Below are 115,343 nucleotides of genomic sequence, written 5' to 3'. Positions count from 1 at the left end.
ACAAACGGTTGAAAGCAAGGTCTTACCCGTACCCGCCTTGCCATAACAAGTGATAAGGGAAATCGTGTCGTCCAACAACGCATCCATAAAGAAACGCTGCTCTAGATTGCGAGGTCGAATCGGAACACCTCCCGGAGCTTTAACATACTCTGGAAGTATTAATTTCCTCAATACACCGTCTCCGTAGTGGCGGGCCGGCATTGTCTTTCCTTCTTCGGAAACGAGCAATACATACTCATTTACAAAAAGGCTTTTGCCTACTTCTTCAGAAAGCTCAAACTCTCCTTCCGATGCAAATCGCTGTAGTTCGTATTTCGATACGTCAATTTTTCGGTAAGACTTGAAGCGAGGCTCCTCGGGAGCTTTGTCGTTAAGGTAATCTTCCGATTCCAAGCCAACCGCTCGAGCCTTCAACTGAACATTGACGTCTTTCGAGACGAGAATGGTAGGCGGCGGCAGATTCTCCTGCACAAACAGCGCAGCCGCGATGATCCGATTATCCTTCTTCTCAAAGTCTAGTAAACTCTGGAAACGTTTGTAGTGGGCGGGTACTTCAGTCGAGTCACTTTGGAGGTATTTGTTTATGACAACTGAAAGTGTACCACCGGTATCTAATTTGACGCCTTCGGCCATAGATCGAGAATCCGGCAAGAGCTCCCTTAATAATCGATGGACTCGTCGAGCGTTTCGTCCTCGCTCGGAGCTCTGCTCCATCTTGATAGAATCCAGTTCCTCCAATACCTCTATGGGGATAACTAGATTGTTGTCGTCGAATTTGAAGATGCAATGCGGATCGTGAATCAAGACGTTTGTATCCAAAACATACGTCTTAGTACGACTCGCGTTCGTTTTGCGCGTCTTCAGTTTGGAAGAACCGGAAGGTGATCCCATGTAGCAGTTAAATTAATACAGATCGTGGGGTTGTCCACTAATTATTGCGTTACGATTGAAATTCGAAACGCCCTAAAAGTGGAAGTATGCCTCGAATCTTTTGGGCTACCGGAGCTTTCAAAGTTTCGTTGAACATACCGGGATCAGTCCAAGCATGGACCATGCCGACTCCGGTAAAAAACATGGCAACCCGAGTTTCTGACTATTAGAAAGCCTCACTGAACGCCGTTCGTAAAATACGATGCGTAATCGCTGCCATCCGCCGCTCCAAAATTAGCCCGACGGATTTCGACCTTGAGGTAAAACTCGCTTACTTCCCCGTTCTCTTTTCGAAAGACCGGTATTTCGGCAAGGCCCGGCACAAGCGGTATTCCCGAAACGACGGCATCCTCGTCATCGTAGGAGATGACACATGCTGAAGACCTCTCCTTCAACTTGTTGCGATTCACTCCTACGAATCCATCAACCGTTTCCCTTAGGTCGATGCGAAATCGCTCTCCGACGCGGGTTTGCAAAACTGGCTCAACGGACAGCTGTCCAAGCTCACCCGAGCCCCTTTTATCCAAGCCATCCGCAAGTGCCGTGGCCGCGCTAAAACTAAGCACGAAACGGAACAGATGGCGTGATAAACTTTTGAGCACTTTGCAGGTCATAACTTGAAGGCAAAACGCTGAAAACCACCGCTCTCCCTGCTCCATTAAATCGGACAGACCAGCTAGAGGTTGAGCCGGGGCTTTCAATGATACGGGACAATAGCCAAGACCTCCACCTTCCTGATCAGCTTCACCTACGAAGCCACGGGCATGAAACTGAATGCCCCGCAGAGTCGTCTACCTATTGTCTACGACGCACCCCTCTTGGCCCTCGAATCCGTATTGCTCCAACATTTCGGCAGTCAATCCGACCAAGCTTTCATTTCCCTCGTTACTGCCACCAAAATCTGAGCAACATTGAATGTAACCCAACATGCTTGAGGGACTTGCGGTTCTCGAACTCTGCTGAACGTGATCCTGTAATAGCTCGAAGGCACGCACCCAAGAATCGTAGTCAAAACTGGATTGGTCGACTAGCTCGCGAAGTGAGCGCTCAAAAGCGTTCACATTCGAGCCATGAGAAACGAGCAAACCAGACAGCGCCTCTAAATGACGCGGGCTACCAAAAGCGGTAATTAAACGGTTCGCCGTGGCGGGCTCTGCTCCGGCCGTATCAAGCTTGCGAGCAACTCCTTGCCAAATCAGGTTCAGAGACACAATGGTTCCGCACTTTCGCGCAATGGCAGAAGCCACTAAGTCTTCGGATCGAGATTCGCTCATGGAAATAGGGAACATGGCCCTTCAGCCCCATCGAGAGCGACCTAATTCTCCTAATTTCCGACAACTCGGCTGAGCTACATACTCCGAGTTAAACGGAAAGAAAGGTCCCGCGTGTCCCCCTCCAATCGGAAGCCATCAGCTCGCAGCTTCATTTGGGAGACACTCTGTGGCTCAAAAAACTTCGCATCAGAAGCGACACTTGCCGGCTCGTCGATCGAGACAGTCCGCAAGCTCAAGTAACCTTGCTCTTTACCACTCAAGGTTTCTTCGAAATCCAGACTCCCCACAAAATACTTGGCTCGCTCGCTCTCATCTTCGTCCATGCGGAGGACCCCTTTCACAAACTCGCCCTGATCTCGCACCTCAGTGATGACGAGTCGAACATCGCGAGATTCCTGAGCATCCACGCCTAGAATCGCCACTCCTTTGAAAAATGCCCCCTCCGAGAAGGCCATGCGAACTCGCTCTCTCTGACGGTCATTCTCCCGCTTCAATGCCAATCGTCCATCCTCCGCTTCCCTTTCGAGCCTCTCGATGCGGGCGATGTAGTTCTGCGAACTCTCGCGATATTCCTCCAAGGCCTGGGCGAATTCACGTGACTCGATGTCGTAGGCTTTCTCTCCGTAAGCATACCTTGGCTTTCCTTCCGGCCAAACGAGATCGCCTCCATAGCCGCTGACCTTAACCTTGGAGAGCTTCCAATCCTCGTGCTCCGTCTCACGACTGAGCCCATAGGTCACTTTCAAAGGGAGCACCTCGTCTTTGTTAGCGGAAACTTCCAGCAAAGTGTACCAAGGTTTGTCTGGATAATAACCTATCTCATCCGGGAAATTATCATTCGCCACACCGAGGGCTCTCATCAACGGATTTTCATCGAACCCGTATCGAGCCGCCATCTCCGATTCGAGTACTGGTTTATATAGATTTTCGCGCAGTCGAGCGCCGACGACAGCGTGAAGCCGAATCTCATGCTCCGACACCTGACGCACTTCGCTCTCCACCCATTGCATTCGGTAGAGTCCGTTTTCGTCAAATTCGCTCAAGGCGTGTTTGGCTATGGTTTCAATCTCATGCACCAACGCAGAGCCGTCCAAATCCCTTCCTTCGTAATATTCTATAATCTGTTGCTTCCAGACCGCTAGTACTCCGGCTAGGCCAACAAGTACGAGTCCGGCAGCTACCATCATCGAATGGGTAACTCGCCAGAGCAGGCTCGGCTTCGGCATCTCAACCACTTCCGCGGCAGGCTTTTCCTCCGTCGATTCCGCTGCTTCTTCTTGCTCTCCATCTTCGGCGACCGGCTTCTCTTCTGCTTCGGTATCCCCTTCCTCCTCTTCATCTTCGGGACGTTCGAGCCCTTCTAGATTATCAAGGTCGTCCTGGAAATCATCCAGAGATATTTCAGAATCGAAAGGATCCTGCAAACCGTCCTCCCCTTCACTTGAAGACTCTGCGACAACCTCCGTTGCCTCAGATTCCTCAGCGTCATCCTCCGCAGGCTCGTCATCAATAATCTCGACAGGAGCTGGAGGCGGTGCGGGAAGATCCCCAGCCCGATCAGCCACGTTGCCAGCAGTCGTTTCACCCGAAGTTTCCTCGTCCTCCGATTCCTCTTCCGTCGCTTCGGCCATCATCGCTGCTGGATCCGGCAAAGAAACAACTTCTTCATCATCATCCTCGATGACGGCGCTCGCACTGTCTGCGTCTTCCATCAAAGCAGAAGGATCAGGCATAGCGACCACTTCTTCCTCATCATCCTCAATGACAGCGGTCGATTCCGTTGCATCGTCCATCAATGAGGACGGTTCCGGCATCGAAACAATCTCTTCCTCGTCATCCTCTACTTCTGAAATCATAGACTCCGGAGAAGGGAGATCGACAACTTCTTCATCGTCCTCCAGCTCCTCCAGCAACGCGTTGGCGCCATCGATCGGCTTTTCGGAATCTCCATCCAACAAGCCGCCTGCCTTCTTCAGCAGCTCTTCGGCAGACAGAACGGCCTCTTCAACTCCCTTCTCGGCGGCTTCATTTTCAGCCTCCACTTCCTCCTGCGGCTGGGGAATTTCTGGAGCTGGCAAATCTACGATCTCCTCGTCTTCATCCTCATCTAGAATTTCCAGATTCGGAGCTTCTTCGGGCTGCTCTTCATCTACAACCTCAGGGGCATCGCTCGCGTCCGAGGCAGAGTCCTCGTCGAGTGAAGCTGCCAATTCCTCGGGGCTGGGCAGGCTAACTACCTCCTCCTCTTCCGATTCATCTTCCTCCTCTTCTGACTCTTCCGCCACCGCAGCGATCAAATCGGAAATATCTTCCTCATCCTCCCGCGAAGCAGAATCCAATTCGGTTTCCAGTTCTTCCTCGTCTGAATTTTCATCGTCCAAGATTTCCAAACCAGCAGGGACATCTTCAATTATCTCAGATCCCTCAGCCTCGGTAGGGATCGAAGGCACCTCCTCCTCGGATTCCTCCTCGATCATAGCCGCTTCGACCAATTCCGAGATGTCTACTTCTTCCTCATCCTCTGAAAGTTCTTCTGGCTCAGCATCAGACTGGGATTCGACTTCTAATTCCTCTGAAATTTCGACCTCTTCATCCGCTGTATCCGACAAATCTGCATCGGGAAGAATATCGTCCAAAGCACTCTCCGGAGATTCCTCATCTTCAACCTCCTCAGAAATCGAGTCGATCAGATCAGAAATGTCCTCTTCATCCTCCATGAAGTCGATTTCGCGAGAATCTGCGTCAGACTCTATGGTTTTCTCTTCTGTCACAGAGGACTGGATCTCTTCTTCATTCTCCGATTGGGAATCGCCTTGCTCGGTGTCTTCCTCCTCCGAATCCGCTTCGATCAATTCCGAGATAGATTCCACCGGCATCTCTTCGGAAGCAGACGGTGATTCATCGAGTGATTCTGAAATTTCACTAGGCGGAAGTTCATCTGTAACCTCCTCGACTATTTCAGGTTCCGGTTCCTCTTCATCCTGATTGACCACCTCATCTGGAATCGAATCCGCGGGATCTTCATTGGCATCGATTAAGACCTTTTCAAATCCCTCTGATGGAATCGGATCATCCAAAGATTCGGCCAAGGGTGTCTCCTCGACACTCTTCGGCTCATCAGTTTCCCCCATTTCTTGCGACTGGGTTGCTTGCTCTTGAGGCAGTACGGGCTCTGGATCGGCAGGAATCTCGACATCCGAAATTGGCTTTTCAATTTCCGGAGTCGGATCTTGGGAAATAGGGTTTGCCGCTTCTTCAGTCTCAGGGGGACCACTCTTTTGCGGACCTCGAGAACTCTCCTCAGGCTCTTGCGGACGGGACTCTGGAACGGCGTCGCTGATGGGCTTAGGTGTCGGTGGCTCCTCTGCACTCGCTCGTACGGGCTCCGTAGAAATGTCTACTTCGCTCTGCAAATCTGGCGAAGTCTCAGCAACAGGCTCATCTGGCTCTGGGTCCGCAGGAATTTCAAAATCAACGGGAGGACTTGGGAACGATGGCTGCCCTGCGGACGGTTCACTATCCTCAGCACTCGGGTCTACGGATTGACCGAGGGAATCATCCGGATCTTCCATCCTCAGCATTTCCCCAGCGGAAGCTGATTCGGATGCGGCATCTTCATCGAGCTCTACATATCCGCCCGCTTCGAAATCTTCGACCTCATCCATCAAGTCATCGATCACGTCCTCGAAACTCAGGGCACCGGAGTCATCATCGATCTCGGCGAAGACGTCTGCTCCCAGATCATCTGCACCTAAAGCTCGACTGCTCGGCTTTTCCGATTCTATCCGCGAAACAGGACCGTCTTCCGAACCCGAATCTGCCTCAGGAGGCGATCCTTCAGCACCGGGAACCTCACTTTCTTTGGCAGATTGTGGAGCTGTTTCACTTACCTCCCCGGCAGGCATTTCATCAATAGCAAAACCTGCAAACTCCTCGTTATCAGCAACATCTTGATCGTCTACCTTCTTAGACACAGGCACATTTTCTCCCCTCTTGGAACTGGAGGCTTCGCTGCCCTCCACTTCCAAGTCCGATATGTCGAACTCGAAGTCTGGAGAATCCGATTGAGTCATTTGCTAATTTCCCGGAAAAGCGGACAGAGCACTTTGCCAAGGCCGCTAAACCTTTAATCGACCGATTTTCAGCCCATATTAAGGCTAATCTTGCGCACCCGCCCTGAGCCTCCAATCTCTAGCCCTTCACCATGAGCGAGTTATCAATCCAGGAACTTCAAATCAAACAGACCTTTCTCGAACGACACATCGAGGAGCAAGACAAGGTAATCTATGAAATGCAGTCCGATATCGAAAGACTGAGGAGCCAGATCAAAAAGCTAATCGAACGAACCGAATCTCTCAGCGCATCGTCGGGCGACATGCCGGCCAACGAGAGACCTCCTCACTATTGATCACCCTATCGCCCCCAAAGGACGCCTCTTTCCAAAAACTCTTGAGCGAGATCGCATAAAACAAAAGCGATCTGCCCCATATGGACGTCTCATTTATAATACCGGTCTACAACCAGCTCGAACACACAAAAGAATGCCTGCGGAGCCTGCAGGATACAGTCGGCGATCTGGAATACGAAATAATCCTAGTCGACGACTTTAGCTCTGAGGAGACAGAAACCGGACTCAAGGAACTGGCTAACGAGCGTGTAAAGATAATCCGCAACGCCTGCAACATGGGCTACGCCTACTCCAATAACATCGGAGCGCTAAACGCCAAAGGTGCATTGCTCTTCCTGCTCAACAACGATCTCGTCCTGTTGGAGGGTTGGTTCGAGCCCATGAGAAAGGCGTTCTCAAAATTGAAACGGGTCGGACTAGTCGGAAATGTGCAACTGAGCTTCGCCACCGGTGAAATAGATCATGCTGGAGTATTCGTAGCCACCGACACCACCATCGAGCACAAGCGTGCTGCCAATAAAGGCCTTTTCCGATCCCCTGCCTACACACGCGTTCACATGATCACCGCAGCGTGCTGTGCGATTCCACGCTCCTTGTTCATGGAAGTCGGAGGATTCGACGAGGCCTTTTTAAATGGAGGAGAAGACATCGACCTTTGCTTCCGAGTCAGAGCACTTGGCTACCATATTTCAGTAGCAAACAAGAGCGTGGTTAAACACCACGTCAGCGCCACCCGCTCAGGCAAAAACCTGAATACAGAAATCAACTCACGATTGCTCCAGAGAAAATGGAGCACGCTCTTGGCCCGCCACGCGGCCTCAGGTTGGCCTGACGAGTATCTGGCCAATTGCTTAAAATCGCAAAGTTGGGCCACCGTGAATTCCAAACTTCTCAAAGACGCCCTCGCCCGATTTTTGATGTTGAAAAAGGGTCCCGCGCCAACGGCCTTAACTATCGCCGAATGCGAGATGGAACGCAAAGAGCGCCATTGGCGATCCATATTGGACGGTTGGTCCGACGAACGAATTAAATCTGAAGAACGCAAAATGCACGCCTCTCCCCTCAACGATAGCTACCAATTCAATGGCTTATACCCTTCCGAAGACCGAGCCGGAGTCTGGATCAGAGAGAAGGCACAACTCGAACTGCCTCGAGGCATGCTCATCTCGTCAATCAGCGTAAGCGGTAACATCTATACCGCAGACCCAATTTTGAAGGAGGAACAGGGCACCCTCGGCTTGGCAATCACGGTAAATGGTAGTGCCACCAAAACCTTCTTCCCAATCGAAACCGGCCTCTTTTCCATCGAATTCCCCACCCCTCCTGTGAAAGCGAGTGAAATCGCGACCATAGAACTAACCTTGCTCGGAACCAGTCGCGCCAACACCTATGCCTATCTCGGACGAAAGCTGGCCAAGAACGCCCTCGTCCCAAAACCCATCCGAGAGCGCTTGGGAAGCTACCGCCCCCAAAAGCTAAATAGACGACTCTGTATAGAAGGCTTGCAGGTTAATGGCGAGGACGTCTTCAACTTCGCCCTAGACCCGACCAACCCCCTCAATACTGACTATGCAATCCGTCACGCCAACCTCGGCATAAACCTAGTCGGCTGGTACAAAGCTCAATTAGGGATTGGCGAATCCGTCCGACTTGCCGCCAAGGCTGTCAAAGCGATCAACATCCCACATGCTATCGTGCCTTTGCGGGTCAACTGCCTAGCGGCACAGGGCGACTCCAGTCTCGACGACCAATTTACGGATGAGAATCCCTACCCAGTTAACGTATTCCACATCGACGCTCCACAGAGTGCCGACATCGACCATCATCACGGCCCGGCCTTCCGTAAAGGAAAACGCAATATCGCCTATTGGGCTTGGGAGCTTCCCGAGTTTCCCGATCGCTGGATAAAGTACTTCCGCTACTTCGACGAAATCTGGACCCCTTCAAACTTCGTGAGGGATGCGATCGCCATGAAATCCCCCGTTCCAGTCGTCACCATGCCTCACTGCATCGACTTCGATCTTCCGGGTAAAGACTGGCGAGCCGAACTCGGATTACCCGAAAAGCAATTCCTTTTCTGTTTCGCCTACGACCTGAACAGCTATCAGGAACGCAAAAATCCGAGAGCGATTATCGAGGCATACCGCCAAGCATTCGCAGGCAAAGACACAGGAGAAAAGGTCGGACTGGTCATCAAAATCCATTCCACCGAGAACAACAAAAAACAATACGAACAGCTTCTGGAGCTGCTGGACGGATTGCCCAACTGTCATTTGATCGACCGCACTTTGTCCCGCGAAGCCACCTACGGGCTAATGAAAGCTTGCGACTGCTACGTGTCGCTCCATCGGGCAGAAGGCTTCGGCTTGACCGTCGCGGAGAGCATGTATCTCGGCAAACCGGTAATCTCGACCAATTGGTCCGCCACCTCCGAATTCGTGAACTCCCAAAATGGTTGCCCGGTCAATTTCAAGTTGATCAAGCTAACCCAAGATTTCGGCCCATACGAGAAAGGGCAGCTCTGGGCAGACCCAGATCCGTCTCATGCGGCGGAGTACATGAAGCGGTTGGTTTCCGAACCTGGTTACGCGCAGCAACTCGGAGAGAACGCGCAACGCACCATAAAAGAACTCTACTCGCCTGAGCGCATAGCGGGACTGTACCGAAATCGCCTGAGAGCCCTAGCCCTATGGTAGGAAGATGCTGCGGAGTCCGTATTTCGTGATAACATAGAGGGCTCGTAGGCCATCCATGGCTCCGATCTTTTTCCCTTCCTCGTAGGTTCTCCGATTGTAAGTGATCGGCACATCTAGAAAGGAGACACCTAAGTCAGCGATCTTGGCAGTCATCTCTGGCTCGATGCCAAAGCGAAGCTCCTCCAGTTCGATGCTCTGTATCAGCGGAGTTGGGAACATCTTATAGCAAGTTTCCATGTCCGTGATTCTAAGTCCCGTGAAAAAATTCGAATAATGGGTCAGGGCTCTGTTCACGGCACGATGCCAAGTCGGGGTTACATCAAAGGCTTCACCCTTGGGAAATCTCGTACCATAAATGACGTCCGCCTCTCCGGCGAGAATGGCAGCCAGAAGCTTGGGCAACTCTTTCGGATCATACTCCAGATCCGCGTCCTGGATAACTACATAGTCTCCTTTAGCAGCCTCAAATCCCGTTCTTATCGCTCCGCCCTTTCCTTTGTTGGAGTCGTGAAAAACAACTACATCGATTCGGCTCGCCAATTTGTCCTTGATCAAATCCCTCGTACCATCGGTTGAGCAGTCATCCACCACGATGAGCTGATAATCCTGCAATCCACAATTCTCAACGGAGTCGAGAACCTGCTCTAGAGTACCAAACTCGTTGAAGACTGGGATGATAATGGACAACGTGGGCATTTGAAGCGAATGCACGAATAGAAGGCTCTCTTGTCAACGCCTTCCCATCCGGAATTCTAGTCCCAAAGCCTCTCCTTTTTAGTTGGACAAACTTTTAACCAATAAGGAGAACCACCCTCTTGGTGGCCGCCGCCAACTAGACTCGTGAATATCCTATTCGTAAACTACGGAGACTACTCCACAAACAGCCTCAATCACGTAGCGCCTTTCGCCAACCATCTTACGCTGCGAGGGCACCATTGCATCGTAGCGGTACCGAACAACCGAAGCAGCTTTCAGAAACTGGAGAAAGCCATTTTTCAATTGGGAACTTTTCGTGAGATCCTAAACTTGAACAGCCACTTCCCCAATGGGAAACCAGCGGACATAATCCACGCTTGGACTCCTAGAATCAACGTAGCGTCATTCGTTTCCCAATACCAGTCGAGGTATGGCACTAGTCAGAAACTCGTAGTTCACATGGAAGACCACGAGGCTGCTATCCTCGAAAGCTTTTACGGTAGGCCCTTTGATCAACTCGCAGACCAAGAAGAATCACCTATTCCTCAAGGGTGGGAACCTATGCTATCGCACCCTAGGCAATTCGTTGAATTCCTCACCTATGCCGATGCGCATACGGCGGTTATCAATACTCTATTCGAACTAATGCCGGTCGAGAAACCCCGTTTAGAGCTTTTGCCGGGCATCGATTTCAAATCACTAGACAACCATAAAGGTAACTTTTTGGATCCAAAATCTCGCTACAATTTAAAAGAAAACGAGGACTACATCCTCTACTCCGGAGGGATTAGCAGCAGTAACCTTGGTGATGTTGCAGCGCTCTACGACGCCGTTCACATAATTCGTGCCCAAGGACATCCTCTTAGGGTACTCAAAACAGGGCCCAACTCACCTGCATTACATGACGCCTGCCAATATCCGTTTGACGAATACGTCACAGATTTAGGCTTTCTCCCCAAACGAGAACTCCAAGCCCTACTTGAGCTATCCACGGTCTTGATACAGCCGGGAGAATCCAGTTTATTCAATGATTATAGGCTTCCTAGCAAACTCCCTGAGTTTCTAGCATCAGGAAAACCAGTCATAACAGGAAAAACGAACCTAGGACTTCGCCTCGTTCATAAAAAGGAAGCATACCTAATCGAAAGATCGACTCCAGAGGACATTGCGAGGGCTTACCTAGAGTTACTGAACAATAAGGAATCCCAAAAAACGATCGGAGCCAACGGCCAACAATTCGCCAAGCAAAACTTCGATCTGGCAACAAATGGGGACAGGCTTCTTTCATTCTATGAATCGCTGTATTCGGAAATCGATACATCGGAACCTCGAGAAAAATTTTCTCACGGGCCGATTAATGCGATCGAAATAGCAGAAAGCTCAAAAGCCAATAGACGCCAGGGCTCTCTCCTGCGTAAAATCGTTAATCGCCTGCTTACAAAACGACGGCCGCTTTTTTTATCCAACTCAAACGCTTACCAAATAGATATCAAGGAACCGGTTCGAAGCACTCCGCAAACCAAGCCACAGGAAATTAACTACGAACACTATCTGGCATGGGAAAAGGAGCAACAAGAGAGCTTTCGACAAAACCTCCCAGTTTTATCGAAGTCATTTAGCAGTGGGCCAATCCTCTCACTCATCTTGCCAGTATATAATCCTGACATTGCTTTGCTGAGGAAGGCGATCGATTCGGTCAAAGAACAGAGCTACCCTAACTGGGAACTCTGTATAGCGGATGACTTCTCGAGCGACCCCGAGGTCAGGTCATTGCTCAAATCTCTCGCCAACGAAGATAGCCGAATAAAAATCGTATTCAGGAAGAGCAACGGCCATATCTCAGCTGCCTCGAACTCAGCCTTGGAACTTGCAGATGGAGATTTAATCGGCTTCATCGACCAAGACGATATGCTCGCCGATCATGCGTTGGCTAAAGTAGCTCTTGCGCTACAATCATCTGAAGGCACAGAAATCGTCTACTCTAACGAGGACAAAATCGATTTAGATGGAAAGCGAAGCTCCCCCTATTTCAAGCCGGACTGGGACTCAGAGTTCTTTGCCTGCCAGAATTTCATCGGTCATCTTTGCTTTATTCGATCCAGCCTACTCAAGGAGGTAGGCAGATTCGACGAGAGCCTTTCGGGGTCTCAAGATTGGGACCTATTACTGAGGGCGACTCGGCTTTGCGACCCTCGGGCAATTCTACACCTCCCCGAAGTACTTTACCACTGGAGGATGACTCCCGCGTCTACCGCCACCAGCGCGGACAACAAGAGCTACGCCTTTCAAGCAGCAAAACAAGCCCTCCAAGGACATATCGACCGATTGGGATACCCCTGCGAGATAAAAGAGCATGAGGGAATCTACTTGTACCCTTTTTTCAATACATCGCCTTCACGAGAGGTCACGGTTCTATTCGAGACGCAGCAAGCTTCTTTCCACCCCCAAAACATAACAATTTGCGACCAGATAACGGCAAGACTTCAGTCCCACACCACAAGCGACTCGGCACACCCGGGCAAAGCTAGAAACGAAAATATCCAAATAGCGGAGACAGAGCTTGTGTGTATTTTTAGGGAAGGATTTTCTCCCCTAGACCCGAATTGGCTGAAAGACCTAACGAGTCAAATCAACCGAATGGATGTCGCAGCGGTAGCCCCCAAGATTCTCGACAACGAATCACACGTGCTCAGCTGCGGCTTCAGCAAAATCGGCGAAGATTCGCGTAGAGCTGAATTTATAGGGATACCAAAGGACGCAGACGGTTACTATCACCAGGCGTTGCTCCCCAGAACTGTAGACGGTCTATCCAGCGAGTGCCTCGTGTTTCGGAAATCTGCCTACTTGGAAGTTGGCGGATTCTCCGAGGAGTTAGAATCCTTGGATTCAATCGATTTAGACTTCTGCCAAAAACTAGCCAACGTAGGTTACCGTACAGTAATTTGTCCGCAAATCCATATTGAAGCTAACGGAAAGGCAATCTCTCGTATTGAATTTGCAGGATTCGAAAAGCACTAAACCTAGCACCTGCCTACATTCAAAACTCGCTCCAAAACCTTAAGTTACTTTTACTCCCTTAATATCAAATGGAATTAAGCGACCGCTCAAACTACAAAAAAACGTGGGAAGACCTCTCACAAGACTTCGAAACTGCTCAGCACTACGTCGCCGGCCACAACGACGAGACAGAATTCGAACGTTCCGCTCAGGTGACTCTTGGAGTCCTCAGAGAGACGGTTGGCGTAAAAGACAGCGACGACTTTCTGGAGATCGGATGCGGCGTGGGCAGAGTTGGCAAAGTACTATCTCCTATCGTCAAAAGCTGGACCGGTTCAGATATATCTTCGGGTATGGTAAAACAAGCAGGCTCTTACCTTGAGGCCTGCGACAATGTTTCCCTAGTCCACCTCGAACGCTCAAGCCTAAGCCAATTCCAAGATGAATCCTTCGACGTCGTTTACTGTACTGTCGTCTTCATGCATCTACTAGAATGGGACCGCTACCGCTACGTATCCGAAGCTTTGAGAATCTTGAAACCTGGGGGTAGAATCTACTTCGACAATGTCGACATTCGCTCCGACCACGGCTGGAAAGTATTTACCGATGGATACAATATTCCAGTGGAAAAACGACCGGCTCAAATCAGCATGGTTTCTTCCGCAGATGAACTGCTCACCTACGGGGAGAAGGCTGGATTCGAAAACTGCCGCATACACAGGTGGGGCGGTGCTTGGGTGGCTTTGGTGGCAAACAAACCTGAATAAGCCTCTAGATGATTTTCTTGAGAATCCGGTGAAACAGGATCTGGAGAGGCTTCTCTACATACATGTAGGAGCTAAGTCCAATGGCTAAACAGATAGCTAGGCCGGCAGAAAATTGCAGATCAAGATTCACATTTTCAAGTATGTGGCCCGGCCGGTTTAACCAGGCGAATACAATGATAGCGATGGTATGGGTCAAATAGATGGAGTAAGAAGCATCACCCAAGACTTTTGTAATTTTTGGCAATTTAACTGCAGCTCCACCTTTCCAAAACAACGTCACACCGAATAATATAGCTAGAGGCATAGCATAGCTGATAATTCGATCTCCCCACCCTTCATAAGGCTGAGTTTGGAAGTAAACCCACCAGGCGAGAGCTACGGCCGAAAGAATTAAACAAACTAGCGTACCAAGTTTAGGACTACGCTTCAGATACAGCCATCCAAGCCCCATTCCGATTATAAACTCCAAAAGGATGCTGTCCGACAACATCCAGTTTACCGCTCGAGGCAGTACATCCGTCCAAACAGCAAATAGATGAAAAGCTACCAAGACTAAGCTGGTTCCTATCACCTTAACCCCTGTGGACCGGCCAATAAAAACGGCAAAGATGGCGTAAAAGAGAAGCTCATACATCAACGTCCAGCCTTGGTCCAAAAATCGGGGAAAAATCGAATTCGATACTTCGTTATAGGTGGGATAAAGCCCCATAGTCCTGACAAAGCCCATTAATTCAAAATCGAGTCTGTGATCCCTAGGAAGCAGAATCGTCAAAGTAAGCATCATCACACCGCTATAGATCCAGTACGGCGGATAGATCCGTAGCCCACGTTTCAACAAGAAAAGTCGTCTCCCCGTGTTTCTGCCAGCTTCGCTTATGTAAATCATAATAAAGCCACTGATGACAAAAAAGACATCCACCCCCATTTCGAAAAAGGAAAGGTCGGGTAAGGAGCCGAGTAAAAACGGGCGATCTTTCGAGTGGGAAATGTAATTGTATCTAAGATACAAGTGAACGACCACTACACAAGTCGCAGCGAACGCTCGCCAAACTTGGATACCATCAAGTCGAGCGCTAGGATTGGATTGCTCAGTAACCATTTAAAGACTCTGGAATCCGTCAGTTTCCAGCCGCATTTGGGCGAAAACGGCTCGTTAGGCGTGTCCAGAAACTTGGCTTACCTTTCTTCCAAATCGAAAAGTACTCAAACTTAGTATCGTCACCAAACAGTTCGACAATCGGCTCTGCAACTACGCCAAATGATTTGAGGGATCTTTTCAGAAATTCTACAAATGCATCGGTATCCCAAACATGGACATGTTCTCGCCTACGGTAAACTAGGTCCAACAAGTCCTCCAGCTCTTGCCCAGTCTTCTTGTCTCCATCCGGCAATACCTTTACGATAAAGTCCATGTAATGACTGTTATCTGGCCGTATCTCGCGGCGCTGATAATCAAGAAGCAGATGATCGTAGCTGGTAACGTCACGCTTGCTGTCGTACGTGAATCGTTTGTCTGGAGCAGATAGCACCACCAATCCGCCAGGCTTAGTTACGTAAAACAGATCTTCCACAAACGCCATTGGGTTTGCCAAGTGCTCAATCACATGATTCGCGATTACGAAATCCATGCTTTCATGGCCTAACTTCCGAATGTCACGGCTGTCAGCATCCCCTACGACATCCACGGGTACGATCAGCTCCGGATCCAATTCGTCGAATAGCTTGATGGATTCTTCTCTCGTTCGTACGTCGAAAAACAAACGCTCGCATTCATCAGGCACCGGGGCTGGTTCATGCAGAGCTCCGATCTCGATCCCACGTCCTTTCAGTATGGAGTAGTGCGGATTTCGATGCTTCACGACAACATGTGAAGCGACATCGAATAGGTTTGGTCAAGTCGCAATTTCCGAGAGCGAAAGAACTGGTATGGCTATCGTGAAAGCTAACGAAAACAACTCTGAGAGTAAGAACGCATATACTCGTAGGCTTCTACTTCGTCTCGTAATAACCTTTCGAGTTCGATCCGTTCACCATCTCTAACTCTGGGTTTTTGACGGTTCTCGTTCGTGACTACTACATCAATCTGATTCCAACCAAACCGTCTCGATAGAAAGTCAAGGCCCACATCAAATTCCTCAACCACCCCGACAAAATCAAAAGATTCAATCGCTAAGTCCCCAAAGAACGCCTCCCGCTCCCCTATCATATAGTCCTCCCTGCAGAACTCCCTGAGACTGGGACGGTCGCTTAAAAAGCGGTCGTGACAAGGATTTCCGTGAGGAGCGAGTGTTTGCCAAAAGTAATAATAGGAGATTATCCGGTCTACTGGATTTCGAATCCAAGTAATGAGCTTAGCGTTGGGACACTGAGACTTCATGCTTTGACTAGCTGGAAAATGTCCATGTATCGCTCTAACTCCTCTCCGGTTGATTTTTAAGCCGTCTCCGTTCCAAATCGCCGTCGTAGTTGGGCCACCATACAAACACTCTAGTCCGCTCCCGTATTGCTGTTCTAAAATCAATCGAAAGCTTGTTCCCGCGGTTTTGGGTATGTGGACCGAGAGCAGATCAATCTCTGGGTAAGATTCAGGCATGAGCTAGGAAAATGGTTTTAATTGTATCTTCCCATAAAAATGGGCCCGCTTCACAAGAGAAGCGAGCCCAGGAAATGTAGAATCGATTAGTTCGACTATTCAGCCGGAACTTCGAAGATAGCGATCTGAGCAACGCCCGTTTCGCCATCCACACCATCCATAATGGCTTGGTAGATTCCCGGCTCGACGGTCAACAGCATTGCAGAGTCTGCAGATCCTTCCGTCAGGCGAGGCAGACCTACCGCATCCGATGCAGCATGAATCTCTGCAACCGTTGCTGAATTGTCCGTACCCCAGTCATCGTTGGTCGCAACAACTTCCCAAGCTCCACTAACCAATTTGTAAAAAGTTACTGTTGGGTTGTCCAAAACCACTTCAGAATTGAAGGCATCCGTTTCAGACAAGTCACGCAACCAAGGCCCTTGGCCTCTGATCAAAAGAGTCATCGGGACTTGGCCTACGATGTTAACCGAGCTTCTGAAGTTCTCGAATCCCGTGCCCACAAAACTACGTGAAGCCACACCTGTTAAGCGTGTTTCAGGAACCGTTTCTTCAAGATAATTGACATCGTAAATACCAACTACAGCAACCCCTTCACTTCCGAGTGGGTCGTAAACTGGAGCAGTATAACCGCCAGCAATTTCCTTGACCATCGCCAAGAACGCTGAGTCCCCGGATTCTGGATAGTTGTACATCGGATACGCACCATAATCCACCATCACGCTTTCGATCAGCTCAGGATCCTCGTAGAGGTCCCAATCGTCGTTTCCGTCGATGAGTCGATCATCCGCATCTGCTGGCTGAATACCATAGTACAAATCAAGGGCAGTATCCGTAGGGATCGTCTTATCTGTGCTTACGTAACCTGAGTCATGGAGACTTGGCCCGATCGCCTGCAGCAAAACAGCGAGGTCTTCAGAACCAGTAACCGATAGATCGATAGTCCGCTTGTAAACACCTGTCATCATCTTAGCACGGCTATCGAATGCGATGATTCTTGAACGTACGGCTTCTACCGCCTGAGCAACACCAGTTGCAGTAGAGTATCCACTTACCGCAAGCAAACGATAATCATAAGTCGTACCGGGGATGATATTATAGTCATCCGTGTAGCTGGATGCTCCGGACTCCGTTACTCCAACCGTGACCCATTCATCTGAAGTCGAGCTCTTACGCTGAACCAAAAAGCCACCGGTTGACGCTGAGCCGTCCGTCCAACTGACTTGAATAGTGGAGCCCGTGGCATTTAAGGTTATGGCGGTCGGAGCGGTAACAGTCGGAATCGCTTGGCCTACTGCGTAAGCTGCCTTACCGATGCTGTCAGGAACCTCGCCCGCAAATACGAGCTTACTCGCTGAAGCTGTGAAGAGCTTCAAACTGTGGAGGAGAACACCTTCCTTCGGCATCACCCAGCTATGTCCGCTAACGAGGGATTCTTCAGCCGTGAAAAAACCATAGGGTTCGTCCGCCGCAGGGGTCTGATTCGAATCGGAAAGACCTGGAAACCAGATCAAAGCGAGAGGATCGCCTTCATCCCAATCGGCCGCATAATCAATACCGCCTCCGACTAGTGTGATGTCAGTGGTTCCGGGTCCGACTTGGCTAAGATCCCAAGAGGTTACGATTTGGTCGTCGCCTGAAACGATCGTACCCGCCGCCGGAGATTGAAAACCATCATTGTTGCTGTCGACGACCAGTACCAAAAGTCCGGTGCTGGATAGTTCGCTGCCAGCCGAATCAGATAGGGCTTCGATATCGAGAGAAAACGATACTTTAGCGCCAAACGCAGTGCCAACCAATGAACCTGCGAGGAGAGTTGTTAATGCTATCTTTCTCATTGTGCTAGGCTCCATTCGTTAACCCAATATCCTCCGTCAGCACCAGCGGCCTTACGGACCGCGATACCTTGCCCTGCTCCGATAATAGTGGATCCCACATCTGAGCCGTCTCCACCTTCAAGTTGCCACTTGCTGTCGGCATACAAATAAACTGAGGGCTCCTTGTCTAAACCGAGCAGTCCAGAACTAGACATCGGATAAACCAAAAGTCTGTCATCCGTTCCCAAAAGGCTTTCCAGCTGAAGATCGCTGATCGCCATCCCCAACGGGCGCTCCATCGCTACAAAATTGTCCACGACGTCAGAAGACGAAACGAGCGGGATCGCGATCGGCCCATATTCGACTTCCCCGAAAAAGAAATAATCCAAGTCGGAGTAGCTGTTATTTCTCACCACGAAGGCCACACCAGGTTCGATGACCACCGAATCAACGGCTTCGGCGAGTGGTGTTCCCACTTCGCGCCAAGCGGCGTTGTAAAAGTAAAAAATGCGGTTCGCCGCTAGGCCACCACCCAAAGAGGCAAGCTCAGGCAGTACCACTTCAATCTCACGAAGGCCGGGTTCGTCCTCCTCGTTGTAACCTACACCCTCGGGAAACAAAGTGCCCAGGGTCCAATGCTCGCGGATTGTTACGGATGCTCCGTTCAGGTCGGAAATATCAGACTCGTCTACGGTAACTGAAGAAGCCGTGTTCGAAACGATGTTCAGGCGATGTCCCTTTAAGGTGCCGTCTTCTACATAAAGATAATGGGTTGCGCCTGAGCTCGGAGCATCAAACTCGCCAGCAGTGAGGCTGCTAGACGAGAGAGTAGCAACTGAACCGCTCACGGATGAAACGGTTCCTCCCGCTGCTTTTTCTCGCTTAAAAGGAAGGGCAACCATGACGTCCGATTGGCTAGGGACCTCGATCGATACTGCTCCGATGGTGGCGGAGTAAACCTCCTGAGCATGTAAGGAGCAGAACGGGGTCGCAAGCAATGCCAAGGCGGTCGTCTGGAATAAATATTTAGACACCTTGTTTTTCATATATTTTGAGTCTGGGTAAGAGGGATACGAAACAGTACGACGCTAGTAAGGACTCCGGATGCATCAAGAGCCAATTTATCTGAAATTTGTGAATCGTATCGAGAAAGCATATAGCGTTTTCGTCCAAAAGACTAAACGACTCCAGTAAACGTGTCTTTAGGGCAAATTGGAGAACTACCTACCGCAACACTGCTTAAACTTCTTACCGCTGCCGCAGGGGCATGGATCGTTCCGACCTGCCTTGGGTAGACTGCGCTTCACAGCCACCTTAGGCAGTTTGACCTCACTCCCTTGGGACTTCTTGGAACCAGACAAAGTCGGACCGGAAGTTTCGGATCCTCCGCCTTGGGCGACCGCTTTTCTGGCCAACATATTCTTCACGTTTTCAATAGCGACCAGATTGGTTGCGGTGCGGAAAAGTCGGGTGCAAACTTGGGCTCGCACGTTGTTCATCAATTCTTCGAAATAGACGTAAGCCTCGTTCTTGTATTCGTTGAGCGGGTCCTTCTGACCGTAGCTTCTCAAGCCTACGTTGCGACGCAAGTCCTCCATCTCAGTGAGATGCTCCTGCCAACGGGAGTCGATCGAACTCAACAGGATGTAACGCTCCAGATGTTCGAGTGCGGCTTCGTTCTCTGCTGTCTTTTTGATCCGGTAGGCTTCCTTGAGAGCATTCAGGATGTACTCGGACTGCTCTTCCAACGATTTGCCTGCGATATCTTCTTCCGTCAAGCCGATCGGGAAATGGGTATTGGCCCAGCTGACAAAGCCAGCCCAGTCCCCATCTGCATCCTGTAGACGGATTTGAACCTCTTCCTCCACTAGTTCGAGCACCGTTTCAAGAGGTGTGTCGCTTTGCAGCGCGTCGTTACGCAGACTGTAGATGATTTCACGTTGCTTGTTGAGTACGTCATCGTACTGCAGCAAACGCTTGCGGACTGAATAATTGCTGCCCTCGACCTTCTTTTGCGCCGTCTCGATCGAACGGTTGAGCAAACTGTGCTCGAGCGGCTCGCCCTCCTCCATCGAACCATGCAAGATCTTGGCCATGAATCCGGAATTGGCGAAAAGACGCATGAGGTCGTCTTCGAGAGAAATGTAGAATTTCGAGCGGCCTGGGTCACCCTGACGGGAACAGCGTCCACGGAGCTGACGGTCGATACGGCGAGATTCGTGACGCTCCGTTCCGATAACCAGGAGGCCTCCGATCTCTTTCACGCCTTCGCCCAACTTGATATCGGTACCACGGCCCGCCATGTTGGTTGCGATGGTAACAGCTCCTTTAATGCCTGCTCGAGCGACGATATCCGCTTCCTGCTGGTGGAATTTCGCGTTCAAGACGTTGTGCGGCACATTTTTGCGACGTAGCATTCTGCCCACAAGCTCCGAGGCTTCGACGGAGACAGTACCCACGAGGACCGGCTGTCCCTTCTTGTGGGCCGCGACGACTTCATCAACCACCGCGTTGTACTTTTCGCGGCGCGACTTGTAGATCACGTCGTTGTCATCCACTCGGATGCAGGGGCGATTGGTCGGAATAACCGCAACTCCGAGCTTATAGATATCGTGAAACTCTGTAGCTTCGGTTTCCGCGGTACCGGTCATTCCCGCCAACTTGTCGTACATGCGGAAGTAGTTCTGAATCGTAACCGTAGCGAAAGTCCGGGTCTCACGCTCGATTGTTACGTTCTCCTTGGCTTCTACCGCTTGATGAAGCCCATCGCCCCAACGACGGCCTGCCATAACGCGGCCCGTGTTCTCGTCCACGATCACGACTTTGCCCTCTTGCACCACGTACTCGACGTCCTTCTCGTAAAGGGCAAAAGCACGAAGCAGCTGACTGATTGCGTGGATGTCCTCGCCCACTATCTCCAACGCTTCCTGCTCCTTGAGCTTGATGGCGTCCTTTTCCTCATCGCTCAGCGAAGTATCCTTGTCGAGATCGCTGAAACGCGTGGCCAAGTCCGGCAAGACGAACGCATCGGGATTGTCCGGGCGCAAAGTCTTACGTCCCTTTTCCGTCAAATCCGCCTGCCGCTGCTTTTCGTCGATGACGTAGAAGAGCTCTTCCTTAAGGGCGAAGAGCTTTTCCTTGTTCATATCGCTGTGCATCTCGAGGTCGGTCTTGTCGAGAAGCTTGCGGAATTCTCCGCTCTCGATAATGCGAAGCAGTTGCTTGTTCTTCGGCATGCCCAGTTTTACCTGCAACATCTTGAGGCCGACTTCCCAATTATCCCGGTCTTCCTTTTCGAGGTCAGCCTTAACTTCCGCGATCAGGTTGTTGCAGAACTTGTTTTGGGCACTGACTAAACTTTCGATCGCTCCCTTGAGCCTGGTATATGGCTGTTCGCGCTGAATCGGAGCTGGACCGGAAATGATAAGCGGGGTACGCGCCTCGTCGACGAGGATAGAGTCAACTTCGTCGATGATGACAAAATAGTGATCACGCTGCACCTGCTCTTCCACACTGTGAGCCATGCCATTGTCGCGGAGGTAATCGAAACCGAACTCAGACGCGGTTCCGTAAGTCACATCGCAATTGTACATCTCCCGCTTCATGTGCGGGGGCATCTGGTTTTTGATGCAACCGACCTTGAGGCCGAGGTATTTGAGCAAATGCCCCATCCACTCAGAGTCACGCTGGGCTAGGTATTCATTGACCGTGACCAGCTGTACGTTGCGGCCAGCCAACGCGTTAAGGTAGATTGGCAAGGTGGAAACGAGTGTCTTACCTTCACCCGTCGCCATTTCCGCGATACGTCCCTGGTGCAGGGCCATTCCGCCAATAAGCTGCACGTCGTAATGCACCATGTCCCAATGCTGCTCCCGTCCGCACACCATTTCAGAAGTCCCAACGAGACGGCGAGCGGCGTTTTTAACCGTCGCAAAGGCTTCCGGAAGAAGGTCGTCTAAGGTCTCCCCTGCTTCGAGACGTTCCTTAAATTTGCCAGTGTTCGCCTTGAGTTCCTCATCCGAGAGAGACTGGTACGAGGTTTCAAACTCGTTGATTTTGGCGACAACTGGTTCGCAGGACTTGAGCCACTTCTTGTTGGAGCGACCGGCGAATTTCTTGAAAAATGAAGATAGCATTAGAGCTTGGGTAAAATAAAAGGCCTGTCCGCTAGAGAAAAGCGGGCAGGCTTGCAATGAAAACGTTCGGAACAGCGCTCCGAGTGCGGGTCAGTTAAAGCCCCAGATCCTTTCGGAAATACTCGATAGTGGCGGCGAGCCCCTCCTTCAAGTCGACCTTAGGAGCCCAATCGAGTTCCTTTTTAGCAACTGATATATCGGGCTGGCGCTGCTTGGGATCGTCCGATGGTAGCTCAAGGTGCACTAACTTGGACTTGGACCCAACCAGTTCCAGAACCGCTTCCGCCAGCTCAAGCATGGTGAACTCACCGGGATTTCCAATATTCACCGGACCGGTGATCTTATCCTGATTCATAAGCCGGACAAAGCCTTCGATCAAATCGCTGTAATAGCAAAAGGACCGGGTCTGGGAGCCATCTCCATAAACGGTTAGATCCTCCCCCTTCAGCGCTTGCACGATGAAATTCGAAACGACCCGGCCGTCATTGGCTAGCATGCGTGGCCCGTAAGTGTTGAAGATTCGCACGATGCGGATATCAACTCCGTTTTGACGGTGATAGTCGAAAAAGAGAGTCTCGGCGCAACGTTTGCCTTCGTCGTAGCAAGACCGGATTCCGATCGGATTCACATTCCCCCAATACGCTTCGGTCTGAGGATGCTGGTCCGGGTCACCATAAACTTCAGAAGTCGAAGCCTGGAAAACGCGAGCGTTCAGTCGCTTGGCCAGTCCGAGGCAATTGATCGCCCCCATGACGGAGGTCTTGATCGTCTTGATGGCGTTATACTGGTAATGAGGCGGCGACGCCGGGCAGGCCAAATTGTAGATCTGGTCCACTTCAAACTTGAAAGGATCGATCACATCGTGGCGAACGAACTCAAAATATGGATTATCCAAAAGATGGACGATGTTCTTCTTACGTCCCGTAAAAAGGTTATCGAGGCAAACGACCTCATGGCCTTCGGAAAGAAGCCTTTCGCACAGATGGCTTCCCAAAAATCCGGCTCCGCCGGTTACAAGTACTCTCATAGGATTCAAGGTTTACTAAAAGTCAGACGGCAAAACAGCAGGCTACTCAAACGTGACTGTCAAAATCTTCCCTCGTTTTCTGGTTTCAGCCGCTTTTTGCCCACCTTCTTTAGAGGACGGAAGAAACTGTAGCTGGCCGCAAACGGAACTCCCATAAGGGCCCCCAGCTGCCTGAGAGGGCGCATCGCGCCGATCGCCTGAGATAGGTTGACCGACTTCGGCTCAGCGATTCCGAGAATAAGCAGACCGGCCAATAGAGCTACAGTGTGGTGGGCTATCGCCACGAGATGCAGCGCCGACACGAGATTGTCGGAAGTCGACTCCAGCCAAGAGAACAAGAACCCGCCGACTATCGGAGCAATCGCCGCGGATAACGAGCTGGCCGCCAGATTGAAACTGATCGCCGCGGTCTTCGCTTCAGCCGGGATCAACTTTAGGATCATATTAAAGGAGGCGAAAAGGAACCCCGAACCCGCGATACCACCCACGCCCCAATTGATGAACAAAACCCAAATGCGATCGGGAGTGGCAAAACAATGCAAGTAGCCAATCCCCATCCAAAGGCCGAGCGTAGCCAGCAAGCCTACCCGGCAACCATACTTGTCGAAAAACTTCCCCCAAAACGGCATCATGATAGCTCCCGTCGTCGTAGCGAGCATAGCGAGACGAGCCACCTCTTCTACGCTCATATGGAGAGCCTTATAATAGAAGACCGGAAAAAACGGGCCCATAATGTTCGCGAAAAAACCAAACACCGCCCCAAAGAGGATGAAACGCATCAGCGGCTTGTTCTTCAGAATCTTCCGGTACTGCTCCATGAGCTTCGCACCACGCTCGTCAACAACGAGCTTGGTAGGAAGTATCCGCAGCTGCAATACGATCGAAATACTTCGCATCGCCACGCAGCCAAAAATCACAACCTGAAACCCGTAAAGCACAGTGTCTTTGTAGTATCCGAGAAACGAAGACGACCCGATCAAGAAGGCCACCGTGCTGATCTGCAAAAGTCGATTTCGGCGGCCAAGATACTTACCTCTTCCCTTGGTCGGGAGCCATTCCTGCACCCATGAGGTCCAACTCACATTGACCAAAGCAAAAGCCAAGGCCCCGACACCAAGAAGACCAACCACGAAAACTGGAGAGTGCCAAGGTCCACCTTCCGCGATCTTCGGCAAGGAGTAGCCGATCACCATCCAACAAGCGAGATGCACCCACGAAAAGAGAAGGCAAATCGTCTTCTGAGAAAGCCTACGAATCAACCACGGCAAAGCGAAAAGCTGCACTACGTTAGCCCAAGCTGGCAGCGAAGCGATCACTCCGTAAACCGACTCCCCTACTCCGATTGCTTCAGTAGCCAAATTCGCCATCAGGAAATTTCCGGGCATGGCAAAAAAGACCAGTGGCATCGCGAAGAGTCCCTCCACCACGGAGAGCCGCATATTGGTACGAAGCTTGGAAGAGATTTTATCCATTAAGAAATGGCATCGATCAGAAGCTATTCTCCATCCGCTTCATATCGAGCGATCCATTCGGAGCTCCATGATGAAAAGTCACCAGTTTCGAGATGCGTTCGAACTTGCTGCATGAGATCTAGATAGAAATGAAGGTTGTGAAGAGTCAGCAGCGTACAGCTTAGCATTTCCTTTGCCATGGTCAGGTGGCGTAAATAAGCGCGTGTAAAGTTGCGGCAGGTGTAGTTGTCCATTCCCTCTACAAGCGGATTCAGGTCTGTAGTGAATCTGGAATTACGGATATTCTTCATGCCATCCGGAGTGAAGAAAGCTCCGTTGCGGGCGACGCGACTTGGCAGCACACAGTCAAACATATCCACACCCGCCGCGATCATCTTCAGCATCTGCGGAGGCGTTCCCAAGCCCATTGTGTAACGAGGTTTGTCTTCTGGCAAAAACGGTGCCGTAGCACGCACCTGCTTGAGCATCTCCGGCTCAGGCTCACCTACGCTCACTCCACCAATTGCGTAACCTGGAAAATCGAGTTCCGACAATTCCTCCGCAGAACGACGTCGCATGTCCTCGTATTCGGAGCCTTGAGCAATTCCAAAAACGTGGTGACCCGATTCCAGAAATCCATTATCCGTTGCAATCTGCTTGCAGGCTTTGGCCCAACGTGTCGTACGCTCGATTGCCTTTTCACAGGCGTCCTTGCTGCATGGATACGGAGGGCATTCGTCAATCACCATAGCGATGTCGGAACCGAGATTGGCTTGGATCCCCATCACTTCCTTTGGACCTAAGAAAACCTTGGATCCATCCAAGTGGGATTGAAACGCCACGCCGTCCTCCGTCAGCTTGCTTAGCTTGGCCAAACTGAAGGCCTGAAAGCCGCCGCTATCAGTTAAGATTGGCCCATCCCATCCCATGAACTTATGCAGTCCTCCCGCATCCCGAATCAGCTCCGAACCGGGACGCAGATTCAGGTGGTAGGTATTGCCCAAAATGATCTGGGCACCAACGTCCTCCTTGATTTGAGCCGGAGTCAGGCCCTTCACCGTCGCCTGCGTTCCGACTGGCATGAATATCGGCGTCTCGATCACGCCGTGCAAAGTCTTCAAACGGCCTCGACGAGCGGAGCTCTGCGGGTCCTTAAGCAGCAATTCGAAATGTTCACTCATAGTTCGGCCAAAACCTAGCTCCGACCTTCCCTCTAACAACTCCAATCTGCCTCATACCCTCATTTCCAAGCGAAGCCAGCAGCGCCATGGGTTATAAAGCCCTGCCAAAGCACTTATTCACAGAGGCCGCGCCAAGCTTGACCCCCTTGCAAACCAACTGTTTAAAGCAGGACGAAAACCCTCTCTCATGCTGCTTGTCATAGACAACTACGATTCCTTCACCTACAACCTCGTCCAGTATTTCGGGACTCTCGGGGTGGAGCAGCGCGTCTTCCGCAACGACCAGATAACAACGGAAGAAGCCTTAGCCTTGAACCCGGAGCGAGTCCTCATCTCTCCTGGGCCTTGCTCGCCAAGCGAAGCCGGCATCTCGATCGAGATGATCAAAACCTTCGCCGGGAAGGTACCCGTATTCGGAGTCTGTCTGGGCCATCAGTCCATCGGGCAGCATTTTGGAGGAAAAGTCATCCGGGCAGATCGCCTTATGCACGGCAAGACCTCTCCCATCACTCACCATGCCGAGGACCTTTTCAAAGGCTTGCCCCAAGGACTGCAAGCCACGCGCTACCACTCTCTGCTCGTCGAGCGGGAGAGCTTCCCAGACTGTCTAGAAATCACTGCAGAGACTGCCGAAGGCGAGATTATGGGACTAAGGCATCGGGAATTGCCAATCTGGGGGGTACAATTTCACCCCGAATCCATCGCCACAGAAAACGGTATGGAAATCCTCAAAAACTTTCTTACGCTCTGATTCACCATGAGATGCCCAAAGTGCGGATCCGAGTTGGACAAGGTAATCGATTCAAGAGCCTCGAAAGACGCTTCCACTATTCGGCGTCGCCGGGAGTGTCTCGATTGTTCGCATCGCTTTTCAACGACAGAGCAAATCCTTCGTGAGCACCTCTACGTGACTAAGCGCGACGGTCGGCGCGAAGATTTCGACAAGGCCAAGATAATTTACTCCCTCCGCCGCGCCTGCCAAAAACGCCCCGTCCACGCCGAGCAGATAAATATGCTGGTCGAGGACATGATCGATTCGCTGGAATCCGAGCACGGCATGGAATTCCCGTCCTCCGCGATCGGGGAAAAGGTCTTGGACAACCTCAAATCCATCGACGCCATCGCCTACATCCGATTTGCCTCAGTCTACAAGGACTTCAAAAACCTGGACGAATTTCTAGACGAAATTGGCGACTTAAACGCACCGAAGCTCCTGTGAAACGCGGCGACTCACATCAGGATTTCTCCAAGCTTCAGATTATCTGCGCCTTGTTCGCGGATAACATTAGCTCGGACCTGTATTTCGCCCGCCAAATCAAGGAATCCATCGAGGCGGCTCTGCCGGAAACCCAAAAGGACTCGCCCGCTGCCTTTCTCGAAGCCGCCAAAATGCTCGCGGAACGATCCGCACGAAACCCTGAGCAATCTGTCATCGACCTGGTAATCGTCCCCGATGATCAAGGCTACTCGGAACTCGCCTTACGCGCTCGCCTTCTGGAGGCCCTCAAAAGGACCTGCCGCTTCGAACGCCCCATGCTCATTCTAACCGGGCTGAAAGAAGCGATTTGCCCCAAGGGAAAACGATGGACCGCCCGCCGAAAGTTGGAGTACCAAAACGCCGTCGCCTACTGCAGAGCCTTTTGCAAAACGCGCGTACGCCCCTCCAGCAGCCTGAATCTTATCATTTTCTAATCATCGCCAGCACCTGACATGTCCGACGAAAAGACCATTTTCCAAAAGATCATCGATCGCGAAATTCCAGCCACCATCGAATACGAAGACGAGCTTTGCATCGTGATCCACGATATCCAGCCGCAAGCCCCGACCCATCTTCTGCTCATCCCGAAAAAGCCCATTCCTCGCATCGGGGAAGCCACTCCAGAGGACAAGGAATTGCTCGGTCACTTGATGACCATCATCCCGCAACTCGCGGCCAAACTGGGTTGGACAGAAGGCTTCCGCACCGTACTCAACAGCGGACCGCACTCCGGCGAAATCGTCCCCCATCTGCATATTCACTTGCTAGCGGGAAAGCCGCTCGGCCCGATCTGCGGTTAGCTTGGCCTCTTGGCGATTCACAACGAAAACTCGGCCCTACGCCGAGTTTTTCCGTATCTAGCTCTTACCCCAACTCACTCATGCCAAGCGTCGCAATAATCGGACCGGGAGCCATAGGAGGCACCCTCGCTTCCTTCCTATTGAAGAATCCAAAAAATACGGTTTCCATTTGCGCTCGAACCCTATTCGAAAAACTCGAGATCTCCTCAGGAGGCGAAACCACGTATCATCCAGTCACGGTTCACACCGACCCCAGCGAAACAGAGCCCGCAGACTGGATCGTTTTGGCCACCAAGACTTACCAAATTCCTCAAGCCTCCAGCTGGTTCGACAACCTATCGAATCAGGAAACAAAAGTCGCGGTCGTTCAAAACGGAGTCGAACACCTGGCTAACCTAGAGGGGATCTTTCCCGCTGACCGTATCGTTCCCGTGATCATCGACTGTCCCGCCGAACGAAAAAGCCACGGACAAATCATACGACACGGCGATGTACGTATCGACATCCCCAACAGTGCGAACTCGCTCGCGTTCTCCCAGCTATTCACCAATCCAGCGGTGAAGGTAAATCTCACCGATGACTGGACTTCAGCCGCCTGGAATAAGCTCTGCATAAACGCCGCCGGCGCCATCTCCGCCCTCGTGAATCGACCGGCCAATATCGCAGCAGACCGACGTGCCGCGGAGATCATGAAATCACTCATTCAAGAATGCATCGCCGTCGGGCGGGCTGAGGGAGCGAAGTTGGACGAAAGGATTATCCCAAAAATCATCGCCTCCGCAGCGGCAGCTCCAGACGGATCCATGAACTCCCTTCACGCCGACCTCGTCGCCCACCGCCCCATGGAATGGGACGCTCGCAACGGAGTCATTTACCGGCTCGGCCAAAAGCACGGCATCCCCACTCCCTACAACCAACTCGCCGCCCAACTCCTCTCCCTCCTCGAATCAAAATAGAGGCCCCCACGAAGCCGGCCCATGTCGGCAATCGGGCGCCATCAGGAAATCCACCCCGCGAACCGATCCTTGACAGAGCGACCTTATAAAAACAGACAAGCGCCTCTTTAATTTGCGAGCACGCAAGAAAGCGCGTATAGCAACGCTCAAAAAGGGTTCTTCATATGTCAGTCGCCACACAGTCAGAACACGTTGAAATCCTCGCTCCGGCCGGATGCTACCCATCCCTGCAAGCCGCTATCGATTCGGGCGCCGACTCCGTCTACTTCGGACTGGCCCAGCTGAATATGCGTGCCCGCTCGCGTCGCTCCTTCCACCTGAAGGATCTGCAGGAAATCATGACTCGCTGCCACGACGCAGGCATTCGCGGGTACCTGACGCTCAACACCCTTCTCTACGATCACGACCTGAAGCTCTGCTTCGCGCTCCTGGAGGAAGCAGCCAAGCAAAAGGTCGACGCCGTGATTGCCTCGGATATGGCCTGCATCCTCAAAGCCCGGGAGCTTGGCCTGGAAGTTCACCTGTCGACTCAACTTTCCGTTTCAAACTACCAGTCCTTCAAATTCTACGCTCAATTCTGCGACCGCATCGTTCTGGCTCGAGAGCTCAATCTCTCCATGATCCGCAAGATCCGCCAGCAAGTCATCGCCGATGATTTGAGAGGTCCTTCCGGACGTCCGGTAGAAATCGAAGCCTTCGCCCACGGAGCGCTCTGTATCGCGGTATCCGGCCGTTGCGGCATGTCGCTCTACACAGACAACGCCTCCGCAAACCGAGGGGCCTGCACGCAAAATTGCCGCAAAGAGTACAAGGTCGTCGACCAAGAATCCGGTAAGGAGCTATTAATCGACAACAACTTTGTCATGTCGCCAAACGACATCAGCACCATCGATTTCCTCGACCAAGTACTGGAGGCAGGAGTTCACACCTTGAAACTGGAAGGACGCGGACGCTCCCCAGAATACGTATCCACCGTGACCGCCGCCTATCGCAAAGGGGTGGAGGCCGTCCAAATGGGCAGCTTCACTCCGGAGCTTGTTAGCGAGCTAAACGAAGACCTGAAAAAGGTCTACCATCGCGGCCACTCCTCCGGCTATTACCTGGGTCGCGAACAGGGTTGGTCCAACGCCCACGGCACCAAGGCGACCCGCCAAAAGGTCCAAGCCGGTCGCGTCACACACTATTACAACAAACTGGGAGTCGCTGAGATAACCGCCAGCGGACCGATCGCTTCCGGGCAGGAATTTCTGATCATCGGCGAAACCAGCGGCGTTGTAAAAGGGACTTTGGAAGGTCTGCGCCTAGACGACTCGACCACCGTGGACAAAGTGACCAATGGTCAAGTATTCAGCATCAAGGTCGAAGGAAAGGTCCGTCAAAATGATAAGTTCTTCCTGCACTTGCCCGCTTAATTTATAGCCACCGTATCGAGCTCCTCTCCACCGTGATCACCATCAAACATAAGCGACTCGAATGTATCGGCTGCGCCTTCTGCGCCGAAGTCGCCCCCAATTATTGGAAGATGGACGACGAAGGGCTGGCCCAACTTCATCAAGTCATCGAAACCGATGACCCATTCGAGATTGGACAAGGCTTCGAGGAAGACCGGGAAGCGCTCAAGGAAGCAGCCTTCCATTGCCCTGTTTCCATCATAAAGATCGAAGGCTAGCAGTTCTCGCCAATCTCCTGCAGAGCTGCTTGTTGATGACAGAGCACAACCGCGAGTGTCACTTGAAACTCGTTGCGTTCTAAAGGATCAGCAACAGACGGGATCAAGCCCTGAGTGAACAAGGTCACTGCCCGTGTATGAGCAAAAGCGATCATAAAATCTGATCCGTTTGACCTCATGGCTCTCCGATCCATTCGATTGCAGTGCTGCGCGTCACTCGCCGATACCTGCGAAATGCACGAGCTAAGGGAATACCTCCCACCTGATTAGTCGCTTTCCCGTAAAGCAAAGGACCCGCAACCTTACGGCCACGGGTCCCAACGTTGCTTGGAGAAATTTTCTTCTTCTGGTGAGCATCAAAGCCCCTAATAAGGGACATCTCTGGCACGATAATAGCAGAGGCACCGGATAGTTGTAAATCGGGTGTAAACGCGTCCGAGGCATCCGTTTCTCCCTTAGCGAAGCGATACTAAAGAAAAGGCCATCCGATAGGCAAAATTCCCCCCGCGGGACTTAACCAGATCGGATTCCATCCGAATGACGAAGAAAGCATCACCGCAGTCCGTGCTAAAAACCAACCAAACAGTTCAGATCAGCCCGCTCACACGTGCCTTCCATCGCACCTTCAATTTGGGTGCCCTGAAGCCACACGTGAAAACGATTCTGCCCCATCTAGACTCTCCAGGAGGGACCTTTGTTGAGGTCGGCGCTCGCGATGGATTGAAAGATAGCATCACACCTTACCTAGAGAAAGGTCTCGGTTGGAAGGGCTTGCTGATCGAACCTTGGCCCCATCTATTTCTCCAATGTAGGAAGAATCGCAAATCAAGCATCACTCTCAATGTCGCCGCTTCGGAGAGTCTCCTTCGCGATTCTTACATCGAAATCTATGGTCGCCCGCCTTCCGCGTCGGTGAGGCTCAAGCTCATACAAGAAGCGAAAGAGAGGCTGGAGGGAAAAGCTCCGGTCACCAAGCCCCCCGTATCGAGAGATCTCAAAGCGATCAACTACGTCAGTACCAACTCGATCACCGGTATACTCGACCGGGCGAATTTCGAAACTCAGTTCGATCTAATGGCCTTCAACCTAATTGGCTATGAAAACCAAGCTTTGGATGGATTGGACTTCGATCGATATCAGCCAACGTTCCTCCTCTTCCGGACTATTACCAAAAACATAAGCCTGCCCAATCTGCCTCCTTATTACCAGAGGATCGTGAGCAGCAGTCATAACGACCGTACAAACTTGCACCTCTTCCGCTACTCGGAATTCGGTGCAAACTAGTTAATCGTCTTAACCAAAGCGCAGCCAAGTTGGCTCTAGAGTTCCAGACGGCTTAGGGCGATTTTGACTACCACCTTCTTCACCACTGCTCCCACTTCCGTGACGTAAAGTTGCGGCATATGGGCATCCTGAGGCAGGAGAAAGGCAAAAGTCCCTGGATACATCGAAAGCTGTAGCTTAGCTGGCTCCTGATACTTGAAGAACTCAACATCGCGCTCCGCGTCGTAGGGAGATTTTGTTTCTAGCGAAGCAGTGGGATAAACCGCAATTCTTTCACTATCGACTAGAGCCATCTGGATATCGGCATACTTGCGATGCGCTTCCAAAACAGCATCGGGAGATATCTCTTCCCTCGTCGCGTAGCTCATGACGCGAGCAAAGATCTCGTCACCATCGATTGGATACTCCTTTTCTTCAGCATCCACGCTAAGGTTTTCCAAAAAGGAAAACGCCTTTTCCCAAGCCTCTCCCAAAGAGTAGCTCTTCCAGTTCGCAATTTGGTCCACGATCATGACCTAAACTAGAGCCAGAGAAGCTCATCCCTCGCGAGTTTATTCTAACGCCGCGACAGACCTAACCGTCTTTCCTCTGCGATTTGAGTTTTTCCCATCGAGCCATGCGTTTGGCGATCTCCGTCTCTTCACCGACATTCTTCAGCTCCAAGAATTGCAGGGGGTGCTCCATGTATTCTTGGCCTGAAATATTTTCCCCGTAGTCATGGCTGTAGCGGTAGTCTTTGGAATTTCCAAGCGACTTGGAAGCAGCTCCACCCTTATCTCTCAACCAAAGCGGAACCTCCTGCACGGGCCCTTCCTTGATGGCTGACATCGCTCTGGCCAAAGCCGAATAGGAGGAATTGCTCTTGGGAGCTGCCGCCATGTAGCAAACGCAGTGGGCTAGATTGATGCGGCACTCGGGCATGCCGACAAAATCGCACGCTTGCTGAGTGGCGATGGCGAGCGGCAACGCGCTCGAATCAGCCAGCCCCACATCTTCGGAAGCGAAGACTACCAAACGGCGAGCAATAAACCGGGGATCTTCCCCTCCCGAAAGCATTTTAGCTAGCCAGTAGAGAGCCGCGTCAGGAGAACCGCCCCGCATGCTCTTTATGAAGGCCGAGATTGTATCATAGTGGTCGTCTTCATTCGCATCGTAGCGAATCTGGCGCTCCGTCGCAAAAACGCTCACCGCCTCTTCTGAAATAGGCTCCCCCTCTTCCAGACCCATCGCCAATACCTCCAGCGCATTTAGAGCGCGCCGTAGGTCTCCGTCGCAAAGCTTTGCGAGGCCAGCCAGCACCTCTGGTTCCGCAGTATGCTTTCGAGGGCCCAATCCTCTTTCCTCGTCAGCTAGAACATTTGCCAGCGTCTTGGCCACTGTATCCACAGAATGAGGATTAAGTCGAAATAGGTGGCTGCGACTCAGCAATGGAGCATTAACGTAAAAGCCGGGGTTGTGCGTGGTCGCCCCGATCAAACGGATGTTTCCCGCCTCCACATCCGGAAGCAGCAAATCCTGCTGGGACTTATTGAAACGGTGGATTTCGTCAATGAAGAGCACTGTATCAGTCCCTTCCATACGCCGTGCGATGCTGAGGATTTCTCGCAGCTCCCCCACGTTGGACATCACCGCATTAATTCGCACGAAACGGCTTTTCGTTTCCCCGGCTATCGCCTCAGCCATGCTCGTTTTGCCACAGCCAGGAGGGCCGTAGAAAAGCAGGCTACCAAACGTATTGGCAGCCACCAAGCGTGGCAGCAGACTACCTTCCTTCAGAATGTGTTCTTGGCCAACGACCTCCGCTAAACATCGAGGACGCATACGAGCTGCCAGAGGCTTATGGCCACCCGATTCACGATTCTCTCCGGCAGAAGCCTGCGAAATATCCTCAGCTCCAAACAAACTAGCCTGTTCGTCCATCATTCCAAGTAACGCGCGAGGGACTTTCTAGGTCAAAGCCAAGCTTTCCCATTTTTGCGCCTGGCTTGTTCCACCAAACGAGCAATTTGACACTGCCGCCTCACCCTCTATTCTCATCTAATCCCTCTTACACTTCCCCTGTTGCCCAATACTTAACCATGCCCCTCCTCCAGTTGTTGGTCGTTCCGTCTTTTGCAGTTTCGGAATATGTCAGAAATAGTGGCGATCCAGCCGATCTCCTGAACTTGACTAGGAAATATCTGGCCGAGACCTACCGGACTTCGGTCCTGAAAAGATGAGCGCCGCAGAGAGCCCACGCCGCGTACCGCTCCTTTGGATACTCATCCCTCTTTCCCTTGGAATCGGCCTAGCACGCTTCTTTCCAAGCACTGATCTCCTAGGACTAGGCTTGTTAGCAGCGACGCTCTTGGGATTTGCCTATTGGTCGCTAGCACGCGCAGAAGGTCTATGGGTGCCCTGTTTCGCGCTCAGCATATGCCTGCTTGGCTATATAAGATTCATGTCCTCGATAGAGGACGATACCGGGAACTCTCTCACAATTCCGAGGGAAGCTGCCATGCAAATAAAGATCGAGCAGTTGTTCAACGCGACCGACCCAGGCACGGCGCTAGGCCTGGCAACGATTGAAGTACCGAGCCGACACCTTGCCCAATTGAAGAGCGATCGAATCTTCTTCTTTTTGGAAACTAAAGATCTGAACGAGTACCCTCAAGAAGGACAGACCTTCTCTTGCGTAGGAGTCATACGTCCTTTGCGCCAGTACCGCGAAGGTGATAGATTCGACGCGTACCTTCGAAATCAGGGGATCACGCTCGCCTACAAACAAGGCTACCTGCTTGAGCAGAGCCAGCGTGCTCACGGATTTAAGAGAGCCATAAATAAAACAAGATTCCGACTCTCGGAAATCCTGATCCAAAACAAAGCTCCTGAGAGCGATCTCACAAGAGCGTACCAAGGCTTAATGCTGGGACAAAAAAGCGCCCTTACTCCGGAGCAAAAGCAATTGTTTCTACAAAATGGGGCCATGCATCTCTTTGCTATCAGTGGACTGCATATCGGCGTTATCGCCCTTTGCTTCCACCAATTACTTTCCCTACTCCAAATCAAAGACGCTCCCCGAGCGATCGCCTCTCTGGCGGGAGTTTGCGCTTTCGTAGTCGTGACAGGCGGATCCGCATCTTCTTGGAGAGCCTTGCTCATGGTTGCCTGCTTTTACCTTTCTAACTTTGGCCGTAAACAGCCATCACCACTTAACGCGCTTGCCGCATCCGCTCTGATCTATCTCCTTTTGCTGCCGGGCCAACTTTTTCAGGCAGGGTTTCAAATGTCCTATATCACGGTTTCCTCTATCCTGCTGCTGGGCCTGCCCCTAGCGAAAACATTGAATAGCCTCACACCCATGTATCAGAGCATACCACCTGCATTGCTAAACAAGCGACAAAAGGCGACTGTCGTCGTTAAGCGTTGGATACTCGATGCACTTGGAGTAAGTATAGCCGCCTTTCTGGTCTCAGCCATTCTTGGCATCTACTATTTTCAAATCCTACCGTCCTACGGGATATTGATTAACCTGATAGCCTTACCTCTCGCCTCCTTAGCAATCGTAGCGGGTTTCCTATCAATCCTGACCTACCCAATGGAGATCATCTTTCCAGTTTTCCAGCTCTTCAATGACGCCGCATTAGTCCTGATAAAACTGATACACCTCGTCTTAACAGGAACATCCAAACTACCGAATTCGAGTATCATAACTCCCGCCGAACCCGCTTGGCTCATCTCGGTGGCTCTATTGAGTTCTTTATTTCTAATCGGTTACTCTTACAGTCGACTCGGAAAACCGGGAGTTCGGTTGTGGCAGATCGCGAGCGTGATTTACCCAAGTATCTGGATCATTAAGCTCGGATCCTAGGCAGAAATTCAGTTGACCCGCGTGACGCTCCTTCTACTTCCTCATAGCATGAAGTCTGCATACGAACTGGCCATGGAACGGCTTGCCGCCAGCGAAGGCGAACGCGAGCCCATCACTGAAGAAACCAAAGCAAAACTCGCCGAGATCGACGAAAAGTACCGAGCGAAAATCGCAGAACGCGAGGTCTTCCTAACACCTAAACTTGTCGCGGCTCGCTCCCAAGGGAACTTCTCAGAGGCTGAGGCAATTCAAAAACAGCTGGTCAACGAAAAGGCCCGGCTCGAAGAGGAGCGGGAAGAGCAAAAGGAAAAAGTCCGTAACGCTTAGTCTACAGATTTTTCCGGTTCAGAAGGCGCGTCAATGACTTCGGTCTCTAGCTTCTTGCTTGTCTCGATTTTCCCTGTGGCAACTTTTTGAGGCTCTAAGATCTGTCCTTTGGCCGACTTTGACACCTCAATCTTCTTCGGCTGGGCAAATGTCTTGCCTCTATAGATTAGCGAATCAGCCGGAGATTCTTTTTTCTTAAACCAAAGGAATCGCCGCTTTTTCTTAGGTTTTGTATCCAGAATCTTGGCTCGCGAATACTTCGTTTCGCTCGCCTTAATAATCTTAACTTGCGACTTATCGGACGAGTCCTTTTTCGCATAGATAGCCGGCGAGCAAATAGAAGCCCCTAGGCTAACAATCAAAAGAAGGACCAGACGACGCATGCTTACTCCGGCTCCGCGGTTCCTTCCACGACCCATTCCTTGGCATCGGGAACCTGTTTATAAAACTCTCCCAAGGCATCGCTTAGGTGCTTCGCGTATCGGTAATGAGCGCCCAAGCCAGTCCGAAGCTCGGCTTCGTATATGAACTTGTCGGCATGTGTGGAATGCTCAAATGGAGTCTGACTACCGAGCAGGAGCGCATAAACATAACAGGGCTCTCCCCTCTCTATCAGTTTTTGCATGAACGCCTTTTGGCGTTCCAGAAAGGGACGGAACTCTTCGCGATCCGTTTCGTCGGCAAGATAGAAACCAGACTGCACACACGGCGTATAACGATGTCCGGTCCGGTGACGATTTAGGTCACGTAGCTCGGCAATAGCCATATTGTTCCATGCGAAGGAAACTCGCATGCGTCGGACGGCGGTACCACAGTATCCGTATCGGTTTGACCGATACTTAAGAGCACTGCCGACGGATTGAGTTTCCTGGAGGAAAGGTGGCATGCTATTATCCACGTTCACCCAAACTTCGTCTGGGAGGGCTTCAATCGAGAGACGCGATTTCAGGAGTTCAATGCTACGATTGTGCTCTTCCAAGCACTGCTTCTGAAAGGACTTTTCCGCATGGGAGTGCTTTACCAAGCGAGGAGCAAACTTTGCCACTTCTTTGCGAATCGCCTCTGCTACCACCTGTGCCTCCTTTTGAGGCATGGAAGCAACATGCTTGATAGTCTGGGCCCACATGCGAGCCGACATGACAATCGCAAGATTTGTCTTGGTCGTGAAAGGGATAAAGTAACGGGCCCGATCGAGGGCGTAGTTTTTCCGCATCCGTCCGAGAACCTTTTCCGGCGTGCCTTCGGGAGCGCGAACTAAAGTAGGATCGCTTTCCGCAAGTTCGTCCAAACGCGCGAACTCCTTGTTGTAGCACTCAAAGGCTTCGCTAATTAGGCCCAACCATTCCTCGGCCAAATCAACCGGCATTCCGATCTCGTCCGGAGTGGGAATGTTTTGCGGATCCATGGCGATGTAGCGCGTGCTAGATTCCTGCCCATCACTCATCTGCGAAACTTCGAAAAGCTTGAAGGCCAGCCACATGGAAACGTCATCTATCGTGATCGCGATTCCACCGGTCAATCCACCAATGGAAGCATGACCGTAGTCTACGAATTTGAGAATGCGGTCGATAGACTTGTCCGCATTCTTGAGATCCACCTTGGACATGATCGTATCAATCCCTTCATTACTCCGAGAATAACGCGCCAAAACGGACGCGAGAAGCTCAGGAGTGACCTTAGCTTCTCCTTCGGCAGCTTCAGGAGGAACAATAGCGAGACCAGTAACTTTCATGCAGAATCAGGTTGGGGGCGGTTATACGGAATTAGGAAAGGGAAAAAAGATCTACGAACCTGTGCGACTTCGCAATAAAGCTCGCCATTTTTAATAGGCGAGCTCTCACGTTTGCCGCAAGGGCGATTCAGCTCCACTCGACTATTGGCCAGAAAGCCAAGAGCCTAAGGGGCCTTGAAAAAAGCCAAGAGCAATAGAGCCGGCAATCGCTACCACGATCGTGAATTTTCCAAGCGCAGTAAGCATCTGTCCGGGGACTGCAGGAGCGGCTTCTTCTTCCTCGTCAGAAAACTTCCAAACATCGAAGAAGGCGGCTTTGATTACACCGAAATAGTAGTAGATCGAAATAACGACACCCACGATTCCCACTCCTAGAAGCGTGTAGAGCCCAGCTTTGAAAGCAGCCACAAAGAGTAGGAACTTTCCGATGAAACCTGCCAACGGCGGGATGCCAGCGAGCGAACCAATTCCGATCGCCAACGCGATACCCAAGAAACCGTTTCGCTTGGCCAGGTCACCCAGGTCATCGAGATCCAACTCGGAATCCCATTCCTTGGGTAGATGGGCAAAAACGGAGAAAACCGCCATGGAACCTAACAAGTAGGCGAACAAGTAGAAGATGACCCAATTTGTCGCTTCTGGAACGGTTTGGGAAGCGATCACACCGATTAAAAGGAAACCAGCGTGCGAAACACCGGAAAGTCCGATCAAGCGCTTGAGGTTTCGCTGCGTTAGGGCGGCAAAGTTACCGAAAAGAATGGTCAAGGCCGCAACCGCAGAGAGCACTGGAATCAGTATATCTGAAAGAGGAGCGAACACTTTGGTCAAGGTAAGCAAAACCGCAAAGCCGGCCGCCTTAGACGAAACAGCTAGAAACGCCGTCGTAGGAACGGGAGCGCCTTGGTAGACGTCTGGAATCCAGATCTGGAATGGGAAGGCGCCGATTTTGAAAGCGACTCCTGAGATCACCAACAACATGCCGATGATTGAAAGGGTATCGGTTGGATTTGCTTCCAAGAAAGCCCGCAGGTTCTGGAAATTCATGGAGTCTGGATTGCTGCCACCCAATGCTGGATTGCTAGCGGCTCCGTAGAGTAATACGATACCAAAGAGCAAGATCGCCGAGCTAAGGGCTCCCATGATCAGGTACTTTAAGCCTGCTTCCAGAGAAAGTGAGTTGAGGCGGAAGTAGCTTACCAACACGTAGAAACCAACGGTCGCCGTTTCGAGGGCGACAAACAACATCACAAAATGGTTCGCCATCGCCATCAAGGAGAGAGCTCCAGTGACGACCAAGGTGATTGAGAAGTACTCGATTCGAGCCAGCGTCTTGTTCTCGAAGCTTACCATGGCAAGGTAGCTGACGAAGATAGAAGATAGCAGGAAGAAAATCCGCAGGGCTTGGCCAGTGCCGGAAAGCTCGATCATCCCTCCGAAAGCAACTCCGTTGCAACAGCCGCTTGGATCGAATATTACGATGTAGCCGAGCAGCAGGATTTGTCCGAGTATCGAAATTCTGGGAATCGCTCCGTGGGCGAACTTCGGAAGAATCACTTCCAGCCCCATCAGAGCGAGGGCCATGAGGCCAAGAATCATTTCAGGGTAAATCGCGCCCCAGGTATTGGTAGCGGCGATTTCGCCTAGGGAGTTTAGAGTATCAGTTGGCATGGGTATCCAAAAAGTTAATTGCCAGCTTCGGCCGTCGCGTAGACGGGTTCGCTCTCAAGAGCGTCGTTGAGTGAGGAGGAGATGGTCTTCGGGAAGAAGCCGATGAAGAAAAGCAGAACGATCAGAATCAAAGCGGGAATACGCTCGCTCCAAGTAATATCTGTCACGGTGTGATCCTTTTGGACTTCTAGAAAATCTTCCGACTCGTCGCCAAAGAAGATCCGAGCAATCGCCCGCAGAGCGTAGATCGCAGAAATGATAATTCCGGTGGCCGCTACAAAAAGGACCCATGAGAAATCCGTCTGCCAGATGCTGACGAAAATTCCGAATTCACCCCAGAAGTTTGCGAGACCTGGTCCGGGCAACGCGATACTGGCCATCATACCACAAACGAAGAAAGCGCTGAGCACGGGAGCCTTTTTCGATAGGCCACCCATTTCCTCCATCTCGAAGGTTTGGGTGCGGTGATGGATCATGGTGGAGAGCATGAACAGAAGCGCTACAGTGAGACCGTGGGCCACCATCATGATCACTGCTCCACCCGCTCCGAGGACTGACATAGCCGCGATTCCGAGGAAAGCGTAGCCCATGTGCATCACCGAACTGTAACCAAGCATTTGTTTCAGATCGCGTTGGGCCATTGTAACCAGTCCCACGATCACCACATTGCCCAGAGCGAGCCAGATGATCCAAGACTCCCACTGCCCTACTCCACCAGGAATGAGCGGTACCGCGATTTGAATGAGTCCGTAGAGTCCAAACTTTTTCAAAACACCGGCGTGCAACATAGCAGCAGAACTTGGGGCTGCCCCATAGCCGAGCGGAGCCCAAGTGTGCAAAGGCCAAAGTGAAACGAGAATTCCGAATCCGAAAAGCAACAGTCCAAAGGCGTAGTGCGAAACGGTTTCGCTCAATGGGGCTGCTGCGAGGTGCTGCTTCAGCGTAATCAGATCAAAGGACTCGGCACCGCTCTTTACGTAGAGGGTAATCAATCCGGCCAAGGAAAGCATCGCTCCCAAAGTGAGGTAGATAGTCATCTTCATCGCAGCGTAACCGCGATCACGACCACCCCAGACTCCCACCATCACGAAAGTCGGGATCAGAGCGAGTTCGTGGAAGAAGTAGAAGAAGAAGACATCGATAGAGGCGAAGACTCCCATCAGACCGCCTTGCATGATCAGAAGGCAGAAAAGGTAACGGGAGAGATTTTCAGCCTTGGACTGAGCCGCGTAGAGCCCTGCTGCCAAACCAACGACGGCCGCCATCACGAATAAAGGAAGGGAAACACCGTTAAGGCCGAGGTGAAGGCTGATGCCGACTGCTTCCAGACCGGTGTTGTGACGTGTGACAAAATCGTAGCCTCCCGCGACTTCGGGACTGTAGGTGATCCAAGCGAAAATCGCCAGAATGGTGGGGATCGCAAAACCTGCCACCGATACGATCTGCGCGGCGGGTCGACCGATCTTGCCCGCCCAGAGCGTGGCGAATGCAGCGACAATCGGTACCGCTATGGTGAAATGAAGAAGTGAAACGGAGTCGTTCATTTTAGAAATTCGTTTTGGAAGTTACCGATGGAGCTTAACCGGCAAAGAACCAGAAGAGAGCAAGACCGGCGATGAACCAGTAAACATATTGATGCAGGCTTCCGACGTGCAGACTTTTCAACCCGATACCGACCAAACCTGCCACTCCCGCCGCGCCGCGGATAATCAAACCGGACAAGGCGATCTGCTCTAGGAAATGGAGCGTTAGAGCCACGCGTTGTTGGATCTTGGCAATGTAGAAATTGTAGAGCTCGTCGAAGAAAAACTTCTTCTCGAGTACTGCGTAAACAGGCCCCAGCATCTTCTTGAACGGATCTTCGCTCGCCCCTGCGCGGAAGAAGAAAAATGCTGCTGCGAGACCTACGAGCCATGCGACTCCGCCGTACATTGCAATCAAGGTATGGTGTTCGCCATGAGCGATATGCTCGCCCGCTTCGATGATGGGCTTAAGCGCCTCCGGATAAATAAATCCGAATCCACCCACAACCGCGAGGATAGCCAAAAGGATGAGCGGCACAGTCATAACTGGCCCGTTCTCATGGGCATGCTCCGCGTTTTCGGAATTCGGGCTACCGAAGAAAGCGATTTTCCAAAGGCGGATCATGTAGAAAGTGGTGAGGAACGCGCCGAATACCAACAGGTAGAAGGCGGCACTGTTCTGCTCGAAAGCCAAAGCCAAGATCGCATCCTTGGAATAGAAGCCCGCCGAGATGAACGGGGTTCCAATCAAGGCCATCAAACCGAGCGTGAAGCAAATGAAGGTAATCTTCATCTTCTTGGCGAGACCACCCATCTTAAAGATGTCCTGCTCGTGGTGACAGGCGTGAATGATCGAACCGGATCCGAGGAAGAGCAAAGCCTTGAAGAAGGCGTGAGTGGTAAGGTGGAACATCGCTGCCGCGACCCCACCTGAAATGACCGCTTCGTGCATGTTGGCGTGATCGGCATCGAGTGAAGCCAAAGTGCCAAGACCAAATGCTGCCACCATATAGCCGAGCTGCGAAACCGTGGAGTAAGCCAAGATCTTCTTGATGTCGCGTTGAGCGACGGCGGTAAGTCCTGCGTAAATCGCAGTTGCCACACCCACCCAGAGGATCACCTGCAGGGCATCGGCTGTCATGAGAAAACCGGTACGGCACAAAAGGAAAACACCGGCAGCAACCATGGTCGCCGCGTGAATCAAAGCGGACACCGGTGTCGGGCCTTCCATCGCGTCTGGAAGCCAAACGTGCAATGGGATCTGGCCGGATTTACCGACTGTCCCGCAAAAGAGTAACAAACCAAGAGCTGCGGTCGTTACTGCAACTTCGCCGGAAACGACCATCTCGTTCATCTCAGTCAAGTTCACGGTGCCGAACATTCCGATCGCCATGGCGATACCGATCAGGAATCCGAAGTCACCCACGCGATTGGTGATGAATGCCTTCTTCGAAGCAGCAGCGGCACTGGGCTTATCGAGGTAGAAACCGATTAGCATGTAGGAACTGAAACCAACCAATTCCCAAAAGATGAAAAGCGTCACCAAGCTGCTAGCCATCACAAGGCCGAGCATGGAGAACATGAAGATCGAAAGACCACCGAAGAAGCGGGCCTTGTTCGGATCTTCCTTCATGTATCCAAGGCTGAATACGTGAACGAGGAAACCGACGAAAGCCACGACGAAGAGCATTAGCTTGGCGAGATCGTCGACTAGGAAACCGAAGTCCAAAGAAAGCGGCCCAAACTCAATCCAGTTCACGTTGAACTCGAAGTTATCTAGGCGGAAAATGATGTGACCCGCAGTAGCAAGGATCAGAGCGGCGGCTCCGACGGAGATGCCAGAAGCCAAAGCCCCATTGCGACGCATGCCGAGAGCGATCGCAGTCGCAGAAAGGAGAGGAAACGCCAGCAGCGCGTAAGCGAAAATTTCAGGATTCATCGGAAATCTAGTTTTTCAGGGCGTTGAGGTCCGGAACCTGTACGGTCTGGCGTTTGCGGAATAGAGCCACGATGATCGCCAAGCCTACAGCCACTTCTGCAGCAGCTACCGTGATCGTGAAGAAGACGAAAACCGATCCGCTCATGCCACCGTGGTATCGGGAAAAGGCGACAAGCGCCAGGTTCGAGGCGTTCAGCATGAGCTCTAGGCACATGTAGATGACGAGGGTATTTTTGCGTCGCAGCACACCAAAGAATCCGATGGCGAAAAGCGCGGCGCTTACCGCTATGTATTGTTCAAGTCCGACGGTCATCGTTTGAGAAAGGGAAAAGTTTGTCTAGAGAAGGGTCTAATTCGGGAGCGCTAGTCGGTTTTCACTTTCTTGCTCAGAACGATGACTCCAATCATCGCGATCAGTAGAAGGAAACCAGTGACCTGCATGGGCAATTGGTATGTGGTGAAGAGCTCGTATCCGAAATTCTTGAGGGAAGCGCCCGCCGCGTCAGGCAAGGTCGATGCAGTTGCCTTGATGTTATCGCTGGAGGAGATACTCACGATGCCCACAATCAATAGGGCGAATCCGATAACGCTGGCCACCCAAGTGAGCGGTTTCACGCGGTGCTGCGTTTCGTCCTTCACATCGAGAAGCATGATGATGAAGAGGAAGAGCACCACGACTGCTCCGGCGTAAACAAGCACTTGGATTACAGCCAAAAAGTAGGCTTCCAAAGTCACAAAAAGAGAAGCCATCCCGAGGAAGGTCAGGATGAGATACATCGCGGCGTTAACCGGATTACGGCTAAACACGACACCAAAGGCGGCCCCAAGGGAGAGAGTCGCGAATATGTAGAAAAACAGGTCAGTCATTTGAGGGAAAGGAAGAGAGGTTTTGGGTCGTCGAGCTTCTGAAGGAAGATACCGAACCGGATTTAGTGCCGTGATTGTCCTGCATTTTAGTCTTCATCGCCCTTCGATTTTGTTAGCCTTCTATCTTGATGCCTTGGTCAAAGATTAGTGGTGGCCTCCACCATGTTCAGCCGCTTCCTTTTTCTTCTTCCATTTGAAGTGCTCATCCGGAAGCGTTCCGCCGAGTTCGTAAAGTTTGGCTTTGTTGTTCACCATTTCGGCTCGGCTGTAACCGGACATCGAATACTGATTCTGTAGCCAGATCGCCTCTTCAGGACAAACTTCCTGGCACATGCCGCAGTAGATGCAGCGGAGCATATCGATATCGAACTCCTTGGGGCCCTTCTCCACGTGGCGATAGTCGCTGCCTTCAGGGATCTCACCTGGAGTGATACGGATCGCCTTGGGAGGACATACGAACTCGCAAAGCTGGCAGGATACGCACTTTTCGCGACCTTCCGGATCTTTAACCAAAGTGGGCACACCGCGGTAGCCAACTGGGATTGGAGGACGTTGCTCCGGATACTCCATGGTCACCGTTTCGCCGAAAAACATGCGGCGGAAGGTTACCATAAGACCGCGAGCGATCTCTGGAATGTAGAGCTTTTCGAGTAAATTAAGTGGTTTTCTCTTAACGACGATGGCCATGGCTCGTGTGGGTTAAGGTCTCTCCAAAAAGTAGATGATAAAGGTGTAGACGATCAGGTTCGCGATGGAGGCGGGCAAAAGCATTTGCCAGCCGATACGCATTACTTGGTCGTAGCGGAAACGTGGAAGCGTCCAACGAATCCACATGAAGAAAAACATAAAGCCGCAAAGCTTGGCGATCAGTGTGCCGACGGAAAGAACCCCGACGAGCCAACCACTGACTCCGAAATCCGCCCAAGTGGCGAACGGCAATGGATGCCAACCACCGAGGAAGAGAATAGCTACCACAGCGGAGCCGACCAGCATGTGCGCGTACTCGCCCACGAAGAAGAGGCCGAACTTGAAAGAGCTGTATTCAGTGTGGAAACCGCTAACGAGCTCCGTTTCGGATTCCGCCATATCGAAAGGCAAACGGTTGGTTTCGGCGAAGATACAAACCACGAAAATCAGGAAAGATGCAGGCATCCACATGGCGTACCATAGTCCGCCACCTTGTGAATTCACCACATCAACCAAGCTCAACGAACCTTCGCTGCCGGGAGCGTTAACCCACATAAACACCGGCAAGATGGAGATACCCATGGCCAGTTCGTAGGAGATCATTTGAGCGGAAGCGCGAATGCCACCAAGAAACGGATACTTGGAGTTGGATGACCAACCGCCCAAGACCACTCCGTAAACACCGAGCGAAGAAACCGCCAAGAGGAACAGCATAGCTACGTTTAGATCGGTCAAAACCAAGGTCACTACCTCGCCCGCCGCATTGGTGTAGTAACCAAAAGGCACCACCACTACAGTCGTCAAAGCGGGGATCAACGCCATGATCGGAGCCATGGTGAAGTAGAACTTGTTAACGTGGCCTGGAGTAACGTCTTCCTTGAAAAGGAACTTCAATCCGTCTGCCACCGGCTGGAAAACGCCGAGACGAGTAAGGAATTTTCCCACTACCGGAATAGATCCGACAAATGGAAGTGTAGTCCGGTTTGGTCCTACGCGGCCTTGAATCCAGCTCGAGATCTTTCGCTCAGCGAGTACCGCGTAAGAGCAAAAGCCCATCAGCACGCTCACTACGATGATCGCGTAGATCGCCTTGATTGCTATTTCAGAGATTTCCATGACGCTTATTCCGCTGCGGCTTCTTCAAGCTTAGGTTCAAAGTGGAGTGACTTCCCTTCCACGAAGGCCAGTCCCGAAAACGCCGAACCGTCTAAGAGCACACCGGTGTCGGCGATTCCCTTGAAACTGAGGCCTTCAAAAATGCTTCCTTCCGCCGCGATTTTCTCCCAAACGGTGCCCACCACAGAGGGACAGGTTTCACCGGTCAAAGAGGCGAGGATCGCTGACAATGCAGCCAAGTCGTCAATCGACCCCACTGGACCGGGAACGACTTTGTGGAATTTTTGGATACGGAACTGTTGGTTGATCAACGTACCCGACTTTTCGAATTGAGTTAGACCGGCTATCGCCACATCCGCACTCTTGGTCGTGGCCGTGGCATGCGTATCGATCGCGACCAGCTTGACCTTCTTGAGTTGTTCTTCACTCAAGCCCGCCGCAACCAAATCTTCCTTGGTGGCCAAGACGACTTTCACTTCGCCACTATCGATTTGAGCGCCGAGGGCGGAAAGCTTTTCGCTTGGAAGTTCGGAGATAAGTCCAGTCGCCAGAGCTCCACGCACGTTCGGGTTGCGGTCTTTGGAGATGAGAATTCCGTCATCGTCTCCGTATCGAGCAACCAAGTACACGCCCTTTGCATTAACTTGATCCGCGATCTGCTTGAGCACGAATTGCTCTTCTACAGTGTTTCGGCCTGAAGCGACAATCGCGACGCCCTCCCCTTTCAGGATTTCGCCGGCTGCCTTCAAAGCTTCAACAGCGGAAGTCTCAGAGCCGTTCACAGACGAATAGGAAAATCGATCTTCCGACTCGATCTGCTTGTAGAGTTCGCGGCCGGAGTCTGGCATCCAAGTGTCGTTAACCTCGTCGTTGCGACGCGGCGTCACGCGGTACACCTTGCCTTCGCGAGAGGAAACAACCGTGTTGCAACCAACGCTGCTTTCGAAATCGATGCTCTTGCTTTCCTTGAGGAACCAGACACGCATCTTGAAACGGAAATCGGTGCTGGTAAGAGCCCCGACCGGACAAATATCGACCGTGTTGAGCGAGTAGTTGTTGGCCAACTCCTTGCCTGGGAAGCAGGTCAAAGTGGAGTAGCTGCCGCGGTCGGTGAAACCAAGCACGTCGTCCTTGGCGATCTCTTGCGAAAAGCGGATACAACGGGAGCAGAGGATACAACGCTCGTCATCCAAAGTAACCCGTGGCCCGAGACGCGTACGCTTAGGCTTTACGTTCTTTTCTTCGACGAAGCGGCTGTATCCACGACCGTGAGACGCGGAAAACTCTTGGAGCTTACACTCGCCGGCTTGGTCGCAAATCGGGCAATCCAAGGGGTGGTTTACGAGAAGAAACTCGGTTACCGCCTCGCGAGACTCGATAGCCTTGGGCGAGCTTGTCTTGATGTGCATCCCAGGAGCCGCGTTGGTTCCGCAAGCGATGGCTGGGCCTGGCATCCACATGATCTTCGGGGTGCCGTCCTCGTTGAGCATCGGCTCGCCAGTCGCGCGATCGCGGCCGGGCATTCCCATCTCAACCAAACACATACGGCAGTTGCCCGCGATGGAGAGCTTGGGATGGTAGCAGTAGTGCGGGACCTCCTTGCCGAGCATTTTGACGGCTTCCACCATGTTAGTACCCGGAGGCACCTGCAGGTCTTGCCCGTCAATATTGACCGTTATCAAGTTATCTTTCTTTTCCTCAGCCATTACACGCGAGTTCCTTTATGGCTTGGCGGTCAGCATTTGGATCGCTGAGGTGCGCCGCATATTTTCTAAATTCGTCTTCAAATTTGGCAATGTAGCTCTGAACCGGCCACGCCACCGCAAAACCGAAGGCGCAGATGGTCCGGCCCGCAATCTGTCCTGCGACGTCGAGCATAAGATCCACGTCTTCCGGACGAGCCTCCCCGTGAACCATGCGAGAGGTAATCTTCTTGAGCCAGAGCGATCCTTCGCGACAGGGCGTACACTGTCCGCAAGACTCGTGGGAATAGAAGGCCATCAGATTAGCCAAAGCAGCTGGGATCGATACCGTGTCATCGAGTACCATCATCCCGCCTGAACCAGACATGGAACCTGCCGCCGCAATACCATCGTAGTCGAGTGGGATGTCTTCCAGCCCCCAATTGTAGTCCGTTCCGTCTGGGTTCTTACCCTTGTAGCGTTCGCCGTTCTTGAGAATCTTCATGGAAGATCCACCCGGAATGATCGCTTTGATAGATCTGCCAGGAAGCGGGCCGCCGCAAATGTCGTAAACGAGTTCGCCCAGAGTTAGGCCAGCCACTTCGTAGTAGCCCGGACGCTGTACTCCTCCAGAGACACACCAGATGCGAGTGCCGGCATTATTCGGACGACCGATCTTAGTGAATTCCTCGGCACCCATGTCGAGGATGTGTACCGCGTTACAAAGCGTTTCCACGTTGTTGACGATGGTTGGGCAGTTGTAGAGCCCAAGAACCGCTGGGAAGTACGGCGGCTTGATTCTTGGATTAGCACGCTTGCCTTCCAGAGATTCGATCAATCCGGTTTCTTCACCGCAAATGTAGGCCGCAGCCCCACGGTGTACGACGATGTCGCAACTGTATCCGGATCCTAATACGTTATCGCCAACGAAGTTCTTTTCCTTCGCTTCGAGAATTGCCTGATCGAGGATCTTCGCGCCATACGGCATCTCCTCGCGGATGTAGATAAAGGCTTTCGCTACGTTGTTAGCGAAACAAGAAATCATGATCCCCTCGATCAGTTGATGAGGGTCCTTGTGTACGATTTGACGGTCCTTGAAAGTACCGGGCTCCGACTCGTCACAATTGCAAACAAGATAGATTGGCTTGCCGGACTTGCGATCAACAAAGCTCCACTTCAGGCCGCAAGGGAATCCCGCTCCACCACGTCCACGCAAAGTCGACTTTTTGACTTCGTCCATGATCGCCTGAGGCTCCATGGTAACCGCCTTCTTAAGCATGTCGTAGCCTCCATGTTCCATGTAGCTATCGATGTGCGGCGTGTAGCCGGGCTCATCGGCATACTTGAGAATCAGGCGCTGCTCTTTCGGATGTACTGCCATCTTAACTACGCTTTGGCCTCCGCTTTGATCTTGTCGCAAATTTCCTTAGCCTTCTCGACGGTCAGGTTCTCGTGAAGATCCTCATCAACCAACATTACCGGAGCACTTCCGCAACTGGCCAAGCACTCGGCGAACTCGATCGTTACTTCGCCGTCGGCGGATACTGCGTTTAGCTCGGTCTCGAACTCTTGCAGCATTTTGTCGCAAACCTTGGCCCCTCCGGCCATCGCGCAGGAAAGGGTGCGGCACACGCGAATGTGACGCTTGCCAATCTTGTGCTGACGGAAGAACGGGTAGAAAGTGACCACCGATAGTACATTGATCGGGGCGATTCCAAGTTTCTCAGCCACCCATTCAGCGGCCTCGTTGGAGATGGCACCCTGATCCTTTTGGATGGCGTGCAACAATGGCATAACCGCGCTCTGCGCTTCCGGATATTTCGGAATCGCGGCTTCGATCTCAGCTAGCGTCTCTGGCTTTAAGTCCATTTATTTTAAAATCAATTTGCTACCCGCGAATCTCACAAATCCTCACGAAAATTTCTCGTATTTGCGGGAAAGAAAAAACCTAACGATCGCATTCCCCCATAACGAAGTCGAAACTGCCTAGGATCGACGGGATGTCGGAAACCATACTGCCTACGCAAAGCTTCGGCAGAATGCTCAAGTTACAGAAGGACGGGCCGCGAATCTTCATGCGGTACGGGACCCCTCCCCCTTTGGAGTGGATGAAGAATCCAAGTGCACCCTTCGGAGCTTCCCCTTCGAAGTAAACTTCTCCCGCAGGAATTTGAGGACCTTCCGTGGTGATCATGAAGTTTTGGATCAACTCCTCCATGGAAGTCAGGGTCTTGTCCTTATGAGGAAGGATAACCTTCTTGGCGTCTTCGGCACGGTAAGGACCGCTCGGCATCTTTTCGATAACCTGACGGATGATGCGAACACTCTGCCGCATCTCTACCATGCGAACGAGGTAACGGTCGTAGCAGTCTCCATTTTCCCCCAAAGCCACTTCAAAGTCGTACTTCTCGTAGCCTGAGTAAGGAGCGTCACGACGGAGGTCTACGTCCACCCCGGAGGCTCGTGCGTTTGGACCAGTCAACCCGTAGGCGATGGCATCTTCCTTGGAAATAGTGCCAATGTCCGCGGTGCGGTCGTAGAATACGCGATTACGCGACAGCAGGCTTTCGACGTCATCGAGCAAGGGCAGGAAGTTATCGCAGAAAGCCAAAACCTTATCCGTCCAGCCCCCTGGCATGTCACGAGTAACACCCCCGATACGGCTGTAGCTAGTAGTAAAACGGGCTCCGGTAAGCTCCTCGAAGAGCGTGTACAAGTGCTCGCGCTCAGTGAACGTGATCATGAACACGGTAAGAGCTCCCACGTCCATGGTGTAAGCTCCCAGGCCCAACAAGTGGGAAGAGATACGAGCCATTTCACTAGTCAGGACACGGATGGCCTGACAACGCTCGGGAACCTCGATACCGGCCAGCTTTTCAACGGCGATCGCATAAATGGCGTTGTTGGCCAAAGGAGCGAGGTAGTCCAGTCGGTCCGTGTAAGGCACGAACTGGTTGTAAGTCATGTTCTCGGCGATCTTCTCGTCGCCACGGTGCAAGTATCCCAGTACCGGATCGCACTTTTGAATAATCTCGCCGTCGAGCTCTAGATTGAGACGTAACACACCGTGCGTGGACGGGTGAGAAGGTCCCATGCTGAGTTCGAGCTTTTCGGTCTCAAACTCCTCCGAGGCCTGGGCCGCGCGAGCGCCCGCATCGGGCATTGTGTATTCTTTAGATTCGGTCGCCATTGGCTAAATTCGTTGAGGTCTGCTCGTTTGCTTTGCCCGGAAATCAGCCCTCAGGCTTTTCCTTTTTCTCATTCCAGCTTTCGTCCTTAGCGCGTGGCTCTCTTTCCGCCTCGAAACTGGAGGAGCTCGAAACGAATGGGCCACCAGCCATCGGGGCAGGAATAACCTTGGTTCCGGTTTCTTCGCTAATCTCGCCGTCCCACAGGTCTTCTTCGTGACCAGCAAGCGGGAAATCCTTGCGTAGAGGATGGTAGGGGTAGCTGTCCCACATCAAAATGCGACGCAGGTCAGGGTGCCCCTCGTACTTGATCCCCATCAGGTCGAAGCACTCGCGCTCATGCCAATCCGCACCGGGCCAGATGCCACTCACGGTGGGGGCCACCGGGTTTTCGCTGTCAGCGCAATCCGCCGCGACTCGAACGTACACGTGGTTGCTCGTAGAGAGCAAGTGGTAGACGACGGTAAATCGGGGGGATGACTCCACACCATTATCGATACCCGTTGCGTCAACCAGCATGTCATACCCGTGGTTGTCTCTCAATGCCGTCAGAACGCTGACGAGAGAGTCGATGGGACAGTTGAAAGAGGGCCAATCGGCAGAATCGCGCTCCGCAACTTCGGAGTTAACTCCTTGCAGGGCGACGAGAAGATCTTGAGCAATCATAGCGCGGGCAGATCAGGATTTGACTTTGAAAAGATCCGAGGTCGACGTTTCCGTAGAGACCTTATCTTGCAGCTTAATTAAAGCGTCTAACAATGCTTCGGGGCGTGGAGGACAACCACTCACGTAAACGTCTACAGGAACGATTCTATCCACCCCCTGCAAGGTCGCATAAGAACGGTACATCCCGCCAGAAGAAGCGCAGGCACCCATGGCGATCACCCACTTCGGTTCCGCCATCTGGTCGTAGATTCTGCGAACGACAGGCGCCATCTTGTAGGTGACTGTACCAGCGACGATCATCACGTCCGACTGGCGTGGAGAGAAGCGCATCACCTCCGCGCCGAAGCGCGAGATATCGAACTTCGAAGCGCCGGAAGCCATGAGCTCGATCGCACAGCACGCCAAACCCATTGGCATCGGCCAAAGCGAGTGGGTGCGAATCCAGTTAATAACAGCGTCAGCCTTGGAGACAATTACTCCGCCCTCGACCTTACTGTTGTAACCTATGTCTGCGTTAGAAGAGACCATTTTTTTCGGAACACTTAAAAAGCTGACCGTAAGTAGGCCCCTCTAACATGCAAGCGGGTTTTTAGTTTTAACAGTCGCGCAAACAGTTGAGTTCAACTTTTTTAGAAAAGACATTGACCGCCGATGTTCGAGTCGACTTATTTGGCCGTTCTTTTCCAGGGACTGTCACAGAATCCCTAGAAAAAGTCATGGAGAGATGGCTGAGTGGTTTAAGGCGCACGCCTGGAAAGTGTGTGTACGGGTAACTGTACCGAGGGTTCGAATCCCTCTCTCTCCGCCACTTGAAAAAGAGCGACACGGGAAACCGCTTGAGATCGTTACATGGGTTTCACCCCGAGCAGAGAATTCGACGGATCAAGCAGGCCGCGAACTTGCCAACAAACAACGCGAGTGAGACTACTTGAACACTAAATGGCTTGGATCTCTTCCCTCTATTTTTTCCAGCAGTTCTCTCAATTGCTTCCTCGAAGTGTACTTACCACTCCACTTGGCGTTTAGTTCCTTCGATTTCGCCTCGAGCTTACGTCTTATGGACTCCAAGCTGTTCTCTTGGTAAATGAGTTCAGATGTTTTCCTCAACATTTTCAGGCATAGGATCTGTGATCCTTTCCTCAGTTCTGAATAAGTCATGTTTTCTGGCAGTCCCTTTTTCAGAACATCGAAAATCATGCCGCCATCTATCTTCCTGATTATGTGATGTAGCGTAACGCCGAAGTAGTCATGATTTTCGACAATCGGCAGGACGTCGTAACCCACACCAGGAAGTGAGGGAAGAGCAGGATGTATATTGAGTGGCAGACGCATGTGCGAAATGTCTTCGTCGTCGAAAATGAAATCGCTATAAAAGGAGATGCAGACATCCCACTGCTGAGAGCGAATGATATTCCTGATCTTCGTTTTGTTTAGCAAACTATCCTTAGCTTTGATGTCCCAAACAACGATGGTAACATTCTCAAAGTAATTCTCTACTATTTCCAGCCCCTGATAACCTAGGTTTTTATCTGCGACAAATAGCACATTAAGTTTTTTATTCTTAGGCTCTATATACATTCTAACAAATAAATTGAGTAATAAGGCTAGGGCAGAGGCACTACGGAAGGCACTTGATTGGAGTTTGCAGAGCTAGTTGAGCTGGTCCGAGGATTTGACGGAACCAAGCACTTCTTTGCTCTTCGCCGTGAGACGCTTTTTGCGACTAAGACTTCGAACTGGGCGCTTTCCAGACTTAGGTGCCTTACCCTTGGGAAGATCGAGGAGTCCGCCGAAGTACAGCTCCCAGCCAGAGGGTTCAAAAAGCCCGAGACCGCCTTCCGGGTAGAATGTGAGCTCTCCGAAAAGGATCTTGCCAAAATTCTCATAGAGATCGACGCGACAAAACGGGAAAGGCTGAGCAAGCACTGCCGCGGCGGCCAGCATCTGTGAAAGTAGCTTCGGAGCTGGAATCTCGGATGGATGAGTTGGGACACCTTTTCTGGATACGGGTAAACGATTCCATCGCGGATCGTAGAGCGTGCGAGTTCGCATGTCCGCCCCTTCCTTGATAGCCATCACAAACTCGGGCCGTCCATTGAAGCAGAAAAACTTGTACTCGCGGAGACCATCGTCCGAATCACTCTCGATCATCTCCTCGACGATAATCCCAGGTCGGATGTTGCGATAGACCGGTTCGCGATGACGATACCAATGGTTTTGCGAAAGGCGAAGGGCCAGCTTCTCGCGAGTTTGGGCCCAAGGGAAATTTGCCCGGTCGGTACAAACCGATACGCAACCATAGTCGTGATTCGTTTTAACCACAAAACGCTCGGCGGTGATCTTGGCAGGATTGATGTCACCGGGCTGATAGGTTGCCATCAATCGCGGTACGAGGAACTCGGGGCCAAGTTTCGCAGCCACGTATTCAGGAGCGGTGATTTTATCGGCGCAATGGGTTTGAAGCTCGGTCGCTCCTTGCAGTTTGAGCCAATTCAGTTTTTCGCTGAGCCCCTGTGGATTTTCCAAATTCGGTTCGACTCCATGCGTCTCAACAAATTGGCGCCGTATGAGGTCTTCCGTCGACTCCCGCTCGCACTCCATCTCCCGCTTTCTGGCCTTCATAATGTGCCAGGACAAGAGGAGATTCGGAGCCGCGTGAGCGAGCAAACATCTGGAGACCTTTCTCAACATCACTTGTTAACAGCGGGCGGTGACACAGGGATATCTTTACCCTTTGCATCCTTCATGGATTTCACGCTAGAGCCCGATAAGGATATCGTGTCGGGCTCACTTGGTTCGCAGGTAAACGGAACTAAAACGGTACACACTCGACCGGTAAATGCCTGGCCACTCGGGTAGAGGCTTCCTCCGGATACGGTGAAGATTCCGACATTCGGGATGTAGTCACTCGGCATGCTGCGAGTGAAGCAGGATATCGAGATTCGGTAGCGGCCGACCGGCAACGGGAAGGGATTCAAAGTAAAACGAATCGAGCCACTCGAGCTTATGTCCCCGTAATTCACATGCTTTGAACTGAGCTTGATCGCGCAATTCCCGTCGCTGGTGTAAAACATCACGCGGATCTCGTCGATCGCTTCCTTGGGCACTTCATAATCAATGTCGAAGTAGGCAGCCTCGCCCGCGACCAAATCCTTCGTTGGGTAACCAGCTTTATCCAAAATCCGAATACCAGTGAATCGTGCGCTTCCTTTGATCTGGCGGTCTGGGTTGTCTTTTGAAAATGGCTTTGAGTTCTCACGCTCCAAACGTGACAAGTACTGGCTAACTGCAGCTCCCGATTCGTCGTCGGCGGTGATTCGGCCATTCTCCAGAACGAGGCAGCGATCACACAATTGGCGGATCATCCCCATGTTGTGACTCACGAAAACGATGGTGCGACCTTGTCCGGCAACATCCTCCATTTTCCCAATACACTTTTCGCGGAAGGCCGCATCGCCGACGGCGAGGACCTCGTCGATGATGAGAATTTCCGGTTCTAGGTGAGCGGCGACGGAGAAGCCAACACGCACCCGCATACCGGAAGAGTAACGCTTAACCGGCGTGTCGATGAAGGTTTCGCAGTTCGCAAAATCCACGATCTCGTCAAACTTAGCGGCGACCTCTTTACGAGTCATACCGAGTATCGCTCCGTTAAGAAAGATGTTCTCTCGGCCGGTGAGTTCCGGGTGAAATCCGGTTCCGACTTCGAGCAGGCTGCCAACTCGGCCACGTAACTCGATACGGCCTTGGGTCGGTTCGGTGATGCGGCTGAGAAGTTTCAGAAGAGTCGATTTGCCGGCTCCATTTCCACCGATCAAGCCGATGACTTCGCCTCTATTGATTTCGAACGATACATCGCGGAGGGCCCAAAAATCGTCCTTCGATTCGAATTCAGATTTTCCATACCGGATCTTCTGCCAGAAACGGGAAACGTCTTCGCGCAAGGTGCCGGCGCCTAGTTGTCCCAGTCGATAGACCTTGGACAGGTTGTTAACTTTTATTATCGGCTGCTCCATCGTTCGATTACACTTTGTCGACGAAAGTTCTCTCTGTGCGTTGGAAGAGCATCAGCCCTCCGATAAATACTCCGACGCTGACGATCGCGGAATATACAAATGCTAAGGTGTTTACTTGCCCCGTGTTTAGAAGGGCGTAGCGGAAGTATTCGATAAGCGGGGCGAGCGGGTTGACAAAAACCAACCAAGCCCAGTCTTCAGGGACTCGCGCACGCACTGTATCGATCGAGTAGATGACCGGAGAAAGGTAGAGGATCATCTGCACGCCAAACGATAGAAGGAAATTCATGTCTCGATACTTTGCAGTCAGACAGGAAGTCAGAAACGAGACTCCGAGCCCGAGCAGCGCAATTTGCGTGACGACTAGCGGCAGGAATAGACAGGCGAAACCATTGATCCTCGTCTCTTCTCCGAGTCCTCCGGCGAAATGATATACAAGGTAAATCAGGGCAAAGAATGTCGCTTGGACTCCGAATGTCAGCAGGTGGCTGATTGATTGAGCCAATGGAATGGCGAGACGCTGGAAATAGACTTTTTTGAAAAGCTCCGCGTTCGTCAGAAATATCGATCCGCCCATTAGCAAAATGTTGGCGAAGTACTGCCAGGCCAGCAGCGAGCAGAGGTTGAAAAGCGGCATCGGAACACTCTCGCTCTGTAGATTCCCCAGGAATTGGATAATCATGAAAACCCCGGAAGTTAGCAGCGGCTGGATAACAAACCACGCTGGGCCCAGGATTGTTTGCTTATATTTGCTAACGAAATCCCGGTGTATAAAGAGGAATATCAAATCACGGGCCTTCCACAGAGACTTCCAGTCGATTTTGATCCAGTTCCGATTGGGCTCGATAATCGTTAGATGCTCCTCGGAATCGATTGGCTCGGTTGCGATGCTAGACATGTGGCGATAAGGGGGAACTTGAGTACTTAAATCTGAGCCTGTTAAGGGCTGGTGGCTGATCTTACGGAATTTTCGTACCTGAAATCGGTTTGAACGAACCTGACTGAAGTTGCGATACCCAATTAGTTATTTGTACCAGCGGATAGTCTCTAGCGGATAGGCTATCTGAGAGAAAGCCCCTGCAAGCGTTCGTGCTTTTGACGGGAGATGACTCCAGTATGTAAAAAGAAGTCGCGGCTCCTCTGGTCGAGCAGCACGGGCCGGTGAAACTGAAGGAGGTTTGGATTGGGCAAAGTCGCATTTCCCTCGATCAAGATCGGGCCTTCTGGAGAGAGAGCCACGTCCCATCCGATGTAATGCAGACCCTCAACCGCAGACATCGATTGAATCGAGCAACGCTTGATCTGCTCCCATTCGGGAACCACCTTTCCGGCTATCTTTTCACCGGTTTCGGGATGGCAATCGAAGAGTTTCCGCTCGGGGGCCCCGGTATTTACGATCGCGGCGGAGAGTTCGGCGGTCTCGCTGTCTACTAGTGACACGATGCCGCCCGATTTGAAATTGTCGACGGGACCCGAAGCTTGCGTTGCGAAACGGTGGGCTGCTCCAAGCACAAACACTTCATCAGTCACTGGGTCTCGAACAGTGAGCACACGAATTGTATTAATCGTGTTCGGATAAATGCGACGAGCGTAGTCCGCAGCTTGCACGATTTCCTCGAGCAAGTAATCCGTGTCGGAATCGAGTTCTTTGGGGGAGCTCGCTCTCATCACCCCGCGGCCGCCACTTCCGCGAACCGGTTTGGCGATGAATTCTGACGGGAGCGTTTCTTGGCCGTTTGCGAGTTGAATTTTTCCGGCTGAAAACTCGCCCAGAAACGTGGTCGTCGCGAATGCGAAAGCTCCGCCCCGAGCTCGTTCGTGAAAGCGGAGCTTGTCTGCAAAAAGCTGGCGAGCGGCCAGAGAGTTTAGCTTCGGCAAACGAAATTCGATCTCCCAATCGCTCAGAAAGGACTCCCAAGCAAATTGATCCAGCGGATACAACCAAGCGCGATTCGAAAAGAAGCCTTTGCGGAGCAGAGAGAGGCTGGTTCTTCCCGCCGAAGACCGGCGCTCCATCAGGTACCATTTCCGGTAACCTTCGATCCGACGACAGATGCTACTCCGCCAGCTCATAAGCGGGTCGGCTCAAGATTTGGGATGTACTGAGAAAACAGGCCGCGGATCTGGTCGTCGGCGATGTAGCGATCGTAGTACTGCATAGCCCAGATGGTGGGGTGGGAATTGCCCTCGATCACGGTCGGACCCTCGGGAGTCATCGCCAGATCCCAACCGACGAAGGTGAGAAACGGAAAGGCATTACCCAAATCCTCAACCATTTTCAGGGCCAGATCCCAGTCTGGAATTTGGACTCCGCTAATTTGCGATCCGGTGTCCGGATGCTGATCGAGGAGATCCATTCTCCCCTGCTCGTTGCGGACAGCGGCTTTTCCCAAAGCTCCGCTCTCAATATCCACGCTGGCGGAGATCCCCTTCGCGCTCAGGTTATCTATAGAGCCGGATTTGAGCGTGCCGAAACGGTGAAACGCCCGCAGCGGCACCGGGCGATTATCTCGATCTCGCAGCATCAGAACCCGGATCGTATTCAAAGAAGGTTCGTAAATCGCTTTGGCGTAGTCGGCCTGGAAAACAAAAGAGGTTACCACCGCATCAAAGCCGTCGTGCTTTTTAAGATCAGCTAGATCGCGGCAAATTTTGACCCCTTTGCCCTGCTTGCCGTTGGTTGGCTTTATTATGAAGCGACCGGTCTTCTCGAGAGTCTGGCGAAGGCGCTCCTGCCCATTTTCGTTCCACAAAATTCGGCCCGCACGGAAAACGCAAAAATTCTCCGGCGTCTCTATTCCGGCGGTGGAAACGAGTTTTCCAAACGCCTCTTTGTTATCGAGCATGACGGCAAAACGACCGTTCATACCGGTTAGGTATCGCTCATATTGCAGGCTGGTAATCAATCCGTCCAGATCCCCATGGATCGATCTCAACTCATGGGCAGTGATCGGGAAAAATCCGTTGGCGATGTCTTTGATCGGCTGGGAAAAGCCTACGCCGTGGGCGCCGACCACCCTCGCCTCCTTCAGATGCTTACGCCAATACTGAAGACAAAACCGGGATCTGCGGGCAATTTCTCGGAGGGACATGGGCTAAAGGGCAGGACAATAGAATGGATACTCTGCCGACTAAAATCGGTACAGTCTACATTTCCTTTAAGACGGTTTCCCTAGGTACAATCGTGATCATACTTCAATTTTAGCGGTCTCGGTACAAGTCTTTGGCTTTTCCTCCGCACCAAGAGTGTTCGATTAAGCGAACCCGATGCCCCTCTTTCACAGAACCACCCCGGACCAGTCACACTCACATGCATGAGGGCTATACATCACGATAGCTGCCGTCAGCAGGGTACGGAGCATTCAAAAAAGTTGTGATAGGTGGATTAGAATAATCGACTTCGGGATAAGTCCTTGAGTGTGGTTTTAACTGGTCGATACACGACTTTAGTATCAACCATCCAAGGCCCTGTCATTAGGCTATTTAATACCAAATGGAAACCGCAATATCCCCACCCTCTCACTCCGCGTCCACACTATCTAAGCGAGACGAAGAGCTCATTGGATTTCTAAAATCCATTCAGAACGGGGACTACCTTTCAGTCCCTCAGGGAAGCGACCCGCTATCAGCATCCGTCCGCGAACTGGCTGAAAGCCTTCATCAAAACGCGAAGGAGGAGCTCGGACGAGTCGTCGACCTATCGATACAAGCGAGTGAAACAGCAATACACTCCGCGAAAATGCTATCGGACCTCAAACAAGTCGATAACGAGGCCCAAACTATAGCAGCTGCCGGAGAAGAGATGGTTACGACCGCGAACTCGATCGGGGCCTTCGGGACCAACATTTCCGAGCAAGCCCACACTGCTGACCGTGCAGCATCCGCGGGTTCAGCAGCCTCTGAACGGGCAGTTCAAAAGATGAGCGAAATCACCACTGCGGTGAACGACACGGTATCTAAAGTCGACGCACTCGCAGAATTTTCCAACCGCATCGGCGGAATCTCTTCTGATATCAAAAAGATCGCAAATCAGACCAATCTCCTCGCCCTCAACGCCACGATCGAAGCAGCTCGGGCGGGCGAAGCAGGTAAGGGATTTGCTGTAGTTGCTGGCGAAGTAAAAACGCTGGCTACTCGAACCAAAGATTCCACCAGCGAGATCACTGAAATCATTTCCCAGCTTCAGAATGAAGTGCAGAATGTTCTACGCTCTATGAAAGAGAGCTCGGAGGCTGTCGCGCAAGGCCAAGACGCTATCATCGAAGTCGGAAAGCACGTGGAGGAAATCCATTACAAGATCGAAGAGGTAAACCGGAACACTGAGAGCATCTCAGCGACTTTGGCAGAGCAAGAGGATGCATCCCAAGAAATTGTTCGAGGCATAACTCAAATCGCAAGCAGGAGTGGCAAGAGCGTAGAAGGCATCGATCAAATGGTAAACTCCATGAACAAGGTCGAAACACTGATCAGTGCCCAGATCAGCAAATTGGCAGCACTGGAAGTTTCCGACAAGGTAATCAAACTCGCTCAATCCGACCACGTCCTGTGGAAGAAGCGGTTGGCAAATATGATAGCTGGCAAAGAAGGCCTCAACCACAGCGAGCTCGCCGACCACCACACTTGCCGGCTGGGAAAATGGTACGATCAAGTTACCGAGCAAAAATACCGCAAGAATCCCGTTTTCCAAAAACTAAAGGGTCCACATCAACTGGTACACGACCACGGTATTCAAGCTGTACGACTCTACAACGATGGGGATTTGGATGGAGCAATAAACGAAATTAAGAAAGTCGAAGAAGCCTCCCAAGACGTCCTCAGCATGTTGGCCGAACTGGAAAAGGCTTCCGACTAGCCAAAGCTGAACAACTACTTGGTAGATTTGAGTTCTCGAGCCTGAGACCTCACCTTTTCAAGTTCCTTAGCATCAAGCCGATCCAGGTTGCGCAGCTGCATGGTCATACGTGAGTTGCTTTGCAGGATTTTTTTGTGTCTGTCTAGAAAATCCCAATACAGCACAGTAAAAGGACAAGCATCCTTACCGCTTCTCAGACTCGGATCATATCGGCAGCTGGAACAATAGTTGCTCATCTTATCGATGTATTTTCCAGAGGCCACATAAGGCTTGGAAGCCATCACTCCACCGTCCGCATACTGCGACATGCCGAGCGTATTCGGGAGTTCGACCCACTCAACCGCATCGATGTAGACCGCAAGGTACCAACCATGGACTTCCTTCGGATCCACTCCCCGTAGGAGGGCATACAAACCGGTAACCATGAGTCGTTGGATATGATGGGCGTAACCGTGTTTGATCGTCTGCGTAATGACATCTCTCATACAAGACATATCAGTAGATCCGTCCCAATAGAATTTCGGCAGTGTGTTAGTCGCCCCTAATTCGTTTCGATCCAGATAATCCGGCATGTATCGCCAGTAGATTCCTCGAACGTACTCCCTCCAACCAAGAATTTGACGAACGAATCCCTCGACCGACTCAATAGGAGCCCTGCCCTTCTCATAGGCTTCCAAAGCAGCATCGACTGCTTCCCTCGCATCGATTAGCTTCAAGTTCAAAGAGGACGAGATTAGCGAATGGTTCAGGAACGGCTCCCCATTCCACATCGCGTCCTGATGAGCTCCGAACTGGGCTAGATTGTTATCTATGAAATCGGATAAGGCCTCCAAAGCCTCCTCCCGAGTCGTCGGCCAGTCGAAGTCCTCAGAAAAACCCGGATGATCGGCAAAAACCGTATCCATCGATCGGGTTACGTCTTCAAGCACCTTGCCAGGCTTAAATCGCTTTCTCGGGAACAACGCCTCAGGACCACCTTTCCCAAAGGACTTTCGATTGCTAGAATCGAAGTTCCATTTTCCACCCGCCGGTTCGCCATCCTCCATCAGAATGGAATGCTCTCTCCTCATCTCTCGATAGAAATACTCCATACGGAGTTGCTTCTTACCTTTCGCGTATTCATCAAATCGAGACGCATTGCAGTAGAAAGAGTCGTCCTCAAGGATCACCAGCTCTACACCAGCCTCTTCGCAGGCACTCTCAATTTCAGCGATGAGACGATACTCGCCAGGCTGCGTCACAAGAACCTTTTGCCAGTTTCCCTCCTCGAGCTCAGTAACGAGAGCACTCCCGATGCTATCGAAACGTTTGGAATCGTCTAGCTTACGATAGAGCACATCGATTCCCTTCCCTCGCAAGTTCTCCGCAAAACGACGCATAGCGACCAAGAACAAAGTGGTTCGCATTTTGGAGGACCAAACATAGCGAGATTCCCCAGTAACTTCCGCCATGAAGACTTTATCCTGCTTACGATCAAATTCGGCAAACGTCTGCAAACGATCAGACAGTTGATCGCCGAGGACTAAAACCAGGTTCCGGGTTCGAGAGGCATTCGGCATGGTTGGATGGAAAACATAATCTGGAGCAATATCGATCCAATACTACCACCTGCCCCTGCGTGCACAGGATATGAACCACTTTAACCAGTTAACGTAACTCGGCGATGAAGCCGTATTTACATTAGTAAGACAAAAAATTCCAGCCAACTGAATGCAGAATGCAAAAACCAGTATTCGATATGCACGCTTGTCGGGCTTGGAGTAGCGAAAAAATCAAAACTTCACAGAAACTTCCCCTCTAGGCTATGTCTCTTCATCCACGTTGGCACAGCAACTGCGATTGACTGGGTAAACATCCAAAAAAGGAATACACTATGATATCAACAGACAACCGACAGAAACTCGCGAACGAACTCGAAACTATCGTAGCCTACACCAATGACTCCGTGAAAGGATTCGAAAAGGCTACCGACAAGATCGACAACTCCAACGAAACCCTAAAACAATTCTTCCTGTCCACCGTGATATAGAGAGAGACCTTGGCAAACGAACTCAACGAGCGACTGAAGTGCATCGGCGAAGATGAGGAAACAGGAGGATCTATAAAGGGAGCCGCCCACAGAGGCATCATCTCCGTGAAGGATACATTCACGTCCGGCAACAACGCTACCGAAATTATCGAAGAAGCTTTGCGAGGCGAATCTCAACTTCTAGAAGAAATCGATTCAACATTTCAAGATCTGGAAGCAATCGACGGAGAAACTCGTAATGCCATCGTGAACCTAAAGGAGAATGTGGTACGCACCATGTCCGAACTTCGCAATCAGAAGTAGACGATTACTACACACTCTCAACTAATATTAAAAGAGGCCGCCTTCATAAAGGCGGCCTTTTTCATGGGGAAAATATGTAATTATTGGATAGATACAGATCCTACAACTCAGCAAAAGTCGCAACTAAATCTAACAGCTCGCTACTTCGATTCAGGCCATCGACAAAGCGCTCAGGTATGCCCGACAAGCCGACCTGTGCTCCGACCAACGCTCCGGCTAAAATGGCTCGAGATTGATTTTGTCCACCTCCATTGATGGCGTGCAAAACTGCGGACTCGAAATCGTCCGAAAAACGGGCAGCCAAATAATAAGCGGCAGGGAGTATATGATACGCTGCACACGGCATTCCGTAAACGATCGAGACTTTCCATGCAGGCTCTATCTTCAACGACGGATCGTTTGCCGCTTGCGCCATGTAAGACGGAGAAAGCAGAGCATCGGGGGAGGCGAAGTTTCCGATTCGCTCCTTTTCTTTTTGACCAGACTTTGGCGGTTCAAGGTTTCCAGAGGTTACCGCATGAAAAGGCAAGCGGCCGTCTTTGACTTGAGCCATGAGTTTGGAGGAAATTTCTTCATCCATTTTCTCTCCTTCCACCAAAAAGGCTAGCAAAGCGGAATATGCTAAAGTCAGCGAGAGAATCGTGTCATCGGAATGAGTCACAGCCGCATTTCGCAATACTGACTCCGCGAGTTGTTTCGGATCATCAGAGTAAAGTACTGAAATGGCCAATACACGTTCGATCGCCTCGGTTGTGTCAGCGTTGCCGGCAGTATTGTCCCAGCCTAAACCCAGCCCGATCCTTCTCTTCCAAGCCTCTCGAATGGATTGGCTGGTGTAGCCGCCGGGGCCACTATACGGGGATCCATCTATCTGGGCAAACAAGCCATTCTCCAAGGATTCACAAAAGTCGGTATGGTCATACGATCCCTTACGAACACACGACTTCATAACCATCTCCAAAATGTAGCCGGCTTGAGAGCTATCACCCGCGGAGCAGGCCTCATGATAGCGACCGGCCTTCGGATTTGTGTATCCATCGATCCACTCTCCATAGTCATTGCGCTGTTCGTCTAGGTCGTAGTACCAGTGCGGTCCTAGCCCCAGAGCATCACCGATGAAGGCTCCCATAAGAGCCCCCGCTTTTCGATCTTGCTTATTTATCGCCGGCATTGATCACGATTTTTTTGCTAGCTCTCAGACCATCAATTGCGAAGCGGCCCGCACCCAGAAGCGCAATAGCCACGAAAGCTCCGAGATAGATCAAAGCGCTTTCTTTGTCTTTGAAAGGGTCCGACCAATGTACGGAAAACACGGCAACAGCCATTGTTGCTATGAGCGGTATCATTGCAACTCGGGTATAAAATCCGAGTACCACGAGCGCCGAGCATACAACTTCCGCCAAAACCGCCAAAGAGAGCGAAACTGCCGGACCGAGACCAATGGGATCGAGGAACTCGATGGGACCTCCACTGATCAAGCTCATGAGCTTTCCCCAACCATGATTTACGAGCATCAGACCTCCGAAGGTGATCCGTAGCACGAGAAGAGCGATATCCTTACTTGTATTCATTTTATAAATCATCGAGGAGGCGGCACATGGCAGCAGCAAGGGGGCGAACTACTCCCCAGACGCGTCGACGTCCATAAGTACGCTCCGCTTCCTTCAGGGTAGCCAACGAGCGAAACGGATTTCCGATTTAGCGACTAGCCCACAGAACTAGAGTTACGGACGATTTCCACTTAGAGCTTGTCTCGAAAAATTCCAGACGCAGCCTCCTAAGCATGAGACCCCTACACGTGTTAGCTACCCTAGCCCTACTCTTTTCATTTAACCCCTTGGATGCAAAAAGCTGGAAGGAAGCGATCGACTCGGACCCAGACTGGTATCGAAGCGAGGAGGCCCACAGCTATTGCGAAGCAGTGCTAGCCTACCAATACCCTTCTGGCGGATGGCCAAAAAACCACGATATGAGCCACGCACCTTCCGCGACGCAAAAAGAGAAACTCGCAGTGTACAGCCGCAAGGGGACGATCGACAACGGTGCGACCTACAGCCAGATCGAGTTCCTTGCCAAATACCATTCTGCAAACCAGGACCCCGCTTCACGCGAAGCTGCAGTGCGAGGCTTCCGCTTTCTCCTGGAGGCTCAGTATGATAACGGCGGATGGCCCATGTTCTATCCGCTTCTGGGAAGCTACCACGACAACATAACTTTCAACGACAATGCGATCGCGGGAGTGCTCAACCTCCTGATGGACGTCCGAAAAGGGAAAAAGAGTTACGAATTTATCAACGACGAACTTCGCTCAGAGCTACGCCTTTCTCTGGAAAGGGGCATCCAAAACGTACTCGATTGCCAAGTGCGACAAAACGGGAAGCCGACTGTTTGGGCGGCCCAACACGACCCTGTGACTCTGCGACCCGCAGCAGCGAGAGCATTCGAGCCAGCTTCCTTAAGCGGAGCGGAATCCGTGGAGCTGGCGAAATTCTTGATGCGAGTATCTCCTCCCAATCAAGAAATCAAAGATGCCATAGAAGGAGCAATGACTTGGCTCGACGAGCATGCAATCTATGGACTGGAACTCCGCTACAACGAGGACAAATCCGATCGATTCCTCGTAACAGCCCCAGATGCGCCACGAATGTGGGCCCGCTTCTACGAGCTAGAAACCAACCGGCCAATTTTTACAGGGCGCGATAGCGCAATCCATTACGAGTTCATGGAGATCGAAAGGGAGCGGCGAGCCGGCTACGCCTACTACGGAACTTGGGCAGAAAAGGTCTTGGCCAAAAACTATCCCGAATGGAGAGCGAAGTGGATCAACGAAAATGGACAGCTCACAACTCGAAACTAGGAGTGGTAAGTGGTCTAAATTTTGAAAAACGGCTGCACGACGTTAAATAGGGTGTTAAAGTCCAATTATGACTTAGAGAGCGCTTCCTCTCTTTGCATCTGCACCGTAGAACCTAAAGATCCAGCCTCTGATTTCTCCTAAAAGCCCACCATGAGACGAATCTTCCCAAATATCGTACTGATAGCGTTTGGGTTACTCGCATTTGCAATTTACGGCCAAGAAAAGTCGCCGCTCGATCTTCTACTCAGCCGTGGGATCCCAAAATCCGAATCTTTCCAGAGCCGAACCACAGGCATTCGAGGAGATATTCGAGGCAGTACCGTGCTGCCAAACGGCGAGATCGGGTTCATCGCAGACAACGGGCTGACCGCCTTTGATGGAACCAATTGGAGCGAAGTCGAGGGCTTGGACTGGGCCATGGATTTCGCATGGATTAACGATAGCAAAATGGCGGTGTCCCATGGAAGGGATATCTCGATTTTCGAATCTGAGCCGAGCGGCGGATACAAGCTTTCCCTCTTTTTTCATGACGATGACGCCCCGTCCGACCTCATCCCCTTTAGCTCGATCGCATACTTCCAAGGCTATATTTTCGCAACTGCAGGCACGCGATTGATCATCATAGATCCAGAAGGAAAAGGAAGCTATCATCAGCTGGAAAATTGGACCAACGTCTGTTTCTCCATTGGAGATGAACTATACGTGACAGGCGGAGCGGAAGGCATTTTGAACCGCTGGGACGAATCGGAGCAAAAGCTGGTCAATGCGGTAGACCTACTGAGCGGATCTGGAATCTATGAGTGGATTGTGCAGGCTATTCCGCGAGCGGAAGGGGGCTACTGGCTGCTAACCGAGCACGATAACGTAATCGGTTTCGACGGGAGCAAGACTTGGGCTTGGCCAGGAAACGAAATCATATCAAGGGACTCTACCAAAATTCGCTCTCTCGTTGAAACGTCCCCCGGCCGGCTGGCCATAGGTACTTCGAGGCAGGGCATGCTTCTGTTCAAGGAAGACGGATCTTTGCGACTCCGATTCTCAGTTCCGCAAGGATTGGAAAGCTCCCATGTTAAAAATCTAGCCACAGACCAACAAGGGGGAATTTGGATACACACTCAAAACTACCTTACCCGCCTACCCCAAGAACCAAAAAATTTTCTCTTTCATGGAGCCCATGGCCTCTCGGAAGGAGTTACCTGCATCGCCCTATTCAACAACAGAGTCTATCTGGGAACTGACCGTGGTTTGTTCGTAAACAATCCTGAGGCGGAGACCTTGGTCGACACTTTCGAAATCATCCGAGACGGATCCGCCACAGAGAGCTTGTTTGTATTCAAAGATTCCCTCTTTGTCGCTGGGGCAGAGCTTTTCACGATATCACGAGACGGGCAAATCAAGGAGCTAGATGGAGCGGGCTCCACCAACTTCTGGCAACCATCAAGATTTCCAGACACCCTCTTAGTTGGCCACCACCTCGGAGCACTGAGGATCGACGCGGCCGAAAACGGCGAATTTAAAACCACCCGCTTGGATGGACCAAGTTCCACCTTGCAGTCGATTGTTGAAAATCGCGAGGGCGAGCTGCTTGGAAGTACTGGAACCAATCAATACGCACGTATTCGTCTAGATGAGGTTGGAGGTCAGTTCTCCCTGCACAGATTCTCGAATCAGACTGCTTCACACTGGAGCAATCTGGTCTCCGTAGAAGGAAACATCTATTCCAACGGTGTTGTTAGCAAAGTCTGGGACTCTCAACAACAAGCATTCCTCCAAGCCCCCGAAATGATTTATTACGTTGGGGATCAGCCTTATGGATTCGAACACGTATACGGAAAATCAGCTGAGGACGCATACGTCGCGATTTCTTCTAGAAGTTCGATCACAGTGCCTCGACCCGATCGTCAGGTTATCGGAGAGATCTCGTCGATCCACAATAGCACCGATATGCGGGCTGATTGCCTAGTCTACGATTCCAAGGGAGGCGTTTGGGCCGGCGGGAGTTTCGGACTTTTCTTCGCGTCTCCAACAACAAAACCTTCCGAGACAACAAGCATTGTCCCGAGACTTCACCAGGTCATCTCCACTGTCGACGGCGAGAATCTCCCTATCAACCATACCTCTCCCTCGCCCCTAAAACTAAAGTCCAATCTGAACTCTCTAGAGATTACAGCTGAGTATCCTAATTTCAATACATCAAACCATCAACGCTTCCAAATATACCTTCAGGGGCTCGATCCGAATTGGACCGAATTTTCAGAATCGAATCAAAGGTCTTTTTCTAATCTAGAGCCAGGAACGTATCAGCTATTCCTGACAGCGATGGACCCCTTTGGAACGACAGATACAGTTTCGGCCCTCAGCTTCCAAATCCTGCCCCCATGGTATAGAACCTTTCCAGCATACTTCCTCTATCTACTAGGGAGTATTCTCTTCGTTGTAGGAGTTGTTTACTTATACAACAAACGCCAGATAGAGAGAAGCAAGGAACTAGAGGATTTGGTCAAAGAACGTACCAAAGAAATCGAGCTCAAGAACGCGGAATTGGAAAAACAGGCACGCCGATTAGAAAACCAGAATGAAGAGCTCGGCGAGAAAACCGAAAAGTTGACGACGACAACTGAAACCTTGAGCTCTACCCTTAGCCAGCTTCAGCTCATGCAAGATCAGCTCGTGGAAACGGCAAGAACCGCAGGAAAGGCAGAAATCGCCATCAATGTTCTACACAATATCGGCAACGTGCTAAATTCAGTGAACGTAGCGCTTAGCGTTCTCAACGAACGCATGGACAACTCCAAAATCGCCAACCTCACGCGCATCGCAATTCTCCTCGAAGCGAATAAAGACCATATCGACGAATTCCTAACCCAAGACCCAAAAGGAAAATCCGTGCCCGAATACTTGATACGGCTATCTCAAATACTCAATGAGGAGGCCCTCGCCACCCAATACGAGCTGTCCGTCATGGGGGAAGATATCGACCACATAAAAAGCATCATCGCCGCTCAGCAAACCCATGCAAAAGCGGAAAGTCTCTACGAAACGATTGAACTTAGAGGTCTTTGCGAAAACGCACTCAGCATCCTGGGAGGGCAAGGCACCCGCAACGAATTTGAGATAATCAACGACATCCCCGCCCATATTCAAGTCGAGTGCGACCGGCACAAGCTGCTTGATATAGTTCTAAACCTGGTAACCAACGCCAGCGATGCGATCCACGAAGAAGACCCTCCTATCGGAGTCATAACCTTCGAGGCCGAGCTCGTCGAGGAGGGAGATTTCATGCAACTCCGCGTCACAGATAACGGATGCGGAATAGACAAGGAAACCATGAAGAGCCTTTTCCGTCACGGTTTTACAACCAAGGCGAAAGGACACGGATTTGGCCTGCATAGCTGCGCCAATACAGCACAGGCCGTCGGAGGCACATTGACCCTGGAAAGCGAAGGGAAAGGTAAAGGAGTGACCGCGATCCTAACCCTACCGGTTAAACCACGAAAATCCAAGGTCTCCGAAAGCAATTAAGATTACGGATACAAAAAATGCGACCCGCAAGCAGCGAGCCGCACCTAAATTAGAACTGCCGTAAGGCCTAAACGTTGCGAGCAGTCACCTCTAGAAGGTGGTAACCAAACTGCGTTTTAACGGGACCTTGAACTTCGTTTACCGGAGCTGAAAATACGACCGCGTCGAATTCAGGAACCATCTGTCCTCGTCCAAACTCTCCAAGAGCTCCGCCACTTTGTCCAGATGGACACTTGGAGTGGGCCTTCGCGAGATCTTCAAAAGACTCACCAGCTTCGATTTTCGCCTTCAGCTCGCTGCATTGCTCTTCGCTCTCGACCAAAATATGGCGAGCGCTCGCCGTTGGCAAAGAATCGCCACGAGCAGTCACCTCCAAAAGATGATAGCCAAACTGGGTCTTAACGGGGCCTTGGACTTCCTTAACTGGAGCGGAAAAGACAACCTTGTCGAATTCCGGAACCATTTGACCGCGGCCAAATTCACCCAATTCGCCGCCACGCTGGCCGGACGGGCACTTGGAGTGGGCCTTCGCGAGATCAGCGAATGATTCGCCAGCTTCGATCTTGGACTTCAGTTCATTGCAAAGTTCTTCGCTCTCAACGAGAATGTGACGGGCGCTTGCTCTAGACATAGTAATATCGGTTTACGGTTTACCTTGGGTTTTCAGGAGCAAAGACCTTGGGAGCTTTGTTCCGGAAGGTAAAGGATCAATCCCATCGTCCGATAGGATAGCTCAAATGCCTCGAGCTGCCGCTATCTTGACCAAGCCAAATCTTGCCCCGCAGGATCAGTCAGCTACCTTGCCACAAGACAGAAAAGAAACGCCCCTCGATCTAGGCATCGTAATTGCTGCCAATCTCCTCGAATCCTACCTGCCAAATCTCCCTTCCCATGTCCCTTACCTTACCCAACCGCATTGGTCTGGGGCTGTGCTTAGCGCTGCTCGCCTTTCAAGCCATCGCTATCGTGTACGCCCGATTCACCCCTGCCCGCTATTTCTGCTGGGCTCCCTACGATACCCAAGACAGATACGAGGTCACGATAGAAAGAGAAGGCCTCACTCTATCCGAATCCGAAGCTACCGAACGGTACCGCTTTCACTCCAACGCCTGGCAGCAGCATTCCATCTACAATCTGCTCAATGCCATTGAGCAGTACGAAACGTCCTACGGCATCGAAGACGGGGCCCGAATCACCGTCACTTATTCACGCAACGGCCATCCCCAAGAAGTTTGGAGCTACCCTAGATGAACGCCTACCTCAAATCACTCAACCCCTTCGAGTGCCGCGATACGGAGATGCTTCCCCAGCTTCTTTTGGTATGCAAACTTTGCTTCTGCGTCATCGTTTTGAAAGGCTACTACCTCGAGCTGGAAGCACCCTTTCTTCCCTTCATCGCCTGGCTAGATGTATTTCACGGCTCCGCTGCGTACACCTGGCTGATGCGTGCCGGAGCCCTGGGCGGTGGAACTATGATACTCTTTAACATCAAGCCAAAGGTCGGCGCCACTTTACTCGGGAGTATCCTTTTGCTGCACCTCCTAGGAACTCGCCTGGACTTCAAAAACCACGTCATGCTAACCGCCTGCGTATTTTTGATCTGCGGCTTAGCTCCCAACTCACATGTCATGCGACTCTACCGCTGGCAATTCGCCCTCCTCTACTTTGGAGCTGCGTTTAACAAACTACTAGAGACCGACTGGCGCAACGGCCGCTTCTTTCAAAACTGGATGGAGAACCGGCTAAATAGCCCCTTCCTATCCGACATCGCCCACGCCACAAACCCGACTCTGGTCTACGCCGGAGCCAGCTGGGCAACCATCATTCTGGAGTTTGTATTCGTTTATCTGATCCTCGACAAACGCTGGAACCGAACAGCCATATGGCTCGCCGCCGGATTCCATTTCTCTACCACCGTGTTCACTGGAGGCAGCATATTCGGCTTTTTTGTACCGGGGCTGCTCATCGCCTTTCTGGGGTTCGATGAAACGAGCCTAGTAAGAACAACGCCATCCGCAGCAAAGCCTCTCTTCACTCAAAAGCAAGAAGCGATAAAATCTTCAGTTTCCACATACTGGTTACTCTTTACGCTGTTTTGGCTCATTCACTTATACGCCCCTTATTACTTCTACACACAAACTGCTGTATTCACTTTTTGTTACCTAGCCCTGTTCCCATATTCGGATACAGTGAATTGGGTTCGAAGAAACACTCGTTCAAATAATGACACGCCTGTTCTCGAATCTTGAGTCCTTCGGAAATAGCGTAGCTCTCGTTTGCCAAGACGGAAGTGAGTTGAACTATCGGGAACTGGCCGAGAGAGCGGACCTATTCTGCCGAAACATGGCGGCAAATCCGGGTCTACTTGCTTTGGAAGCAAGCAATGATCTCGAATCAATCTTAGCATTAATTGGTGCCTGCCGGGCCAATTGTCCCGTTCTGCTGCTAGGACCAGGAGACCTCGAGCAAAAGTCCCATATACAAGGAATATTTCGGCCCGACTATATATTCAGAGGCGAAGAGGGAGCCAAGGTAATAGAACCGCAAAGCGACTCGCCGGAAAGAGAGCGCTACTACCCAGAGCTCGCCTTGATGCTGTCGACCTCAGGAAGCGCCGGAAGCGCTAAGCTCGTAAGGCTCTCCCATCAGAACCTCATCTCTAACGCCCACTCGATAATCGAGTACCTCGACCTCAAACCAGAGGACCGGGCAGTAACCAATCTTCCACTACACTATTCGTTCGGACTTTCGATCTTAACCTCTCATCTGCTCTGCGGAGCCTCCCTCCTCTCCACATCGCTTTCCATAGTCGACGAGGAGATTTGGGAATTGCTCGAGACAAAAAAAGTAAGCTCCCTTTCCGGAGTTCCTCGCACTTACGAAATTCTCGCTCAAAACGGATTTCTCGATCGCGACCTGCCAGACCTGAAGACGATGACTCAAGCCGGAGGGAAGCTTGAACCACACTTGGTCGAACTCTTCGCCAACAAGCTTTCCAAAGCTGGAAAACGTTTCTTCGTGATGTATGGGCAAACCGAGGCATCTCCTCGCATTTCATATCTTCCACCAGATTACGCCTCCAGCGACTCGGACTCTATCGGACAATCTGTACCGGGTGGACGGATACGAATAGTCGACAGCGAGGGGAACGACATAGAGCAAGCGAACACTCCTGGAGAACTTGTCTACGAGGGGCCTAACGTCATGATGGGCTACGCGACTTGCCGCGAGGATCTAGCCAAAGGGCAAGGCCCCAGCGAACTGAAGACTGGCGACATCGTTATCCGAAAAGAGAACGGTCTCTTCAAGATTGTCGGTAGAGCGAGTCGCTTCGTGAAGCTCGCTGGTCTTCGAATCAGTTTGGACGACGTCGAACGCATCGTCAAAGAGGACGGCACGGCTTGTCTCGCGACGGGAGACGATAGACAACTTCTCATCGCCATCGAGCAAGGTGACGAATCCCAATCTGGAAAGCTGAAAGAGAAAATCGCCCAGAAACTTAAAATCCCGCTACCTTCTGTTAGCGTACTGCCCTTTGCGGAGCTGCCTCTCCTACCATCCGGAAAGCCCGACTACGTCAGCGTCAAGAACGAAGCCAAACGGCAGGCCGATCGCCAAGGATCATCTGATTTGCGAAGCGAGATCGCTACCCTCCTAGGGCGAGACTCATTACAAGATCACGAAACGTTCTACAACGCCGGAGGAGATTCGCTAAGCTATATCGAAGCGAATTTCCTAGTGGAAAAACACTTTGGCCAAGCAGTCCCTAGCTGGGAGAAAATCCCTTTCGGCAAACTGTTCGCTCTCGATCCTGATACAGATCACAGCGGTGAAGTTTCCCAGCCCCGGCCGTTGGACAGTCTCTTTATCGCTCGTTCGATCGCCATCGCCCTAGCCATGGTTTCCCACGCCTTTTTGCAGTTCAAGGTATGGGGAGAGCTTCCTGAATTCTGGAGACTCTTCACCCGGGCAGCGACTCCTACATTTCTGATAATCTTTGGTATCGGTCTAGCTCGGAACTATAGCCGGCGAGCCGAGGCGAAAGACTTGAAGCTGCTCGCCAGCCGTTTCTTGCCCAAAGCAGCGACGATCTACCTCGCCATCGTCGCCAACCTGATTTGCTCCCTCATAGGAAAAAAACTCTCGTTCCAGGACATGTTGGAGGCCCTGCTTTTCATGCATGGGGGACGCTTCATCGACATCTTGGCCCTGTACTGCGTGCTCTACGCATTGATGCCTTTCGTCGTTAAATTTATCGAGGAACGCCGGTTCACCGGGATCTGGGTACTGATCGTGATCCCTTGGACCCTTTGGCCCTTCTTGCACGAAATCGACAGCCAGTCCTACCTATTGTCCTTTCTATTTGGTATCGGACAAGAAGTCGGTCCAAGCGTACCCTACGCCCTCACATTCTGCCTGTTTGGTTATGCCATGGGAGCCAAGGTCCAGAAGGATGGACGAGGGAAAGACGCGGTCTACATCCTCCTCCTTGCCTTCGGAGCCCTCTTTTTCGGGCTTACTCACGAAGGCATTTCCGGAGCAATCGAAGGGATCGGAGATATTTCGCTTCGACGAGAAAACCACCCCCTCTACTTCGCCTTCGGCATTCTCTCCGCGATCGTTATCCTGCTGCTGGCCAAAGGGCTTGCGAAGTTTACTAAGGATTCCGAAAACGCAAAACTGGCGTTCGGCCTAGGGGCTAATTCCATCTTTTCGTTCACCTTCGGCAACATGGTCCTAAACCTAGGGCCTACGCCGTATACTGGACTTCTGCCGGGACTAGCCCTGTCAGCGGCCTTCATGCTGGGGCTTACCATGATTACCTACGATATCAGCCGTCCCAAGCCGCGCTTTTTTGGTCCCATCACTCGCTGGATTCAGAGAGGATTTCGCACTATCCTCTTCACCGGGAAAAGGCGGAGTAACCCACGAAGCTAAGTTCTAAAAAGAGACTTCGCCCCTCGCGAGCTAGGCGGGAACTCTGACGGGATTTCAAAATGCCACGAGCGAGGGCTTACCTCCACTCCACGGGATTGACACACCCCTGTCACAGGGTAACTTGCCCGCTGCCTAAAAGAACCTATTGGCGCTCAATTAGCCAAACCTACAAATCCCATGTCCTACTTCGACACCGTCAGCCTCGCTCCCGCCGATCCGATCCTCAGCCTCACCGAGGCTTTCAAGGCAGACAAAAACCCCGAAAAAATTAACCTTTCGGTGGGCGTCTTCGTTGATCAATCCGGAGTCACCCCCATCCTCGAGACCGTCAAGGAAGCCGAGCGCCGCATACTCGAAGCCTCGACTTCCAAGAGCTACCTGCCCATGACCGGCACCCCAGCCTATGCAAGCCTCACCCAGAAGCTCTGCTTTGGTGAAGAGATCGCCGAGAGCCTGCAAGGCAAAGTCACTTCCTTGCAAACGCCAGGCGGCACCGGAGCCCTGAGAGTTGCGGCCGACTTCATCGCTAAAAACACTTCCGCCCAAACCATCTGGCTTTCCAATCCTACTTGGGCCAACCACAAGGGCATTTTCGGCGCTCCCGGATTGAAGCTGGGCACCTACGACTACTTCGATTCCGCCAACTTGAGCCTCGACTACGATGCATTCCTAAAGTCGCTCGAATCCATTCCCGCAGGCGATGTCGTCGTACTGCACGGATGCTGCCACAACCCAACCGGAGTGGACCTGACCCCTGAACAGTGGGAAGACGTGGCCAAGATCGCTGCCGCCAAAAAGTGGATACCGCTGGTGGACTTCGCCTACCAAGGCTTTGGCGATGGCATAGTGGAAGACGCCGCCGCGGCCCGCATAGTGGCCAAAGCGGGATTGCCAGCTTTTGTCTGCCAATCGTTTTCCAAGAATCTCGGACTCTACCAGGATCGCGTCGGAGCCCTGCACGTGATCACCGACGACGCCAGCAACTTGGCAAACGTAGTGAGCCAACTGAAAATTTCGGTCCGCGTAAACTACTCCAATCCGCCAGCCCACGGTGGAGCAATCGTCACCACAATCCTTTCCGACGAGAAGCTCACCGAACAATGGCATGCCGAGCTGAAGGCTATGAGAGACCGGATCGCCAGCGTGCGCACCCAGTTTGTCGACGCCTTGAAAGCAGCCGGAGTCGAAAAGGACTTCACCTTCCTGACTCAGCAAAAAGGCATGTTCTCATTCACAGGCTTGGGCAAGGAACAGGCAACCGCTCTACGCGAGGAGCACAGTGTGTACATCGTCGATTCAGGCCGCATCAACGTAGCGGGCATAACTGATTCCAATATCGATCGGGTCGTCGCGGCCATCAAAGCCGTTCTCTGACGAACCCACCCCCCAATCTCATTTAACCAAAAGGCGGGCCATCGAGGCTCGCCTTTTTTACGCCCCTATTTCGTCACGCAAGCGATTCCATCTCTGATTCGTGCTTTGATCATATGACCGCTTCACCAAAACTTCTCGAACCGATCAAGCTCGGAGACCTTCAGCTAAACAACCGCGTGGTGCACGCGCCCATGACACGGACCAAGGCCGAGGCCGACTTTACGCCTACCGATCTCATGGGCGAATACTATGCCCAACGATCTGGAGCCGGCCTCCTGATCGCAGAAGCGACTGCCGTCTCCCCCGACGCGATCGCTTGGATGCACCAGCCCGGAGCCTTCAAACCAAAACACGTAGAGGGTTGGAAAAAAGTCACCGATGCGGTCCACGCGAAGGGCAGCAAAATTTTCCTGCAAATCTGGCACCCAGGCCGAGCCACCCACACCGCCTTGAACAACGGCACCCTCGCGGTTGCCCCTTCCGCAATCCGCCTCGAAAACGACCAAATCCACACCCCGGAAGGAAAAAAAGACTACGAAACGCCCCGAGCTCTGGAAACGGAGGAGATCCCGGGAATCGTTGCCCAATTCAAACAGGCGGCCATCTACGCGCAGGAAGCGAATTTCGACGGAGTGGAAATCCACGGAGCGAACGGCTATCTGATTGACCAATTCCTTCAGTCCAAAACCAACCACCGCGCTGACGGATATGGAGGATCGATTGAAAACCGCTACCGCTTCCTCGACGAAGTGGTCCAAGCAGTTCTCGACGTTTTTCCCGCGAATCGAGTCGGAGTTCGCCTCGCCCCCAATGGAGTCTTCAACGACATGGGCTCCAACGACTACCAAGAGCAATTCCTATATGTCGCGTCTCGACTCAACGAATACAGCTTGGCCTACCTTCATATGATGGACGGGCTCGCCTTCGGCTTTCACGAGCGCGGCGAGCCGCTCACTTTGGCTCAATTTCGCGAAGTCTACCATGGGACTCTAATCGGAAATTGTGGATACACGCAAGAAACAGCGGAGCAACGTATCTCTTCCGGCGAGGCGGACATGATCGCCTTTGGCCGTCCTTTCATCAGCACTCCCGATCTCGTAGAGAGATTCCAACACGGCTGGGCGCTAAATGAAGAACTGGATCCGGCCAAATGGTACCTTCCTGTAACAAGCGAAGGATACACGGATCTCCCCACCGCCCAAGAGGCGGAGCTGGCGTAACCTCTAACGGACTTTCGGAAAAAGAAGAGCCCGCGGATCACTCCGCGGGCTCTTTTGCTAGGAAAATGAACTGCTACTTCAGAACTACTTTTCCAAAGCTGCCATAGCGGACTTCATGTAGCCCATGGAGTAAGCCATTCCGGCGTACCACGGAGCGCTGCAAGCCATACCTGGTGCGTGGTCTGGAATGAGGACTCCCTGGAAATCGTGCTTCTTAAGAATTTCTAAAATACGGACCATATCGATATCCCCTTCATCGATGAACACTTCACGATAGTCGGGCACCTTGCCTCGCACATTTCGAAAATGAATGTATCCAATCTTTTGTTGCGCGGCGTATTTCTCGGTAGCCTCGTAGATATCCCCTTCCGTCATCTCCGCCAGGGTGCCGAGGCAATACTCTAAACCGCTCGCTTTGCTGGGAACGATGTCTAGGAGGCGTTGATACATGTCTGGTTGATAGACGAGTCGCGGAGTATCCCGCAAGCGAGGCACGGGAGGATCGTCCGGATGGGCAGCTAGTTGCACGCCGGCCTCTTCCGCCACCGGGACCAACTCATTTAGAAAATAGGTCAAACGCTCCCACAACTCATCGCTGCTGATTCGTGTCCGCTGCGCAGTGCCAGTCGCGTTCTCATCAAAAGTCATGTTCCAGACCATTCCATCCGGCATAGGCTCTTCGTCCACGAAGCCCTCCATACCCACTCCACCCGCTTCACCGCGACCGTAGGTTCCGATGGTACGACCATAAACGCCGGCCAAGCTAAAATTGTAGCCCATGATGGCCACTCCCATTTCCCCCAAAAGGCGGATGGTCTGCTTCAAGCCTTCGATCTGCTGTTCCTTCTTTGGTCCATCGAGCAAAACATCGTGCCAATGGGCAGGATCGAAATTCTCCACCGCGTGCCAGATCAAGCCCTCCCCTTCGATCAGATCCTTGACCGCTTGCAGCTCCTCGCGACTCCAAAGCTTATCGGGATCACCTGCATGGCCCCAGCCTCCACCACGGCCGCCGCTAGTGGGTTGATCGCTTCCGTCTCCTGCTTGGTTAAAATAGTCGACCAAGTGGACGACGATATGCGTGGCTCCGCATTGCTTGGCGAAACGCAAGTGCTCTTGGTCGAGCATGTGTCGGTATAAACCAAATCCTAAGTGCATTCGAGGTATAGAAAGCTAAGGGTTAAAATCCAACAGAGGCGCCGCCATCCACTGGCAGGCAAACTCCGGTGATAAACTTGGCTGCTGGTGAGGCAAGATAAGCCGCCGCCCAACCAATGTCTTCTGGATCGCCAAACACGCCCAAGGGAGTTCGCGTAAGAATCTTCTCCTTGCGCTTAGGATCCGCATCGAGGGCCTTATGCATCATTTCGGAGTGAATCCAGCCGGGAGCGATCGCGTTGATACGAACTCCACGAGGAGAGAAATCGGCGGCCAAAGCACGCACCAGCCCAAGGTGAGCGGTCTTCGCAGCGGAGTAAGCCGCCACCAGCGGAATTCCAAAAAGAGAAGCCATCGAAGCGGTGAAAATGATATTTCCGGTGCCACGCTCCATCATGCGTTTTCCGAACTCGCGACTGAGGGCGAAGCCAGCATTCACATGCGTCTGCATGACATTTTGAAAAGCGGTATCGGAAATCTCGCTGGCATCCTTTTTCAGATGCACGCCGGCATTGTTGATCAAAGTATCCACCGGCCCGATCTCCGTCTCGACTCCTTCGACCAAAGCAGGAATACGCTCCAACTCGGTCACGTCGCAAACTCGGTAACTCGCCCTTTCTCCGATGCCTTCAACCGCTTCCTGCAAAGCGTTCTCCCGGCGGCCAACCAGCACCACTTCCGCGCCGCAAGCAACCAAGCATTTAGCCATTCCGAGGCCCAATCCGGTGCCCCCCCCAGTGATGAGAGCTCGCTGTCCAGTGAGATCAAATGCGTTTTTCATGTAGGCCCCATACACACTCGAACCCCGATTAAAAAGAGAATTGATAACGGCGAGAATAACCCGATGTTATAAATTGCTATGCCATCTGATGACTACCCACACAAACTTGTACCTCCGTCGGAGCGTTACCCGACCTGGCAAGGCAAGGCTCAGGAGGGACTTCTCTACCTGGGATGGGGAGCTAGAAACTTCAGCGACGAGGCGATTCCGGTCCATAGCAATCCGGGCTGGACCTACTGGGTGCTCCTGGAAGGAAACGTCACGATCCAACACCGAAACGGCAGCCGCGACTTCACTGAAGGCGAAGGACTGCGCTGTGGGCCAAGGTACCCATTCGGCTTCCCGTTACAAAAAGGGAACTCCATCAAAGTCCTCAATTGGATTTGGAAGGACAAATCGGAAGGTAATGAATGTAGTGAGAACGAGGCAGAAACCGTAGCGTTCTCAAAGGACCAAATTCGCATGCTTGCAGCCCTGCACGAGCAAAGCCGCATCCTGACCTTGGATACATCCGCCAACGGTCTAGCCACCCTCGCTCACATAAGAAGTCTGCTGGACCTAGCCTTTCAAAGAGCTCGCGACAGTCAGAACAGTAGCGACGGGCAAAACCGCGTCCTAGCAGCGCGTCAATGGATGTTGCACAATCTAAACAAGACAAATCCCTCTTCCTCACTCGCTCGATTCCTAGACATTTCGCCCATGACCCTGCACCGCCTTTTCATAAACGAAGTTGGCGAATCCCCCGGAGCGCACTTCCGAAAACTGAAAATGGAACAGGCTCGCAACCTACTCCGACTAGAAGGTCACTCCGTCAAAAGCGTCGCCTTCGATATGGGTTACAGGCATCCTCAAGACTTCAGCAGAGCTTACAAAAAACGCTTCGGGGCCTGCCCTAAGAAAGAGCAAACGAACTCGTGACGAGGCTTGGTCGAGCTTGTCATCATCCCTATTTGGGGTAACAAGATGTAGCTATGCTACGAATCCTCGTTTTCGGTAATTCCGGATCTGGCAAATCGACTTTCGCAAAGAATCTCGCCTGCCTCCCCGAGGTCGCTCATCTCGACCTCGATTCAATTGCATGGAAACCTAACCAGCCGGGCGTGCGCGAAACGTTGCACCTAAGTTTCGAGGCTATAGACACTTTCATCTCCGAGCACTCAAAATGGGTGATAGAAGGGTGCTACTCCAGCCTGCTGGAATATGCAGCCGACTCAGCAAACTCCATGGTATTTCTAAATCCAGGGGTAAAGGCATGTCAGAGCAACTGCCGAAATCGTCCTTGGGAGCCGCACAAATACTCCTCCCCCGCCGCACAGGACAAAAACCTAACAATGCTGTTGGACTGGGTGGCGTCCTACGAATCCAAAGATGACGAATTCTCTTTGCAGCAGCATCAAATGCTCTTCGATTCGTTCGACGGGAAAAAATACGAGCTCAAAAGCAACAGCGAATCGAAGGAGCTTCTGCAGAGTTTGAAATCAACCTATGGTTGAGAGAATAGGATTCACCCACCCATGCCTAAGCAACTTTTCTCCACCGAAAGACTCGATGTCCGAGAAATCGACATGGGAGATGTTAAGGACATTTTCGAAGTTTACAGTGACGAGGAGGCCATGACTTGGGTCGGAGACGGCAGCCCGATTAAATACACCGACTGTATCAAATGGGTGGATATCACTTTGGAAAACTACAAACAAAGAGGATATGGCCTTTCGGCTATTTACGAAAAAACGACGTCGAAGCATATCGGATTTTGCGGCATCGTTCACCCAGGCGGACAACCCGAGCCTGAACTTAAATACGCTCTGAGAAAAGAGTATTGGGGCCACGGGTACGGGACAGAAGTCGCCAAGGGTATGACTAGCTACGGCCAAAAAGAACTCCAACTACCCCGAATCATTTCCACCGTAGCAGAGGAGCATTCAGCCTCTCAGAAAGTGCTACAAAAAGCTGGATACAGCTACCAAAGCTCGATCACCGAAGATGATAATTCAAGAACCCTAACCTTCGCCATCGGTTAAAATCTCTCCCCCCCAATCCAACTTAAGACTATGCCCCTAATAAACTGCCCAGACTGTGACCGAGAAATTTCTAGCCGTGCCCCAGCTTGTCCCCATTGCGGCTGTCCAGGCGAAGACAGAGACAGCGAAGCCAGCTCAAATGAGAAAGGAGCGTGGCGAGCAGTCGTTAAGGCAAGAACTCCGATCAACGTTTTTGCGCTTGGGATGATGGCCGCAGCTTCCATCTTCGGAGTCAGTTCTACCCAAATCGAAGGGCACGAGCTAACTGCATTCACCTACGGGCTGCATATTTTCTTAGCGGTATCCGGCATGTTCTTCGCCTGCCTGCTATTTTGCAAATCAAGCATCTACCACCCGGAAGACCTAGCCAAAGCAAAGAAGGAAGGTTTTGAATACGGACCTGACCACCCGATATTGGCAGCCTTAGCCATCAGCGGAATGCTCTTGGGTTATGTAATTTACCAGGCCCTCGACACGGTTTATTTTAGAAGCGGCGAATCTTGATAGCTACTCCGAAAGAGCTATCCTTGCGATAGTAGTTAACCAAATCGCTATTGTATCCATACCTATACCACAGAGAGGTATACTTGAAGCCCAGCTCTATTCGAGCCGTCACCCTTTCGAGAAAATCCTCATAACCTGTGGCTAGGTCAATTTGCAGTTCGTTCGCCTGAAAGAACCAGTTTAAGGTTTCCGACTGCAAGCGTATGCTGGCGCGAATACCATCCACTTTGCTGCGCGTTATGTCTCCATCGTATTCAGCTAGCCAGTAATCGTCCCCTTCCCAGAGGTTATATTCCTCCGCCCCATTCTGCAAAATCCCATCTTCGAGATAATACCTTCCGTCCAAACGGAGAAAGAGTGTTCTGCCTTCTTTCAGCTTCCAGCTTTTGGCCCAGCGGACCCCCAAATAATCCCAACCTCGGCTCAACTCGTCTCGTGCGATACTAGCATCCCCATCCACCAAAGCATACTCCCTCTGTAATGCCTCAAAGCGGGTACGACCCAGGTTTTCCTCTTCCGGGGACTGAGGGTTTTCGATGTCGCCGATTCTCTGGCCATTGGATTCATGACCATAGGATAGCTCGAAATAGTCATGCAAACTGAGGCCACCTGATTCGTTTGTAGTGAGATCTCCACCACGCGTCCACCAGCGCATTATCCCTACTGGGTTAAACCGCTTTCCTACTACAGGAGAGGATTCGCGAGTGCCGAGATATTGGCCTGCTCTTCCACTAAATGCCAAGTAAAGCCTAGGCTGATACTTAAAGAGCTTCGGCTCATCGTAATGGCCGCCTGGAGTCGGGAACTTGTTGCTCGGATTCCAAGACTCCCAGGGAAACAGTATTGAAGCAGAAGTGATTACCGATAGCGAAAAATCCAAAAAAGCCTGATCATCCTCGTCGAAAGTGTATCCAACATAGATCGGCTCATAGGTACGCACAACATCCTGCCAGGACAAAAAGCTCTCGCCACCCTCGACAACTTGGTCGCTGGGCTCGACCGCTCGCATCAAACACGGGAGGCAAATGCAAATTCCGAGAAGAGGAACAAGGGAGGGAAACTTCATAAGACCAATAAAGTTAGCAAAGGCTAAAGGACAACTCAAAGAATCAGCCCACAAACGCTTGTATTATAGTCTATTTCCTCAAACCCGCTTGATCGTAACAAGCGTAAGATCATCGTCGTAAGTGGATTTCCCACTAAAGCTCTCGAGCGAGCCCAGCAAAACGTCGTTGATACCTTTTGCATCTTTCGAGCGAGATGCTTTCACAGAATCAGCAAGGCGGGCGGTGGAAAATTCCTTACCGGTCGCGTTGCTGGTTTCGATCACTCCATCTGTGAAGGCCATAAAGATATCGCCCCTCCTAAACGGAAGCGTTTTCTCGTCCAGAAATGGATCAAATATGTCCTGCTCCATCATACCGACCGGGAACCCGTTACTATCAGGATAGGAAGCTGAGGATCCTCCACGAACACGATCAACGGAGCACAAAAGCGGCCGCTCGTGGCCAGCTCTCGCGTAAATGATTTCGTCCCGCTCCAGATCAACTACCGCGTATAGGACGGTCACATACATATCCTGTTTCACTTCACCCGTCATAGCGCGATTAACTTCACTCAGAACGGAAGCAGGCGATTGCCCCGACTGAGCCACTCGGTGCAAATTTGTCCTGCAAATTGCCATTATAATAGATGCCGGTATCCCTTTTCCAGATACATCTGCCACTGCTACGCCGAACCGCTTATCGCCAAGAGGGATCACATCGTAAAGGTCGCCTCCAATCGTGTGGGAGGAAACATAGCGCGAGTCGATATCCACACCTTCGACCTCGGGCAGGGATTGCGGAAGCAGCATCATCTGAATATTTCTCGCGAGAGCCAAATCGACGTCGATTTGCTTACGCTCCATCAGCAGGCCCAGGAAGGTGTTGTACTTGATCGCCAAGCCAGCCTGTTCAGCTAACGATTGGACAACTGATTCATCGGTCGCTGTAAAGGCGTCACCATCGGAAGAATTACAAACGGACAGCACCCCTAGCACTTCGTCTCTAAAAACGATCGGCGCGCAAATCGCAGCAGTGACCTTTAAGGCAGGATCCCCATGTTGGACGACTCGTGGATCATCACCCGTGATGCGAATGGTCTGCTTGGTCCGAAACGCCTCGCCCGCGATCCCTTCGCTGACTGGGAACTCTTCGGAACGAAGCACGTTCTCTAAAAACTTGGCTCTAGTGGCGATCTGTGAGCTCACGTGGTCCGAGAGTGGTCTGTGCGGAGGAAATAGCCCCTCAACCGCGACGCTCTTGAGAGTATCACCCTCTGTTTTCTTGAATACGCAGGCGCTGAGGGCCCCGGTGCTCGCAACTGACGCATGCACGATGCGCTGGAAAAGCTCCGATTCGCTTAAGCCTTCCCCCAATGCCTTCACCATCTCGTGCATGAAATCAGCGACGATAAGCTTTTCCTGCTGAGCGAGCTGGGCCCGTTCCAAGTATTCGGAACTCCGTTTCAACTCCCGAAAGTACAGCCAACCGGCAAATACAGTCAGCTGCAACAGAGAGAGAACGATGAACCAAACCATGGCTTTGCTAAGTTCGTATCCTGCGAGTGCCGAGGCTCGAAAGGAGCGAGGCGAGAGAAGGAGCGTTCACGATTCTTCCCCTGCTTGAAGTTGAGCTCGAGATTCGCCTAGGCCTCGTCTTCTACCCGATTCTTCAAGTAGGCGATGACGTCTTGGAACTTCTCTTGGTTTTCCGAATCCGCTGCTACTAGATTTTCGTGCGCCTCGAGACAGAGACGCGCGTTTTCCAGCTCATTGAGCTGCTTCGCGCTCAAAGCTGTAGTTGCTCCTCCACCTCCCGATTCAGCCGCACCATTGCCAGTGTCAACAGTGGCGATACGATGGAGGCCGAGGTTTTTGACCAACTCGAGATTTCTGTCGCTCAATCGAGAAAGAACGAGTGACCCCTTGGGCTCGAGGCGTCGCAACTCCAGAGCACAACCCGCCAAAACGCCTAGGACGGTACTGTCCATCCCTGAGCAGAGGCTGAAATCGAACACGAAGTCCCGTTTGCCCGTCGCATAGGAACTTTTAAGAAATTCCTTGAGTGGCACTACGTTCTGAAAGGACGCACGACCAGTGATCCGCACCGCGACTGGGCTGGAATACGGATCAACTAAAAAAACAGGATTGTCTTCTGGCATGACTTCGAAACGCGCTTAATGGGAATAACGCCTGTAGCGGCTATAATCGACAATTACTTGGCCGCCTTGATAATGTCCCGCAAAACATACGGGAGAATACCACCGTTGCGAATATATTCTACTTCAATATCGGTATCAACCCGCACCTTTAGCTCAACTTCCTCGATCTTGCCACCCTCTCGCTCGATGACAGCAGTAAGATTTTGGCCGGGCTTGAGGTCATCTCCAAGGCCGGGAATGGACACGATTTCGCTTCCATCGAGTCCCAGCGATTGAGCACTTAGTCCGTCGGGGAACTCGAGCGGCAACACGCCCATACCAATCAGGTTGGAACGATGTATGCGCTCGAAGCTGCGGGCTACAACAGCTTTGACGCCTAGTAAATTAGTTCCTTTGGCAGCCCAGTCGCGAGAGCTGCCCATACCGTAATCGATTCCGGCAAATATGATCAACGGGGTGCCTCGCTCTTTGTAGGTCTGACAGGCATCGAAGATCGTGGAAGGTGTCCCCTCCGGCATTATCTTGGTAAAGCCGCCTTCCTTTCCGTCCGCCATCAGGTTATTAACGCGTACGTTCGCGAAGGTGCCACGAGTCATGATCAGATCATTTCCGCGGCGACTTCCGTAAGAGTTGAAATCCTTGGGCTCGACGCCCTTCGATTGGAGATAAACTCCGGCTGGAGTCTCGGGCTTGAAAGCGCCGGCGGGAGAAATGTGGTCGGTGGTAACTGAGTCACCGAGAATGGCGAGTGGTCGCATCCCTTCGATCGGCTCGATAGTTCCCACCTCCATGGAAAATCCATCGAAAAACGGCGGATGGTGAATATAGGTGGAGCTATCATCCCACTCGTAGAGGTCACCCGTCGAGGATTCGATTTTCAGCCATTCGGGATTGGCGCTGGCCACATCCGAATATTGACGCTTAAACATCTCCGGTTTCAGCCCTCGAGTGACCGCTTCTTCTATCTCCGAATTGGTCGGCCAGATATCTTTCAGAAAGACAGGACTTCCATCCTTACCTGTACCGATCGGATCTTCGAAGAGGTCGATATCGACCCTTCCCGCCAAGGCGTAAGCGACGACCAAAGGAGGCGACATCAAGAAGTTCGATTTGATCGAACCGTGCACACGAGCTTCAAAATTTCGGTTACCGGAAAGCACAGAGGCTGCAACCAACTCACCCTTGCTGATGGCCGCTTCAATTGGGTCGGCCAGAGGTCCAGAGTTTCCGATACAGGTGGTACAGCCGTAGCCAACAAGGTTGAAACCAAGAGCGTCCAGGGAAGATTGCAGATCCGTCTCCGCCAGATAATCAGTGACGACTCGGGACCCCGGAGCCAGTGATGTCTTCACTGTAGGAGCTACGGACAAGCCTTTTTCCACCGCCTTTTTGGCAAGCAAGCCTGCCGCAATCATCACGCTCGGGTTGGAAGTGTTTGTGCAAGAGGTTATTGCAGCGATGAGCACAGATCCGTGAGCCAATTCTTGACCATCAGTGTCGTCGTCTGATTCCACAGTGACCTTCACGCCGCGATCCGACTCGTCTCGCCCGAAACCACCGTCCGCAGGACTCTTGGTAAACAAGTCCTCAAAGGAACTTTTGAGGTCCTTAACATCAATGCGATCTTGAGGACGCTTTGGCCCAGCCACACTCGGCTCGATCGTACTCATGTCCAAATCAACTACATCGGTGTACTCAAGTTCACCAGCGGCTGGAATTCCAAACAGGTCCTGAGCTTCGAGGTATGCCTTGACAGCTGAGACCATCTTCGGATCGCGAGCAGTCGCCTCCAAATACTGCAGCGACTTTTCGTCTACTGGGAAGTAGCCCATGGTCGCGCCGTATTCCGGAGCCATATTGGCGATGGTTCCTCGGTCAGCAAGGGATAGGCTACGGGCACCGATTCCGTGAAATTCCACGAATTTGCCGACCACCTTCTTCTCGCGAAGGACTTGGGTAATGCGAAGCGTCAAGTCGGTCGCGGTTACCCCTTCTTTCAGCTCGCCGGTCAAATTGACCCCAATTACTTCAGGCGTCAGGAAGTAGACTGGCTGTCCCAGCATGCCTGACTCTGCTTCGATGCCGCCAACACCCCAACCCACTACGCCAAGTCCATTGATCATGGTCGTGTGCGAGTCCGTACCCACAAGGGTGTCTGGGAAAAATACATTGCCCCCCTCGACTGCCTTGGCATGGACCACCTTGGCGAGATACTCGAGGTTAACCTGGTGAACGATTCCGATGCCGGGAGGGACTACTTGGAAAGTGTCGAAAGCTTGCTGCCCCCACTTCAGGAATTCGTAGCGCTCCATGTTGCGCTGGAATTCGATCGCCATGTTTTGCAAGAACGAATCAGCAGTGCCCGACTTGTCCACTTGCACCGAGTGGTCTACGACTAGATCAACTGGAACAAGGGGTTCGATAATCGAAGAATCCTTACCCAGCTCAGCGACTGCCGAACGCATTGCCGCCAAGTCAACCAGCAGAGGGACGCCTGTGAAATCTTGCAGGACGATGCGGGACAAAACGAAGGGGATCTCAACCTTGGCAGGGTCCTTTGCATTCCAGTTCGCCAGCTTCTTGACATCCTCCTCCTTGACTCGCTTACCATCGCAGTTTCGAAGCACAGATTCCAGTACCACCCGAATGGATACAGGCAGCTTAGAAACAGGACCAATTCCGCCCTCCTCCAAAGAAGGAAGCGAGTAGTAAAACGACTCGCCCTCTAGGCCGGAGTTGAAAGTCTTCAGTGAGTTAAGCGGATTCGGAAGGTCGCTCATTTGTTTCTAGTCAGTCGTTGTGGAAGGCAAATTGGTCGGAACAGAGTAAACCAAAAGCCGACAAGCGGGAAGCCTGCCGAACGAAGGTTCAAAGGCGAGGACGCCCTAGGCGAGAGCAGCCTTGATAGCAGCGAAGTCTGGCAGCTGCTTGGGATCGTCGCTCGACTCGGAGTAAACAACTTCCCCGTCCCTGCTGATAACAAAAGCAGAGCGCTTGGATACTCCCTTGAATCCTAGAAGGTCTTCAAACAGCACGTCGTATGCCTTGCTTACTTCCTTGTTGAAATCGCTCAACAAGGGAAAATTCAGACCGTTCGCTTTCGCAAAAGCCTCTTGCGAGAAGGGGCTATCCACGCTGATTCCGTAGACCACCGCGTCGACGTTAGAATACTCAGCCAAAGAATCGCGAATACCGCAAAGCTCGTCTTGGCAGACGCTGGTGAATGCGAGCGGGAAGAAGAGCAGAACCGTGGCCGACGAGCCAAAGTTCGAGCTTAGTGTGATGTCGGCAAGGCCTTCATCGTTTTTGCTCTTCAAAGTAAAATCAGGTGCTTTGGTGCCAGTAGCTATAGCCATAATACAGTCTTTCTGTTGGATACTTAAGGACGAAGAATTGAACAGCATTGCGCTTTAACTAAGCGGGGCAAATCGAAAGTTGCGCCCAGAGAGCTAAAACAAAGAGAATTAGAGCAACTCACACTACACGACGTTCGCAAGCAGTGTAATCTTGCTAATGCCTACGCTACAAATCTACTTTGCTGGCTGCCACTCTGACGCGTGTCGCCGATGACCTAAGGCCGAGATACAGGCTACAGACAAATATGCGACACTCGAGGCTAGAGTCGCAGTGGTGGCATCCGAAATGCTAATCGCCTAATCTACTTTAAAAACCTCCTCCCTTTCATGCAGATTGAATACGACCATACCGGCTTCTTCGACGAAATGTTCGAAAAAGACGGAAAACCCAGACCCCACTACGAAGGCATTTTTCAGCGGCTCAAGACCCTGAGCACAGCCGAGTTCGACCAAAAGCGAGAGGCCGTCGATCTGTCTCTCCTACAACAAGGCGTCACCTTCACTGTTTACGGGGACGAAGAAAGCACCGAGCGAATATTCCCGTTCGACCTAATGCCCCGCATCATCCCTAACAAAGAGTGGACCATGCTCGAAGAGGGTCTCACTCAGCGCATCGTAGCCCTGAACCTATTTCTAAAAGATATCTACCACGAGCAGAAGATCGTCAAAGACGGCATTATTCCAGCCGAGGTTCTCGCAACCGGGAAACACTTCCGCAAAGAGATGCGAGACTTCAGCCCTCCCAACGATATCTACATCCACATTTGCGGTACGGACTTGATCCGCGACGACAACGGAGACTACCTCGTACTAGAGGACAATGGACGCTGCCCTTCCGGCGTCTCCTACATGATCGAAAACCGAAACGTAATGAAGCGAGCCTTCCCGCGTTTCTTCCCGAAGTCAGGTGTCCGCTCAGTCCTGGACTATCCCGACCAGCTCCTGAAGACGCTTAAATTCGCCAGTCCAAACGAGAGCGACAACCCGACCGTGGCCGTCCTCACTCCCGGCGTATATAACAGCGCCTACTTCGAACACTGCTTCCTAGCCCGCCAAATGGGGGTAGAAATTGTCCAGGGCCAAGATTTGGTGGTTAAAAACGACTTCGTATACATGAAGACCACTGTGGGCCTGAAGAAGGTGGATGTCCTGTATCGACGTATCGACGACGACTTCCTGGATCCCAAAGCCTTCCGCAAAGACTCCGTACTCGGCGTCCCCGGCCTCATGCAAGCCTACCGAGCCGGAAACGTTGGCTTGGCAAATGCGGTCGGCACCGGAATCGCCGACGACAAAGTGACCTACTGCTTCGTCCCGGATATGATCAAGTACTACTTGGATCAGGAGCCCATCCTGCCCAACGTGAAGACCTGGCTCCCATACAAAAAGGAAGATCTGGACTACACTTTGGAAAATGCGGACAAGCTCGTCATAAAAGCAGCCAACGAAGCAGGCGGCTACGGCATGCTGATCGGGCCAAAGGCCACGAAGGCCGAGGTGGAAGACTTCAAGAAGAAGGTCAAAGCGCACCCAAGAGATTTCATCGCCCAAACGCCCATCTCGCTCTCGCGCCACCCAACCTACTGCGATAAGGAATTCGATGGCAGACACATCGATTTACGACCTTACATCCTATACGGGGACAAAGTAAGAGTGATGCCCGGAGGACTTACCCGAGTCGCTCTGCGCAAGGGCTCCCTAGTCGTGAACTCGTCCCAAGGCGGGGGCTCCAAAGACACCTGGGTCCTGAAACAAGACAAATAGCCCCAACGTACCCAACATTTAATTAGTATCACCATGCTCTGTCGCGTCGCTGACTCCCTTTTCTGGATGAGCCGTTACACCGAACGTGCGGAAAATATCGTACGCTTGGTAGACGTCACCCACCAAACCTTACTCGAATCCGAAAACTCCAGCGAGGAAGTCGGATACCAACACTGGAAACCGCTGCTGCGCAGTCTCGGCGACGAGGCGTTGTTCGACTCGCTCTACAAAGAACGAAGCAGCTACAACGTTACCGAGTTTCTGACCTTCAACTCGGACAACCCGAGCTCAGTCTACAGCTGTATAGCCGCAGCTCGAGAAAACGCTCGTATGATCCGCGACCAGATCTCCTCGGAAATGTGGGAGACTCTGAACAAGCTCTACCTCTATGTGAAACGCGCAGACGCGAATCAGGTTTGTAGCGAGATAAACTTCGGATTCTTCCAGGCTATCAAGGAATCCACCCTCCTTTTCCAAGGCATTATTGAGTCAACCTTCCCTCATGAATTGGGATTTGAATACATCGTTTGTGGTCGCCAAATCGAGCGAGCCGACAAAACCTGCCGTATCCTTGATACCAAGACGTATATGGCGAGGGGCGACAAACAAGTAGACGAAACCCTCGAGGCTGCCCAACTAGCCGCTATTCTTCGTGGCTGCTCCGGGTTCGAGGCATTTCAGCACGACTTCTCGGCAGAGGTGGATCCACTTTTGATTAAACGATTCCTCCTGCTTTCCAGAACTTTCCCTCGCTCCACTCTCCACTGCGTGCAGAGGCTGCAAGGAGCTATGCATGCCATTTCAGGTTGCCCAACTTCTCATTACTCGAACGAGTCAGAGCGTCTAACAGGCAAACTAGTGGCAAAGTTAAACTACTCCACAGCTGCCGACCTAGAGGGAACCAAAGGAGATAAGCTGATCAAGGAAATCGAAGACGATCTCGCAGACATCGCGTCCGAAATGAGCAAGCAATACATGGGCGGCGGCATCTACGACCCCGCCGCCGAGCTCACAGAGGTGTAATCTTCCTACCCGGAGTCAAACGGGCACAGCTGACACTGCTGAATCCTAGACCGGTAGTCCCCCAAATTGCGTCTCCACTTTTGCGAGCAGCGCTTACGACAGCTGGATCAAGCTCGTAGGCAGCAGCTGATCAGGCAGACTACCAACGGCTGCCGAGAAATGGGAGCGAAAACACCTTGGAGTAAGCGAAAACCACCTCGCGATACCCAGCGACTCTTAAGGTTTTCTCCCAAACCAGATACCCTTTTACTTTACTCTAAAATTTAGACTTCCGTGGCAACTTGACTACCCTTTGGGCAAGCACACTATCCCGATTCCGATAGCGAATTTTGACCGACAAGAATGCCTCCTCCCTCTCGAAACAATAGTACCAGCAAGAACTGGATGGACTCCTATGTAGCCCCATCCGGAGAGTACGACGAGTATCTGGATACAAATGGGAAACCACGCCCACACTGGGACGCCGCGGCCAGTCAGTTAAGCAAGATAGACGAAGGATCCTGGCAACAGCGCCATCAGCAGCTCGATGAGCTGATCAAAGAGAACGGCATCACTTACAACGTCTACCAAGACAACCAGGCCGAACACCAACGCCAGTGGAGCCTCGACCTCCTTCCCCTCATGCTGGACGCAAAAGAGATCGAGGACTTGGAAGAGCGCCTCTCTCAACGTGTCCACCTCCTGAATCTCGTGCTGGAAGATGTCTACGGCCGCCAGACCCTGCTTCGCTCCGGGGGCATGCATCCGTACATTCTCTACGGCAATCCATCCTTTCACCCTCCTTGCCACGGGCTGGTTAGCCATCGTCACAAGCATATACAAATCTACTCCGCAGATCTAACCCGAGGCCCCGATGGCAGTTGGATCGTTCTCGGGGACCGCGTGGAGCCTGCTTCGGGACTAGGTTACGCCCTCGCAAATCGCATGCTGGCAACCAGAACCCTGCCCAAACTGATGCAGGCAATGGAGGTCGCTTCTCTACAGCCATTCGTAAACGCCTTCTCGCGCGCAGTCGAGTCGCTCAGCCCTTTCCGTTCCGACAACCCAAATGTCGCCCTTCTCACCCCAGGTCCTACGGACGAGACCTATTTCGAACACAATTTCCTAGCCCGCAACTTGGGTTACACGCTTGCAGAGGGAGCGGACCTAACCGTCCGCAACAACCAGCTTTACATGAAGACTATCGGCGGTGTGCAGAGAGTCGACGTGTTGCTGCGTAGAGTAAATTCCCAATTTTGCGACCCGCTAGAGCTCCGCTCCGACTCGCTTATCGGCGTGCCCGGTCTAACCAACGCAGTCAGGCAAGGAAATCTCTCCGTATCCAATTCGCTTGGATCCGGCTTCGTACAAACCTCGTCCCTGCTCGCCTTCCTGCCCTGGTTTAGCCGCAATTTCCTAGGCGAATCCCTCGAAATTCCGTCGGTCGCGACTTGGTGGTGCGGTCAGGAGAGCGAAAAGAAGTTCGTCATCGACAACATCGATCGCCTCGCCATCAAGCCCACCTTCTGGGCGTCCGGCATAAACTCTCAGTTCGGTCCCAATCTGACGACTGCGGAGAAGCAGGATTTGATCGCCCGCATCAACCATCGCCCCGAGGCGTACTGCGGGCAAGAAATCGTATCCGCTTCCACGATACCCGTTGCCGACGGCTACAAACTGGTGTCCCGCCACTCAAAGTTACGCGTGTTCCTGGTGGCCACAGAGGACGGATGGAAAATGATGCCGGGTGGACTGGCGCGCTACTCGAAGTCAGTGACCGACCTTTCAATCACGACAGCCGGAGGTGGAACCTCCAAAGACGTCTGGGTTGTCGGAAAATCCAAGCACAAGGGCGTTCAGGAAAAACGTCCGGTCGCCCACGTATCCGTCTCCTCTTTACAAAAATCCCAAAGCGAGCTGCCAAGCCGCTCAGCGGACAATCTCTTCTGGCTAGGTCGCTATATCGAACGTGCCGAGTCGCGTACACGCGTTCTCCATTCCCTGTGGACGATCCTAGCCGAGGAATCCGCCCCCGAAAACCAAAAGGTCGCCATCCCCTTCCTGGAGCAAATCGTTCCTTCCAACCAAAACATTTCCGGTTTCCTATCCCACAAAGGCACCACCCTTAATACGGCAAAAACAGAAGAGGCGATTCTGGAAGCCTTGTTCAACGAAAACAACAGCGACAGTTTGATTTCCACAATCGCCTCTGTCGAGCGAACTGCCAGCAAAGCGAAGGAGCGACTTTCGACCGATACCTGGAAGCGACTGGTCGCCATGCGCGACATCACCCAGGCGACCAAGAACCAGGACCATTCAGTCTACGACAACGCCACAATAGAGCTCTTGGAACACTCCCTAGAAGCTCTATCCGCCTTCATCGGAAATCTCATGGAGAACACCACTCGCACTCAAGGATGGCGTTTCCTCGAGATTGGCAGACGAATTGAGAGGGCAGGAGTTATCGCCAACATGCTGCAAAGCAGTTTCATTGGACGCGAAAAGGACGACGAAATCCTAATCCCAAAACTTCTAGCCTGGGCGGACAGCGCTATGACTTACCGTCGTAGATATCTGAATACATACACAGATATCAACACACTCGATGTCATTTGTCTCGACTACGATAATCCGAGAGCCCTCGCCTTCCAAGCCCAACAGCTGAAAAACCTGCTCGCAGAGCTCCCTCACGCCATAAACGGCGAGAGAAACCCGATTGACCAAACCGCCCTCCGAGTTTTCAGCAGCGTAGCCCTCGCCGATATCTCAGCCTTCACCATCGACTCGAGAGGAGAAGGCGGAAAGCTCGATACGTTCTTCCAAGAAATAATCACCAATCTTGGCTTGCTTGGGTCACACATCGAGAGCACCTACTTCGCTCATACGCAACCCCAGGTCCGACAGTCGGCGCAAATAAACCTCGGTTGATATGGCACGCTACCAGATCCAGCACCGCACCATTTACGACTACCAGTTTCCGGTATCTACGTCGCACCACTCTGCCCACCTCAAGCCGCTCAACGACGCTCAGCAAGTGTGCCAGCATTTTTCGCTAAAAACCGAGCCTTCAAGTTCTGATCTGATCGAACGGATCGATTTTTTCGAAAACACCATGCATACCTTCTCCATACAGGAGAGCCATGAGTCGTTGGTAGTGGACGCTCGAAGTCTGGTAGAGGTCATGCGGAGCACCCCTGACATGTTCGCTCTCAAGAGCACCTGGGCCCAGGTCAAGGCAGCCCACCTAGACTACTCCCACCCCTCTCACGTCGACACCAAACCCTTCCTCTACCATACCGAAGCCACCCCGGACTTACCCGAGGTGGAAACCTTCGGAAAACGGTTCTTCGAAGCGCAAAAACCGATAGGCGACTCTCTCGCCGAAATGCTAGAAGCCTTCGATACCGAATTCGAATTCGACTCCAAGGCGACGGATATAAACACCCCGGTCAGCCAAATCATACGAGATAAGCGAGGAGTTTGCCAAGATTTCGCCCACCTCATGATCGCAGCCCTCCGCAGTTGCAAAGTCGCCGCCAGATACGTGAGCGGATACATCCTGACCCACCCACCCGAGGGCGAGGAAAGACTGGTCGGAGCGGACGCATCCCATGCTTGGGTTTCCGTTTTTGACCCTGCGTACGGCTGGATGGATCTAGACCCCACCAATAATATCGTCTGCGGAGACCAGCATGTAAGAGTCGCCCATGGTCGGGACTACTCGGATGTAAGCATGCTCGGCGGAGCGGTAACCGGGGGCGGGAACCAAGTCGTCTCCGTTCAGGTAACCATGCAACCCATGGATTCTCGTTGATCGCTTCCTAACACCGGCGAGAGCGCTAAATCCGTTTCAGAGTCCCCATAATCCCTCCCAGAGTGGAGGTATGCCTCCATTTCAGTCATTCTGTCGAATCTCTAACGACCGCTATGAAACTGAAAATCAAATCGCTCTGTGGACTCAAGAAGGTCCACATGAAGGAACACTTCGACGAAATCCAGTCCTTGGTAGCCCGGCCCAAATACGTCTGTGGGAAGTGCGCTCGCGTTGCGAGCTGCGGGAGCCATCTCTGCAAGGCGCGTAAGCTTCAAGCCTAGCCTTCCAGCCAAGACGTCCTTCTCCACGAAAGACGTTGGTATCCCTTATCTAACTACATGTCAGCATCTAGATTGCACGAAATCAATGCACCCCTAAGTTCGTAAGCGATCGCTATAAAGAGATAGAAAAGCACACGAAGTCGAAACGCCGACTACGGCACCTCGAAACGAATTTTGACCACCGAGAATGACGCCAGAACGCCAAGAACAACTCCCCTCCATCCTAGACTCTATCATTCAATCCCGCTGCACCACCAAGGCCCTGAGCGAGACTCCGTGGAGCACAGGCGAAGAACCGAGTTTTGATTTAAAACCGATCCTGAAAGCAGCTGACGCCGCCCCTTTTCATAAGCCCATACCCCGAGATAGCAAGAAAGGCGACCTGCAGGGACATCAGCCCTGGCGATGCTACCACCTCGACGCTAAGCAATGCCGCAAGCTAAGGAAAAAGATCCTGGAACTCGGAAACACAACGAAGATCCCCCAGATGTTAGCGGTCGCCGAATACATGATCCAAACCACTTGGATACCAAACCCGAGTGATTCGGCCACAGAGCAACTATTCGAGCCTAGTATTCAGAATATGGAACATATAGCTGCAGCTTCATCTGCAGTACAAAACATGTTGCTAGCAGCCACGGCGAGAAAGATCCCAAATTACTGGTCTAGCGGCGGAATTCTTCGCTCCGAGGAGATTCAGAATCTACTGGGCATCCCTACACACGAAATTCTGATCGGATCCATTTTCCTTTTCCCTAAGGATTTAAACGGAGCCGTTACGAGCTACGGCTCGCTGCACCATTGCCGCGGATCTATCGATACTTGGGCACGTCCGGTAGTCATTTCGGACTAGAGTGATAAAAAGCTCCCCAAAGGAAATCCCGCATCGAGTCGGAGAAATCCCTCATGGAGCAGAAACAAAGGCTCAAGACAGCTAATATCACCGACCTTCTTCCACACACATCCAGATTTTGCTCAATAGATGAAACGAACCCTTCCCCTGCCAAACCAAGCGAACCCCGCTTATCCAAACTCATCAGATGGGGACGAGTCGTAGATGGGAGCTAAACGTAAAAAGGCGTTCTGGACTAAACAGTTCTACCTGTGGCACTGGGTCAGCAGCGCGATATGCCTAGTCGCGATGATTCTATTCGCGATTACCGGCATCACCCTAAACCACGCCGGCAAGATTAAATCTCAGCCGGTAGTCGAAGAGTCCGAGGCTACCCTTCCCAGCCATTTGCTAAAGGCGATCGCCTTCACCGACGATCAAGCGATCGACGAAAGAAAGCCACTCCCCACAGAACTGCGAAGATGGCTAGATTCCGAAATGGGAGTTCATGCCGGTGGTCGCTCTTATGAATGGTCGGACGTTGATATTTATTTGGACCTGCCACGTCCTGGAGGCGACGCTTGGATGAGCATCGATCGCGAAACCGGCGAAGTCATCTACGAGACGACCAGCAGAGGATTTATTGCCTACCTAAACGACCTGCACAAAGGGCGTAACACCGGCTTCGCTTGGATAGTCTACATGGACGTCTTTTCCGTAGCTTGCGTCATATTCTGCCTGACAGGCCTAGCCCTACTTTGGGTTCACGCCAAGAGACGCCCCAGCACCTGGCCTATCGTAGCTGCCGGCTTCGCAATACCGGTCGTAGTTCTCATTTTTCTCGCCCACTAAGTATCCAATTTTCACCAACGATTTCTGACCAAACATGAAAAACAGCTCCGCAAAAACACTGGTAGCCCTAAGCGTTCCCGCAGTGGTAAGCTCCGCCTCCGCTGGGCAGCTAACAGCCAAGATAGAAATCCCACAATTGGACGTGGCAGAGTACCATCGTCCCTACGTCGCCGCATGGATAGAGTCCGAGGAACGTGAGCTCATCGCCAACCTCGCGGTTTGGTACGACACGGAGATGCGGGATCGCGAAGGGGAAACCTGGTTAAAGGACCTGCGTCAATGGTGGAGAAAAGGAGGGCGTTCCGTCGACATGCCAGTAGATGGAGTAAGCGGCCCCACCAAACCAGTTGGTGAACATGAGATTTCCGTCGACCTAAACGCGACTGACCTGAGCTCGAAGCCGAGTGGATCCTATTTCTTCGTCGTTGAAGCCAGCCGCGAAGTAGGAGGCAGAGAACTCATTCGCATCCCCTTCCAATGGCAAAGCGGAAACCCGGTCGAAGCTTCGGATGCCGGGGAACGCGAGCTCGGCAAGGTAAACCTAAAGATCGAGAACTAAGAGTAACAATCGTAGCTATATTTTGAATACAAAACCAAATCGTCATGAAACTACACCGCACTTCAAAGGCATTCGCCATCCTGCTCACCGTGCTCGGCCTAGTCGGCCTAGTCGGCCAAGCCTCAGCTCACCGGCTTTGGATTCTCCCGTCCTATACCGTACTATCTGGAGAGGACCAGTGGGTTTCCTTCGAAGCAGCCGTATCCAACAATCTATTCTATCCCAACCACGTAGCCCTGCGTCTCGATGGAGTACACGCAATCAGCCCAAGCGGGCAAGAGCTGGAGCTACAAAGCCCTGCTCAAGGCAAAATACGCTCCTCCTTCGAATTGCAGTTAAAGGAGCAAGGGACTTACCGGATCTACAGTGGAGGCGGCATGATGTTCGCATCCTGGACCGAAGACGGAGAGAAAAAACGTAAGCGCGGCACCGATAAGGAATTCGCAGCGATGGACCTAGCCTCCATGGAGGATTTGCAGCTTCGCAAAAACATCAACCGAGTTGAAACCTATGTATCCGCCGGCGAACCAACCGACATCACTCCTTCGGGCAAAGGACTGGAGCTGGAATTCATTAGTCACCCTAACGATCTCTACACAGGAGAAACAGCCCAATTCCGTGTCCTCCTTGATGGCAAACCCTCCTCCGGCCAGAAGATCACGGTCGTGAAAGGAAACGATCGCTATCGTGATACCGAGGGATCCCTAGAGTTGGAAAGCGACTCTGAAGGCTTAATTGAAGTAAGCTGGGACCAAGCAGGCAGGTATTGGATAAATGGATCCACCCAGATCGCAGGCGGAGAATTCCACGGGTATGAGGTGAAAAGAGGGGCTTCCTACACGCTCGTAGTGGAAGTTTTACCTGAATAGCTAAAACTGAATTAAGTTGAAATCAAACGGGCGATCTATGACAGGATCGCCTTTTTGTTGAAATGAACGCTACCGAGACTCGACTGCTCATACCCTCCGATATCAGTTCGGCCAGGCATGGCGCCTTCCAAGACAACTGGAAGGTGCACTCCCTTTCGGGAGAAACGATGGGCACCCATTGGAACGTCAATGTGTCGGGGCACACTTCACTGGAATTAGCTGAAATCAAAAACCTAGTTCTCCAGGCATTGGATACAGTTGTACTCCAGATGAGTCCTTGGGAAGCGAATTCGGACCTCCGCAAATTTCACGCCGGCAACCCTCAAGAATGGATCGCATTCAGACCCGAGGCATTCCGCGTGTTGCAGCGAGCTCTGGAGATCGCCAAAGAAACCGACGGTCTCTACGACCCAACTTTTGCCCATGCGATAGACTTGCTCGGTTTCGGCCCTTCCGAAAGCCCAGGAGCTGCCTACAATTCGCCCTCCGTCCAACAGGCAATGACCGCCGCTGGCTTTGGGCAGATCAAAACAGACACCCAGGCTCGTAGCGTGCTACAACCTGGCAACCTTGGGCTAGACCTCTGCTCCATCGCTAAAGGTTTTGCAGTTGACCTCATCTTCGAATCGCTGGTCTTCGCCGGGCAAAAGAACTTTACGATCGAGATTGGTGGCGAAGCCCGCGGTCTGGGCTGCAAACCTAGCGGAGCTCCCTGGCTGTTTGCCCTCGACAGACCTCGGGATCTACAAATCAGGCAAAGGTTGCCGGAAACGCGAATCGCCCTCTGCAACATAGCATTGGCCACCTCAGGAAACTACCTTCGCTATCACATCGTAGATGGCCAGCCCATCGGACATCTCATTAATCCAAAGGCCACAAACGAGAAAACTCCTCTGTTAAGCGTTTCCGTCATGAGCCAAAACTGCATGGACGCAGATGCCTACGCCACCGCCCTATTTCTCATGGGAAAAGAGCAAGGGTTGATTTTTGCCAGAAAACGGAACCTAGCCGCCGTGTTCCTAGATCACACAGGAGAAGAATTTTCTCCAGCAGCAGAGACTATGCTTAACTGACTGGCCCTTCGCTAACTTACGGCTCGCATTAGCCGCCTTGCTCTTGCGAAGGAGTCTCATTTACAATTGACAGAATTTAGGGCTCCTTGCTTCATGTGCCGCACCCGCTCGCCACGGGGGATGCGACATGATGGAAGATCAAACAGAGCCAGCCAAAATCGAAACGACTTATTGTCCTTTCAAGGCTCCTTCACGATCGGACGGAGTACCCGGAGCTCATCCTGTATCGATGAAGCGCTTCGAGCAGCGACCCGGGATGACCTTTGTGAGAGCCTCGCTCTCAAACCTCCAACAAGGCCGACTGAACTGGCCGGCTCGCTCCTTTTTGCAAATAGCCTTCATCTGTTCCGGAACCGTGGAGCTGATCCAACACGGAGAAAAACGCGTTAAGCCCAATGCGGGCGACTGGCTGCTTATTAAGCCTGCCCAGGAGCCTCTCGAGTTCCATGTCGAAGAGGCGAGCGAGGTCTTTTGGATCGGTTTCGACCAGCAGGCTACCGCAGAACTGACCGGGTTCTCCGACACCATTTCTCCCGAGCTTATTGACGAGGCAAAACCTCACCTAAGCTGCCACTCGAGCGCGGGAAGACTCCTATCCATCGCCGAAGAACTGGCAGGACTCGAGGGGAACAATACCCGCGAGCGATTGATGATCGAATCAAAGTCTCTCGAATGGCTGGTGCTGATACTCGACCAACCGCTCTTTTCGCCATGCCGGGCGATCGCGCCAATTAGAGATACTCGGGATTCCATCGCCCTAGCCGCAGCGGCTCGCATCATGAGCGATCGCTATTCCGAAGACCACTCCATCGCCAGCCTAAGCCGCACGGTCCACTTAAACGAATTTAAGCTTAAGCGAGGCTTCAAAGAGCACTACGGTACCACCGTATTCGGATATTTAAGACAAATTCGCATGGAACGAGCTCGCGAGATGCTGGAGCGACGCGACAAGTCTGTAATCGAAATCGCGAATTCCGTGGGCTACTCCAACCCGAGTCACTTCGCACGAGCCTTCAAACAGGCATTCGGTATGAATCCAAGCGAGTTGCTGCCTTCCAGCCGCTGACACAATCGCGCTCAAGTAGCCTAAAGTTCCTCTAACGCTCGACACTAGGTTCCTAGCCAGCTAGTCTCGTCCCATGAATCTACCCGTCGAACTCGCCAGCGCCTTGAACGCCCAAATCGGTATGGAATTTCAAGCTTCCTACTCGTACCTTTCCATGTCCTCCTATTTCGAAGCGAATTCCTGGGATGGATTCGCGAGTTGGATGTCTTTACAAAGCGATGAGGAACGAGTGCACGCCATGAAGTTCTACACTTACCTTCTAGATCGAGGGGCAACGGTCGCTCTTCCCGCAATCGAAGCGCCTGAGTACGAATTCAGCTCTCCGCTAGCAGTTTTCGAAACCAGTCTCGCTCAGGAAAAAAAAGTAACTGCCGCAATCAACAATCTCTACAAGATCGCGATCCAGACCGACGACTTCGCCACAGTTTCCTTTCTGAAATGGTTCTTGGATGAACAAGTCGAGGAAGAGAAAAACGTTGGAGACATGATCGAGAAGCTAAAACGCGCCGAGGGAAATCCCGACGCGATGCTGATGCTCGACAATATCGCGGCCAATCGGCCACGAGAAGAGGGCGAGTAGCCTGCTACATCCCAGGGCCCATTCCGCCGCCCGGTCCCCCGGGACCGCCACCACCAGGGCCTCCGCCACGAGGAGGCCTACCTCCGCCTCCACCTCCCATGGGCATGCCGCCCGCTTCCTGAGTGTAACCGTCTGGCAAGGACAGAAAGCTATCCTCTAGCTCCATCGGTTCGATAGCCACTGCTGCGAAAGAAAAGGCGTTTTTCCCCTTAGCTCCTTCCACTTCGATAAGTAAAGGTACTCCGGTGTGCATCCTACTGTAGAGAGACAGTGCCATGTTCTTTTCCTCGAAGCCCTTCAAACGAGGCAAGGCTTGATCTGGAAAGGCAACCCCCTCCCCGGTCCACCAGAAATTCAGTTTCTTCCCAGGGCCTTTCAACACTTCTAAGGAAGTTTCCGTACCCAGGATCTCCTTCTGCTCGTCTTTCACTAGAACGATTTTCTCCAAATCTAGCTCCTTCTCCTTTTTCCCTTTCTTACCGCCTGGAGGAGGACCTCCGGCACCCGGACCGCCCATCGCGCCAGGACCTCCCATTCCGCCAGGACCGAGCGCCCGATAACTCTCGCCTCCAGGGTTAACCATATAGGCCTCTCCCGTCTCCATATTGCCCAGTCGGGTTTCGTAGAGCTGACCCCCAGCCGTCAGCTCCGTTTTCCAAAGAGAGCCTTTCAACCAAATAGAATAGCTCATTTCCAAGCCGCCAGAGTCGATTTGATAGTCGATTCGACCTTGGAAGGAATCATCTACCGCCAAAGCCGAGTTTATTTGAGGAATGATCGCGAGGAACGATGCAACGAGAAGAGTACGCATCGGACTTGGGACACACGAAAACAAAAGGCGTTTCACGGAAACTCGAAGAATCCACATCGGCCATCACCAGTAAAACCCAAAATACTTTTTGGAGTCTATCTAATCCGTGAAAGGGTAGCCCGATCCCTGTGAAAAAGCTAAGCTGCCCCCCCCATATCAGAAAGGAAAGGCTAAGCAAATGACAGGAAACCCTGCTCCCAGAACCAAACGCAAAGAAGACATCACCTTTACCGTCCTCTCCCTAATCCCGCTCGCACTGTTGTTCGTACTTCTGTTAGCCAACGGTTCGTTTTGACAAGCAAAGCCATCGGACACGAGCCCCCCTTACCTATCTTACCTCTTGGGTTTGCACATAGAAAGGGCCGCTCACTTCTCCAAGCTTGGCGTAGTTCCGGATTCGTTGGATCGTAGATTCCGTCAACCAGTTTCCCGACTCGACCAACAGGAGCCCGGAGGATGAATAAACGTCCGACACGATTACGTATCCAGGCTTCAACTCTCTGAGATCCAAAGTAAGTACCGGTTTTTCTTTTGATACCGCCGTGGACAAATAGTCTGGGTAATATTTGAAGCAGAGCTCTAAAACCTTGGGATCGTAGTACCCCGTCCTATCTAGCATTTTTTTAAGAGCTTCAGAACCAGCGACTCCCTCACGTTCTAACTCCATGCGGTCTTCGAAAACCCTGAGCAGGCGTGCCCCCAAAGGAATGGCTTGCCCCTTCGTATCGTTCTCTGGAAATCCAGTCCCATCGAAATTTTTCCGCTGGTAGCGGATGATGGAAGCTATCTTTTCTAAACGAGGAATTGATGAAACCAGTCCGTATCCAACCTCCGGAACATTTCGTATAATCTCACTCTCACTCGGCTTGAGATCTTCTCCATTCTCGAGTTTCCGAATAATCTCCTCGGGAAGTGAAGTATAACCAACCGATGATAGCAAAGCGGCAACCTCATACTGCCAGATACTTTTCATCTGTATCGCTTCCAAAAAGGGTATGAGGCTCGATTTCAAACGCTGCCCTCGACCGAGGGCGAAGGGTGCCACAAGTCCGAGTACATCCATAAGCATCTTAACACAACCGGAGACTGTTTCCTCTACACTGTCGTGCTCAAGCTTCATTAGGTCGTGATGATGCCCCGCATCCTTGATCGCCTCTACGAGCTCCTCCACCGAGCAGGGCTTATTCAAAAAACGATAAACGTGCCCTCGATTCACCGCTTCGGTCGCCGTCTCTTGGTCGGCATTCCCCGTAAGCATGATACGCTCGGAGTCGGGAGACATTTCGATAGACTTTTCCAAAAATTCGATTCCGTTCATCCCCGGCATCTTCATATCTGATACGATCACATCGATAGGGCCATGCTCTTTTAAGACTGTGAACGCTTCTTCCGCAGACTCCGCTATAAAGAGATCAAAACGCTTCCTCATGTTTCGACGAAAAGCCGCTAAAACACTAGCGTTGTCATCTACAAAAAGTACTTTCATATGTTTGCTTAAGACTAGTTAACACTTGAATCGCCTGCATGACGCGCATCAATCTCGTCCGCTGGTATCTTTACTCTGAATACAGATCCCACCCCATATTCGCTTCTACAATCGATCTCACCACCGTGTCTTTCAACGATGACACTACGCGCCATAGCCAAACCTTGACCAGTCCCCTTACCCACTTCCTTGGTAGTAAAGAAAGGCTCAAAGATCCGAGAGAGGACATCTTGATCCATACCCTCTCCCGTATCCTTAACCTCAATACAGACATATCCCTTATCAAACGAGGTCTTGATACAAATCTCCCCCATCCCGCTCCGCACCGACTCGATTGCTTGTGCCGCATTCACGATCAGGTTTAGAAAAACCTGCTTTAGCTCATCGACATGACAGAAAACTTCCGGTAAGGATTCGTCTAATTCCAGTCGAATTTCGGCCACCGACTTCCATTCATTGCGGGAAACATTAAGAGTATTTTCGATGGCTCTATTGATATCGGCCTTGCCCTTTTCAAACGACGAAGGGTAGGAAAATTCCTTCATAGACCCCACAATCTTAGCGACTTGCTCCAAACCGTCCGAACTTTCTTCCAAAGTTTTCGGAATCTCTTCTTCCAGAAAATCAAGATCTCGATCTTCGATAAGCTGAAGCAACGCACTCCGCTCCTCCACTTGCTCCGGATGAGCTTTCGATTCTTTGATGTATCCCCTGCAGGCAGACACAATCTCCATTAAGTCGGTGAAGGAATCCTTCAGGAACTTTACGTTATCCGAGACAAACTGAGTAGGTGTGTTGATCTCATGGGCCACTCCAGCGGCGAGAGACCCGATTGCCTCCAAGCGTTGGGCCAACTGCAGTCGAACCTCCAACTCCTTCCTCTCCTCTTCCTCCTTTTTCTTTTTGGTAATATCTCTGGATATCCCGAAAGTACCGATCACTTCTCCCGACTCATCGTAAAGAGGGAGCTTGGTAGTCGAAGCCCAAGTGTCCGGCTTATCCTCATAAACCTCCCTTTCTTCCTTTCCCACGATAGGAATCTTGGTCTTCAAGATATTCTGCTCGTCTTCGTAGGCTTCCGCCGCGTGAGCGATTCCGAAGAAGTTGAAGTCTGTCTTGCCAATTATCTCGTGAGGATGAGTCAGACCGAAACGACGAATCATGGAAGAGCTGGCGCGCAGAAAACGACTCTCCTTATCCTTAAAATATATCGCGTCTTGAGCGTGAGCCAATAATGCGAGCAGGAGTTCCCTGTCCTGCCATCCCTTCATGTTCTTGAAAGAAAAGTCAGATCTCGGATCGCATCTCATAAAAAGGAACTTAGAAGGGGTATGCTGCTCAAAAGAGCTTATCCACAATTGGGAACGAACCGGTATATCCCCTCCTCTCAAATCCCGTATGACCAAATCCCCCATCCAGCTCTCTGTCACCTTGAGCATCGGAAAGATATTGGCGTTAAACCGACGGCGGTCATGCACTGAGATAATGTCCTCCAGACTGAAATCGTAGACTTCCCTGTCCTCCGGTCCATCGAAACGTGGATTCAAAACCCTGCTGGCAACCTTATTGATAAACGCAACTCTCAGGCTAGGATACTCGAAGGCCACTCCCAACGATTCCTCCCCTATCACTCCTCGACCCGCGAAATGGGCACTAAGACTCGATACCAAATGAGGATCTACCGGACATTCCGTCTGCATTTCGTTTAGGTCAATTTTACTCATCGCTCTTTCTGCTAAGATGTCGTCAGCCCTAGGGTAGAGAAGCCTCGCTTCCCCAAGAAGGCCAATTGGACAACTCATTAGCCATCGTCCTGCTCGGACTTTCATTGAAGCGCTTCCCTGATAGGCCATACGATTAACAAGCTCTTTGCGAAATCGTTAGGGCTTAACACCAAAATCTGAGACAAAACCTCCGCGAAATCGCGCAAATCCCGATTGGGGCAACTGAAATCCCGATCGGAGTAGAGGTGATCGACGCTAACCGCTATATTGTCCCCAGAATTATTTTCGGAAACACACAGTCGTTAGAGGAGAGGCGGATTGCACACAGCGGTCCGCCTCTTTTTGTATCCATCCTAGTAACAAATCCTGCACGTTAAACCCGATCCCCCAGCTTGCGCCTCGCTCGCAAATCAGACACGCTCGAAGACCCTTTCAAATTTAGCACTCATGGACCAGCAGCCCAGTTACAGCCACAGCCATGTCTTCGGACAAGATCAGCAAAAAACAGGGGAGAAGAAGACCCTGATCGTCATTGCCATCACCCTCGTGATGATGGTTGTCGAGATTAGCGCTGGCTCGCTCTTTGGCTCCATGGCCTTGCTAGCAGATGGCCTACACATGGCCTCCCACAGCGCCGCCCTTACGATCACAGCCATCGCTTACATATACGCTCGCAAAAACGCCTCCGACCCGAGGTTTTGCTTCGGCACCGGCAAGGTGAACGCCTTAGGCGGCTATACCGGAGCCCTGTTATTGGCTGGATTTGCGTTGATGATGCTCTGGGAAAGCTTCGACCGCTTGTTAAACCCAGTCGAAATCCAGTTCAACTGGGCGATAGGAGTGGCCGTTATCGGTCTCATTGTTAACGGAGCCAGCATGCTGATTCTCGGCGAGCATGATCACGGGCATGACCATGGTCACGGTCACCACCACCACGGCGGTCATCATCACCACCATCATCATGAGCACGACCATGATCACGATCATCATGACCACGATCATCCTCATGACCATGAGGACCAGAACTTGAGGTCCGCCTATCTCCACGTTATGGCCGATGCCCTCACCTCCGTTACTGCGATCGTCGCACTCCTTGGGGCTAAGTATTTCGGTTGGATCTGGATGGATCCGGTCATGGGCATTGCCGGTTCGGTCCTAGTTGCCAATTGGTCAATCGGACTGCTGCGGAGCACCTCGCAAACCATACTAGACTACCAAGCGCCAGCGGAAACAGTCGCCTCAGCGAGGCAAGCCTTGGAGTCAGAAAGCGACAAGGTCGTGGATCTGCACATCTGGTCGATCGGTCCCGGCATTTTAAACGCTACCTTTTCCATTCTTAGCTCCGATCCGAAAACGCCAGATTTCTACAAGCATCAGATCCCCGAAAAGTTGGGGATCGTACACTGCACCATCGAGGTTTTGGACGGCAGACACACGCATTGAGACTGACACCTTACGTTTCGATACAAGCCAGCCCGCAAACCTGGCAACGGATAGCGAAGAAATTAACCCTTCACAATTCGGCCTACACTCCCCACCCTCCCGAGCTTTTCCGTAAGAAATACAAACCCTGCAAATTTCCGTGGACAAACCAGAGAATCAACCTCCCGCCAACGAAGCTCCTGACGCCTTGGAGCCAGCACGCAAGGCAATCGCACAAGCTGACGCTATCGCTCGCAAAGACCGCACCGCTTTCGCTGAAGCCGTCAAAGGCTTCGAGGAAGCGATCACATTACTTAACGCTCCCGAGATCGAAGAGTCAGACAGTAAACAACACCTTCTCGGGTGGGCAGAAATGGGTAAAGCCAACGCCCTTTCAAATTCCGATACGAAGGACGGAATCGAGAAGGCGATCGCCGGCTACCAGGTTGCCATCAAGCATTTCGAGCAGATCAAAGATAAGAGAGAATCTCACAAAGCCGACATCGCAGCCGTTTGGGGCAACATCGGGCATACCCAATCCCGCGTGCCCAACAAGGAGACCATGGAACAGGCAACCGATTGCTTCCGCCAATCGATCACCCTCCTCGAACAACTCCCATGGAAGGAAACTCCACGTTTCCAGCATCAGCTCGCCGCCACTTGGCTAAACCTCGGCAACGTCTACGCCCGACTAAGCAATCCTCAAAAGCCCGCGCAACGTACCATCGACGCCTACGAAAAAGCACTCGAGGTAATCGAGGGCATGCCCGCCGAAGAAGCTCCCGTCGGCGCCTTGATAGCAGGTATCAGGGCCAGCCTTGGCCGCTCCCTCATGTGGAGCGCCGAAAAGAGTCACTTGGACTTAGCGATCGCCTCTTTCGACGAAACCATTCGCGTAATCGCAGCCATCAAGGAAAAGAACGATCCGCGCCTCGCGATCGAGATGGGCTCCGCTCATGCCAATCGAGCGAATCTATTCAGCCGGCTAAAACCGACACCCGAGACAGTTCAGGAAACGATCAAGTCTTCCGAATTCGCCCTGAAAATCGCAGAGCCAAACGAAAAGACCCACCTCGTAGCAGCAGAAATTTCACTCAGCGCCCGCCGCTCCTTTTGCCACGCCTTTGGCATGCTGATCGGCAACCAGAAGCCGGAAGCTCAACAGGAAATCCACGACAAAGCTTCGGATCTTCTAGAAGACGGTCTATCGCTCGTAAAGTTCTGGGAGCAAAAGGGAGCTCAGGGTCTCCGCCAGTCTGCCCAACACCTTTTCCACCTCGGTTGCGCATTCTACTGCACCCAACAGCCACACTTCCTGCCAGAGTTCGTGCGAGATAACTTAAACATGGAATCACCTGATCAAGTGATGCGGCAATCGGCTGAGAAAACTGTCGAGGAGGCGGTCGCCCGAATCGAGAAATCGGATAGCCCGAAACCGGAAGTAATCGAATCTCTGAAAAGCGTGCTAGAAGAGCTCAAGAAAACCGCCGAGCCCACGCAATAACCCTTCTTCCCCCAGCCGCGACCTTCAAGTCGCGGCTTTTTTATGCCCATAAATAAGCTCAAATTCGGCTTGATAAATCCGACTCCTGCCTGGGACGGAATCCATACCACAAGCATACCAGCGAGGCAGCAGTAAGTAGCAGGCAAAGCAGGTGAACGTAACGTTGGTCAACAGCTGCAACATGGCCGGAAATCGCAGTGCCCACAAATTTTGATAAGCCTATAATCAACATCGTATAGACCCCTTGGATCGAGTTGCGGTTCGAGTCATCCGCCAAACCATTCAGGTAGTTGGGAGGAACCACCAGCATAGCGCAAATCATGGCCCCATGAAAAACCTGGGTCCCGACCGCTACTGTCAAATTGGGATAGGCGTACATTAAGCCGAACCTGACGAGGGTGAGGAAAATCGCACCCAGCATTACGACTCTTAAGCCCCAGCGATCCTCCAACCGGGTCAGACCAAGGATGCAAAACACCTCGATTATCGTTCCGGACATAATGACGATGCCAACCCAATGTGTCTCCAACTCAAGGTCCTCTGCCAGAAAAACTGGATACATCGTATGATACGCCGCTGAACAGGACAGCAGCAAAAACATGGCAGCCGAAAACAGAATATTCTCCCGATTGAAGAGGACTAGAAGGGCCTTGCTTGTGGGAAGCCCTTCGGCAGCTTTCTTCGCTTCTCGCCGGCCGCGATCCGGTAGCAAAAAGGAGAGTAAGAAAAGGATGGCGAAACAACCAACCCCAAACCAGAGAGCCAAAGCGACCTCGCCTACCCGTTCCATGGGGTAGAACAGAGCGAGTAACAAAACCATGTATCCAAAGGTTCCCCACACTCGAACCTTATTGTAATGTGTTTCCGGCTCTCCGCGTTCTCCCTGCATCCGCTGGACGCCAAAAAAGATTCCATCTAGCAAGGGCAAAACCGCGGTGACCCCGAGCGAGTAAACGAAAAAGCCAATTACCAAAGGCCAATTGCCGGAGAAAGACAGGAGAGCCGTCAAAGCCCCTCCGGTTATCAAGCAAAGCGCCGCCAACAATCGACGGGGGCTGAGATGAAGATCGGCCAGCGCGGTGACTACCGCTGGACTGAGCATAATCGCCCAGCCAGCCATTCCCATGGCATAGCCCATTTGCTCTTCGTCCATTCCTCGCTCTTTAAACAGCAGAGCGACAAAGGGCTGAACTGCTGCAAAAGAGCCATAGAGGAAAAAATATTGGAACTTGAGGGAGTTCATGCGGAGCGGACACGCACACCATCGGATAGCTTCGATCCTTTGCAACGCGCGAATCCACTCATACCCAAGCGCAAGCTGGGCACTCGCTCGGAAACAAAAAAATTACTCCTCGAAATTCGCTTCGAAAAAGAGCTTTGCCGCTTTTACAAACTCTGTCGGATCAGCGGCAAACTCTCCGCTATCAGTCTCGATTGCCATCACTCCCGACCAATCGTCTTCGAGGATCGCTTCTGTTAACTCGGCATAGTTCGAATTGCCTAAGCCAATAAATGTGTCCCGTGGGCGACCAGGAGCATCCATCTTGTCCAATCGCTTATCTTTAAGATGCATGTCGTACACGCGATCTCCATAACGTTTGTAGATCGCAGCCGCATCGAAACCAGCCGCCGTCACCCAGCCAATATCCATGCAGACGCCAATCCGAGGATCTCTCTCGGCAAGGATCGCTTTCACGGTTGCTGGATTTCCGTAGGTTGTGCCAGTCCCATGGTTATGAACAGCCAGCTTGATGTCATATTCTTTAACCAGCTCCTCCAAATTTCCCCAGATCATTTGGTCACCCGGTTCCACTACGATGACTTCCATTTCGAAAAGCTTGGCCAACTCAAAGAGCTTCCGGTTTTCAGCCTTATCAGTAGTGGTATGACTAACTCCAATCGAGTAAGCCCGAACTCCGCGACTTTCCAAAAATGCCTTTTTCTCGACCAATGCCTCTCGGGAGTCTTTCGGGTCCAGATGCTTGCTGAAAAATTCGATATTTTTGATTCCGTGTTCGGCGGCGAACTCCACCGTCTCCTCGAAAGTCATGTTTCTACAAGTCCAGGATTGAAGCCCCAGTTGCGGAGCAGCCTGTAAGCTTGAGATGTAAAGGCAAAGGGTCGTTAGGGTCAGGGCAATAATACGTTTCATCGTTTGAGAACAACATCCTCGTTCAAGACGAGCAAGCCCCCTCGACCTCTCTCAGAAGAATTCAGGACAAGGTCAAAACCGCTCGAAATTTCACCTAATCCGCATTGCTCAACCTGATGGTTTGTATCGACTCGGCCGGAGCTTCGACAAATTGGGAAAAGCCCTCCAACTTCAATTCGAATACCTTTGATTCTGGACTATCGTTCAACACCACAACAACAACCGTTCCATTTACATTCAAAGCCGCAGTCGCCAACAGGCCATCAGGCGTATCCCCAAGGCCAATACGCTTCGCCCCCGGCCTAACAAAACGGCTGAAGTGACTCATCACATAATAAAGAGGGGTGTAGAAAACTTCCCCGCTTTCCGCATCCACCAGGACCGGCGCTCCGCAAAAATTGCTGGCGTGATTTGGCCCACCTCGAAAATCGAGAACGATATTCCAATCGATCCATCCACTCATCCAGTGGTTAAGACCACCGATTAAGTCCCGTGCATACCGGTAGACTGGCGCGTACTTTGGATGGTCAGCCTTTGTTTCCTCAGGAGCCCAAATCCACCCCCAATCAGTTGCCTCTTTCCTCCACCACCAATCGGGCTCTAGCCAGGAATCGATTGGCTCGTCGTCACCCAAGGCGTCGATACAACCTTCCGATTGAATGATACCCATTTCTGGAAACATATCGTGGACTGCATCCAATTCGTCCTCACACACAGACACTGTGCTACTGTACCAGTGCACAGCCATTCCCGAGAGGTAGCGCGTCGCATCTGCATCATTGAAAATAACCTCAGCCCACTCGCGCATGTGGTCCCGGTTCTGATCGAAAACATATATTTTCGTATCGATTCCTTCACTACTGAAAACAGGACCTAGGTGCTCCGCGATAAAAGAGCTCATTTCATGCGGATTGAAAATCATGCTTTCCCAATTCTCACCGTTTCCTTCCGGTTCGTTAATCGGAGTAATTCCCCAGATTGGGATGCCTTCCGCTTCGTAAGCATCAATATACTTAGCAAGGTATTGGGCAAAGGTCGACTTGTATCGGGGTAACAACTTTCCTCCATTCCAAGTCCCGTTGTCTTTCATCCAAGGAGGTGCAGTCCATGGCGAGGCTAGGATTCTGAAATCGGCACCTGCTACCTTTTGGCTATCTTTTATCAAAGGCAGCAAGTAACGTCGGTCCGGTTCGATCGTGAAACTAGACAAATCCAAGTCATCGGCTTCGCTTGCATAGGTGTAGTTCGACAAGGAAAAATCACAGCTGGCTATATGAGTTCGCATCAAGCTGTATCCAGCTCCTTGTGGCGAGAAATAGGCATCCAATACTTCCGTTCGTTTCTCTGCAGGCAATCCTGCCAGAGCAGCAGCAGAGCTCTCCGTAAACGCGCCTCCAATTCCTTCTATCCTTTGATAAGTATCATTTGGATACACTTCCAAGGCATTGGCCTTGACGCCATCTGAATGCACCAAATCAACCGGCTGCATTTTCTCTCCCGACCGCGACGTTCGGTATATTTCTAAAGACCAATCGGACGCCATAACGGTATGTCCGATCAGGCTCGCTGAAATCAGCCCAAGGCTTAGCGCCATCCTCAGAAAGGAATCAGGTAGATAAGGGTAATTCATGAAATAGTGGGGGGTTACAACCAGATGTGAGCATCTAGCAGGGTTAGATCGAACCTCATATTAAGATGCACATTAATGCAATATTATTTTCAGTCCCCAGGTCTCGGAAATTAATGAAGCGTCGGAATGGGCAAAAAAATGGGCTGCCAGGTATGGCAGCCCTCAGGGTATAATGAAAATGAGAGAAAGCCTAGAAGCGATAAGACGCGCCCAAACTCCAAAGCATCGGATTCAAAGTAGCGGTCGTTAGGCGAGCTCCACCAGCGGTAACATCGGAGTCGATATTTACCCACTTCACGCTCGCGTCGAAATCCCACTTATCACCCAGATCGTACTTGAAGCCAGCGCCCAAAGCGAGACCCGCACTGTAATCATCAAGGTCGAGTTCGACTCCAGCTACACTGAGACGTTTGTTAGTGATCCAAGTGAAGTTAACCCCACCAGAGACGTAAGGGACAAAACCGGAATCGTTTTGGAATTCGTAGACGACGCTCAAAGTCGGAGGCAGATGCTCTAGGGTACCCAAGCTGCCTACACCTGCGAGGCTGACATCATGCTTTTGCGGAACAGTGAGAACCAATTCGGCGAGAACGTTTTCAGTGAAATTGTAAGTAACATCGATTTCTGGAATCCATTTGCTCTCAACCGAAACTGCGTCCTCTGCAAAATCGATCCCCAAAGCGGAGAAGGCGTCGGATTCATCCGCGGTTTCCAAATAAGCCGCCCGCACTTTCACTTCCCAAGTTTTGGCAGGTGCCGCGTTTGCAATGTTTGAGATTGATGCCAAGGCAACGAGTGCCGCGATTCCGATAGTTGTCGTTTTTGTCATAGTGGATAGGGTTTTGATTATTAACTTACCTTTTATTCTTCATTAGTTATCCGTCAACTGGTTAGAGGCATAAACACCTTATATTCAGTTAGCTTTAGACTTTTATTACATCAGCTAATCCGCAGAGATCGCCCCCAGCATTAAAAAAACCTCCGGCCAGCGCTAGCTGATCGGAGGTCTGAAAATGAAAGCGTATCTCGCAGAACTAAGCGGCCTTTTTACGGCTCCACATGACTGCTCCTCGCTTCTTAAGAAGCTTCCGCATCTTGAAACGGCCAAACATGGTTGCGAAAAGTAGAGGAGCTTTCCCTCCTCCATTGTCCGCATTGACGTCGGCTCCATAGTCAAGCAGCAGACTGGCGAGCTCTAGGTAGCCTTTAAACGCCACGCCTCCGAGCGGAGTTTGCCCACGATCGTTGCGACGCTCGGTATCAGCTCCAAACTCTAGCAACATGCGGGTTGTCTCCACATTCCCATTGTAGCTGGCGAGCATTAGGAGGCTGTTCCCCTTTCCGTCGCTCAAGTTGGCGGGCATTCCGGCTTCCAGCATCTTTTGCAGGGGCTCGGTCTCGCCTTTGCGCGCAAAGTCAGCGGCCATTTCCTGCAACTCTACGTAGCGGTCTACCTCTTCCGGGCTAACTGTGTCTAAAATCATATTGGTACTCCTCTAAATAATTTTCATCGGACGGGGAGGCCCCAAACCAGCGAGAGGCCTCCCCTTTTTGTGAAAACAGGGACGGAGGGAATCCAACCAAACCCCGAACCTGTTGGACTAACTGGGACAGAGTGCTCAGCCGCCCCAGTCGGCACAAAAAAGCTAACCTTCGCTTGGCGTGAAAGTCACTCCGAGCGCCGCGGCGACACCGCTGGCATAAGCTGGATCGGCCTTGTGGAAATGATTCAGCTGCCTTTGCACGATGTACTCAGGCACGCCTTCCATCGCCTCCGCTATGTTGTGGTGCAGGCGATCCTTCTGAGCATCGTCGAACATGCGATAAAGGTTGCCAGGCTGAGTGTAGTCATCGTTCCCCTCACGGTGGTTGTAACGATCCGCATCACCCGAGATGCGAAGAGGCGGTTCGGCCACCGAAGGATCCTCTTTGGCAGATCCCTCGACAGAGTTTGGCTCATAATAAGCGTCTGGCGAACCGAAGTCGTTGGTGAAGAAACGCATCGCTCCGTCCTTGTGGTAATGGTTGAGCGGAGACTTAGGCCGATTAACCGGAAGGGCTTCGTAGTGAGTTCCCAGACGATAGCGGTGGGCGTCTGCGTACGAGAAAACGCGAGCTTGCAGCATCTTGTCCGGCGAGTAGCTGATTCCCGGCACTACGTTCGACGGCGAGTAAGCAGCCAATTCGATATCGGTAAAGTAGTTGTCCGCGTTACGATTCAATTCGAATTCGCCAACCTGAATGAGCGGATACTCACCATGCGGCCAAACCTTGGTAAGGTCGAATGGATTGTAGCTTGTCTTCTCCGCATCGGCTTCGGGCATAACTTGGACATAAACGGTCCACTTCGGATATTCGCCCTTCTCAATCGCTCCGAAAAGCTCCTCCTGATAAGTCTCACGGCTGTTGCCGATAACCTCCGTCGCTTCGGCATTGGTGTAGTGCTTGTGACCTTGCTGAGTCTTGAAGTGGAACTTTACCCAATAGCGCTCCCCTTCCTTATTCCAGAAGCTGTAGGTGTGGGAGCCATACCCGTTCATGTACATAGGGGCTACAGGAATTCCACGGTCGCTCATGAGGATCGTCACTTGGTGCAAGCTCTCTGGGGACAAAGACCAGAAATCCCAAGCCGCAGTCGCGGAACGCAAATTGGTTCGAGGGTGACGCTTCTGCGTGTGGATGAAGTCAGGGAACTTATAGGGATCGCGGATGAAGAACACAGGCGTGTTGTTGCCTACTAAATCCCAATTACCCTCTTCGGTGTAAAACTTCAGAGAGAAGCCACGTACGTCGCGTTCCGCGTCCGCCGCTCCCAACTCGCCCGCTACCGTTGAAAATCGGGAAACGAGCTCCGTCTGCTTTCCAACTTCCGAAAACACCTTGGCGCAGGTGTACTTCGTAATGTCATGGGTAACTGTGAAGGTTCCAAATGCTCCCCAACCTTTGGCGTGAACAACACGCTCAGGAATGCGCTCCCGGTTTTGGTGAGCCAGCTTTTCGATGAGCTGGTAGTCCTGCATCAAAAGCGGACCGCGTGGACCCGCTGAAAGAGAATTTTGATTGTCGGCGATTGGATTGCCCGCCGAAGTCGTTAATCTGGTTTTTGGTGAACTCATAATGTGGCCGATATAATAGCGCACATCTTGCAATAGATATAATAAAAGCTTTGGATAGTCCCTATAGAATTATTCGATGGAATTGAGCCAATTAAAATGCTTTCTAGCCGTAGCGAGGGAGGGGAACTTCACAAGGGCCGCCAAACTCTGCAATCTGAGCCAGCCTTCCCTCAGCTACCAAATCTCCAAACTTGAGGAGGAGCTGGGAGAAAGCTTGTTCGTACGTAAACCCAAAGGCGTGGAACTGAGCGACGCCGGCAGGCTCCTCCTCGACGGAGCGCACCGAATAAAAGAGGAACAGGACCGAATCCTCTCCTCGTTTCGAGCCCGGGAAGAATTGAAGTCAGGCGAGATAAGGTTCGGCATCATACCGACCATAGCTCCCTACCTGCTCCCTCCACTCTTACGCGGATTCTGCCGAGACTACCCTCAAGTCCGACTCACCATTCGGGAGTCCCAAACTAGCAAGCTGGTGAAAGAGGTTGTGGATGGGGAACTGGAATTCGCTGTAGTCAGCGATATCGCCGCGCCACTCCTCAAAAAATACTCCCTTCACCTTAACAAATTATTCCATGAGGACTTGATTCTGGCCGTGCCAACTGGTCACCCGAGTACTGTCACCGACTTGGCCAACATCGAATCACTCGAGGCGGGCGAGCTCATTCTCCTCAGCGAGGGCAACTGCCTACGAGACCAAACCGTGCAAGCCTGCCAGCGAGAGGACCGCGCAAGCGCACTCGAGTGCGAACAATTACCAACCCTTCTTTCCATGGTAGAAGCGGGTCTCGGAGTGGCCATCGTTCCAGAGATGGCAGTTAACCCGGGCCAATCCCACGGAATCAGCTTCCGGCATTTCAAAAACCCCCGCCCCCGCCGCATGATTGGGCTCCTCAAAAAGCGGGGAGGAAAGCTCAGTTTAGCCGCCCAGGAGTTCGTGAGACGCTTAAATAACGATAACATTGGCTAGATATCGTTAAATCAATGTAAACGCTTCTTGACCCGCGCATACGGAAGAGCAATATTCTAATAACCTACCCCAAATGTTAAGGCTCGGAACCGCCGCTTAGTTCGGCAGATCCGAGCCTTTTCTTTTTCTCAAAGCTCATCCTTATATTTTCGGTAAAGGGAGCGAAATTGGTAGTAGGTTAGACCGAGCTTGTTGGCCGCGTCCTGCTGTTTAAATTGAGCCGCCTGCAGGGCCTTTCGAAGGAGGCGTATCTCCAAGTCTCGAACCTGGTCGTGAAGCGGGCGCGAAAGGTCGTCAGCCACGACCGACGGCTCGCTGGATGACGGATCCGAAGCGGCCAAATAAGGGTTCACAAAGGGATCAAACTCGATCCGATCCACCTTCTCCCCATCTGAACGATAGACGCTCCGTTCCACCACATTTTTCAACTCACGGACATTGCCCGGCCAGTCATGCGAATTTAGACTCTCCAAAGCCGCTTCGCTAAACTCAGGCACCCCTTCCAGTCCGAGCTCCCTC

General features: G+C 51.9%; 101 protein-coding genes, 1 tRNA gene and 1 pseudogene (2 of these 103 running past the window's edge). 44 read left to right on the top strand and 59 right to left on the bottom strand.

Features of this window, described 5'->3' with window-relative positions:
* The 4 genes from H5P27_RS08045 to H5P27_RS08030 all read right to left on the bottom strand — a co-directional run.
* On the bottom strand, positions 1 to 891 hold the 5' portion of the coding sequence (locus H5P27_RS08045; RefSeq protein ID WP_185659879.1) for a PhoH family protein. 597 nt of this gene lie to the left of the window's left edge; 891 of the gene's 1,488 nt are visible here — the first part of the coding sequence; it begins with the start codon at positions 889 to 891; its stop codon lies beyond the left edge, outside the window.
* Between the two features lie 215 nt (positions 892 to 1,106).
* Positions 1,107 to 1,544, bottom strand: a complete 438-nt coding sequence (locus tag H5P27_RS08040; protein ID WP_185659878.1) for a hypothetical protein — start codon at positions 1,542 to 1,544, stop codon at positions 1,107 to 1,109.
* 177 nt (positions 1,545 to 1,721) lie between these two features.
* On the bottom strand, positions 1,722 to 2,204 hold the full coding sequence (locus H5P27_RS08035) for a hypothetical protein (RefSeq protein WP_185659877.1): 483 nt from the start codon (positions 2,202 to 2,204) through the stop codon (positions 1,722 to 1,724).
* A gap of 74 nt (positions 2,205 to 2,278) precedes the next feature.
* A complete protein-coding gene (locus tag H5P27_RS08030; RefSeq protein ID WP_185659876.1) occupies positions 2,279 to 6,277 on the bottom strand; it encodes a hypothetical protein in 3,999 nt (1,332 codons plus the stop codon).
* A 131-nt stretch (positions 6,278 to 6,408) separates the two neighbouring features.
* On the opposite strand from H5P27_RS08030, the gene H5P27_RS08025 reads away from it, so the two are divergent.
* Both H5P27_RS08025 and H5P27_RS08020 read left to right on the top strand, forming a co-directional pair.
* Positions 6,409 to 6,612 (top strand): SlyX family protein, encoded by a 204-nt coding sequence (locus tag H5P27_RS08025; RefSeq protein ID WP_185659875.1) that lies wholly within the window; start codon positions 6,409 to 6,411, stop codon positions 6,610 to 6,612.
* 80 nt (positions 6,613 to 6,692) lie between these two features.
* Positions 6,693 to 9,308, top strand: coding sequence for a glycosyltransferase (locus H5P27_RS08020; protein ID WP_185659874.1), 2,616 nt, complete (start codon positions 6,693 to 6,695; stop codon positions 9,306 to 9,308).
* Here H5P27_RS08020 and H5P27_RS08015 read toward each other — a convergent pair.
* Entirely contained in the window at positions 9,300 to 10,004 is a 705-nt protein-coding gene (locus tag H5P27_RS08015) for a glycosyltransferase family 2 protein (protein ID WP_185659873.1), read from the bottom strand. The two genes, H5P27_RS08020 and H5P27_RS08015, sit on opposite strands and share 9 nt — an antisense overlap.
* Before the next feature lie 144 nt (positions 10,005 to 10,148).
* On the opposite strand from H5P27_RS08015, the gene H5P27_RS08010 reads away from it, so the two are divergent.
* Positions 10,149 to 13,022, top strand: a complete 2,874-nt coding sequence (locus H5P27_RS08010) for a glycosyltransferase (RefSeq protein ID WP_185659872.1) — start codon at positions 10,149 to 10,151, stop codon at positions 13,020 to 13,022.
* 68 nt (positions 13,023 to 13,090) lie between these two features.
* Entirely contained in the window at positions 13,091 to 13,768 is a 678-nt protein-coding gene (locus tag H5P27_RS08005) for a class I SAM-dependent methyltransferase (protein WP_185659871.1), read from the top strand.
* A gap of 4 nt (positions 13,769 to 13,772) precedes the next feature.
* Here H5P27_RS08005 and H5P27_RS08000 read toward each other — a convergent pair whose 3' ends face one another.
* The 9 genes from H5P27_RS08000 to tgt form a co-directional block, all read right to left on the bottom strand.
* Positions 13,773 to 14,867, bottom strand: coding sequence for an acyltransferase family protein (locus H5P27_RS08000; protein ID WP_246462559.1), 1,095 nt, complete (start codon positions 14,865 to 14,867; stop codon positions 13,773 to 13,775).
* Between the two features lie 19 nt (positions 14,868 to 14,886).
* Positions 14,887 to 15,627 (bottom strand): methyltransferase domain-containing protein, encoded by a 741-nt coding sequence (locus H5P27_RS07995; protein WP_185659869.1) that lies wholly within the window; start codon positions 15,625 to 15,627, stop codon positions 14,887 to 14,889.
* Between the two features lie 83 nt (positions 15,628 to 15,710).
* Positions 15,711 to 16,361 (bottom strand): sulfotransferase domain-containing protein, encoded by a 651-nt coding sequence (locus H5P27_RS07990; protein ID WP_185659868.1) that lies wholly within the window; start codon positions 16,359 to 16,361, stop codon positions 15,711 to 15,713.
* A 95-nt stretch (positions 16,362 to 16,456) separates the two neighbouring features.
* Positions 16,457 to 18,199: a fibronectin type III domain-containing protein gene (locus H5P27_RS07985; RefSeq protein ID WP_185659867.1), complete on the bottom strand. Its 1,743-nt coding sequence runs from the start codon at positions 18,197 to 18,199 to the stop codon at positions 16,457 to 16,459.
* The gene (locus H5P27_RS07980) at positions 18,196 to 19,212 is read right to left on the bottom strand and encodes a TIGR02597 family protein (RefSeq protein WP_185659866.1); all 1,017 of its coding nucleotides are present in this window, start codon (positions 19,210 to 19,212) and stop codon (positions 18,196 to 18,198) included. The genes H5P27_RS07985 and H5P27_RS07980 overlap by 4 nt, the downstream gene beginning before the upstream one ends.
* Before the next feature lie 186 nt (positions 19,213 to 19,398).
* A complete protein-coding gene (gene secA / locus H5P27_RS07975; RefSeq protein ID WP_185659865.1) occupies positions 19,399 to 22,314 on the bottom strand; it encodes a preprotein translocase subunit SecA in 2,916 nt (971 codons plus the stop codon).
* 94 nt (positions 22,315 to 22,408) lie between these two features.
* Positions 22,409 to 23,341, bottom strand: coding sequence for a UDP-glucuronic acid decarboxylase family protein (locus H5P27_RS07970; protein ID WP_185659864.1), 933 nt, complete (start codon positions 23,339 to 23,341; stop codon positions 22,409 to 22,411).
* Positions 23,342 to 23,400: 59 nt separating this feature from the next.
* Positions 23,401 to 24,813 (bottom strand): MFS transporter, encoded by a 1,413-nt coding sequence (locus H5P27_RS07965; RefSeq protein WP_185659863.1) that lies wholly within the window; start codon positions 24,811 to 24,813, stop codon positions 23,401 to 23,403.
* Between the two features lie 23 nt (positions 24,814 to 24,836).
* Entirely contained in the window at positions 24,837 to 25,973 is a 1,137-nt protein-coding gene (tgt, locus tag H5P27_RS07960) for a tRNA guanosine(34) transglycosylase Tgt (RefSeq protein ID WP_185659862.1), read from the bottom strand.
* Positions 25,974 to 26,160: 187 nt separating this feature from the next.
* On the opposite strand from tgt, the gene H5P27_RS07955 reads away from it, so the two are divergent.
* From H5P27_RS07955 to H5P27_RS07920, 8 genes are all read left to right on the top strand, one after another.
* On the top strand, positions 26,161 to 26,724 hold the full coding sequence (locus tag H5P27_RS07955; RefSeq protein WP_185659861.1) for an anthranilate synthase component II: 564 nt from the start codon (positions 26,161 to 26,163) through the stop codon (positions 26,722 to 26,724).
* A 6-nt stretch (positions 26,725 to 26,730) separates the two neighbouring features.
* Entirely contained in the window at positions 26,731 to 27,192 is a 462-nt protein-coding gene (gene nrdR, locus H5P27_RS07950; protein WP_185659860.1) for a transcriptional regulator NrdR, read from the top strand.
* A complete protein-coding gene (locus H5P27_RS07945) occupies positions 27,189 to 27,665 on the top strand; it encodes a hypothetical protein (protein ID WP_185659859.1) in 477 nt (158 codons plus the stop codon). The genes nrdR and H5P27_RS07945 overlap by 4 nt, the downstream gene beginning before the upstream one ends.
* 18 nt (positions 27,666 to 27,683) lie before the next feature.
* Positions 27,684 to 28,031, top strand: coding sequence for a histidine triad nucleotide-binding protein (locus tag H5P27_RS07940; RefSeq protein WP_185659858.1), 348 nt, complete (start codon positions 27,684 to 27,686; stop codon positions 28,029 to 28,031).
* A gap of 80 nt (positions 28,032 to 28,111) precedes the next feature.
* A complete protein-coding gene (locus tag H5P27_RS07935) occupies positions 28,112 to 28,987 on the top strand; it encodes a 2-dehydropantoate 2-reductase (protein WP_185659857.1) in 876 nt (291 codons plus the stop codon).
* A gap of 164 nt (positions 28,988 to 29,151) precedes the next feature.
* Positions 29,152 to 30,399, top strand: a complete 1,248-nt coding sequence (locus H5P27_RS07930; RefSeq protein WP_185659856.1) for a peptidase U32 family protein — start codon at positions 29,152 to 29,154, stop codon at positions 30,397 to 30,399.
* A gap of 32 nt (positions 30,400 to 30,431) precedes the next feature.
* A complete protein-coding gene (locus H5P27_RS07925; RefSeq protein WP_185659855.1) occupies positions 30,432 to 30,656 on the top strand; it encodes a ferredoxin in 225 nt (74 codons plus the stop codon).
* Positions 30,657 to 31,193: 537 nt separating this feature from the next.
* Positions 31,194 to 31,940, top strand: coding sequence for an FkbM family methyltransferase (locus H5P27_RS07920; RefSeq protein ID WP_185659854.1), 747 nt, complete (start codon positions 31,194 to 31,196; stop codon positions 31,938 to 31,940).
* Positions 31,941 to 31,975: 35 nt separating this feature from the next.
* Here H5P27_RS07920 and H5P27_RS07915 read toward each other — a convergent pair whose 3' ends face one another.
* Both H5P27_RS07915 and H5P27_RS07910 read right to left on the bottom strand, forming a co-directional pair.
* Positions 31,976 to 32,452, bottom strand: a complete 477-nt coding sequence (locus H5P27_RS07915; protein WP_185659853.1) for a NanQ anomerase/TabA/YiaL family protein — start codon at positions 32,450 to 32,452, stop codon at positions 31,976 to 31,978.
* A gap of 61 nt (positions 32,453 to 32,513) precedes the next feature.
* A complete protein-coding gene (locus tag H5P27_RS07910; protein WP_246462557.1) occupies positions 32,514 to 33,863 on the bottom strand; it encodes a replication-associated recombination protein A in 1,350 nt (449 codons plus the stop codon).
* 292 nt (positions 33,864 to 34,155) lie between these two features.
* Here H5P27_RS07910 and H5P27_RS07905 point away from each other — a divergent pair, with 292 nt between their 5' ends.
* Together H5P27_RS07905 and H5P27_RS07900 are read left to right on the top strand one after the other, a co-directional pair.
* On the top strand, positions 34,156 to 35,790 hold the full coding sequence (locus tag H5P27_RS07905; RefSeq protein ID WP_185659852.1) for a ComEC/Rec2 family competence protein: 1,635 nt from the start codon (positions 34,156 to 34,158) through the stop codon (positions 35,788 to 35,790).
* A gap of 48 nt (positions 35,791 to 35,838) precedes the next feature.
* Positions 35,839 to 36,117 (top strand): hypothetical protein, encoded by a 279-nt coding sequence (locus tag H5P27_RS07900; protein ID WP_185659851.1) that lies wholly within the window; start codon positions 35,839 to 35,841, stop codon positions 36,115 to 36,117.
* On the opposite strand, the gene H5P27_RS07895 is transcribed toward H5P27_RS07900, so the two are convergent.
* The 15 genes from H5P27_RS07895 to nuoB form a co-directional block, all read right to left on the bottom strand.
* Positions 36,114 to 36,500, bottom strand: coding sequence for an RNA-binding protein (locus tag H5P27_RS07895; RefSeq protein WP_185659850.1), 387 nt, complete (start codon positions 36,498 to 36,500; stop codon positions 36,114 to 36,116). The two genes, H5P27_RS07900 and H5P27_RS07895, sit on opposite strands and share 4 nt — an antisense overlap.
* A gap of 2 nt (positions 36,501 to 36,502) precedes the next feature.
* Entirely contained in the window at positions 36,503 to 37,849 is a 1,347-nt protein-coding gene (locus H5P27_RS07890) for an FAD-dependent thymidylate synthase (RefSeq protein ID WP_185659849.1), read from the bottom strand.
* A gap of 141 nt (positions 37,850 to 37,990) precedes the next feature.
* Positions 37,991 to 39,517 (bottom strand): NADH-quinone oxidoreductase subunit N, encoded by a 1,527-nt coding sequence (locus H5P27_RS07885; protein ID WP_185659848.1) that lies wholly within the window; start codon positions 39,515 to 39,517, stop codon positions 37,991 to 37,993.
* A 14-nt stretch (positions 39,518 to 39,531) separates the two neighbouring features.
* Positions 39,532 to 41,061 (bottom strand): complex I subunit 4 family protein, encoded by a 1,530-nt coding sequence (locus tag H5P27_RS07880; protein WP_185659847.1) that lies wholly within the window; start codon positions 41,059 to 41,061, stop codon positions 39,532 to 39,534.
* A 34-nt stretch (positions 41,062 to 41,095) separates the two neighbouring features.
* Positions 41,096 to 42,979 (bottom strand): NADH-quinone oxidoreductase subunit L, encoded by a 1,884-nt coding sequence (gene nuoL / locus H5P27_RS07875; protein WP_185659846.1) that lies wholly within the window; start codon positions 42,977 to 42,979, stop codon positions 41,096 to 41,098.
* A gap of 7 nt (positions 42,980 to 42,986) precedes the next feature.
* A complete protein-coding gene (gene nuoK, locus H5P27_RS07870; RefSeq protein ID WP_185659845.1) occupies positions 42,987 to 43,292 on the bottom strand; it encodes an NADH-quinone oxidoreductase subunit NuoK in 306 nt (101 codons plus the stop codon).
* 50 nt (positions 43,293 to 43,342) lie between these two features.
* Positions 43,343 to 43,846, bottom strand: coding sequence for an NADH-quinone oxidoreductase subunit J family protein (locus H5P27_RS07865; RefSeq protein WP_185659844.1), 504 nt, complete (start codon positions 43,844 to 43,846; stop codon positions 43,343 to 43,345).
* A gap of 144 nt (positions 43,847 to 43,990) precedes the next feature.
* A complete protein-coding gene (locus tag H5P27_RS07860) occupies positions 43,991 to 44,533 on the bottom strand; it encodes a NuoI/complex I 23 kDa subunit family protein (RefSeq protein WP_185659843.1) in 543 nt (180 codons plus the stop codon).
* 12 nt (positions 44,534 to 44,545) lie between these two features.
* Positions 44,546 to 45,649 carry a complex I subunit 1/NuoH family protein gene (locus H5P27_RS07855; RefSeq protein WP_185659842.1) on the bottom strand — a complete coding sequence of 368 codons (1,104 nt, stop codon included), beginning with the start codon at positions 45,647 to 45,649 and terminating at the stop codon, positions 44,546 to 44,548.
* Positions 45,650 to 45,654: 5 nt separating this feature from the next.
* Complete coding sequence (locus H5P27_RS07850; RefSeq protein WP_185659841.1) at positions 45,655 to 47,355, bottom strand: NADH-quinone oxidoreductase subunit G; 1,701 nt, start codon at positions 47,353 to 47,355, stop codon at positions 45,655 to 45,657.
* A complete protein-coding gene (gene nuoF / locus H5P27_RS07845; protein ID WP_185659840.1) occupies positions 47,348 to 48,712 on the bottom strand; it encodes an NADH-quinone oxidoreductase subunit NuoF in 1,365 nt (454 codons plus the stop codon). The genes H5P27_RS07850 and nuoF overlap by 8 nt, the downstream gene beginning before the upstream one ends.
* 5 nt (positions 48,713 to 48,717) lie before the next feature.
* Positions 48,718 to 49,200, bottom strand: a complete 483-nt coding sequence (locus H5P27_RS07840; protein ID WP_185659839.1) for an NADH-quinone oxidoreductase subunit NuoE family protein — start codon at positions 49,198 to 49,200, stop codon at positions 48,718 to 48,720.
* Positions 49,201 to 49,279: 79 nt separating this feature from the next.
* Positions 49,280 to 50,521, bottom strand: a complete 1,242-nt coding sequence (gene nuoD / locus H5P27_RS07835) for an NADH dehydrogenase (quinone) subunit D (RefSeq protein WP_185659838.1) — start codon at positions 50,519 to 50,521, stop codon at positions 49,280 to 49,282.
* 43 nt (positions 50,522 to 50,564) lie between these two features.
* Positions 50,565 to 51,185, bottom strand: coding sequence for an NADH-quinone oxidoreductase subunit C (locus H5P27_RS07830; RefSeq protein ID WP_185659837.1), 621 nt, complete (start codon positions 51,183 to 51,185; stop codon positions 50,565 to 50,567).
* 12 nt (positions 51,186 to 51,197) lie between these two features.
* Positions 51,198 to 51,713: an NADH-quinone oxidoreductase subunit NuoB gene (gene nuoB / locus H5P27_RS07825; protein ID WP_185659836.1), complete on the bottom strand. Its 516-nt coding sequence runs from the start codon at positions 51,711 to 51,713 to the stop codon at positions 51,198 to 51,200.
* A 190-nt stretch (positions 51,714 to 51,903) separates the two neighbouring features.
* Here nuoB and H5P27_RS07820 point away from each other — a divergent pair.
* Positions 51,904 to 51,993 (top strand) — tRNA-Ser (locus tag H5P27_RS07820).
* Positions 51,994 to 52,109: 116 nt separating this feature from the next.
* Here the strand turns inward: H5P27_RS07820 and H5P27_RS07815 are convergent.
* The 6 genes from H5P27_RS07815 to H5P27_RS07790 all read right to left on the bottom strand — a co-directional run bounded on the left by H5P27_RS07815 (position 52,110) and on the right by H5P27_RS07790 (position 58,293).
* Entirely contained in the window at positions 52,110 to 52,763 is a 654-nt protein-coding gene (locus H5P27_RS07815) for a hypothetical protein (RefSeq protein WP_185659835.1), read from the bottom strand.
* Between the two features lie 72 nt (positions 52,764 to 52,835).
* On the bottom strand, positions 52,836 to 53,807 hold the full coding sequence (locus H5P27_RS07810; protein ID WP_185659834.1) for an ATP-grasp fold amidoligase family protein: 972 nt from the start codon (positions 53,805 to 53,807) through the stop codon (positions 52,836 to 52,838).
* A 68-nt stretch (positions 53,808 to 53,875) separates the two neighbouring features.
* Positions 53,876 to 55,201, bottom strand: coding sequence for an ABC transporter ATP-binding protein (locus tag H5P27_RS07805; RefSeq protein WP_185659833.1), 1,326 nt, complete (start codon positions 55,199 to 55,201; stop codon positions 53,876 to 53,878).
* A 7-nt stretch (positions 55,202 to 55,208) separates the two neighbouring features.
* The gene (locus H5P27_RS07800) at positions 55,209 to 56,099 is read right to left on the bottom strand and encodes an ABC transporter permease (protein WP_185659832.1); all 891 of its coding nucleotides are present in this window, start codon (positions 56,097 to 56,099) and stop codon (positions 55,209 to 55,211) included.
* A gap of 161 nt (positions 56,100 to 56,260) precedes the next feature.
* Positions 56,261 to 57,274, bottom strand: coding sequence for a sugar-transfer associated ATP-grasp domain-containing protein (locus tag H5P27_RS07795; protein ID WP_185659831.1), 1,014 nt, complete (start codon positions 57,272 to 57,274; stop codon positions 56,261 to 56,263).
* Entirely contained in the window at positions 57,271 to 58,293 is a 1,023-nt protein-coding gene (locus H5P27_RS07790) for a sugar-transfer associated ATP-grasp domain-containing protein (RefSeq protein WP_185659830.1), read from the bottom strand. The genes H5P27_RS07795 and H5P27_RS07790 overlap by 4 nt, the downstream gene beginning before the upstream one ends.
* Before the next feature lie 401 nt (positions 58,294 to 58,694).
* Here H5P27_RS07790 and H5P27_RS07785 point away from each other — a divergent pair, with 401 nt between their 5' ends.
* Positions 58,695 to 60,053 (top strand): methyl-accepting chemotaxis protein, encoded by a 1,359-nt coding sequence (locus H5P27_RS07785; RefSeq protein WP_185659829.1) that lies wholly within the window; start codon positions 58,695 to 58,697, stop codon positions 60,051 to 60,053.
* 14 nt (positions 60,054 to 60,067) lie between these two features.
* Here H5P27_RS07785 and H5P27_RS07780 read toward each other — a convergent pair whose 3' ends face one another.
* The gene (locus H5P27_RS07780) at positions 60,068 to 61,612 is read right to left on the bottom strand and encodes a cryptochrome/photolyase family protein (protein WP_185659828.1); all 1,545 of its coding nucleotides are present in this window, start codon (positions 61,610 to 61,612) and stop codon (positions 60,068 to 60,070) included.
* Positions 61,613 to 61,926: 314 nt separating this feature from the next.
* On the opposite strand from H5P27_RS07780, the gene H5P27_RS07775 reads away from it, so the two are divergent.
* Together H5P27_RS07775 and H5P27_RS07770 are read left to right on the top strand one after the other, a co-directional pair.
* Positions 61,927 to 62,082 (top strand): hypothetical protein, encoded by a 156-nt coding sequence (locus H5P27_RS07775; protein ID WP_185659827.1) that lies wholly within the window; start codon positions 61,927 to 61,929, stop codon positions 62,080 to 62,082.
* Positions 62,083 to 62,091: 9 nt separating this feature from the next.
* The gene (locus H5P27_RS07770) at positions 62,092 to 62,385 is read left to right on the top strand and encodes a DUF2383 domain-containing protein (RefSeq protein WP_185659826.1); all 294 of its coding nucleotides are present in this window, start codon (positions 62,092 to 62,094) and stop codon (positions 62,383 to 62,385) included.
* 100 nt (positions 62,386 to 62,485) lie between these two features.
* Here H5P27_RS07770 and H5P27_RS07765 read toward each other — a convergent pair whose 3' ends face one another.
* Positions 62,486 to 63,556: an ADP-ribosylglycohydrolase family protein gene (locus H5P27_RS07765; RefSeq protein WP_185659825.1), complete on the bottom strand. Its 1,071-nt coding sequence runs from the start codon at positions 63,554 to 63,556 to the stop codon at positions 62,486 to 62,488.
* Positions 63,540 to 63,956: a DoxX family protein gene (locus H5P27_RS07760; RefSeq protein ID WP_221774647.1), complete on the bottom strand. Its 417-nt coding sequence runs from the start codon at positions 63,954 to 63,956 to the stop codon at positions 63,540 to 63,542. The genes H5P27_RS07765 and H5P27_RS07760 overlap by 17 nt, the downstream gene beginning before the upstream one ends.
* Positions 63,957 to 64,183: 227 nt before the next feature.
* Between H5P27_RS07760 and pelA the strand changes: the two genes are divergently transcribed.
* Both pelA and H5P27_RS07750 read left to right on the top strand, forming a co-directional pair.
* On the top strand, positions 64,184 to 65,242 hold the full coding sequence (gene pelA, locus H5P27_RS07755) for a pectate lyase (protein ID WP_185659823.1): 1,059 nt from the start codon (positions 64,184 to 64,186) through the stop codon (positions 65,240 to 65,242).
* A gap of 150 nt (positions 65,243 to 65,392) precedes the next feature.
* Positions 65,393 to 68,764: an ATP-binding protein gene (locus H5P27_RS07750; RefSeq protein ID WP_185659822.1), complete on the top strand. Its 3,372-nt coding sequence runs from the start codon at positions 65,393 to 65,395 to the stop codon at positions 68,762 to 68,764.
* 67 nt (positions 68,765 to 68,831) lie between these two features.
* Here the strand turns inward: H5P27_RS07750 and H5P27_RS07745 are convergent, their stop codons facing one another.
* Together H5P27_RS07745 and H5P27_RS19745 are read right to left on the bottom strand one after the other, a co-directional pair.
* A complete protein-coding gene (locus H5P27_RS07745) occupies positions 68,832 to 69,113 on the bottom strand; it encodes a peptidylprolyl isomerase (protein ID WP_246462572.1) in 282 nt (93 codons plus the stop codon).
* A gap of 3 nt (positions 69,114 to 69,116) precedes the next feature.
* Positions 69,117 to 69,395, bottom strand: a pseudogene (locus H5P27_RS19745) (peptidylprolyl isomerase); the annotation flags it as partial.
* Between the two features lie 260 nt (positions 69,396 to 69,655).
* Here H5P27_RS19745 and H5P27_RS07740 point away from each other — a divergent pair.
* From H5P27_RS07740 to H5P27_RS07720, 5 genes are all read left to right on the top strand, one after another.
* Entirely contained in the window at positions 69,656 to 70,015 is a 360-nt protein-coding gene (locus H5P27_RS07740; protein ID WP_185659821.1) for a hypothetical protein, read from the top strand.
* Complete coding sequence (locus H5P27_RS07735; protein WP_185659820.1) at positions 70,012 to 71,013, top strand: HTTM domain-containing protein; 1,002 nt, start codon at positions 70,012 to 70,014, stop codon at positions 71,011 to 71,013. The genes H5P27_RS07740 and H5P27_RS07735 overlap by 4 nt, the downstream gene beginning before the upstream one ends.
* Positions 70,988 to 73,702, top strand: coding sequence for a non-ribosomal peptide synthetase (locus H5P27_RS07730; protein WP_185659819.1), 2,715 nt, complete (start codon positions 70,988 to 70,990; stop codon positions 73,700 to 73,702). Before H5P27_RS07735 ends, H5P27_RS07730 begins: the two co-directional genes overlap by 26 nt.
* A 177-nt stretch (positions 73,703 to 73,879) precedes the next feature.
* A complete protein-coding gene (locus H5P27_RS07725; RefSeq protein WP_185659818.1) occupies positions 73,880 to 75,076 on the top strand; it encodes an amino acid aminotransferase in 1,197 nt (398 codons plus the stop codon).
* Between the two features lie 113 nt (positions 75,077 to 75,189).
* On the top strand, positions 75,190 to 76,296 hold the full coding sequence (locus H5P27_RS07720; protein ID WP_185659817.1) for an alkene reductase: 1,107 nt from the start codon (positions 75,190 to 75,192) through the stop codon (positions 76,294 to 76,296).
* 84 nt (positions 76,297 to 76,380) lie between these two features.
* Here the strand turns inward: H5P27_RS07720 and H5P27_RS07715 are convergent, their stop codons facing one another.
* Complete coding sequence (locus tag H5P27_RS07715) at positions 76,381 to 77,454, bottom strand: mannonate dehydratase (RefSeq protein WP_185659816.1); 1,074 nt, start codon at positions 77,452 to 77,454, stop codon at positions 76,381 to 76,383.
* Between the two features lie 22 nt (positions 77,455 to 77,476).
* On the bottom strand, positions 77,477 to 78,235 hold the full coding sequence (locus tag H5P27_RS07710) for an SDR family NAD(P)-dependent oxidoreductase (RefSeq protein ID WP_185659815.1): 759 nt from the start codon (positions 78,233 to 78,235) through the stop codon (positions 77,477 to 77,479).
* A 78-nt stretch (positions 78,236 to 78,313) separates the two neighbouring features.
* On the opposite strand from H5P27_RS07710, the gene H5P27_RS07705 reads away from it, so the two are divergent.
* From H5P27_RS07705 to H5P27_RS07690, 4 genes are read left to right on the top strand one after another with little or no spacing between them, the layout of a single operon-like run.
* Entirely contained in the window at positions 78,314 to 79,153 is an 840-nt protein-coding gene (locus H5P27_RS07705) for a helix-turn-helix domain-containing protein (protein ID WP_185659814.1), read from the top strand.
* Positions 79,154 to 79,206: 53 nt separating this feature from the next.
* Positions 79,207 to 79,728, top strand: a complete 522-nt coding sequence (locus H5P27_RS07700) for a P-loop NTPase family protein (protein WP_185659813.1) — start codon at positions 79,207 to 79,209, stop codon at positions 79,726 to 79,728.
* A gap of 21 nt (positions 79,729 to 79,749) precedes the next feature.
* Positions 79,750 to 80,256, top strand: coding sequence for a GNAT family N-acetyltransferase (locus H5P27_RS07695; RefSeq protein WP_185659812.1), 507 nt, complete (start codon positions 79,750 to 79,752; stop codon positions 80,254 to 80,256).
* A gap of 30 nt (positions 80,257 to 80,286) precedes the next feature.
* Positions 80,287 to 80,760, top strand: coding sequence for a hypothetical protein (locus tag H5P27_RS07690; protein WP_185659811.1), 474 nt, complete (start codon positions 80,287 to 80,289; stop codon positions 80,758 to 80,760).
* On the opposite strand, the gene H5P27_RS07685 is transcribed toward H5P27_RS07690, so the two are convergent.
* From H5P27_RS07685 to H5P27_RS07665, 5 genes are all read right to left on the bottom strand, one after another.
* A complete protein-coding gene (locus H5P27_RS07685; protein WP_185659810.1) occupies positions 80,741 to 81,826 on the bottom strand; it encodes a hypothetical protein in 1,086 nt (361 codons plus the stop codon). The two genes, H5P27_RS07690 and H5P27_RS07685, sit on opposite strands and share 20 nt — an antisense overlap.
* Positions 81,827 to 81,904: 78 nt before the next feature.
* Positions 81,905 to 83,341 carry a PP2C family protein-serine/threonine phosphatase gene (locus H5P27_RS07680; RefSeq protein WP_185659809.1) on the bottom strand — a complete coding sequence of 479 codons (1,437 nt, stop codon included), beginning with the start codon at positions 83,339 to 83,341 and terminating at the stop codon, positions 81,905 to 81,907.
* A gap of 107 nt (positions 83,342 to 83,448) precedes the next feature.
* The gene (locus tag H5P27_RS07675; RefSeq protein ID WP_185659808.1) at positions 83,449 to 83,964 is read right to left on the bottom strand and encodes an STAS domain-containing protein; all 516 of its coding nucleotides are present in this window, start codon (positions 83,962 to 83,964) and stop codon (positions 83,449 to 83,451) included.
* 53 nt (positions 83,965 to 84,017) lie between these two features.
* Positions 84,018 to 86,744, bottom strand: a complete 2,727-nt coding sequence (gene acnA / locus H5P27_RS07670; protein ID WP_185659807.1) for an aconitate hydratase AcnA — start codon at positions 86,742 to 86,744, stop codon at positions 84,018 to 84,020.
* Positions 86,745 to 86,849: 105 nt separating this feature from the next.
* Positions 86,850 to 87,320 carry a redoxin domain-containing protein gene (locus H5P27_RS07665; RefSeq protein ID WP_185659806.1) on the bottom strand — a complete coding sequence of 157 codons (471 nt, stop codon included), beginning with the start codon at positions 87,318 to 87,320 and terminating at the stop codon, positions 86,850 to 86,852.
* A gap of 327 nt (positions 87,321 to 87,647) precedes the next feature.
* On the opposite strand from H5P27_RS07665, the gene H5P27_RS07660 reads away from it, so the two are divergent.
* The 12 genes from H5P27_RS07660 (at position 87,648) to H5P27_RS07605 (ending at position 100,012) form a co-directional block, all read left to right on the top strand.
* The gene (locus tag H5P27_RS07660) at positions 87,648 to 89,084 is read left to right on the top strand and encodes a circularly permuted type 2 ATP-grasp protein (RefSeq protein WP_185659805.1); all 1,437 of its coding nucleotides are present in this window, start codon (positions 87,648 to 87,650) and stop codon (positions 89,082 to 89,084) included.
* A gap of 33 nt (positions 89,085 to 89,117) precedes the next feature.
* The gene (locus H5P27_RS07655; RefSeq protein WP_281384248.1) at positions 89,118 to 90,107 is read left to right on the top strand and encodes an alpha-E domain-containing protein; all 990 of its coding nucleotides are present in this window, start codon (positions 89,118 to 89,120) and stop codon (positions 90,105 to 90,107) included.
* A 342-nt stretch (positions 90,108 to 90,449) separates the two neighbouring features.
* Entirely contained in the window at positions 90,450 to 93,014 is a 2,565-nt protein-coding gene (locus H5P27_RS07650; RefSeq protein ID WP_185659803.1) for a circularly permuted type 2 ATP-grasp protein, read from the top strand.
* 1 nt (position 93,015) lies between these two features.
* Positions 93,016 to 93,900: a transglutaminase family protein gene (locus tag H5P27_RS07645; protein ID WP_185659802.1), complete on the top strand. Its 885-nt coding sequence runs from the start codon at positions 93,016 to 93,018 to the stop codon at positions 93,898 to 93,900.
* A gap of 113 nt (positions 93,901 to 94,013) precedes the next feature.
* A complete protein-coding gene (locus H5P27_RS07640; RefSeq protein WP_185659801.1) occupies positions 94,014 to 94,181 on the top strand; it encodes a hypothetical protein in 168 nt (55 codons plus the stop codon).
* Between the two features lie 187 nt (positions 94,182 to 94,368).
* Positions 94,369 to 95,034, top strand: coding sequence for a nitroreductase family protein (locus tag H5P27_RS07635; protein ID WP_185659800.1), 666 nt, complete (start codon positions 94,369 to 94,371; stop codon positions 95,032 to 95,034).
* 204 nt (positions 95,035 to 95,238) lie between these two features.
* Positions 95,239 to 95,865 carry a PepSY-associated TM helix domain-containing protein gene (locus H5P27_RS07630; RefSeq protein WP_185659799.1) on the top strand — a complete coding sequence of 209 codons (627 nt, stop codon included), beginning with the start codon at positions 95,239 to 95,241 and terminating at the stop codon, positions 95,863 to 95,865.
* 34 nt (positions 95,866 to 95,899) lie between these two features.
* Entirely contained in the window at positions 95,900 to 96,424 is a 525-nt protein-coding gene (locus tag H5P27_RS07625; RefSeq protein WP_185659798.1) for a DUF2271 domain-containing protein, read from the top strand.
* A 44-nt stretch (positions 96,425 to 96,468) separates the two neighbouring features.
* Entirely contained in the window at positions 96,469 to 97,293 is an 825-nt protein-coding gene (locus H5P27_RS07620; protein WP_185659797.1) for a DUF4198 domain-containing protein, read from the top strand.
* 62 nt (positions 97,294 to 97,355) lie between these two features.
* Entirely contained in the window at positions 97,356 to 98,366 is a 1,011-nt protein-coding gene (locus tag H5P27_RS07615) for an FAD:protein FMN transferase (protein WP_185659796.1), read from the top strand.
* Positions 98,367 to 98,493: 127 nt separating this feature from the next.
* Positions 98,494 to 99,432 (top strand): helix-turn-helix transcriptional regulator, encoded by a 939-nt coding sequence (locus H5P27_RS07610; protein WP_185659795.1) that lies wholly within the window; start codon positions 98,494 to 98,496, stop codon positions 99,430 to 99,432.
* A 73-nt stretch (positions 99,433 to 99,505) separates the two neighbouring features.
* Positions 99,506 to 100,012 (top strand): ferritin, encoded by a 507-nt coding sequence (locus H5P27_RS07605; protein ID WP_185659794.1) that lies wholly within the window; start codon positions 99,506 to 99,508, stop codon positions 100,010 to 100,012.
* Between the two features lie 4 nt (positions 100,013 to 100,016).
* Here H5P27_RS07605 and H5P27_RS07600 read toward each other — a convergent pair whose 3' ends face one another.
* The 3 genes from H5P27_RS07600 to H5P27_RS07590 all read right to left on the bottom strand — a co-directional run bounded on the left by H5P27_RS07600 (position 100,017) and on the right by H5P27_RS07590 (position 104,033).
* A complete protein-coding gene (locus tag H5P27_RS07600; protein WP_185659793.1) occupies positions 100,017 to 100,823 on the bottom strand; it encodes a hypothetical protein in 807 nt (268 codons plus the stop codon).
* Between the two features lie 328 nt (positions 100,824 to 101,151).
* Positions 101,152 to 102,309: an HD domain-containing phosphohydrolase gene (locus H5P27_RS07595; RefSeq protein WP_185659792.1), complete on the bottom strand. Its 1,158-nt coding sequence runs from the start codon at positions 102,307 to 102,309 to the stop codon at positions 101,152 to 101,154.
* Between the two features lie 14 nt (positions 102,310 to 102,323).
* The gene (locus H5P27_RS07590) at positions 102,324 to 104,033 is read right to left on the bottom strand and encodes a PAS domain-containing sensor histidine kinase (protein ID WP_185659791.1); all 1,710 of its coding nucleotides are present in this window, start codon (positions 104,031 to 104,033) and stop codon (positions 102,324 to 102,326) included.
* A gap of 447 nt (positions 104,034 to 104,480) precedes the next feature.
* Between H5P27_RS07590 and dmeF the strand changes: the two genes are divergently transcribed.
* Both dmeF and H5P27_RS07580 read left to right on the top strand, forming a co-directional pair.
* Positions 104,481 to 105,476: a CDF family Co(II)/Ni(II) efflux transporter DmeF gene (gene dmeF / locus H5P27_RS07585; protein ID WP_185659790.1), complete on the top strand. Its 996-nt coding sequence runs from the start codon at positions 104,481 to 104,483 to the stop codon at positions 105,474 to 105,476.
* Positions 105,477 to 105,615: 139 nt separating this feature from the next.
* The gene (locus tag H5P27_RS07580; RefSeq protein ID WP_185659789.1) at positions 105,616 to 106,959 is read left to right on the top strand and encodes a tetratricopeptide repeat protein; all 1,344 of its coding nucleotides are present in this window, start codon (positions 105,616 to 105,618) and stop codon (positions 106,957 to 106,959) included.
* A 58-nt stretch (positions 106,960 to 107,017) separates the two neighbouring features.
* Here H5P27_RS07580 and H5P27_RS07575 read toward each other — a convergent pair whose 3' ends face one another.
* The 6 genes from H5P27_RS07575 to H5P27_RS07550 form a co-directional block, all read right to left on the bottom strand.
* Entirely contained in the window at positions 107,018 to 108,202 is a 1,185-nt protein-coding gene (locus tag H5P27_RS07575; RefSeq protein WP_185659788.1) for an MFS transporter, read from the bottom strand.
* A gap of 102 nt (positions 108,203 to 108,304) precedes the next feature.
* Positions 108,305 to 109,111 (bottom strand): sugar phosphate isomerase/epimerase family protein, encoded by an 807-nt coding sequence (locus tag H5P27_RS07570; protein WP_185659787.1) that lies wholly within the window; start codon positions 109,109 to 109,111, stop codon positions 108,305 to 108,307.
* Positions 109,112 to 109,205: 94 nt separating this feature from the next.
* Positions 109,206 to 110,741 carry a glycoside hydrolase family 30 protein gene (locus H5P27_RS07565; protein ID WP_185659786.1) on the bottom strand — a complete coding sequence of 512 codons (1,536 nt, stop codon included), beginning with the start codon at positions 110,739 to 110,741 and terminating at the stop codon, positions 109,206 to 109,208.
* A gap of 190 nt (positions 110,742 to 110,931) precedes the next feature.
* Entirely contained in the window at positions 110,932 to 111,570 is a 639-nt protein-coding gene (locus tag H5P27_RS07560) for an OmpW/AlkL family protein (protein ID WP_185659785.1), read from the bottom strand.
* 205 nt (positions 111,571 to 111,775) lie between these two features.
* Positions 111,776 to 112,225: an ankyrin repeat domain-containing protein gene (locus H5P27_RS07555; protein ID WP_185659784.1), complete on the bottom strand. Its 450-nt coding sequence runs from the start codon at positions 112,223 to 112,225 to the stop codon at positions 111,776 to 111,778.
* Between the two features lie 162 nt (positions 112,226 to 112,387).
* Positions 112,388 to 113,857 (bottom strand): catalase, encoded by a 1,470-nt coding sequence (locus tag H5P27_RS07550; RefSeq protein WP_185659783.1) that lies wholly within the window; start codon positions 113,855 to 113,857, stop codon positions 112,388 to 112,390.
* A 76-nt stretch (positions 113,858 to 113,933) separates the two neighbouring features.
* On the opposite strand from H5P27_RS07550, the gene H5P27_RS07545 reads away from it, so the two are divergent.
* Entirely contained in the window at positions 113,934 to 114,824 is an 891-nt protein-coding gene (locus H5P27_RS07545; RefSeq protein ID WP_221774645.1) for a LysR family transcriptional regulator, read from the top strand.
* Positions 114,825 to 114,952: 128 nt separating this feature from the next.
* Here the strand turns inward: H5P27_RS07545 and pspF are convergent, their stop codons facing one another.
* A protein-coding gene (pspF, locus tag H5P27_RS07540) for a phage shock protein operon transcriptional activator (RefSeq protein WP_185659781.1) crosses the window boundary here: on the bottom strand, positions 114,953 to 115,343 show its end. Its footprint extends 620 nt past the window's final position; only the last 391 of its 1,011 coding nucleotides appear in the window; its start codon lies off the right edge, out of view; its stop codon occupies positions 114,953 to 114,955.

It is taken from the genome of Pelagicoccus albus (genome assembly GCF_014230145.1).
In the GTDB taxonomy this organism is placed as follows: Bacteria; Verrucomicrobiota; Verrucomicrobiia; order Opitutales; family Opitutaceae; genus Pelagicoccus; species Pelagicoccus albus.
This window is presented reverse-complemented; position numbering and strand designations above follow the sequence as displayed.

Bases quoted from the DNA above. Each gene is read 5' to 3' on its own strand.
- H5P27_RS08030 (WP_185659876.1), bottom strand. From the start codon at position 6,277: ATGACTCAATCGGATTCTCCAGACTTCGAGTTCGACATATCGGACTTG.
- tgt (WP_185659862.1), bottom strand. From the start codon at position 25,973: ATGAGTGAACATTTCGAATTGCTGCTTAAGGACCCGCAGAGCTCCGCT.
- H5P27_RS07635 (WP_185659800.1), top strand. From the start codon at position 94,369: ATGACGCCAGAACGCCAAGAACAACTCCCCTCCATCCTAGACTCTATC.
- H5P27_RS07680 (WP_185659809.1), bottom strand. From the start codon at position 83,341: ATGGTTTGGTTCATCGTTCTCTCTCTGTTGCAGCTGACTGTATTTGCC.
- nuoL (WP_185659846.1), bottom strand. From the start codon at position 42,979: ATGAATCCTGAAATTTTCGCTTACGCGCTGCTGGCGTTTCCTCTCCTT.
- H5P27_RS07830 (WP_185659837.1), bottom strand. From the start codon at position 51,185: ATGATTGCTCAAGATCTTCTCGTCGCCCTGCAAGGAGTTAACTCCGAA.
- H5P27_RS07775 (WP_185659827.1), top strand. From the start codon at position 61,927: ATGATATCAACAGACAACCGACAGAAACTCGCGAACGAACTCGAAACT.
- H5P27_RS07700 (WP_185659813.1), top strand. From the start codon at position 79,207: ATGCTACGAATCCTCGTTTTCGGTAATTCCGGATCTGGCAAATCGACT.
- H5P27_RS07915 (WP_185659853.1), bottom strand. From the start codon at position 32,452: ATGATCGTGGACCAAATTGCGAACTGGAAGAGCTACTCTTTGGGAGAG.
- nuoB (WP_185659836.1), bottom strand. From the start codon at position 51,713: ATGGTCTCTTCTAACGCAGACATAGGTTACAACAGTAAGGTCGAGGGC.
- H5P27_RS07655 (WP_281384248.1), top strand. From the start codon at position 89,118: ATGCTCTGTCGCGTCGCTGACTCCCTTTTCTGGATGAGCCGTTACACC.
- H5P27_RS07935 (WP_185659857.1), top strand. From the start codon at position 28,112: ATGCCAAGCGTCGCAATAATCGGACCGGGAGCCATAGGAGGCACCCTC.
- H5P27_RS07865 (WP_185659844.1), bottom strand. From the start codon at position 43,846: ATGACTGACCTGTTTTTCTACATATTCGCGACTCTCTCCCTTGGGGCC.
- H5P27_RS07610 (WP_185659795.1), top strand. From the start codon at position 98,494: ATGATGGAAGATCAAACAGAGCCAGCCAAAATCGAAACGACTTATTGT.
- H5P27_RS07850 (WP_185659841.1), bottom strand. From the start codon at position 47,355: ATGGCTGAGGAAAAGAAAGATAACTTGATAACGGTCAATATTGACGGG.
- H5P27_RS07575 (WP_185659788.1), bottom strand. From the start codon at position 108,202: ATGAACTCCCTCAAGTTCCAATATTTTTTCCTCTATGGCTCTTTTGCA.
- secA (WP_185659865.1), bottom strand. From the start codon at position 22,314: ATGCTATCTTCATTTTTCAAGAAATTCGCCGGTCGCTCCAACAAGAAG.
- H5P27_RS07860 (WP_185659843.1), bottom strand. From the start codon at position 44,533: ATGGCCATCGTCGTTAAGAGAAAACCACTTAATTTACTCGAAAAGCTC.
- H5P27_RS07600 (WP_185659793.1), bottom strand. From the start codon at position 100,823: ATGCGTACTCTTCTCGTTGCATCGTTCCTCGCGATCATTCCTCAAATA.
- H5P27_RS07560 (WP_185659785.1), bottom strand. From the start codon at position 111,570: ATGACAAAAACGACAACTATCGGAATCGCGGCACTCGTTGCCTTGGCA.
- H5P27_RS07840 (WP_185659839.1), bottom strand. From the start codon at position 49,200: ATGGACTTAAAGCCAGAGACGCTAGCTGAGATCGAAGCCGCGATTCCG.
- H5P27_RS07810 (WP_185659834.1), bottom strand. From the start codon at position 53,807: ATGAAGGCCAGAAAGCGGGAGATGGAGTGCGAGCGGGAGTCGACGGAA.
- H5P27_RS07675 (WP_185659808.1), bottom strand. From the start codon at position 83,964: ATGCCAGAAGACAATCCTGTTTTTTTAGTTGATCCGTATTCCAGCCCA.
- H5P27_RS07550 (WP_185659783.1), bottom strand. From the start codon at position 113,857: ATGAGTTCACCAAAAACCAGATTAACGACTTCGGCGGGCAATCCAATC.
- H5P27_RS07940 (WP_185659858.1), top strand. From the start codon at position 27,684: ATGTCCGACGAAAAGACCATTTTCCAAAAGATCATCGATCGCGAAATT.
- nrdR (WP_185659860.1), top strand. From the start codon at position 26,731: ATGAGATGCCCAAAGTGCGGATCCGAGTTGGACAAGGTAATCGATTCA.
- H5P27_RS07615 (WP_185659796.1), top strand. From the start codon at position 97,356: ATGAACGCTACCGAGACTCGACTGCTCATACCCTCCGATATCAGTTCG.
- H5P27_RS07605 (WP_185659794.1), top strand. From the start codon at position 99,506: ATGAATCTACCCGTCGAACTCGCCAGCGCCTTGAACGCCCAAATCGGT.
- H5P27_RS07665 (WP_185659806.1), bottom strand. From the start codon at position 87,320: ATGGCTATAGCTACTGGCACCAAAGCACCTGATTTTACTTTGAAGAGC.
- H5P27_RS07630 (WP_185659799.1), top strand. From the start codon at position 95,239: ATGGGAGCTAAACGTAAAAAGGCGTTCTGGACTAAACAGTTCTACCTG.
- H5P27_RS07705 (WP_185659814.1), top strand. From the start codon at position 78,314: ATGCCATCTGATGACTACCCACACAAACTTGTACCTCCGTCGGAGCGT.
- H5P27_RS07785 (WP_185659829.1), top strand. From the start codon at position 58,695: ATGGAAACCGCAATATCCCCACCCTCTCACTCCGCGTCCACACTATCT.
- H5P27_RS07625 (WP_185659798.1), top strand. From the start codon at position 95,900: ATGAAAAACAGCTCCGCAAAAACACTGGTAGCCCTAAGCGTTCCCGCA.
- H5P27_RS07725 (WP_185659818.1), top strand. From the start codon at position 73,880: ATGTCCTACTTCGACACCGTCAGCCTCGCTCCCGCCGATCCGATCCTC.
- H5P27_RS07695 (WP_185659812.1), top strand. From the start codon at position 79,750: ATGCCTAAGCAACTTTTCTCCACCGAAAGACTCGATGTCCGAGAAATC.
- H5P27_RS07690 (WP_185659811.1), top strand. From the start codon at position 80,287: ATGCCCCTAATAAACTGCCCAGACTGTGACCGAGAAATTTCTAGCCGT.
- H5P27_RS07715 (WP_185659816.1), bottom strand. From the start codon at position 77,454: ATGCACTTAGGATTTGGTTTATACCGACACATGCTCGACCAAGAGCAC.
- H5P27_RS07880 (WP_185659847.1), bottom strand. From the start codon at position 41,061: ATGAACGACTCCGTTTCACTTCTTCATTTCACCATAGCGGTACCGATT.
- H5P27_RS07555 (WP_185659784.1), bottom strand. From the start codon at position 112,225: ATGATTTTAGACACAGTTAGCCCGGAAGAGGTAGACCGCTACGTAGAG.
- nuoD (WP_185659838.1), bottom strand. From the start codon at position 50,521: ATGGCGACCGAATCTAAAGAATACACAATGCCCGATGCGGGCGCTCGC.
- H5P27_RS07620 (WP_185659797.1), top strand. From the start codon at position 96,469: ATGAAACTACACCGCACTTCAAAGGCATTCGCCATCCTGCTCACCGTG.
- H5P27_RS07760 (WP_221774647.1), bottom strand. From the start codon at position 63,956: ATGAATACAAGTAAGGATATCGCTCTTCTCGTGCTACGGATCACCTTC.
- H5P27_RS08015 (WP_185659873.1), bottom strand. From the start codon at position 10,004: ATGCCCACGTTGTCCATTATCATCCCAGTCTTCAACGAGTTTGGTACT.
- H5P27_RS07780 (WP_185659828.1), bottom strand. From the start codon at position 61,612: ATGCCGAATGCCTCTCGAACCCGGAACCTGGTTTTAGTCCTCGGCGAT.
- H5P27_RS08005 (WP_185659871.1), top strand. From the start codon at position 13,091: ATGGAATTAAGCGACCGCTCAAACTACAAAAAAACGTGGGAAGACCTC.
- H5P27_RS07765 (WP_185659825.1), bottom strand. From the start codon at position 63,556: ATGCCGGCGATAAATAAGCAAGATCGAAAAGCGGGGGCTCTTATGGGA.
- H5P27_RS07710 (WP_185659815.1), bottom strand. From the start codon at position 78,235: ATGAAAAACGCATTTGATCTCACTGGACAGCGAGCTCTCATCACTGGG.
- H5P27_RS07965 (WP_185659863.1), bottom strand. From the start codon at position 24,813: ATGGATAAAATCTCTTCCAAGCTTCGTACCAATATGCGGCTCTCCGTG.
- H5P27_RS07920 (WP_185659854.1), top strand. From the start codon at position 31,194: ATGACGAAGAAAGCATCACCGCAGTCCGTGCTAAAAACCAACCAAACA.
- H5P27_RS08035 (WP_185659877.1), bottom strand. From the start codon at position 2,204: ATGAGCGAATCTCGATCCGAAGACTTAGTGGCTTCTGCCATTGCGCGA.
- H5P27_RS07815 (WP_185659835.1), bottom strand. From the start codon at position 52,763: ATGTATATAGAGCCTAAGAATAAAAAACTTAATGTGCTATTTGTCGCA.
- H5P27_RS08040 (WP_185659878.1), bottom strand. From the start codon at position 1,544: ATGACCTGCAAAGTGCTCAAAAGTTTATCACGCCATCTGTTCCGTTTC.
- H5P27_RS07900 (WP_185659851.1), top strand. From the start codon at position 35,839: ATGAAGTCTGCATACGAACTGGCCATGGAACGGCTTGCCGCCAGCGAA.
- dmeF (WP_185659790.1), top strand. From the start codon at position 104,481: ATGGACCAGCAGCCCAGTTACAGCCACAGCCATGTCTTCGGACAAGAT.
- H5P27_RS07565 (WP_185659786.1), bottom strand. From the start codon at position 110,741: ATGAATTACCCTTATCTACCTGATTCCTTTCTGAGGATGGCGCTAAGC.
- H5P27_RS07750 (WP_185659822.1), top strand. From the start codon at position 65,393: ATGAGACGAATCTTCCCAAATATCGTACTGATAGCGTTTGGGTTACTC.
- H5P27_RS07545 (WP_221774645.1), top strand. From the start codon at position 113,934: ATGGAATTGAGCCAATTAAAATGCTTTCTAGCCGTAGCGAGGGAGGGG.
- H5P27_RS07990 (WP_185659868.1), bottom strand. From the start codon at position 16,361: ATGCCTGAATCTTACCCAGAGATTGATCTGCTCTCGGTCCACATACCC.
- H5P27_RS07595 (WP_185659792.1), bottom strand. From the start codon at position 102,309: ATGAAAGTACTTTTTGTAGATGACAACGCTAGTGTTTTAGCGGCTTTT.
- H5P27_RS07855 (WP_185659842.1), bottom strand. From the start codon at position 45,649: ATGGAAATCTCTGAAATAGCAATCAAGGCGATCTACGCGATCATCGTA.
- H5P27_RS07685 (WP_185659810.1), bottom strand. From the start codon at position 81,826: ATGAAGTTTCCCTCCCTTGTTCCTCTTCTCGGAATTTGCATTTGCCTC.
- H5P27_RS07735 (WP_185659820.1), top strand. From the start codon at position 70,012: ATGAACGCCTACCTCAAATCACTCAACCCCTTCGAGTGCCGCGATACG.
- H5P27_RS07930 (WP_185659856.1), top strand. From the start codon at position 29,152: ATGTCAGTCGCCACACAGTCAGAACACGTTGAAATCCTCGCTCCGGCC.
- H5P27_RS07795 (WP_185659831.1), bottom strand. From the start codon at position 57,274: ATGAGCTGGCGGAGTAGCATCTGTCGTCGGATCGAAGGTTACCGGAAA.
- H5P27_RS07905 (WP_185659852.1), top strand. From the start codon at position 34,156: ATGAGCGCCGCAGAGAGCCCACGCCGCGTACCGCTCCTTTGGATACTC.
- H5P27_RS07570 (WP_185659787.1), bottom strand. From the start codon at position 109,111: ATGAAACGTATTATTGCCCTGACCCTAACGACCCTTTGCCTTTACATC.
- H5P27_RS07885 (WP_185659848.1), bottom strand. From the start codon at position 39,517: ATGCCAACTGATACTCTAAACTCCCTAGGCGAAATCGCCGCTACCAAT.
- H5P27_RS07790 (WP_185659830.1), bottom strand. From the start codon at position 58,293: ATGTCCCTCCGAGAAATTGCCCGCAGATCCCGGTTTTGTCTTCAGTAT.
- H5P27_RS07970 (WP_185659864.1), bottom strand. From the start codon at position 23,341: ATGAGAGTACTTGTAACCGGCGGAGCCGGATTTTTGGGAAGCCATCTG.
- H5P27_RS08025 (WP_185659875.1), top strand. From the start codon at position 6,409: ATGAGCGAGTTATCAATCCAGGAACTTCAAATCAAACAGACCTTTCTC.
- H5P27_RS07660 (WP_185659805.1), top strand. From the start codon at position 87,648: ATGCAGATTGAATACGACCATACCGGCTTCTTCGACGAAATGTTCGAA.
- H5P27_RS07895 (WP_185659850.1), bottom strand. From the start codon at position 36,500: ATGCGTCGTCTGGTCCTTCTTTTGATTGTTAGCCTAGGGGCTTCTATT.
- H5P27_RS07740 (WP_185659821.1), top strand. From the start codon at position 69,656: ATGTCCCTTACCTTACCCAACCGCATTGGTCTGGGGCTGTGCTTAGCG.
- H5P27_RS07800 (WP_185659832.1), bottom strand. From the start codon at position 56,099: ATGTCTAGCATCGCAACCGAGCCAATCGATTCCGAGGAGCATCTAACG.
- H5P27_RS07650 (WP_185659803.1), top strand. From the start codon at position 90,450: ATGCCTCCTCCCTCTCGAAACAATAGTACCAGCAAGAACTGGATGGAC.
- H5P27_RS07640 (WP_185659801.1), top strand. From the start codon at position 94,014: ATGAAACTGAAAATCAAATCGCTCTGTGGACTCAAGAAGGTCCACATG.
- H5P27_RS07910 (WP_246462557.1), bottom strand. From the start codon at position 33,863: ATGATGGACGAACAGGCTAGTTTGTTTGGAGCTGAGGATATTTCGCAG.
- H5P27_RS08000 (WP_246462559.1), bottom strand. From the start codon at position 14,867: ATGGTTACTGAGCAATCCAATCCTAGCGCTCGACTTGATGGTATCCAA.
- H5P27_RS07985 (WP_185659867.1), bottom strand. From the start codon at position 18,199: ATGAGAAAGATAGCATTAACAACTCTCCTCGCAGGTTCATTGGTTGGC.
- H5P27_RS07805 (WP_185659833.1), bottom strand. From the start codon at position 55,201: ATGGAGCAGCCGATAATAAAAGTTAACAACCTGTCCAAGGTCTATCGA.
- H5P27_RS08020 (WP_185659874.1), top strand. From the start codon at position 6,693: ATGGACGTCTCATTTATAATACCGGTCTACAACCAGCTCGAACACACA.
- H5P27_RS07590 (WP_185659791.1), bottom strand. From the start codon at position 104,033: ATGAGTAAAATTGACCTAAACGAAATGCAGACGGAATGTCCGGTAGAT.
- acnA (WP_185659807.1), bottom strand. From the start codon at position 86,744: ATGAGCGACCTTCCGAATCCGCTTAACTCACTGAAGACTTTCAACTCC.
- nuoK (WP_185659845.1), bottom strand. From the start codon at position 43,292: ATGACCGTCGGACTTGAACAATACATAGCGGTAAGCGCCGCGCTTTTC.
- H5P27_RS07720 (WP_185659817.1), top strand. From the start codon at position 75,190: ATGACCGCTTCACCAAAACTTCTCGAACCGATCAAGCTCGGAGACCTT.
- H5P27_RS07890 (WP_185659849.1), bottom strand. From the start codon at position 37,849: ATGAAAGTTACTGGTCTCGCTATTGTTCCTCCTGAAGCTGCCGAAGGA.
- H5P27_RS07645 (WP_185659802.1), top strand. From the start codon at position 93,016: ATGGCACGCTACCAGATCCAGCACCGCACCATTTACGACTACCAGTTT.
- nuoF (WP_185659840.1), bottom strand. From the start codon at position 48,712: ATGGCAGTACATCCGAAAGAGCAGCGCCTGATTCTCAAGTATGCCGAT.
- H5P27_RS07730 (WP_185659819.1), top strand. From the start codon at position 70,988: ATGACACGCCTGTTCTCGAATCTTGAGTCCTTCGGAAATAGCGTAGCT.
- H5P27_RS07955 (WP_185659861.1), top strand. From the start codon at position 26,161: ATGCTGCTTGTCATAGACAACTACGATTCCTTCACCTACAACCTCGTC.